General features: G+C 61.6%; 103 protein-coding genes (1 of these 103 only partly in view). 62 read left to right on the top strand and 41 right to left on the bottom strand.

The features are described 5' to 3' along the window. Positions 1–703: 703 nt before the first annotated feature. Complete coding sequence (locus IB262_RS36740) at positions 704–1,498, bottom strand: hypothetical protein (protein ID WP_348646936.1); 795 nt, start codon at positions 1,496–1,498, stop codon at positions 704–706. A gap of 48 nt (positions 1,499–1,546) precedes the next feature. Between IB262_RS36740 and IB262_RS36735 the strand changes: the two genes are divergently transcribed. Further along, the gene (locus tag IB262_RS36735) at positions 1,547–2,749 is read left to right on the top strand and encodes a methyl-accepting chemotaxis protein (protein ID WP_348646935.1); all 1,203 of its coding nucleotides are present in this window, start codon (positions 1,547–1,549) and stop codon (positions 2,747–2,749) included. Between the two features lie 342 nt (positions 2,750–3,091). Then, positions 3,092–3,283, top strand: coding sequence for a hypothetical protein (locus tag IB262_RS26005; RefSeq protein ID WP_034799920.1), 192 nt, complete (start codon positions 3,092–3,094; stop codon positions 3,281–3,283). 528 nt (positions 3,284–3,811) lie between these two features. Here the strand turns inward: IB262_RS26005 and IB262_RS26000 are convergent. The 3 genes from IB262_RS26000 to IB262_RS25990 form a co-directional block, all read right to left on the bottom strand. Beyond that, positions 3,812–4,336 (bottom strand): hypothetical protein, encoded by a 525-nt coding sequence (locus tag IB262_RS26000; protein ID WP_127890334.1) that lies wholly within the window; start codon positions 4,334–4,336, stop codon positions 3,812–3,814. A gap of 39 nt (positions 4,337–4,375) precedes the next feature. Beyond that, on the bottom strand, positions 4,376–4,897 hold the full coding sequence (locus IB262_RS25995; protein WP_127890335.1) for a hypothetical protein: 522 nt from the start codon (positions 4,895–4,897) through the stop codon (positions 4,376–4,378). Between the two features lie 91 nt (positions 4,898–4,988). Beyond that, positions 4,989–5,372, bottom strand: a complete 384-nt coding sequence (locus IB262_RS25990; protein ID WP_060519029.1) for a hypothetical protein — start codon at positions 5,370–5,372, stop codon at positions 4,989–4,991. 221 nt (positions 5,373–5,593) lie between these two features. Here IB262_RS25990 and IB262_RS36510 point away from each other — a divergent pair, with 221 nt between their 5' ends. After that, on the top strand, positions 5,594–5,722 hold the full coding sequence (locus IB262_RS36510; RefSeq protein ID WP_255382115.1) for a hypothetical protein: 129 nt from the start codon (positions 5,594–5,596) through the stop codon (positions 5,720–5,722). 88 nt (positions 5,723–5,810) lie between these two features. Here IB262_RS36510 and IB262_RS25985 read toward each other — a convergent pair whose 3' ends face one another. The 6 genes from IB262_RS25985 to IB262_RS25960 all read right to left on the bottom strand — a co-directional run bounded on the left by IB262_RS25985 (position 5,811) and on the right by IB262_RS25960 (position 8,884). Then, positions 5,811–6,053 carry a hypothetical protein gene (locus tag IB262_RS25985; RefSeq protein ID WP_034799922.1) on the bottom strand — a complete coding sequence of 81 codons (243 nt, stop codon included), beginning with the start codon at positions 6,051–6,053 and terminating at the stop codon, positions 5,811–5,813. 328 nt (positions 6,054–6,381) lie between these two features. After that, complete coding sequence (locus IB262_RS25980; protein WP_226020835.1) at positions 6,382–6,642, bottom strand: hypothetical protein; 261 nt, start codon at positions 6,640–6,642, stop codon at positions 6,382–6,384. A gap of 104 nt (positions 6,643–6,746) precedes the next feature. Beyond that, the gene (locus IB262_RS25975) at positions 6,747–7,004 is read right to left on the bottom strand and encodes a hypothetical protein (RefSeq protein WP_060582097.1); all 258 of its coding nucleotides are present in this window, start codon (positions 7,002–7,004) and stop codon (positions 6,747–6,749) included. A 26-nt stretch (positions 7,005–7,030) separates the two neighbouring features. After that, on the bottom strand, positions 7,031–7,213 hold the full coding sequence (locus IB262_RS25970) for a hypothetical protein (protein ID WP_192372395.1): 183 nt from the start codon (positions 7,211–7,213) through the stop codon (positions 7,031–7,033). Between the two features lie 554 nt (positions 7,214–7,767). Continuing rightward, positions 7,768–8,244 carry an Lrp/AsnC family transcriptional regulator gene (locus tag IB262_RS25965; RefSeq protein WP_060607921.1) on the bottom strand — a complete coding sequence of 159 codons (477 nt, stop codon included), beginning with the start codon at positions 8,242–8,244 and terminating at the stop codon, positions 7,768–7,770. A gap of 37 nt (positions 8,245–8,281) precedes the next feature. Then, the gene (locus IB262_RS25960) at positions 8,282–8,884 is read right to left on the bottom strand and encodes an amino acid synthesis family protein (RefSeq protein ID WP_060519031.1); all 603 of its coding nucleotides are present in this window, start codon (positions 8,882–8,884) and stop codon (positions 8,282–8,284) included. Positions 8,885–9,074: 190 nt separating this feature from the next. On the opposite strand from IB262_RS25960, the gene IB262_RS25955 reads away from it, so the two are divergent. From IB262_RS25955 to IB262_RS25910, 11 genes are all read left to right on the top strand, one after another. After that, complete coding sequence (locus IB262_RS25955) at positions 9,075–10,229, top strand: amidohydrolase (protein ID WP_348646937.1); 1,155 nt, start codon at positions 9,075–9,077, stop codon at positions 10,227–10,229. Beyond that, the gene (locus tag IB262_RS35740) at positions 10,160–10,525 is read left to right on the top strand and encodes a hypothetical protein (RefSeq protein ID WP_210207587.1); all 366 of its coding nucleotides are present in this window, start codon (positions 10,160–10,162) and stop codon (positions 10,523–10,525) included. The genes IB262_RS25955 and IB262_RS35740 overlap by 70 nt, the downstream gene beginning before the upstream one ends. 170 nt (positions 10,526–10,695) lie before the next feature. Further along, positions 10,696–12,498 (top strand): helix-turn-helix domain-containing protein, encoded by a 1,803-nt coding sequence (locus IB262_RS25950; protein ID WP_192493976.1) that lies wholly within the window; start codon positions 10,696–10,698, stop codon positions 12,496–12,498. A 180-nt stretch (positions 12,499–12,678) separates the two neighbouring features. Continuing rightward, complete coding sequence (locus IB262_RS25945) at positions 12,679–13,674, top strand: flavin reductase (RefSeq protein ID WP_034799936.1); 996 nt, start codon at positions 12,679–12,681, stop codon at positions 13,672–13,674. A gap of 1 nt (position 13,675) precedes the next feature. Next, positions 13,676–15,190: an aldehyde dehydrogenase gene (locus IB262_RS25940; protein WP_060607908.1), complete on the top strand. Its 1,515-nt coding sequence runs from the start codon at positions 13,676–13,678 to the stop codon at positions 15,188–15,190. A 34-nt stretch (positions 15,191–15,224) separates the two neighbouring features. Next, positions 15,225–16,301 carry an LLM class flavin-dependent oxidoreductase gene (locus IB262_RS25935; protein ID WP_060519041.1) on the top strand — a complete coding sequence of 359 codons (1,077 nt, stop codon included), beginning with the start codon at positions 15,225–15,227 and terminating at the stop codon, positions 16,299–16,301. Between the two features lie 2 nt (positions 16,302–16,303). Further along, positions 16,304–17,113, top strand: a complete 810-nt coding sequence (locus IB262_RS25930) for an alpha/beta fold hydrolase (protein ID WP_034799940.1) — start codon at positions 16,304–16,306, stop codon at positions 17,111–17,113. Then, a complete protein-coding gene (locus IB262_RS25925) occupies positions 17,106–17,495 on the top strand; it encodes a carboxymuconolactone decarboxylase family protein (RefSeq protein ID WP_110819685.1) in 390 nt (129 codons plus the stop codon). Before IB262_RS25930 ends, IB262_RS25925 begins: the two co-directional genes overlap by 8 nt. A gap of 139 nt (positions 17,496–17,634) precedes the next feature. Beyond that, positions 17,635–18,465, top strand: a complete 831-nt coding sequence (locus IB262_RS25920; protein ID WP_110819684.1) for a transporter substrate-binding domain-containing protein — start codon at positions 17,635–17,637, stop codon at positions 18,463–18,465. Between the two features lie 58 nt (positions 18,466–18,523). Further along, entirely contained in the window at positions 18,524–19,498 is a 975-nt protein-coding gene (locus tag IB262_RS25915) for an amino acid ABC transporter permease (protein WP_034799945.1), read from the top strand. Further along, the gene (locus IB262_RS25910) at positions 19,495–20,238 is read left to right on the top strand and encodes an amino acid ABC transporter ATP-binding protein (RefSeq protein ID WP_034799947.1); all 744 of its coding nucleotides are present in this window, start codon (positions 19,495–19,497) and stop codon (positions 20,236–20,238) included. The genes IB262_RS25915 and IB262_RS25910 overlap by 4 nt, the downstream gene beginning before the upstream one ends. A 211-nt stretch (positions 20,239–20,449) precedes the next feature. On the opposite strand, the gene IB262_RS25900 is transcribed toward IB262_RS25910, so the two are convergent. After that, entirely contained in the window at positions 20,450–21,274 is an 825-nt protein-coding gene (locus tag IB262_RS25900) for an IclR family transcriptional regulator (protein ID WP_060519046.1), read from the bottom strand. 335 nt (positions 21,275–21,609) lie between these two features. On the opposite strand from IB262_RS25900, the gene IB262_RS25895 reads away from it, so the two are divergent. The 7 genes from IB262_RS25895 to IB262_RS25865 are packed head-to-tail and all read left to right on the top strand — an operon-like array spanning position 21,610 to position 28,268. Continuing rightward, a complete protein-coding gene (locus IB262_RS25895) occupies positions 21,610–22,668 on the top strand; it encodes an ABC transporter ATP-binding protein (RefSeq protein WP_060519047.1) in 1,059 nt (352 codons plus the stop codon). After that, positions 22,668–23,540: an ABC transporter permease gene (locus IB262_RS25890; protein ID WP_060519049.1), complete on the top strand. Its 873-nt coding sequence runs from the start codon at positions 22,668–22,670 to the stop codon at positions 23,538–23,540. Before IB262_RS25895 ends, IB262_RS25890 begins: the two co-directional genes overlap by 1 nt. Before the next feature lie 4 nt (positions 23,541–23,544). Next, positions 23,545–24,339, top strand: coding sequence for an ABC transporter permease (locus tag IB262_RS25885; protein WP_060519051.1), 795 nt, complete (start codon positions 23,545–23,547; stop codon positions 24,337–24,339). Between the two features lie 6 nt (positions 24,340–24,345). After that, the gene (locus tag IB262_RS25880; protein ID WP_060519053.1) at positions 24,346–24,660 is read left to right on the top strand and encodes a (2Fe-2S)-binding protein; all 315 of its coding nucleotides are present in this window, start codon (positions 24,346–24,348) and stop codon (positions 24,658–24,660) included. Beyond that, positions 24,653–26,056 (top strand): NAD(P)/FAD-dependent oxidoreductase, encoded by a 1,404-nt coding sequence (locus IB262_RS25875; protein WP_192493975.1) that lies wholly within the window; start codon positions 24,653–24,655, stop codon positions 26,054–26,056. Before IB262_RS25880 ends, IB262_RS25875 begins: the two co-directional genes overlap by 8 nt. Continuing rightward, the gene (locus tag IB262_RS25870) at positions 26,053–27,195 is read left to right on the top strand and encodes an FAD-dependent oxidoreductase (RefSeq protein WP_110819683.1); all 1,143 of its coding nucleotides are present in this window, start codon (positions 26,053–26,055) and stop codon (positions 27,193–27,195) included. Before IB262_RS25875 ends, IB262_RS25870 begins: the two co-directional genes overlap by 4 nt. A 17-nt stretch (positions 27,196–27,212) precedes the next feature. After that, a complete protein-coding gene (locus IB262_RS25865; protein ID WP_060519060.1) occupies positions 27,213–28,268 on the top strand; it encodes an ABC transporter substrate-binding protein in 1,056 nt (351 codons plus the stop codon). A 192-nt stretch (positions 28,269–28,460) separates the two neighbouring features. Here IB262_RS25865 and IB262_RS25860 read toward each other — a convergent pair whose 3' ends face one another. Together IB262_RS25860 and IB262_RS25855 are read right to left on the bottom strand one after the other, a co-directional pair. Continuing rightward, positions 28,461–29,156: a response regulator transcription factor gene (locus IB262_RS25860; RefSeq protein WP_060519061.1), complete on the bottom strand. Its 696-nt coding sequence runs from the start codon at positions 29,154–29,156 to the stop codon at positions 28,461–28,463. After that, the gene (locus IB262_RS25855; protein WP_060519064.1) at positions 29,153–30,601 is read right to left on the bottom strand and encodes a HAMP domain-containing sensor histidine kinase; all 1,449 of its coding nucleotides are present in this window, start codon (positions 30,599–30,601) and stop codon (positions 29,153–29,155) included. The genes IB262_RS25860 and IB262_RS25855 overlap by 4 nt, the downstream gene beginning before the upstream one ends. A gap of 572 nt (positions 30,602–31,173) precedes the next feature. Between IB262_RS25855 and IB262_RS25850 the strand changes: the two genes are divergently transcribed. From IB262_RS25850 to IB262_RS25755, 20 genes are all read left to right on the top strand, one after another. Beyond that, positions 31,174–37,905 carry an autotransporter outer membrane beta-barrel domain-containing protein gene (locus IB262_RS25850; protein WP_348646934.1) on the top strand — a complete coding sequence of 2,244 codons (6,732 nt, stop codon included), beginning with the start codon at positions 31,174–31,176 and terminating at the stop codon, positions 37,903–37,905. Positions 37,906–38,948: 1,043 nt separating this feature from the next. After that, complete coding sequence (locus tag IB262_RS25845; protein WP_060519066.1) at positions 38,949–39,323, top strand: hypothetical protein; 375 nt, start codon at positions 38,949–38,951, stop codon at positions 39,321–39,323. 148 nt (positions 39,324–39,471) lie between these two features. After that, entirely contained in the window at positions 39,472–40,989 is a 1,518-nt protein-coding gene (locus IB262_RS25840) for a phage tail sheath subtilisin-like domain-containing protein (RefSeq protein ID WP_234824543.1), read from the top strand. A 17-nt stretch (positions 40,990–41,006) separates the two neighbouring features. Then, a complete protein-coding gene (locus IB262_RS25835) occupies positions 41,007–41,534 on the top strand; it encodes a phage tail protein (protein WP_060519070.1) in 528 nt (175 codons plus the stop codon). A gap of 41 nt (positions 41,535–41,575) precedes the next feature. Next, a complete protein-coding gene (locus IB262_RS25830; RefSeq protein ID WP_146243039.1) occupies positions 41,576–42,256 on the top strand; it encodes a hypothetical protein in 681 nt (226 codons plus the stop codon). An 847-nt stretch (positions 42,257–43,103) separates the two neighbouring features. Then, positions 43,104–44,369: a DUF4255 domain-containing protein gene (locus IB262_RS25825; RefSeq protein WP_192493974.1), complete on the top strand. Its 1,266-nt coding sequence runs from the start codon at positions 43,104–43,106 to the stop codon at positions 44,367–44,369. Further along, on the top strand, positions 44,366–46,246 hold the full coding sequence (locus IB262_RS36730) for an ATP-binding protein (RefSeq protein ID WP_110819679.1): 1,881 nt from the start codon (positions 44,366–44,368) through the stop codon (positions 46,244–46,246). Before IB262_RS25825 ends, IB262_RS36730 begins: the two co-directional genes overlap by 4 nt. Beyond that, positions 46,243–46,512: a hypothetical protein gene (locus IB262_RS25815; RefSeq protein ID WP_060519078.1), complete on the top strand. Its 270-nt coding sequence runs from the start codon at positions 46,243–46,245 to the stop codon at positions 46,510–46,512. The genes IB262_RS36730 and IB262_RS25815 overlap by 4 nt, the downstream gene beginning before the upstream one ends. Before the next feature lie 86 nt (positions 46,513–46,598). Next, positions 46,599–48,191 carry a DUF4157 domain-containing protein gene (locus IB262_RS25810; RefSeq protein ID WP_192493973.1) on the top strand — a complete coding sequence of 531 codons (1,593 nt, stop codon included), beginning with the start codon at positions 46,599–46,601 and terminating at the stop codon, positions 48,189–48,191. A gap of 70 nt (positions 48,192–48,261) precedes the next feature. Further along, the gene (locus tag IB262_RS25805) at positions 48,262–52,218 is read left to right on the top strand and encodes a DUF4157 domain-containing protein (protein ID WP_181432633.1); all 3,957 of its coding nucleotides are present in this window, start codon (positions 48,262–48,264) and stop codon (positions 52,216–52,218) included. Positions 52,219–52,279: 61 nt separating this feature from the next. Next, positions 52,280–52,927: a hypothetical protein gene (locus tag IB262_RS25800; protein ID WP_089045079.1), complete on the top strand. Its 648-nt coding sequence runs from the start codon at positions 52,280–52,282 to the stop codon at positions 52,925–52,927. A gap of 9 nt (positions 52,928–52,936) precedes the next feature. Further along, entirely contained in the window at positions 52,937–53,245 is a 309-nt protein-coding gene (locus IB262_RS25795; RefSeq protein ID WP_060582072.1) for a hypothetical protein, read from the top strand. After that, entirely contained in the window at positions 53,242–54,414 is a 1,173-nt protein-coding gene (locus IB262_RS25790) for a hypothetical protein (RefSeq protein WP_060582071.1), read from the top strand. The genes IB262_RS25795 and IB262_RS25790 overlap by 4 nt, the downstream gene beginning before the upstream one ends. Further along, positions 54,411–54,923 carry a phage baseplate assembly protein V gene (locus IB262_RS25785; protein ID WP_060582070.1) on the top strand — a complete coding sequence of 171 codons (513 nt, stop codon included), beginning with the start codon at positions 54,411–54,413 and terminating at the stop codon, positions 54,921–54,923. Before IB262_RS25790 ends, IB262_RS25785 begins: the two co-directional genes overlap by 4 nt. Further along, positions 54,920–55,252, top strand: a complete 333-nt coding sequence (locus IB262_RS25780; RefSeq protein WP_060519092.1) for a hypothetical protein — start codon at positions 54,920–54,922, stop codon at positions 55,250–55,252. The genes IB262_RS25785 and IB262_RS25780 overlap by 4 nt, the downstream gene beginning before the upstream one ends. Continuing rightward, positions 55,249–55,608, top strand: a complete 360-nt coding sequence (locus tag IB262_RS25775) for a GPW/gp25 family protein (protein WP_060582069.1) — start codon at positions 55,249–55,251, stop codon at positions 55,606–55,608. Before IB262_RS25780 ends, IB262_RS25775 begins: the two co-directional genes overlap by 4 nt. Further along, positions 55,605–58,109, top strand: a complete 2,505-nt coding sequence (locus IB262_RS25770) for a putative baseplate assembly protein (RefSeq protein ID WP_162727443.1) — start codon at positions 55,605–55,607, stop codon at positions 58,107–58,109. Before IB262_RS25775 ends, IB262_RS25770 begins: the two co-directional genes overlap by 4 nt. Positions 58,110–58,111: 2 nt before the next feature. Next, positions 58,112–61,198: a putative baseplate assembly protein gene (locus IB262_RS25765; protein ID WP_181432631.1), complete on the top strand. Its 3,087-nt coding sequence runs from the start codon at positions 58,112–58,114 to the stop codon at positions 61,196–61,198. Positions 61,199–61,283: 85 nt separating this feature from the next. After that, a complete protein-coding gene (locus IB262_RS25760) occupies positions 61,284–63,404 on the top strand; it encodes a hypothetical protein (RefSeq protein WP_192493972.1) in 2,121 nt (706 codons plus the stop codon). Between the two features lie 10 nt (positions 63,405–63,414). After that, positions 63,415–67,146: a DUF6519 domain-containing protein gene (locus IB262_RS25755; RefSeq protein ID WP_192493971.1), complete on the top strand. Its 3,732-nt coding sequence runs from the start codon at positions 63,415–63,417 to the stop codon at positions 67,144–67,146. 332 nt (positions 67,147–67,478) lie between these two features. Here IB262_RS25755 and IB262_RS25750 read toward each other — a convergent pair whose 3' ends face one another. Continuing rightward, positions 67,479–68,234, bottom strand: coding sequence for a hypothetical protein (locus IB262_RS25750; protein WP_060643924.1), 756 nt, complete (start codon positions 68,232–68,234; stop codon positions 67,479–67,481). Between the two features lie 475 nt (positions 68,235–68,709). On the opposite strand from IB262_RS25750, the gene IB262_RS25745 reads away from it, so the two are divergent. Further along, positions 68,710–70,464 (top strand): lysozyme, encoded by a 1,755-nt coding sequence (locus IB262_RS25745; RefSeq protein ID WP_060643925.1) that lies wholly within the window; start codon positions 68,710–68,712, stop codon positions 70,462–70,464. A gap of 65 nt (positions 70,465–70,529) precedes the next feature. Then, complete coding sequence (locus IB262_RS25740; protein ID WP_060607876.1) at positions 70,530–71,711, top strand: DUF2235 domain-containing protein; 1,182 nt, start codon at positions 70,530–70,532, stop codon at positions 71,709–71,711. Positions 71,712–72,243: 532 nt separating this feature from the next. Here the strand turns inward: IB262_RS25740 and IB262_RS25735 are convergent. The 5 genes from IB262_RS25735 to IB262_RS25715 form a co-directional block, all read right to left on the bottom strand. Beyond that, entirely contained in the window at positions 72,244–73,470 is a 1,227-nt protein-coding gene (locus IB262_RS25735; protein ID WP_110819671.1) for a transporter substrate-binding domain-containing protein, read from the bottom strand. A gap of 3 nt (positions 73,471–73,473) precedes the next feature. Continuing rightward, the gene (locus IB262_RS25730; RefSeq protein ID WP_110819670.1) at positions 73,474–75,417 is read right to left on the bottom strand and encodes a hypothetical protein; all 1,944 of its coding nucleotides are present in this window, start codon (positions 75,415–75,417) and stop codon (positions 73,474–73,476) included. A gap of 634 nt (positions 75,418–76,051) precedes the next feature. Then, complete coding sequence (gene aac(3), locus IB262_RS25725) at positions 76,052–76,864, bottom strand: aminoglycoside 3-N-acetyltransferase (protein ID WP_110819669.1); 813 nt, start codon at positions 76,862–76,864, stop codon at positions 76,052–76,054. A gap of 420 nt (positions 76,865–77,284) precedes the next feature. Continuing rightward, positions 77,285–77,476 carry a hypothetical protein gene (locus IB262_RS25720; RefSeq protein ID WP_146243037.1) on the bottom strand — a complete coding sequence of 64 codons (192 nt, stop codon included), beginning with the start codon at positions 77,474–77,476 and terminating at the stop codon, positions 77,285–77,287. 20 nt (positions 77,477–77,496) lie between these two features. Then, the gene (locus IB262_RS25715; RefSeq protein WP_034799974.1) at positions 77,497–77,775 is read right to left on the bottom strand and encodes a hypothetical protein; all 279 of its coding nucleotides are present in this window, start codon (positions 77,773–77,775) and stop codon (positions 77,497–77,499) included. 272 nt (positions 77,776–78,047) lie between these two features. Here IB262_RS25715 and IB262_RS25710 point away from each other — a divergent pair, with 272 nt between their 5' ends. Both IB262_RS25710 and IB262_RS25705 read left to right on the top strand, forming a co-directional pair. After that, positions 78,048–78,257: a dodecin gene (locus IB262_RS25710; protein ID WP_034799975.1), complete on the top strand. Its 210-nt coding sequence runs from the start codon at positions 78,048–78,050 to the stop codon at positions 78,255–78,257. A 312-nt stretch (positions 78,258–78,569) separates the two neighbouring features. Next, positions 78,570–79,019: a lipocalin-like domain-containing protein gene (locus IB262_RS25705; protein ID WP_110819667.1), complete on the top strand. Its 450-nt coding sequence runs from the start codon at positions 78,570–78,572 to the stop codon at positions 79,017–79,019. Positions 79,020–79,198: 179 nt separating this feature from the next. Here IB262_RS25705 and IB262_RS25700 read toward each other — a convergent pair whose 3' ends face one another. After that, positions 79,199–79,435 (bottom strand): hypothetical protein, encoded by a 237-nt coding sequence (locus tag IB262_RS25700; RefSeq protein WP_110819666.1) that lies wholly within the window; start codon positions 79,433–79,435, stop codon positions 79,199–79,201. Positions 79,436–79,526: 91 nt separating this feature from the next. Here IB262_RS25700 and IB262_RS25695 point away from each other — a divergent pair, with 91 nt between their 5' ends. After that, complete coding sequence (locus IB262_RS25695) at positions 79,527–79,817, top strand: FCD domain-containing protein (protein ID WP_246802718.1); 291 nt, start codon at positions 79,527–79,529, stop codon at positions 79,815–79,817. Between the two features lie 22 nt (positions 79,818–79,839). Here IB262_RS25695 and IB262_RS25690 read toward each other — a convergent pair whose 3' ends face one another. From IB262_RS25690 to IB262_RS25660, 7 genes are all read right to left on the bottom strand, one after another. Then, positions 79,840–80,862, bottom strand: coding sequence for an Ldh family oxidoreductase (locus tag IB262_RS25690; protein ID WP_110819664.1), 1,023 nt, complete (start codon positions 80,860–80,862; stop codon positions 79,840–79,842). A 1-nt stretch (position 80,863) separates the two neighbouring features. Then, the gene (locus tag IB262_RS25685) at positions 80,864–82,849 is read right to left on the bottom strand and encodes an FAD-dependent oxidoreductase (RefSeq protein WP_110819663.1); all 1,986 of its coding nucleotides are present in this window, start codon (positions 82,847–82,849) and stop codon (positions 80,864–80,866) included. A 118-nt stretch (positions 82,850–82,967) separates the two neighbouring features. Then, positions 82,968–84,047, bottom strand: coding sequence for a glycine betaine/L-proline ABC transporter ATP-binding protein (locus tag IB262_RS25680; RefSeq protein WP_060582034.1), 1,080 nt, complete (start codon positions 84,045–84,047; stop codon positions 82,968–82,970). Further along, on the bottom strand, positions 84,040–84,927 hold the full coding sequence (locus IB262_RS25675; protein WP_060582033.1) for a proline/glycine betaine ABC transporter permease: 888 nt from the start codon (positions 84,925–84,927) through the stop codon (positions 84,040–84,042). Before IB262_RS25675 ends, IB262_RS25680 begins: the two co-directional genes overlap by 8 nt. A gap of 103 nt (positions 84,928–85,030) precedes the next feature. Next, a complete protein-coding gene (locus tag IB262_RS25670) occupies positions 85,031–86,032 on the bottom strand; it encodes an ABC transporter substrate-binding protein (RefSeq protein ID WP_060582032.1) in 1,002 nt (333 codons plus the stop codon). 65 nt (positions 86,033–86,097) lie between these two features. Further along, positions 86,098–86,898: a pyrroline-5-carboxylate reductase dimerization domain-containing protein gene (locus IB262_RS25665; RefSeq protein WP_192493970.1), complete on the bottom strand. Its 801-nt coding sequence runs from the start codon at positions 86,896–86,898 to the stop codon at positions 86,098–86,100. Between the two features lie 7 nt (positions 86,899–86,905). Continuing rightward, complete coding sequence (locus tag IB262_RS25660) at positions 86,906–87,535, bottom strand: TetR/AcrR family transcriptional regulator (RefSeq protein ID WP_060582031.1); 630 nt, start codon at positions 87,533–87,535, stop codon at positions 86,906–86,908. A 147-nt stretch (positions 87,536–87,682) separates the two neighbouring features. Here IB262_RS25660 and IB262_RS25655 point away from each other — a divergent pair, with 147 nt between their 5' ends. The 6 genes from IB262_RS25655 to gfa all read left to right on the top strand — a co-directional run bounded on the left by IB262_RS25655 (position 87,683) and on the right by gfa (position 94,011). Beyond that, the gene (locus tag IB262_RS25655) at positions 87,683–89,719 is read left to right on the top strand and encodes an NADH:flavin oxidoreductase (protein ID WP_192493969.1); all 2,037 of its coding nucleotides are present in this window, start codon (positions 87,683–87,685) and stop codon (positions 89,717–89,719) included. 2 nt (positions 89,720–89,721) lie between these two features. Next, positions 89,722–90,327, top strand: coding sequence for a dimethylsulfonioproprionate lyase family protein (locus IB262_RS25650; protein ID WP_060529596.1), 606 nt, complete (start codon positions 89,722–89,724; stop codon positions 90,325–90,327). 45 nt (positions 90,328–90,372) lie between these two features. Further along, positions 90,373–91,137 carry an electron transfer flavoprotein subunit beta/FixA family protein gene (locus IB262_RS25645; RefSeq protein WP_192493968.1) on the top strand — a complete coding sequence of 255 codons (765 nt, stop codon included), beginning with the start codon at positions 90,373–90,375 and terminating at the stop codon, positions 91,135–91,137. Positions 91,138–91,159: 22 nt separating this feature from the next. After that, positions 91,160–92,101, top strand: coding sequence for an electron transfer flavoprotein subunit alpha/FixB family protein (locus IB262_RS25640; protein ID WP_192493967.1), 942 nt, complete (start codon positions 91,160–91,162; stop codon positions 92,099–92,101). A gap of 91 nt (positions 92,102–92,192) precedes the next feature. Then, the gene (locus IB262_RS25635; RefSeq protein WP_077961485.1) at positions 92,193–93,320 is read left to right on the top strand and encodes an S-(hydroxymethyl)glutathione dehydrogenase/class III alcohol dehydrogenase; all 1,128 of its coding nucleotides are present in this window, start codon (positions 92,193–92,195) and stop codon (positions 93,318–93,320) included. A gap of 118 nt (positions 93,321–93,438) precedes the next feature. After that, positions 93,439–94,011: an S-(hydroxymethyl)glutathione synthase gene (gene gfa, locus IB262_RS25630; RefSeq protein WP_060609992.1), complete on the top strand. Its 573-nt coding sequence runs from the start codon at positions 93,439–93,441 to the stop codon at positions 94,009–94,011. A gap of 45 nt (positions 94,012–94,056) precedes the next feature. On the opposite strand, the gene IB262_RS25625 is transcribed toward gfa, so the two are convergent. Together IB262_RS25625 and IB262_RS25620 are read right to left on the bottom strand one after the other, a co-directional pair. Beyond that, complete coding sequence (locus tag IB262_RS25625) at positions 94,057–95,142, bottom strand: hybrid-cluster NAD(P)-dependent oxidoreductase (protein WP_090428935.1); 1,086 nt, start codon at positions 95,140–95,142, stop codon at positions 94,057–94,059. Then, on the bottom strand, positions 95,132–96,385 hold the full coding sequence (locus IB262_RS25620; protein ID WP_034801946.1) for an aromatic ring-hydroxylating dioxygenase subunit alpha: 1,254 nt from the start codon (positions 96,383–96,385) through the stop codon (positions 95,132–95,134). Before IB262_RS25620 ends, IB262_RS25625 begins: the two co-directional genes overlap by 11 nt. A 122-nt stretch (positions 96,386–96,507) precedes the next feature. Between IB262_RS25620 and IB262_RS25615 the strand changes: the two genes are divergently transcribed. Further along, entirely contained in the window at positions 96,508–97,419 is a 912-nt protein-coding gene (locus IB262_RS25615) for a LysR substrate-binding domain-containing protein (protein WP_112773309.1), read from the top strand. A gap of 360 nt (positions 97,420–97,779) precedes the next feature. Further along, complete coding sequence (locus IB262_RS25610) at positions 97,780–98,265, top strand: BA14K family protein (protein ID WP_060585980.1); 486 nt, start codon at positions 97,780–97,782, stop codon at positions 98,263–98,265. A gap of 72 nt (positions 98,266–98,337) precedes the next feature. Here the strand turns inward: IB262_RS25610 and IB262_RS25605 are convergent, their stop codons facing one another. After that, positions 98,338–98,526 carry a hypothetical protein gene (locus IB262_RS25605; protein ID WP_060516808.1) on the bottom strand — a complete coding sequence of 63 codons (189 nt, stop codon included), beginning with the start codon at positions 98,524–98,526 and terminating at the stop codon, positions 98,338–98,340. 37 nt (positions 98,527–98,563) lie between these two features. Further along, a complete protein-coding gene (locus tag IB262_RS25600) occupies positions 98,564–99,349 on the bottom strand; it encodes a L,D-transpeptidase (RefSeq protein WP_090302364.1) in 786 nt (261 codons plus the stop codon). Positions 99,350–99,487: 138 nt separating this feature from the next. On the opposite strand from IB262_RS25600, the gene IB262_RS25595 reads away from it, so the two are divergent. After that, on the top strand, positions 99,488–99,835 hold the full coding sequence (locus IB262_RS25595) for a metalloregulator ArsR/SmtB family transcription factor (protein ID WP_192493966.1): 348 nt from the start codon (positions 99,488–99,490) through the stop codon (positions 99,833–99,835). Then, entirely contained in the window at positions 99,828–100,331 is a 504-nt protein-coding gene (locus tag IB262_RS25590; protein WP_089046265.1) for an SRPBCC family protein, read from the top strand. The genes IB262_RS25595 and IB262_RS25590 overlap by 8 nt, the downstream gene beginning before the upstream one ends. A gap of 99 nt (positions 100,332–100,430) precedes the next feature. On the opposite strand, the gene IB262_RS25585 is transcribed toward IB262_RS25590, so the two are convergent. After that, positions 100,431–100,655 carry a hypothetical protein gene (locus IB262_RS25585; protein WP_034801898.1) on the bottom strand — a complete coding sequence of 75 codons (225 nt, stop codon included), beginning with the start codon at positions 100,653–100,655 and terminating at the stop codon, positions 100,431–100,433. A gap of 654 nt (positions 100,656–101,309) precedes the next feature. Between IB262_RS25585 and IB262_RS25580 the strand changes: the two genes are divergently transcribed. The 3 genes from IB262_RS25580 to IB262_RS25570 all read left to right on the top strand — a co-directional run bounded on the left by IB262_RS25580 (position 101,310) and on the right by IB262_RS25570 (position 104,794). Next, entirely contained in the window at positions 101,310–102,458 is a 1,149-nt protein-coding gene (locus IB262_RS25580; RefSeq protein WP_060516797.1) for a mandelate racemase family protein, read from the top strand. A 17-nt stretch (positions 102,459–102,475) separates the two neighbouring features. Next, positions 102,476–103,105 (top strand): SGNH/GDSL hydrolase family protein, encoded by a 630-nt coding sequence (locus IB262_RS25575; RefSeq protein WP_034801894.1) that lies wholly within the window; start codon positions 102,476–102,478, stop codon positions 103,103–103,105. Positions 103,106–103,195: 90 nt separating this feature from the next. Then, on the top strand, positions 103,196–104,794 hold the full coding sequence (locus tag IB262_RS25570) for an ABC transporter substrate-binding protein (protein WP_060585975.1): 1,599 nt from the start codon (positions 103,196–103,198) through the stop codon (positions 104,792–104,794). A 457-nt stretch (positions 104,795–105,251) separates the two neighbouring features. On the opposite strand, the gene IB262_RS25565 is transcribed toward IB262_RS25570, so the two are convergent. The 9 genes from IB262_RS25565 to IB262_RS25525 form a co-directional block, all read right to left on the bottom strand. After that, positions 105,252–106,013 carry an ABC transporter ATP-binding protein gene (locus tag IB262_RS25565; protein ID WP_034801890.1) on the bottom strand — a complete coding sequence of 254 codons (762 nt, stop codon included), beginning with the start codon at positions 106,011–106,013 and terminating at the stop codon, positions 105,252–105,254. Beyond that, positions 106,013–106,849 (bottom strand): ABC transporter ATP-binding protein, encoded by an 837-nt coding sequence (locus tag IB262_RS25560; RefSeq protein WP_034801888.1) that lies wholly within the window; start codon positions 106,847–106,849, stop codon positions 106,013–106,015. Before IB262_RS25560 ends, IB262_RS25565 begins: the two co-directional genes overlap by 1 nt. 4 nt (positions 106,850–106,853) lie before the next feature. Continuing rightward, entirely contained in the window at positions 106,854–107,741 is an 888-nt protein-coding gene (locus tag IB262_RS25555) for an ABC transporter permease (protein WP_034801886.1), read from the bottom strand. Next, positions 107,741–108,763: an ABC transporter permease gene (locus IB262_RS25550; RefSeq protein WP_043619645.1), complete on the bottom strand. Its 1,023-nt coding sequence runs from the start codon at positions 108,761–108,763 to the stop codon at positions 107,741–107,743. The genes IB262_RS25555 and IB262_RS25550 overlap by 1 nt, the downstream gene beginning before the upstream one ends. Positions 108,764–108,858: 95 nt before the next feature. After that, complete coding sequence (locus IB262_RS25545; protein WP_246802717.1) at positions 108,859–109,224, bottom strand: cupin domain-containing protein; 366 nt, start codon at positions 109,222–109,224, stop codon at positions 108,859–108,861. A 38-nt stretch (positions 109,225–109,262) separates the two neighbouring features. Further along, positions 109,263–110,003: a FadR/GntR family transcriptional regulator gene (locus tag IB262_RS25540; RefSeq protein ID WP_034801882.1), complete on the bottom strand. Its 741-nt coding sequence runs from the start codon at positions 110,001–110,003 to the stop codon at positions 109,263–109,265. An 80-nt stretch (positions 110,004–110,083) separates the two neighbouring features. After that, entirely contained in the window at positions 110,084–110,821 is a 738-nt protein-coding gene (locus IB262_RS25535; protein WP_060516792.1) for a FadR/GntR family transcriptional regulator, read from the bottom strand. An 83-nt stretch (positions 110,822–110,904) separates the two neighbouring features. Beyond that, complete coding sequence (locus tag IB262_RS25530; protein ID WP_192493965.1) at positions 110,905–112,422, bottom strand: aldehyde dehydrogenase (NADP(+)); 1,518 nt, start codon at positions 112,420–112,422, stop codon at positions 110,905–110,907. Positions 112,423–112,424: 2 nt separating this feature from the next. Further along, positions 112,425–113,219, bottom strand: a complete 795-nt coding sequence (locus IB262_RS25525) for an NAD(P)-dependent oxidoreductase (protein WP_192493964.1) — start codon at positions 113,217–113,219, stop codon at positions 112,425–112,427. An 85-nt stretch (positions 113,220–113,304) separates the two neighbouring features. On the opposite strand from IB262_RS25525, the gene kduI reads away from it, so the two are divergent. The 3 genes from kduI to kdgD all read left to right on the top strand — a co-directional run. Beyond that, complete coding sequence (gene kduI / locus IB262_RS25520; RefSeq protein WP_060529546.1) at positions 113,305–114,129, top strand: 5-dehydro-4-deoxy-D-glucuronate isomerase; 825 nt, start codon at positions 113,305–113,307, stop codon at positions 114,127–114,129. Beyond that, the gene (kduD, locus tag IB262_RS25515) at positions 114,126–114,869 is read left to right on the top strand and encodes a 2-dehydro-3-deoxy-D-gluconate 5-dehydrogenase KduD (RefSeq protein ID WP_060644514.1); all 744 of its coding nucleotides are present in this window, start codon (positions 114,126–114,128) and stop codon (positions 114,867–114,869) included. The genes kduI and kduD overlap by 4 nt, the downstream gene beginning before the upstream one ends. A 92-nt stretch (positions 114,870–114,961) precedes the next feature. Continuing rightward, positions 114,962–115,343, top strand: the beginning of a protein-coding gene (gene kdgD, locus IB262_RS25510; RefSeq protein ID WP_192357271.1) for a 5-dehydro-4-deoxyglucarate dehydratase. Its footprint extends 530 nt past the window's final position; 382 of the gene's 912 nt are visible here — the first part of the coding sequence; its start codon is at positions 114,962–114,964; the stop codon falls past the right edge of the window.

Raw genomic sequence — 115,343 nt, 5'->3', positions numbered from 1 at the left:
GCGCGCTTTGTGCCTGCCACCTTTCACGGTTGTTATGGAACCTCCTTTCTTCAACGGGCGCAACATCGACCATCGATCCTCATAGCGAGGTAGGCGAGTGTTTGGCGCGACGCCCACTTCATCTCTACACGAAGGCGGCAGGGTCGGTATCAAATCTAGGGGAGGGGGAGAACGACGCAGTCTTCGAAAGGCGAACGTTTCTCGCTCGCTCCACTAAACAGTTGGAACCGCCGCCAGTCCCTATCCTCGCAATGAGCGTGCCGCCGGTTGCGTAAGCGTTCGGCTTCGCTTGCGCTCGAATTGAGCGATTTGAAGATGGGCGCCACGACCTGCGGGCGCCCCAGGGGAGCGGTGCTGCGCAAGTTTATATTTGCGGGGGGCATAAGAACAAGGTCTCGCCCGAAAATTGTATTTTCCATCGGTGAAACCAAAATCTGCGTTCCTCGCCGTTTGTGGGTGGAAATTGTCCCGGTTAACACAATCGAATAAACTACAAACTCACTTGATAATTATTGCAACTCAAAGGTGAGGTTGCTGACTATGCTGATGCCGTCTCGTATCAGTGACCCCATTATCCGTTCAATAACCAATTTATTCTATAGGATACTTGCTTCGGGCAATGCAGCCCGGTCCACCTGCTTTCATGTGAGGTATGGCCACTGGCGATAGAAATGAGTTCGGCACGCCAGCAGCGATATCCACATCAGGAATCGTCTTCATGAGAATTAAGAGCCAATTTATCGTTCTGGCATCGGTCACCGGTATGACCATGGCTGGCCTCATCACCAGTCTTTGGGGCTACGCGGGTGCAGCAGCTGATGTTACGCGGGCTTACGACCAGAAATATCACTCGTACATGCTGGCTGACAACTTCCGGCAATCGTCGGATGATTTGACTCGCCTCGTGCGTACCTACGCCGAGACGGGGGACCCTTCCTTCAAGGACCAATACAATGCGGTCGTTGAAATCCGCAATGGAACGCGACCGCGGCCCGAAGACTATCACCGCATCTATTGGGATTTCGTCGCAGGCGGGGACGCAAAGCCGCGTCCTGACGCAACGGCTGTTTCTATGCAAGATCTGATGCAGCAGGCTGGTTTCACCAAAGAGGAATTCGCCCTCCTCGGCGAGGCGGGAAAGCGCTCTGATGCGCTGATCAAGCTTGAAACCGAGGCGATGGCGCTCGTTGACAACGCCGCCAAACTTGGCCCCGAAGCCAAGAGCAAGGCGACGAAAATGCTGAACTCGCCGGACTATCACCGATTCAAGGCCGAGATCATGAAGCCGGTGGATGCCTTCTATGTGAAACTGGAGCATCGCACGCAAGCGGCCGTCGACGAGGCCAGTGTCAAGGCATCGTTCTATTGGATGCTCATCACCATCGCCATGTCCGCTTTGGCGCTCATGCTTTTCATCGTCGGATTCGTCACCTTCAAACGAATTATCGGGGGCATGTACAAGCTTGGGACTTCCATGGGCCTCGTTGCTGAGGGTCAACTGGACGCGCAGATCGAACTTGCTCGCAATGCCGACGAAATCGGCGACATGGGCAAGGCCCTCGAAGTCTTCCGCCAGGGCGCGATCACCAACCGGCGGCTTGAGCAGGAAGCTCAGGAAAGCCGCAAACGCGCCGAAGTCGAGCGCATTGCGATGCAGGAAAAGGCCGAAAATGATGCCGCTGAACGCTTGCGCGTCGCAACGTCGGGCCTTGCAGCCGGCCTCAAGAGACTGGCATCAGGCGATCTGGCCTTCCAGATTAACGATGCCTTCGCGCAGGATTTTGAGACACTTCGCCACGATTTCAATCAGTCCGTTGCTCAACTCGGCACGACCCTTGTGCAGATTTCCGGGTCAATTTCGACCCTCGATACCGGCACGCGCGAGATCGCGGTCGGAACCGACGACCTTTCGAAACGGACCGAGCAACAGGCTGCGTCGCTCGAAGAGACCGCGGCGGCGCTTGACCAGATTACAGTCAACGTCGCCAATTCCTCTAAGCGAACTGAGGAGGCAAAGGGGGTTGCAAGCCGCGCCAACCGTTCGGCAGCCGAATCCGCCCAGGTCGTATCCCACGCCGAAGAGGCCATGCGAAAGATCGAGGAAAGCTCACAGCAGATTTCCAACATCATCGGCGTTATCGACGAGATCGCTTTTCAGACGAACCTCCTCGCTCTCAACGCCGGCGTTGAGGCGGCCCGGGCGGGAGAAGCCGGCAAGGGCTTTGCGGTCGTTGCCCAGGAAGTTCGAGAACTCGCCCAGCGTTCTGCACAGGCTGCCAAGGAAATCAAAGGCCTGATCGACAACTCTTCCGCAGAGGTGGACAACGGTGTGAAACTCGTCCGTGACGCAGGCTCTGCGTTGAAAACGATCAGTGGCTTCATTGTTGAAATCAACACCCACATGGAATCGATCGCCACATCTGCGAAAGAGCAGTCCGCCGGGCTTGCCGAAGTCAACACCGCAGTTAACGCGATGGATCAGACGACGCAGCAGAATGCGGCAATGGTGGAGCAGTCCAATGCGGCTTCCAACACACTTGCGAATGAGGCGGTGCGCCTCAGAGGACTTGTCAGCCAATTCAAACTCCAAGGCGCAACTCAGAGTCGAACGGGCGAACGACCACAAGAAACGACAGCTCTCAGCCGCATCGGTCGACGCGTAGGACGGCAGCCTACCACGGCAATGCAGCACTCGATGTCAGCAGCGACTGGCAGGAGTTCTGAGCCGCCCGGCCGTCAAAGCAGGTAGAAATACGGGCCTGGCAAGTTTGCCAGGTTTGCTGGCTGCTTTTAGCTGGCGCCCTTCTGTGGTTCCAAGGTGCGACGTTGACCATTTCAGGATCCATGGTCAACGTCGTTCAATTTGGATCGCAGCTAGGTCTCGGTATGGCGGAACACAACGCATGCGGGCACCTGCAGCACTGCTCAGTCACAGGAAATCGACTTGCGGGAAACCCGCGATCCGATGCCACTGAATTTAGTTTGCTCCTCACCAATCGTTTACTTCCTAACGGCTGCTCCATGAGTATCATCGCCTTGATGCCGGGGGCGGCGTCATTCGGGGCAATTTGTCGTCTTGGGAGAGCAACAAATGAACCTGGAGAATTCGAGCATCGCACCGAACGACGTTGCGCTGCTCCAGAGCGTGCTTGACGCATGGTGCCGTCATCAAAAGATCAGCCGAAAAGACGCCACAGCGGAAGCGAAAATCCTCATCAACGAGTATCGAAGAGGCGTTCGTTCTCAGATCGGGTTGATCGACGCGCTCGCCAAGCAGCAGTAGGAGCCGATGGCTTCCCATCGGCCATTTCGCGGGAACAGTTGCTGAGGGTGCATCGGCGCCATCAGCTTTTGGACCCTTCGCAAGCCGTCATCGTTCCACCGGATTACTGCAACATCGAAGTTGGAGCAGTCTGCCCGCGGACGTCGCCCTCTGACGGGCCGCGTCCAATAGCGCTGCGAAGTACTTCCTGCCTCCCAGCCACTTGCACAGAAGGTCGCCGAGTGGGGTTCAGGATTAACGAGGTGCGAGGCAGTCCTCACAAATGCCGCAACCGTCGACATCCATCAGTGAGGCGAGGTGCTTCTGTTGGCAACAGAGGCACACTACGGTATCGGACGTGTTTCGTGGCTCGCGTTCAGGCGGAAGAATTTCGATCTGTCGGTCAGAACTGGCACGGGTTGTCTGTCGATTCATCTCGGGGCTCCATGTCGAAGACGCCACAGAGATAGGAAGCCGTTAAACCGACGCAAGATGTCGATCGCGACGCTCCTTAAAGCGGGACCAAGATGGGGGCGATCCAGCTCGCATTTAATGCGCCTCAAACCGATCCAGCATACTCTGAAGTACCGCATTTTCCTGTCGAAGCTTCCGAACCAGACGCTTTTTCAGCCGGAGGTTTGCATCCTGGAGTGACGCCAGCTCGTCAACAGTGACTGCAATTGCAATGTGCACTGACTTTGTTGGCACGCGCCGCGCCAAACCCGTCGAACGAGGACGCTTCGAACGCTCGGGCGGCTTTACCGGGAAGGTGGCGTTGGCTGACGCATCTGCCGAGCTTGTCTTGGGGACGACACTCTCTTCTGGCACTTCTGGTTGACTAGCGGTTGTTGGGGCATCATCGACCGCCGCAGCCACTGAATTGAGCGGTTCCGTAACCTCCGGTGGCTGGTCACCAATTCGAGCTTCAGCAAGAAACAGATGTGGGACTTCGGCCTCCGCCTCACGCACAAATGCCTTCAGATCGGTGTCGCCCCAAATAGAGGCTGGTCGACCTGTCGAACGTCGGCGCGCCGATTTCACTTCGACAATGAACTTTCGCTGTTGTGGCTTCATCGATATCCAGGGACCAAAGCTGGTTCAGCGCGTAAAGCGTCAAAATCGCTCTAGCATCTTCTTGAGTTGGGCGTTCTGTAGCACCAGCTTCTCCGAAAGCTGACGCCTTAGCATTCTTATTTCCTCATCCAGGGCGGCCACGTCATCGGCTAAAGAGATCGGCTGCTTGGGAGCACGGAGGCTCGGTGAGCCATACTCGACCCGAGGATCCACCGCAACGGAGGCGCTTGATCTCTTGTCTCTTGTTTGCCGTCGGTGTGGTTTGCGTGCGGGTCGATCCGCCTGCTCGGGCGCCTGACCGCCCAAAAGGTTTGTGCTGTGGCTGGCGGTCTCGAAATCAACCGCATTTGCTCCGCCGGTCCGGACATTGTTTTTGACTTCGCTCGGCTCCGGGTCGGCAGCGTTTGTGACCGCATCCGTCGTTTGAGTACTTGCAGGAGGATCCATTCCTGCCAAGGGCGCATCCGAGCTTTCGCTCACGGGCTCCGATATAGATTCCCGGGGCTCGACAGCTCTGCCTCTTGAGGTCAGATCAAGTAAGAACTTCCATGGTGATTTCATGATATCTCGTCATCCAGGATTGCGCCATGCCATCTCCGAAGGATGCTTTGACGAAGACCGATCGCGTAGACGATCGGTCTTTCATTAACACTCAGCTGAGCCCGAGCCGCTTGCGCAACTCAGCATTCTCGGCCCGCAACTTATCGCCGAGCTCCCGGCGAAGCCGCGAATTCTCTTTCTCCAGCTGAAGAAGATCCGCGATCTCGTCATGTACTTGCGATTGCGCGGCCGTCCTCTTGTCGTCGTTCTTCCTTGCGGCGTTTGCCCTTGCGGCGCGCTTCGGTTGACTTGCAGTTTTCGCCTCGGCCGAAGTTTCCTTGCGCTTCCGGCCTTTCCCGGCGCTCGGTGCGGGGCTTGACTCTGCCGTGGCAGCGTCCACTTTTTTTGCTCGTGGTCCGCGCTTCTTAGGCGCTGCCACTTCCGCCGGAGCGGTCGCAGTAACCTGGTTGTCGTCCAATTTGACCTCATCTGCCATAAGTCTATTTCCTCTCTGCGGATCGAAAGCATTTGTCCGACGCGCGAAATATGACAGCCACACCACCCGCGGTCGAGACATCAACGATATCAGTGCTACATTGCGCGAGGCCGACCGAGGCAAGTTTGCCAGCGACGAAGATGTGGCGACGTTGTCGGAAGGAAGTCAAGTCTGCCCGTCAATCATGAGTGGGGAGCCTATCCGCTGGTCAGGGCTCTGCAGTGCTTGATGAGATCGGCGCGCTTATCGAGAAGGGCGATCCGGATGTGACGCCTCGCGTGGTGGAAAAGACATCGTCGACATTGCCCGATCGCTGGCGCGTGCGCAAACGCCTCGATAGCGCCTGGTAAGGAGCATGCATCCAGCGAGTTGGACCTGCTCGGGACTAGGCTCGATTGCTTGACTTGGGCCGGCGGGAGGCGAACCTGCGTCAGGGTGCTATTTGATAAAACCTGGATACTGGACTTCTTCTCGATTCACACCTTCGGAATCTAACCGAATGGGGGCGGGATCCGGGGGGGCGCCCATGTAACTATGTGCGACAAGCCAGTCGCGCAAAATAGTCTCAATTGCGGCGGCTCGACCGGCAGGGGACGGTGAAAGCTCCGGGTCGGTCATGTAGGCCGCGAGCCCGGCTTCGATGTCATCAGCAAGGGGAGGCAGGTCTGCGAAACCGGACATGAAAGACTCCTCTGTATCTCACCGATATAACGAGCTTTCATGGCGCCTGTTCCCAGCGAGTTGAACAATTGCTCCAACGGCTCATTCACCCGACAGCGGAACTCTTGTCGGTGCGAAGCAATTGACGGCATCCGTCGGCGGTAACCATTCGAAGAGAAGCTTCTCGCGCAAGAACCGGCTGTCGGCACGTGGTTCTAAGAGATTGCCTGACGGATACGGCCTGGGCGCCGCCCTCTCGGCTATCCCCGGGATGTGGTCGGACCAGCCGACCGCGGCGAAACATGCTTTCATTGGGACATGCCGGCAACCTCGGTGGCTCGACGCGCAATCAGTGCCGTATGGCCTCCGACGTAAGCTCCACGAAGCGGCCGATTGACCAGAGATAGGCAACGATTTGCCATCTCACACGGTCGCGGTTTCCGTATTTCTCTAGTACTCGATCAAGGGTTCTGCTCGCTTGGATCTGCTCGTCAATTTCGCCAATGACGTAACTGTCATGGCCGACAGCGCAAATGTCGCAGCCTGCTTCAATGACATCGAAAACGAATGCCGGTATTTCGCTTGCGTCCATCTGGCGTCGTTCGGTCATGGTTAGACCCCCTCCGCTGTGTTCGTTTTGTCAGGGTTCGATCGCTCGGTGCGACAGGGCAAACCCTGTCCCTTCGTAGCGGCATGGGCTTGGGCCGCGGTCGATCATGGAAACAGTCGCTCATCCGTGAGCGTGAGCAGGACGACGACCTCTGTCTGCAAGTCGGCGCAGATCTGTTGATATTCGGTGATCAGCTGGATGCGAGCCGGGTACTCCTGCAAAAGATCGTCGAGAGCCGAGGCGGCCAGCGCGTAAGCCTCGAAGAGATCGAGCAGACCAGGGTCTCTCGCCAGGCGCAACTGGGGGCGATGGCGGGGTAAAGCCATCTCCAGGCGGGCTCGTCCGAGGTGCATAAGTCTCATGGCCGGTCCCCCGTTTCCGCTAGCGCCTAGTTCGAGGGGGCGACCGGCGTTGGAAGGACAGCGGTGACTTGTTGGCCAGGGGCGTTCGAGAGCGCGCTGCCCACGAAAAGATAGCCGCCGATGGCGACAATCGCCAGCAGCATCACTCCGATAGGAAGCCCGGTTGAGAATCTTCGCTCTGGTTGGTTATAGCGGTATTGTTCGTACATCTTGAGTTCCTTCGATCATCAGCGACACCAAGGCGAACCGAAGGGACGAAGGCCGCCCTGGTGTCGTTGTTCGCCCGCAGCGCGCAGGGGAGCTGGCCATGGGCTAAAACAAAATCTAGGGCGGCTAGCGTCGCGCAGCTACGGTATTAGGACCATTGCGAAGGGGTTATCGGACTGAAGTCCCATGGTGGAACATTTTCCCGCACCCTACGTTTCCATGCGCGTTTTCTGCAATTTTCGTCGCAAAGCCTGGAAGCCGCACTCGCCCTATCAAAGCGCTTTCCGATAAAGAGCTGTCTTAAAAAGTATGGCCCCGTCGGGGGCACGACGAGGCCAGAGGCTCTTATCGAGGAGACTTCACTGGGGGACATTGGTGAAGCCTTGTGCCTGACCCTGATTGGGGAAACAGAATCAAGACAACGTGGAAACGCCCGCATCGCGAAATCGTTCCGGGATCTCAGCAAGAAAAGATGGCCTCGAGCGAGGTGCAGGAAACGTCTTGTTCCGAAAAGGTGAAGGCGCCGGCGCAAAGGCGAAGTCAATTCGCAAAAGGGTCAAGTCGCCACGAGAAGCGACACTGGCACAACTGGGTCTTCCTTGACGGTCCTCGTGACGACGTAGGTGAAGTAGCGGGCGATTCCGAGTTCCCAGTCGAGAAGCGTGTCGATCAGGCGCTGGTAGGCGTCGATGTCGGCAGCGACGATCTTCAGGACATAGTCAACGCCACCGCCGACTGACCAGCAGCAGACGATTTCGGGAATGTCGCGAACAACCCGCTCGAATCTGTCGAAGTCGACTTGGCGGTGGCTGGCAAGTGTCAATTCGACCATGGCGCTTGCGACGGGGGCTACCCGTCGAAGAGATAGGCGCGCGTGATATCCGCTGATGATGCCGGCCTTTTCCAATCTGCGTAGCCGCATCCAGCAGGGCGTGGCAGAAAGGCCCGCCTTTTCTGCGAGTGCAAGCTTGGTGATGCGGCCATCCCGTTGGATGGCGTCGAGGATGCGTAGGTCGATCGCGTCAAGTCTCATGGCAAACTCCTGAGGCGGTATCGCGCTCTGGTCTGCGTCAAGCGCTTCCGAGCAATGCCGCCTTTTCTGCTTCCATTTCCGCGATGTCTTGAAAACGGTCGGCGATGCGCGCGTGCGCGCGACCGCTATCGGCAGCGCCGATAGCAACGATGATCTCGTCGGGGCCGGGGGCGTCGGCGATCTGGAAGTTGGCGGTAAGGAAGTGCGATCGTTTGCCGTTTTCACTCTTGTGCATCATCGGCAGCGACAACAGAGCGCCCGGCGCATTACGAGTGTTGGCAAATTCGAGGTAGTTCGTGCCGCCGATCGCTTCGCGGAAGGGGTTGCCGAAGCGCAGCGTGTGGATCATCGCCGAGGCATGTTCGATCTCACCGGCGATGCCGACGGCCGCGGCCTTGCCGCAAGCCTCGACCTTATCCGCAGGCATCTGGCGGAGCAGCCGGCCCGTCATCTCCTGGCTAAGTTCACCGGCGATGCGAGTGATTTCCGGCCGCAGATCTTCGACAAAGCCTCGCCCTGCCCAGGGGTTCTGGATCACTGCAGCCACCAAGACGACGTTGACCGGGCGCGGCGCTATCTTGCCGCCTTCGATAAGGGTTTCTTCCAGGAAGGTGCAAATTTTTCGGATGCCGAGTGTCATTGGGACGCCGCTGATAGTGGAAACTTGCGACAACTTACCGGCTCGCCTGGGCATTTCTTCCTCTGTTTCGAGGAAGTGGGCACCGGTCGTTGCTGCAAAGACAAGGAGATCCCCGCGTTGAACGACTCCGCTCAATGAGCGAAATCTAGATCGTCTTCTTTTTGGAGGAAATTTCGGCCCTTTGTTCCGAGTGGAGAAAAAATGGCATCGGTCTTCCTCCGTCCGTGAGAATGCGCCCGTCTCTGCGCCCGCCCATCATGGCTCCGCCAACAGGCGACCACCAGATGGAAGGGAACCAAATGAAGACGTTACTGGCGAACACGACCGCTTTGATGCTGTCCTGCAGCTTTCCGCGGGCACAGCTTACGCTGCGAGCGCACGGCTCGATAGGCTCATCGACCAGAAGTATCCGGAACTCGAGAAGGTCTACAAGGAACTCCATGCCAATCCTGAACTCGGCTTTCATGAGACACGGACGGCAAAGCGTCTGGCGGCAGAATTGGAGAAGCTTGGCTTCGAGGTGACCGTCGGCTTCGGTGCGGGTACCGCTCTCGTCGGTGTCTTTAGGAATGGCGACGGCCCGACGATCATGCTGCGAACAGAACTCGATGCGCTGCCGATGGAGGAAAAGACCGGGCTCGATTGCGCCAGCCGCGTACAGGTTCCGGCAACCCAATGGCCTGGAAACACAGATGAGACGGCAAAGGTCTTTGTCGCCCATAGCTGCGGCCATGATATCCATATGGCGTCATGGCTTGGGGCGGCCCAATTGCTGGTCGAGATGAAGGATAATTGGCATGGAACGCAGCTCCTCGTCGGTGAGCCGGCCGAAGAAATCGGGGGCGGCGCAACGGCCATGCTCAAGGCCGGCCTGTTCGAGAAGTTTCCGAAGCCAGATTTTGGCTTCGCCATGCACGTGAACGGTGATCCCGCCGGCAAAATAACCGTGAAGGACGGTGCCTTCAGCGGAAACTCCGATACGTTCGACCTGACCTTCAAGGGTCGCGGGGCGCATGGCAGCGCTCCGCATCTCTCGATCGATCCGATTGTCCAGGGCGCGCGTTTCGTCACCGATATCCAGGCTGTTGTGAGCCGTGAGAAGGATCCGCGCGGACCGGGCGTGATTACGGTCGGAAGTTTTCAGGCGGGGCCTGCGGGCAACATCATCCCCGATCAGGCCAAGCTGAAGTTGACCATGCGTTCGACCACGCCGGAGACGCGCAAGCTGCTGCTGGAGGCGATGCAGCGCGTCGCCAAAACGACGGCGCAATCGCCATGGCGCCGGAACCGGAACTGCTGCGCATCGGCGGCGGCGCTGTGGCCGGCACGAACTCGTCAGAGCTGATCGGCGACGTCAGGCCGGCATTGGATGCGTCCTTTGACGGCGTCGTCTACGTCCCGACCGCGGTCCAGCCGACGTTGGGCGTCGAGACCTATCCCGAGTTCATAGAAGCGGGCGTGCCTTCCATTTTCTATTGGGTTGGCGGGACCTCACCCGAACAGGTTGAAAAAGCCCGCCAAGAGAACAGGCCCGTTCCCTCCAATCATTCGCCATTTTTCGCTCCGGCCCCGGAGACTTCCATCAAGACGGGGGCGAAGGTTCTGGCGATCTCAGTGCTCGAAAAAGCCGGCGTTGACTGAAGCCTAATGGGATAGCGGCTTCGAGGTCATCGCCAGTTCGATGCCCGCGAACTCGGCGTTGAAGATACTACCTTTCATAGAAAGTTTGGCCGAAGATATCCATCGGAACGAAGTAGACTTGTCCACTACCGGCGCGCATGTTGATTGATAGAAATCAAGAGGCGAGGCAGTTGGATCAGAAGTCCCGGATATTGTCGCTCCGCGACATCGCGAGCCAGATTAACAGCGGTAGCGATCTTCAGACGGCATTGCAGCAGCTCATCGCCGCTGCATGCCGCCATGCGAACTGGGCCCTAGGCTCAATCATGGGGATCGACGCGGCGCATGGGTACGCCTATGTCATCGTGCGCCATGATCCAACGCTGATCGAGCGGCAGCTGCCCGACAAGTGGGAGCTGGCGACCAGCCCCTCCCTGATCGCCTTGCAGCGCAATGAGCCCGTCTATATCAGGGACGCGCGTGCGTCGGGCGAGTTTCCGGGCTACAGAAAAGAGGCCTTCGAGCGCGACTATCGAACGGTGCTCGTCATGCCGATGAACTGCAGGGATGCTGAGGGCCGCCCGATGGTGCTCAGCGTCATCGCCCGCGAGGTGACTGAAGTGTCGGAGGACGACCTTGCTTTTCTCGGCACGATCATCCACCTCGGCGCCATCGCCGTCAAACGGGAACACCGTCTCGAAGCCGAGAAGCGATCCGCCCAGCGGCTGGAACGCGCGCTGGAGGCGCATACGTCGCTGCTCGAACATGTGTTGAGCGACGGGTCGGTCGCATCGCTTTCCAGCATGGTTGGGAAGATGTTGCCGAACCCGGCCGTCGTCGTTGATTTCACGGCCAATCAGGTCGTTGCTGGCCGGTCGCCGAATGCGCTTTACGACGAGGCTGGTTGGCAGCAGGCGGCCGCTACCGTTCTTAGCCGGCCGCTGATGAAGGCGGCCCGTGATGCCGTCGAGCGCGGGACGGCCGACGCCGTGAGCCTCTACCTCGACGACGGCACGCAACGGTTCAAAATAACGGCCCGCATCGAAGCGCTGATGGTCGACAATCAACTGGTTGGGGCGCTCATCATTTTCCCGACGACCCGCGAATTCAGCGATCTCGATCTCCTGATGCTCGACAGCGCCAAGTTTGCATTGAGCGTGCAGATGATGCGAAGCTTCATCCGGTTTCGCTTCGAGACGCGGACGCAGACCGAACTCTTTTTCGAGATCGTGGAGGCGCGGTGGCGTAATGCCGGTGATGTCGCCCAGCGGGCTCAACGGCTCGGGCTCAGCTTCTCAACGCCTCAGCAGATGATCGTCGTCGATTTTCCGGATAAGACGAAGGCATTTGGCGGCGCTTCTGTCGATGTGGAGCACACGCTCTCGCGTGTCATGCAGCAGGCATCCGTCCAGGCAAACCTGATCGCGGTCGAGGGCGGCGTCGTCTGCCTCGTCCCTCATGATACGGGTAAGCGGCAAGAGCGCACGACAAAGCTCGCGCGGCGTATCGCCGAGGAACTCGGCCGCTATTTCGACGAGGCACCTATCGTCGTCGCCAGCAATCGATGTGCGGCCCTTTCGGACTATCCGCCAGCCTGGGAGCGCTGCGCCCGGATGATCCGCATCGGGCGTTCATTCGGCCTGACCGGGGCGGTCTCCGCCCAGGATTTTGGCCCGCTGCCGATGCTGGTCGCCGCCTGCGAGGCGGGCGACGTGCGCGGCTTCGTGCAGGAGAGCGTGGGCGCCATTGCCGATCACGACCGTGACAACGGTACTCCTTACCTCGAAACCCTGTCGGTGTATCTGCAGGAAGGTTGCCGAAATCAGGCCTGTGCCGATGCTATGGGCCTGCATGTGACGACGCTGCGCTATCGGCTGGCGCGCATCCAGGAACTGTTCGGCGTCGATGTCGAGACGCCGGAAAAGCGCTTTGCCGTCGAGCTCGCGATCCGCCTGCACGGCGTCATCGACAACCGCTCTACCGTCAGCAGTTAGCTTATCTTCATCGGCCAAGTATCGCCTTGTGACCTCGTCGCCACCGATCTTCTGCGCCCTTGATCGTCTCCTCGGGATCGATGGAGAAGTTCCTTCGCTCCTCCTTTGAAGCCATGGAAGCATGGTCGCCATCACGGCGTTAGCCTCCAACCAACTTGATGGTGAGGAGGCGAGAAGCGCATGGTTGAGACAGCAGCATCGACGGACGTGCCGATTGATCCGATTGCGCTTCGTCGCGCCTTCGGCACGTTTGTAACCGGTGTCACCGTCATCACCACCCGCGACGAAGACGGCACGCCGCGTGGAATGACGGCGAATTCCTTCACGTCGGTTTCGCTCGATCCGCCGCTGCTATTGGTCTGCGTCGCGAAATCCGCGTCGAGCTATCCTGCCTTCACGAATGCGGGATGTTTTGCGGTCAATATCCTCCATGAAGGACAGGTCGACGTCTCGGGAAACTTTGCCTCGAAATCCCCCGACAAATTCCAGTCGGTGACCCACGATCATATCCATACGGGCGCGCCGGTCCTGACTGACAGCCTGACCTGGTTCGATTGCACGACTTACAACACCGTGGACGCCGGCGACCATGCAATCCTGATCGGCCAGGTTCGCGCATTCGGCACCAGTCCCACCGCACCGCTCGGCTTTTGCCGCGGCCGCTATGCCAGTGTGAAGGACCCGCTGCCAAACGGCTGGCTTGCGTCGCATGGGATGATCATCGGCTATCTGATCGAGGCCGGTGAAGGCTTGCTGCTGCGTTCGGATGGCAAGGGCGGCTGGGTTCTGCCGTCAGCACGGCGCCGCAAAGCCGACAGCCAGCTCGTCATCGACGGTGGCGACGCGCTCAGCCTCGTCCCGGACGAGACCTTCCTTTACTCCGTCTTCGATGTCGCCGACAGCGACCCGGGCTACCTGGTCTATCGCGCCCGGCTGGCGGGTGAGGGCGGCGCCGGCACGAGCCTGCCATCCGATCTGCGCTTCTTCCCGCTCCACGATCTTCCTGATGATGCGATCGCGACGCACGAACTGCGATCCATGTTGCGCCGCTACGTGCGCGAGCGGCAAGCCGGCCGCTTCGGCATCTACATGGATTCCGACGACGGCGGCCGTGTGGCGATGATCGACGGCGAAGCTCGCACCTGGCTTCAGACCTCCCAAGACCAAGGACATTGAAATGAAGACGACGGTCAGTTCCATCGAGGGTTCGCGCCAGTTGCTGTTCATCGGCGGGCAGTTCGTGGCACCGAAGAACGGCAACTACATCGCCAGTTTTGACCCGACGACGGGCGAGCCCTGGTATCATTTTGCTGAAGCAGGTGCGGACGATGTCGGGGCAGCCGTCGTTGCTGCCGCCGCCGCCTTCCGCGACCCGGCCTGGCGCCGGATGACGCAGACCGATCGCGGCGCGCTGATGCGCCGTCTCGCCGAACTTGTTCGCGCCAATGCCGATAGGCTGGCGGAGATCGAGACGCGCGACAACGGCAAGCTTCTCAAGGAAACCCGGGCGCAGATGCGCTCGATGCCAGACAGCTATCACTATTTCGCGGGCATGGCCGACAAGCTGCAGGGCGAGACCATTCCAATCAATCGTCTCGATACGCTGAACTTCAACCTGCGCGAGCCCTTGGGCGTCGTCGGCATGATCACGCCGTGGAATTCGCCGTTGATGCTTCTGACCGGCACGCTGGCACCGTGCCTTGCAATCGGCAATACGGTCGTCATCAAGCCCTCGGAACACGCGACCGCCTCGACCTTGGCGCTTGCGGAACTGATCCACGAGGCGGGCTTTCCCGCCGGCGTCGTCAATGTCGTGACGGGTACGGGCCAGAGCGCCGGTGAGGCGCTGACGCGTCATCCTGGCGTTGCGAAATACGTCTTCACAGGCAGCACGGCCACCGGCCGGCGCATCGCCGGCAACGCCGCGCAGAACCTTGTTCCGTGCTCGATGGAGCTTGGCGGCAAGTCGCCTCACGTCGTCTTTGGTGATGTCGACATCGAACATGCGGTCAACGGCGTCGTCTCCGGGGTCTTCGCAGCCGCTGGCCAGACTTGCGTTGCCGGCTCCCGCTGCTTCGTCGAGGAGCGCATCTACGATCGCTTCGTTGAGGCGCTCGTCGCCCGAACGCAACGCATACGGGTCGGTCTCCCGGCGGTCGAGGACACCGACATCGGTCCGCTCGCGCTCGCCGATCAGCTCTCCAAGGTTGAATCCTACGTGGCCTCCGGCGTCAAGGAAGGGGCGCGCGTTGCCGCCGGCGGGCGGCGTCCGCAGCGGCAAGGGCTTTCGTCAGGGGGCTGGTATTTCGAGCCGACAGTGATGGTTGATGCGCAAAACGACATGACCTTCATGCGCGACGAACTCTTCGGTCCGGTGGTCGGCGTCATGCCGTTCCGCGACGAGGAAGAGATGATCCGGCTCGCCAACGATACGCGATACGGCTTGGCTTCCGGCATCTGGACAAAGGACATCGACCGGGCGCTGCGGTTCGCCAACCGGATCGATGCCGGGACCGTCTGGATTAACACCTACCGCTCCGCGTCTTTCATGTCTGCCAACGGCGGCTTCAAGGAAAGCGGCTACGGCCGGCGCGGCGGGTTCGAGGTCATGCACGAGTTCTCGCGGTTGAAGAACGTCATCGTCGACTACTCCGGCGCGATGCAGGACCCCTTCGTCATCCGTCTGAAGTGACAGCAAAAGCACCGGCACAGGAAAGGCAGAAAACATGAAGTTCGCAGTCTCCCTCACGATGGAACGCTTCTCCCCCGATATTCCGATGGAGCAGGTCAAGAGCAACTTGCTGCAACTCGCACGGCTTGCCGACGAAGGCGGCTTCGAAACGCTGTGGACTGCAGAACACCATACGCTGGAATGCACGATCTCCCCCAATCCGTTCCAGACGCTGGTCTGGCTCGCGCAGCACACGGATCGCATCCGGCTCGGCACCTCCACTCTGGTCGCGCCCTATTGGAATCCCATCCGGCTCGCCGGCGAGTCGGCGCTCTGCGATCACCTGACCAATGGCCGCCTGGAGTTCGGGATCGCGCGCGGTTCCTACCAGTACGAGTTCGACCGTATGGCGGGTGGTATTCCGCAGCAGGAGGGGGTGGCCTACATGAAGGAGATCGTGCCGGCCGTGAAGAAGCTCTGGTCCGGCGACTATGCCCATGAGGGACAATACTGGAAGTTTCCGGTCACGGCGGCAGTGCCGAAGCCGCTGCAGCAACCCCACCCGCCCATCTGGGTGGCGGCGCGCGATCCCGGAACCTTCGACTGGGCGATCGCAAACGGCGCCAGTATCCTATCGACGCCGCTCTCCGCGCCGGAAGCCGAAATCCACGTGCTCTCCGAGAAATTTCGCAAGGCGGTCGCCGATCATCCGGAGGTGCCGCGCCCGCGCTTTATGATGCAGCGCCGCACCTGCGTCTATGACCGGCCGGATGGGTGGGAACGTGCCGTCAAGCACAGCATGGACTACGGCCGCGCCTTCGAAAACCTCATGCAGAATATCGGCACGGTGCACAACGGCTTCCCCGAGGCAGTGCCCTACGAAGCGGTCAAGGGCAAGGACAACTACAATCCGGACAACATCCGCAAGAACCTGATGTTCGGCACGCCGGACGAAGCGATCGAGAAGCTGTTGGTCTATGAGGCCGCCGGTGTGGACCAGTATTGCTTGGGCCTGACCTTCAATCTGCCGTTCGAGCTGCAGAAGCGGACGCTGGAGCTATTTGCCAGCGAAATCATGCCCTTCTTCGCGGCCCGTGAGAAGGAACAGAAGCGTATCGCGGTGGGTGCCTGAACATGGCAGGAGCTCAGCGCCATACCGTCGGAGAGGTGACGCTCAACTACCGCATCGAGGGAGAAGGCGAACCGCTCGTCTGCATCCACGGCGTCGGCTCCTATCTCGAAGCGTGGTCGGGCGTGGTCGAACGTTTGAAGGACCGGTTCACGATCCTGACATTCGACCTTCGTGGTCATGGCCGCTCCAGCCGGGTCAAGGGCCGCTACGAGATCGACGACTTCGTCAACGAGACGCTGGGGCTTGCCGACGCAGCGGGCTTCCCGACCTTCAATCTTGCAGGCTTTTCGCTGGGCGGCCTGATCGCCCAGCGTCTCGCTCTGACCCACCTTGGACGTCTGCGCAGGCTGGCGCTCTTGTCGACCGTCGCCGGCCGCACGCCGGCCGAGCGTGAGCGGGTTCTCGACCGCCTCGCCGCCCTCAGAGACGGAACGCCTGCCGACCATCACAATGCCTCGCTGTCGCGCTGGCTGACGGAAGAGTTCCAGGAGAACAACCCGCAGGTGATCCAACGGCTAAGGGCGCGGGATGCCGAAAACGATCCCGACTGCTACGCGGCAGCCTATCGTGTGTTGGCGGAAACGGATTTCGGCGGCTTTCTCGATCAGATCCGATGCCCAACGCTGATTGCTACCGGCGAAGACGATGCCGGCTCCAACCCGCGCATGGCGCGCTACATGCACGAGCGCATTCCCGGGTCCGAGCTTCGTATCCTGCCGGGCCTTCGCCATTCCATCTTGATCGAGGCGCCCGACGTCGTGGCAACGCTGATGGGCGAGTTCATGAGCCAGGGGGAGACGGTCGATGGATGAAGCACTGCGAGCAAGGGGAGAGGCCATCCGGCGCCAGGTGCTTGGCGATGACTATGTCGATGGGGCAATCGGCAGCAGCGATGCCTTCTCGCGGCCGTTTCAGGATCTGTTGAACGAACATTGCTGGGGCACCGTCTGGACGGACGAAAGCCTCGACCTGAGGAGCCGCAGCCTACTGAACCTCGGAATGCTTGCGGCGCTCAACCGCATGCACGAATTCGGCATCCACTTTCGCGGGGCGATCCGCAACGGTTTGACCGACGAAGAGCTTCGCGCAGCACTCGTGCAGATCGCGATCTACTGCGGCATTCCCGCAGGCGTCGAAGCGTTCCGCGTGGCCCGGCGCGTCCGCGACGAGATGGCTGAAAAAGGAGAGCGCTGACTTCCACGTTTTCTAGGAAGGGGCAGCGCCGCGCTACCTCGTATCGCCGGAAGACGGATGGCGGGCTCAGAACTCAAGATCAACCCGATGGCAGGAAGAGGACCCTGTCAAAAACCAGAACGACAAAGGGAACGACAACATGAACACATTCGCAAAACTCACCGCGGCGGCATCGTTTGCCTTGTCGCTCGCGATCGTTCCGGCCCACGCCGGTGCCGTACTCGACCACGCGCTCGATGCAAAGACACTGAAGGTAGCGACCGACGCCAACTGGGCGCCGCAGTCCTTCATGAACGAAAAGAACGAGATGGACGGCTTCGATGTCGATGTCGCCAAGGAACTCGCCAAGCGGTTGGGTGTCGGTGTCGAGTTCGTAACTCCCGGCTGGGACATCATCACGGCCGGCAACTGGCAGGGGCGCTGGGACATGCATGTCGGCTCGATGACGCCGACAAAGGAGCGTGCCAAGGTCTTCGATTTCCCGGCCGTCTACTACTACACCCCGGCCGCCGTGGCCGTGCACAAGGACAGCCCTGTGGTCGGCCTGATCGATCTGGACGACAAGGTCGTTGGTGCGACGGCGACGTCCACCTTCGAAGCCTATGCCAAACAGGATCTGACCCTCGACGCTGCTGGCGCACCTGCCTTCGAATACACCTTCAAGCCGAAGGAGGTGAAGTCCTACGCCAATTCGACGACCGCATTCGATGATTTGCGCCTCGGTGACGGTGTGCGGCTCGACGCAGTCGTATCGTCGCTGCCCAGCATTCGCGACGCAATCAAGGCCGGCTATCCGATCAAGCAGGTTGGCGACCCGGTCTTTTACGAACCGCTCGCAGTCGCTGTCGAACACGGCGACAAGGAGCTGAGCGACAAGATCGCCGAAGCGATCAAGGCGATGCAGGACGATGGCACGCTGAGCAAGCTGTCGGAGAAATGGTACGGCGTCGACTACACCGTCGTGAAGTAAGGCAGCCATGTCTGGCGGTCCGGGCAGCCGGACCGCACGTTGTCCAAAGGGACCAAAGATGCTTTATCCGGATACTGTCGAGTCCGAAATACTCGTCCACAAGCCATGGTTCGTGGCCAGCATGTTCGCTGCCGTCCTCATTGCCTTCACGGCCTTCGGTCTGACCGGCACAACGATGGGCGAACTGATGCGGCCAGTGATCGGCGAGCCGCTCGAAAGCGGATTCTACGGCCGCTTTGCGACCGCCTTCGTCGTGGCGGTGCTCTTCTGCCTCAACATCGTCCTGATCGGCTTTGCGAGCCTCAGGGTCCAGATCGTCGTCGTCTGGCTCGAATTGCTGGCGCTGTTCCTCGCCTTCTTCCAGACCTTCGATCTCAGCCTGCCCTTCATAGAGGAAAAGTTGCCGTTCCTCATCACGCAAGGGCTGGTGACGACGGTCTATGTTTCGGCGATCTCGATTGTGATTGCCTCGGCGATCGCCATCCTCGGCGCCGTGGCCAAGCTCTCGACCAACGGCTTCGCCTATGCGATTGCGAGCTTCTACACGTCCTTCTTTCGCGGCCTGCCGCTGTTGATGCAGGTTTATCTGATCTATCTCGGGCTGCCGCAGCTCGGCTTCATCATCGACGCGGTGCCGGCCGGTATTCTGGCACTTTCGCTCTGCTACGGCGCATACATGACGGAAATCTTCCGCTCCGGCATCCAGAGCATCGACCGTGGCCAGTGGGAGGCGTCGCGCTCTATCGGCTTCGGCTTCGGGCTGACGATGCGCAAGGTCATCCTGCCTCAGGCGCTGCCGGTCATCATCCCTCCGACCGGTAACCAGTTCATTTCCATGCTGAAGGACAGCTCGCTGGTCTCCGTCATCGGTGTCTGGGAACTCATGTTTCTCGCACGAACTCTTGGCCAGAAGACCTTCCAGCATATGGAAATGCTCATATCAGCCGCCATGCTCTATTGGACGATGTCTATCGTTCTCGAGCTGATCCAGTCCCGCATCGAACGTCACTATGCCAGGAGCAAGGTCAGATGAGCGCCGAGACCATCATCGACGTCAAAAATGTTTCCAAGTGGTACGGCGCCTTCCAGGTGCTGACCGACATCAACCTGACGGTCCGCAAGGGCGAACGCATCGTGATTTGCGGTCCGTCCGGATCCGGCAAATCTACCTTGATCCGGTGCTTCAACCGCTTGGAAGCGCACCAGGAAGGTGAGATCGTCGTCAACGGGATCAACCTGCATCCGAAGATGCGCAATGTCTCGGACGTGCGCCGCAACGTCGGCATGGTGTTCCAGCACTTCAACCTTTTCCCGCACATGACCGTACTGATGAACTGCATGGTCGGACCGATGTGGATCAACGGCGTGCCGGAAGCGGAGGCGCGGGCAAGGGCGCTCACATTCCTCGATCGGGTACGCATCCCGGAACAGGCCCACAAGTTTCCAATCCAGCTTTCCGGCGGCCAACAGCAGCGCGTCGCGATCGCGCGCTCGCTCTGCATGCAGCCGGCCGTGATGCTGTTTGACGAACCGACATCCGCGCTCGACCCCGAGATGGTGTCCGAAGTCCTTGATACCATGACGAGCCTGGCAAAGGACGGCATGACGATGGTCTGCGTCACGCACGAGATGGGGTTCGCCAGGGCCGTCGCAGATCGCGTAATCTTCATGAACTCGGGACAGATTCTCGAGGAGGCTAGGCCCGATGATTTCTTCGACAATCCAAAACACGAGCGGACCAAGCTGTTTCTCGGTCAGATCCTGAAGCATTAGCTCGGCGCCCAACCGTTTCAGCTACCAGTTGATGCTCGTTGGTGCGTTCTGATGCGCGGAACGCGCTCGGCGTGTCTCCGAACGCTTTGCGAAACTCACGCGAGAAGTGCGCTGTGTCCGCGAAGCCTGTGATATTTGCAATTTCCATCACAGTCAGCGAGCCCCCGGAAAGCAGGTACCGCCCGTAGTTCAGTCGCATGTTCCTAAAGGTTCAGCCCTTCTGCGCGGCCCGCAAGGCGGAGGCCGGATAACGTAGGGTCGGGTCGAAGGGATTGAGCTTACTGCTGATCGCTTGCGCCTCTGCCTTCAAGAGATCGGTGATCGTGCCGCTTCGCGTTTCCGTCAGGCGCGATGCCAGCGTGCCGATGCTCAAGGAGGCGACGGCGATGCCGTTGCGGTCAAGAACCGGCACGCCGAGCCCAGCCATGCCCTCGATCATCTCGAAATTCATCTGGGCTGCGCCGATCCGCCTGACCTCCTCGATCTTGATGCGCAGGTCCACCTCGTCGATCGCCGCCCGGTCCATGATGCGAGGCATATTAAACTTGATGATCGCCTCGCGTTCTTCCTCTGGCAGGTGGGCGAGGATGGCGATGCTGCCCTGGCCGATGCCGAGCGGCACCTTGCCACCGATGTCGCCGGTAAAGGAGCGGATCGGGAAGGGACCCTCGACGCGGTCGAGGCAGATTGCGTCAAAATTGCTGCGCACCAGCAGAAAGACCGTGTCGTTGAAGGTGGCGGACAGCCTCAAGAGTGACGGCCGGGCGATGTCGAGGATGCCTTCTCGCCTGCGCGCCTGCGAGGCGATCGAGAAGAACTCCAGCGACAGGCGGTAGGATTTCCCCTCTGGCATTTGCTCCACGAGGCCTTCGGCAATCAGGGTCTTCAATAGCCGATGCGCCGATGGCTGGCTGAGATTCAGCCTCCGCGCGAGATCGATGACCCGCACACCCTCGCTCGCGTTATCTGCGAGGTCTTTCAGGATGTGGATCGCCTTGGTGAGGCTGGAGCTTCCGGCGTTCTCTGATTCCGACATTTGCGAAAATCTTTCAAAATCTGCGTGGCGTAATTCCGTATATCGGATTTTTCTAACAAAAAATTCCGAAATAGAAAATTGCATTTGTGTTTTTCGTCAATTTCCTGGAGTTAATTCACGCAAGCCTTCTTCAAGGGGTGGATGTGCCAGACGTGAATAGCCGAGAGGCTATTCCGAGCGCGAAACCGTGCCTTTATCGGTGCACTCGCGTACGCCGGAGATCTCAACGCCTGAAGGAAGGTTCGATGGTTGACGACGTGTCGCAGCCGCCGGGATCGCCGACAAGAAAAATGGGGCAGGCGATCCCAGGGGTAGCGACCCACGGGAGAATGAGCATGAGTTTCCTGAACCTTGAGAAGGTCTCCAAGTTTTATGGATCGGTCGCGGCCGTTCATGATTTCGATCTGGCGGTCGAAAAGGGCGAGTTTATCTCGCTGCTCGGGCCCTCGGGCTGCGGCAAGACGACGACCCTGCAGATGATCACCGGGCTCGTGCGTCCCTCCTCGGGCACGATAACCATGGGCGGGCGCGACATCACTCATTTGCCGCCGCCGCAACGCGAACTGGGCGTAGTCTTCCAGAGCTATGCGCTCTTCCCCCATATGACCGTGGCGCAGAATGTTTCCTTCGGCCTCGAAATGCGCAAGGTCGCAAAACCGGAGCGCGACAAACGGATCAAGGAGATCCTGTCGCTGGTCCATCTCTCGGCGCTTGCCGATCGCTACCCGCGCGAGATGTCGGGCGGGCAGCGCCAGCGCGTGGCGATTGCCCGGGCGCTTGTCATCAATCCGCCGGTGCTTTTGCTTGACGAGCCGCTATCGAACCTCGATGCGCAGCTTCGCGAAGAGATGCAGTTCGAATTGCGCCGCATCCAGCAGACCGTCGGCATCACGACGATCATGGTGACCCATGATCAGGCTGAAGCGCTGTCGATCAGCGATCGCGTCGTCGTCATGGAGAAGGGGCGCATCACCCAGGTCGATACGCCTTACGAACTCTATGAGCATCCCCGCAACGACTTCATCTCGTCCTTCGTCGGCAAGTCCAACTTCATGTGTGCGACCTCGTCCTTCAACGGCAAGGGTGCGTCGATCTGCATCGACAACACGCCGATCCGCTTCAACACCGACCGCCGCGAGCCGGATGGCAAAGTCTCGATCTTCATCCGCCCAGAAAAGCTCCGATTGACCGAGCCGGGCGAGGGCCAGATCCAGGGCAAAGTGACGACACGCTATTTCATGGGGAGCCAATGGCTGGTCAGCGCCGAGACACCGGCGGGCGTTCTTGCCGTTGCGGTTCCCAATCTCGGTGCGCCGCCGCCGATGGAAGGCGAAACCGTTGGGCTTGCCTGGCAGAGTGCCGATTGTCGTGTGCTGGCGGGAGCGGCCAAGTGATGAGCGCCGCTACCTCCGCCATCAAGCCGCGCCAGCTCGCGCCCTTGGCTCTTTCCGGGCCGACCACCCTGTTCTTCATCGGCCTCGTGCTCTTGCCGCTTCTGTTGACGGTGATCCTCTCCTTCAACAGCTATGACTATACCGGCGGGATCCAGAGCGACTTCACCTTCGCCAACTACCTCACGGTGTTGCAGGACGAATATTATCTCTCGACCTTCTGGCGGACATTGCGGCTTGCGCTTCTGACGACGGTCATCACGGTGGCGATCGGTGTGCCGGAGGCCTACGTGCTCTCGAACATGCGCAAGCCCTGGCGGTCGATCTTCTTGCTCGTGATCATCGGCCCGCTGCTTGTTTCTGTGGTGGTGCGCACCTTCGGCTGGAGCATGCTGCTCGGCAAGAACGGCTTTGTAAACAGCGCGCTTGCCATTGTCGGCCTTGACCCGGTGCAGCTTCTCTACACCGAGACGGCGATCGTCATCGGTCTCGTCCATATCATGCTGCCGTTCATGGTCATCCCCGTCTGGACCGTTCTGCAGAAACTCGACCCGACGGTCGAGGCGGCAGCGCTCACCCTCGGCGCCTCGCGCTTCACCGCCCTTCGTCGCGTCGTCTTTCCGCAGGCGGCTCTCGGCATCCTCTCCGGCAGCCTCATCGTCTTTGCACTCTCGGCAAGCTCGTTTGCCATCCCCGGCCTGCTTGGCGGCCGGCGGCTGAAAATGGCGGCAACACTTGTCTACGACGAGTTCCTGATCGAGCTGAACTGGCCGCTCGGTGCGACCATCGCGATCATCGTGCTTGTCGCCAATCTCGTCATCATGCTCGCCTATAACCGCCTCATCGAGCGGCAGGCGAAGCGCAAGCTGGGTTGAAGCCATGCAGAGAAACGGACCCATCGCTCTCGCATTCCATAGCCTTGTCGTCGTCTTCATGCTGGCGCCGATGGTGGTCGTCTGCCTCGTGGCCTTCACGCCGGAAAACACCCTGGCGATGCCCTGGAATGGGCTGTCGCTACGGTGGTTCAAGGCGGTTTTCCATCATGCCGACTTTATGTCGTCCTTCGGCAACAGCGTAAGGCTCGCCCTGCTATCAGCCACCATCTCCACCGTTTTTGCGGTTCCGGCGGCGCTGGCGATTACCCGCTACGATTTCCGCGGCCGTGAGGCGCTGAACGCGCTCTTCCTGTCGCCACTGATCATTCCGCACCTGGTCCTCGGCGTCGCTTTCCTGCGTCTCTTCTCGCTGATGGGCATGGGCGGGTCCTTCGGTTGGCTTGTCGCCACCCATGCGATCGTCGTCACCCCCTATACGCTGCGGCTGATCCTGGCGTCACTCACCAGCATGGACCGCAACGCCGAAAATGCGGCGCGCACGCTGGGGGCTGCGGAGTGGACGGTGTTTCGCCGGATCACCATGCCGCTCATGCTGCCAGGTGTCAGCGGCGGCTGGTTGCTCGCCTTCATCAACAGTTTTGACGAGCTGACCATGTCGATCTTCGTGACCTCGCCGTCGACGGTAACGCTGCCGGTCCGCATGTACATGTACGCGAGCGAATCCATCGATCCGATGATGGCGGCCGTTTCGACGCTCATGATTGCACTTGCCACCGTTACGATGATCATCCTCGATCGCCTGTTCGGTCTCGACCGGCTGCTTGTGGGCAAGGGCTGATATCCGATGTCGATGAACCCGTTACTCCGGCGGCGCTACCGCCTGGACGAGACACTCGTGCCCTTCACATTGAACGGGACGGCCCAAACCGGGCGCCGCGGCGACACGGTACTGACGGCGATACTCTCGGTCAGCGGTCGCCTGAGACAGAGCGAATTCACCGGGGAGAACCGGGCCGGCTTCTGCCTGATCGGCGCCTGTCAGGATTGTTATGTGATGACGGCGCAAGGCAGCCGCGTCCGCGCCTGCAGCACCGCCTTGCTCGCGGGCATGGCTTTCATCACCGATCTCGGCGCGGTGTCGGAGACGGCCCATGATTGAGCGGTTGCAGCCCGTCATCGTTGGCGCCGGACCGGCGGGCATACGCGCCGCCGAGCGCCTCGTGCGCGCAGGTCTCAGGCCGATCGTGCTTGACGAAGGTCTGCGCGCTGGCGGGCAGATCTATCGACGCCCGCTGATCGACGACGGTCGATCCTATCGCAGTCGCTATGGTTCGGAAGCTGGCAAGGCAAGAAGGTTACACGAGGCTTTCGAGGCACTCTTGCCTGCGATCGACTATCGCCCCGAAACGCTGGTCTGGAATGTTTCGGCGGCTGAGCGCGGCAATCAGCTCGATGTCCTTTTGGCCGGCGTGCATCGGCAGATCGGCTTTTCGCAACTGATCCTGTGCACCGGCGCGACCGATCGCGTGCTGCCATTTCCGGGATGGACGACGCCTGGAGTTTACACGCTCGGCGCCTCCCAAGTGGCGCTGAAAGCCCAGGGCTGCACAATTGGTGACCGCATCGTCTTCATGGGCTCCGGTCCGCTGCTCTACCTCGTTGCCTGGCAATATATGAAGGCCGGCGCGTGCGTGGAGGCGGTGCTCGACACAGCACCCATCACGTCGAAGCGACACTTGCTGTCGCTTGCCATCCATGCGCCGCGCATCGTCGGGCTTGGTGTTTTCTACGGGCTCCAGCTCCAGCTGGCCGGCGTGAAGATCCGCAACGGCGTGCGGCCGGAGGCGGTCCTCGGGACGGGCCAGGTCGAGGGTCTTCGCTTCCGTCGGCGGGCAAGCAAAGGTGAGGTCGTCGAGACGGTATCCTGCGACGCGCTCGCCTACGGTTTTTCCCTTCGGCCAGAAACCCAGCTTGCCGATCTTGCCGGCTGCCGTTTCTGTTTTGACGAGCGCGATCGCGTGTGGCTGCCTGAGCGAGACGCCATGGGGCGCACTAGCCGGGCCAACGTATACGTTGGCGGTGACGGCAGCGGAATTGCCGGCGCCGATGCGGCGGAAGTCTCGGGCGAGCTCGCCGCGGCCGCTCTGCTCGAGGATGCGGGGAAAGCATCAGCGGATGGAGCGCGCCTGGTGGCGGCCCGCGAAGCGATCCTGCGGCAGCGTGATATCCTCGAACGTGCCTTTCCCTTCCCGGTTGATTGGTTCGAGACGGTCCCGGACGAGACGACGCTGTGTCGTTGCGAGGAGATTACCATTGCAGAAGGACGCCGCGCCATTGCGAGCGGCTCCATCAGCGAGATCAACCGCCTGAAGGCGCTGAGCCGGGTCGGGATGGGACGTTGCCAGGGGCGCATGTGTTCCGCCGCTGCCACCGAGTTCTTGAGCGGGCTTTGTGGCGTTTCGCCCGGTGAGGTTGGTCGCCTTCGCGCTCAGGCGCCGGTCAAGCCGATCCCGCTTGGTTTCGGTGCTGCCGTAGAAGCGGAGGCTCGGTCATGAGCTGGCGCATCTCCGTCGACGTCGCGATCATCGGCGGCGGGCTGGTCGGCAGCTCCGCAGCACTTGCCATGCGTAAAGCGGGGCTTTCAGTCGCCCTCATCGATAGGGGCTATTGTGGCGCGCAGGCGAGCGGGGTGAACTATGGCGGCGTGCGCCGGCAGGGCCGCGCCCCCGAACAATTGCCTTTGTCGCAGCGCGCACACGGTATCTGGCCGCAACTCAAGGCAATGGTCGGCATCGATGCCGAGTACATGCGCTCCGGCCATCTGAAGCTCGCCCGCACGGAAAAGGATTTTGCCAAGCTCGAAGCCTATGCCGAGACGGTTCGGGACTATGGGTTGGGGCTTGAGCTCGTTGCCGGTTCGGCGTTGGCGCACCGGTTCCCCTGGCTTTCCGCCCAGGCGGTCGGCGCGTCGCTCTGCCCCGGTGACGGCCACGCCAATCCGCGTCTCGTTGCGCCCGCCTTCGCACGAGCCGCCGAGCGCGCCGGCGCGATGGTACTGGAGCAGACGCCGGTGCGCGACGTCGCTGCGACCGGAAACGGTTTCGAGATCCTCGCCGGCGACGGCATCGAGATCCGCTGCCAACAACTGGTCAACAGCGCCGGTGCCTGGTCCGACCGCTTTGCCGCGAATTTCAACGAGCCTGTACCGCTGACACGTATCTATCCCTCGATGGTGGTCACCGAACCTCTGCCATTGCGTTTGCCCGTCAGCATGGGTGAACAGGGCGGCAGCTTCTATGGCCGGCAGGTGGCGCGCGGCAACTACGTCATGGGGGGCGGTCGCGGCCTGCCCCTTGGAGATCCCGACTATTCGCGTCCGTCGGTGACGGCTGCATCCTCCGTCATGCAGCGTGCAATCACGCTCTTTCCGCATCTGGCTGAAGCCCAGGTCATCCGCTTCTGGTCTGGAACCGAGGCGGAAATGCCCGACGGCAACCCGGTGATCGGCCCGAGCGAGACGACATCAGGCCTCTTCCACGCTTTTGGCTTCTGCGGCGCAGGTTTTCAGACCGCGCCCGCCGTCGGCGAAGTGCTCGCAGAACTCGTCACCGAGGGCCGCAGCACTACGCCGATAGACGCCTTTTCCATTGGCCGCTTCCGCAAGGTGGCGGCCGAAACTGCAGCCTCGTTGTAAACAGAAAGGGGAATACCATGATCGACCAACGGCTTACCAAAACCACGGCCCTCGCACTGCTGGCGTTCGTTATGCAGCAGAATTCTGCCTCGGCGGAAACCAAGACGCTCTACATCGGCATGAACGGCGGAAACTTCGAACGCGCCTATACCGAGCACGTGCTGCCGCCTTTCGAAAAGGCGAACGACGTCAAGGTCGTCGTCGTACCCGGTACCTCCGCCGACATCCTCGCCAAGGCAACCGCCGCCAAGGACAATCCGCAGATGCATGTCATGCTGCTTGACGATGGCGTAATGGTGCGCGCCATCGGCGGCGGTCTCTGCCAGAAGATTGCTGCTGATCCGGTGCTTGACCAGATCCAGATGGCTGCCCGCCTGAAAGACGACATGGCGATCGGCGTCGACATGGGCATGACCGGCCTTGCCTATAACAAGAAGCTCTTCGACGAGAAGGGCTGGCCGGCGCCGACCTCGTGGATGGACATGGCCGATCCCAAATTCGAAAACGCCGTCGTGTTCCAGTCGGCTTCCGCATCGAGCTTCGGCCTGCACGCCTTCCTGATGTTCAACCGCATCCAGGGCGGCGACGAGACCAACGTTGAACCGGGCTTCGACAAGTTCTCCGATACGATCGGCAAGAACGTCATCGAGTTCATCCCGAGTTCGGCGAAGATCTCCGAAATGGTGCAGACCGGAGAGGCAGCGATCTTCCCGCTGACCCCAACAGCCGTCAACAACCTCAAAGACAAGGGCATTCCAGTGGAATACGCCCAGCCGAAGGAAGGCTCCGTCGTGCTCGCCGTCACCGAATGCGTGATCGCCAACAACAGCGAACCGGAACTCAGTCAGAAGCTCGCCCACTACCTGCTTTCGGCCGAGGCACAGAGCCTGGCGCTCGATCACGGCAACATCATCCCGTCAAACGTCAACGCCAAGGCCGGCACAGATGCGGCGAACGCGAAGCTCTCGACGTTCAAGGCCAACATGGAGACCGCCAAGGTCCTTGATTGGGATGCGATCAACCAGAACCGGCAGGAATGGAACAAGCGCTGGAACCGTATGATCGAACGGTAAGTGTGGCGGGAACGCTCATCAGTCCGCCAGGCGCGCAGGCGTGCGCCTGGCGTTGCGACATGGAGCGGTGATCTTCCTGTCTGACCACGCAACCGAAGCTGGCTATTGGCGCAAAGCGGACATGTCTCACAACGTCTTACTGTCGCGGATCTGTTGGCCCACCAGTCGCTTCGTTCGTGCGAACCAAATCCCCTATTCTACGGCCGAAGGTGCGGTGAACGTATAACCCACGCCATAAACCACCTTGATCGGTACAGTGAGGTCGGTCTGCTCGCCGATTTTACGCCGAAGGCGACTGACGACGGCATCCAGGTGCCGGTTGTCGAAGTGGGTCCTAGGTCGGGCAATTGTCTCCGCCAGCTTTTCCCGCTCGCATATGCCGCCGCCGTGTTTGCAGAGCGCGCTTACCAGCGCGAATTCGGTCGCCGTCAGCTTGAGTGAGCGCTGGTTCGGCGCAGTGAGCGTCCAGTGTCGGCTGTCCAGCACCCACTTGTCTCCAGTGCTATCAGCCAAATCGACGTGCTCGCCCGTTCGTCGCAACAGGCTGCGGATCGCGGCTTCGATTTCCCGCAGCGTACTGTGTTTGACGAGATAGATGTCAGCGCCGCTTTCGAAGCCCCGGATGCGGTCGTCGCTGTCGCCAAGAGCTGTGAGCATGATAATGCCGCAGCGATGTTTCTCGCGGACTTCTCGCGCGAGGTCGAATCCGTTGCCATCGGGCAACCCGACATCGAGAATGATGACGTCTGGCGGCTCATGATCATCCAGTACTCGACGGAGCGCTTCTGCAGTCGCAATTCCTTCGGCGGTGAAACCGCAAAGCGCCAGGAAGTCGACCAGATCCTTGCGCAGCCGCTGTTCGTCCTCGACGATCAAAACATGCGTCAATTCATCTTCTCCTTTAGCTGCGTTGGCTCCGCCGCCTCCCTCAGCAAGGGCACGCGTGCCACGGCAGTCGTCCCCCCTCCTTCATTGGAGAAAAGATCCAGCGTGCCACCATGATAGGCCAGAAGCTTGCGCGACGAGTACAGCCCGAGCCCTGTTCCACTTCCGGCCTTGGTGTTGGAGGCACGGAAGAACCGGCGTCCGATCTTGTGAACCTCCGCTTCGGGTATGCCGATACCGCGATCACGGACCTGGATAATGATGGACCCGACATCGGATCGGCCATCAATGTGAATAGGCTGATCGTCGGGAGAATATTTGAGTGCGTTGTCAATGAGATTGATAACGACGGTTGCCAGCATGTCTGGATCGGCAATCGTAGAGACTGCTTCACCCTGCGTCCTGAAACGCAAGCGTTCACCGCGACCGGTCATGTCGAAATGTAATTGCACGTCGGCAATGAGAGATGCGATCTGCATCCGCTCCGGCCGAAAGCGATTGTCACCGTCATTTGTCATGAACCGCTCGATCAGGGAGAATAGACGATCGAGCGCCTCGCCAATGCCGGCAAGCCGTTCCTTCGTTGCGTCTTTGGATTTGTCACCTATGAGGCCGATCATGTCGACCGCATTGCGAATGACTGCAAGAGGCGTGCGAAACTCGTGACTGACAATGCGCATGAAGTCAGCCTGTTCTTCACGAAGGGCGCGTTCGGCCTCAAGACTGGCATTCAGTTGGAGTTCGAGCCTTCTGCGTTCCAGCACTTCGCGCGATAAGGCTTCGTTTTTCTCACGCAGGGCTGCCGAAAGTCGCGAGTTGACCATAAACAGCAGGCAAGCAAACAGGGCAATCAGGAACAGACTTCCCTGCAGAAGATACCAGGCGTTGCGGTTGTTAAGGATCGCGATGTCCTGGTGCGCCGCCGGAAACCAGAATTCGATCGCGCTATGAACCACGCTGGCTGCCATGTATTCACCCAGCACCGCCATCGTAATCCAGCGCAGAAGCCGGGGCTGCGTCCGATCGCGCAAGAGGGCCACACACATCAATGACATCATCAATACCGTAAAGGCGGTCGATGTGTGGACGCGGATTGCAAGATCGCCCGGATCGAGCGTCACCGCGATACTCCAGGCTGCGACCTGAAGGACAAGCAGCGAGACGCCGACCCAGGTGTAGCGGGGCTGCCCTAAAAAGCGCGCCAGGCCCTCGGCGAGCAACACGAGGCCAAGCTTGATGATCGTATTGTGTAGCACGATCGACCACGCAGCTGGCTGATCGCCTCTCAAGATCATCAGGAACAGCCCGATGGCGATCGCAGTGTATCCGGCCGCCAGAAACTTCAATTCATAGAGATGGCGCCAAGCAAGCCAGACAAAGATCCACGCGACCGCCTGTAAACTGGCGGTTGCCAGATCGACGACGAGCACTGTCTTGAGGTCCAGCATCTCTCAGCATTTGCACAGGGCGGCGGTTCGCGCAAGTCTAGGTCGTCAGGCGGCGAGTTGAGGGACAAAGAAAGGACAGTAAGTTCAGCCGAGCTTTGGCAGAATCTGTAATAAATTTGAAGATTTGACCTAAATTGGAGAGCGGCGTCTTCCACCGGCAGTCTCGGATGGGCTCGTTCGCCTTCATGCATGTTTTGGTCAGAATTGAATAGTTTTGTTCTGTAGATTCCTCGACCCCATTTGCCTTACCGTCACTTCACAGTGACCTTGCATTTGTTTGATTGGGGGAGAGCCCTTCGCGCGCAGATTGCGTATGCGCCGAAGTCGGCCGCGCTTGCTCCAATTTTGAAGGGGCTCGCCGTATGAAACATGCCGAACGCACGGGAAAGATCTTGCGAGCATTTCGACTTCGGTCGAACGCTGCCTCGTCCCTCACCCAGGGGGAGTTGCCATTCTCTCAAACATGCAGTCGTGAAGTTGCTCCTTTCCGGCCTAAATTGATCAACCGAGCGCGGGGCAATGATGGTTGCCCGGCCGGCGTTCGGAACGTTTACGTCCCGCATGTGCTCATCATGTTGGCTTTGGGGCTCGGTGGAGCTGGTATGGCAGGCGAAGCGTCTGCAGGCTGCAATGGCGATCCAAACCAGACAATCGGCCAGGTCGACTACGGATATACGTGGTCAGCCTGTTGGGGCGACAGCGGTGTCGATCATGACGATGAAAAGGACGGAGACGCCGGAGCAAACATAACGATCAACACAAGTGCGTCGTATACCGCTGGCGCAAGTCTCCCCTACGTCGTGCCGTCGGGCTCAGCCGGCGGTGTCATCATGACATACACGATGGGCGGCGGCGGTGTCGACGAGGGACGCGCGGGTGCCGGCGGGACCGTGACGATCACTAATTTCGGCGCCATTACCCTGTCTGCGTCTACGGATCCGGGCACCATCGGGAGTTTGATTTCGGCAACGAGTTTCGGCGGCTCCGGGGACGAGGACAATGACAATTACAAATCGAACGGTGGTGCCGGCGGTGCCGGAGGCGCGGTAACGATTACCAACTATGGAATGCTGGCCGTGGAATCGCTGAAGTCGACCACGGCCAGAGGCATGGCCGGGATCTTTGCGGTGAGCAAGGGAGGCAGTGGCGGTGAACAAAACAGCGGCGCGACCGGCGACCAGGTGGGCGGCAACGGTGGCAACGGTGGCACGGTCAGCATCGCCAACACAGGGCAGGTAAATCTCGGCAGCCCGACCAGTTCGCTGAGTGGCCTCGACTATGCGTGGGGCCTGGCTGCCGAATCCACCGGCCAGCAGGGCGGTCACGACAACGGTGCGGGCGGTGCGGGCGGCTTCGTCGATATCGCGAACGGTTCCTCCGGAAACGCAAGCGCCGGGGCGATCAGCGTTTACGCAAACGACACCGACAGCGTGCGCGGCATCCATGGGCTGAGCCAGGGCAGCGACGGCACGGCATCGCGAGACAGCTCCGATAAAGGCGGTGTGGGTGGAGGCGGCTCGGTCGTAAATGTCGACACCTACGCAGATATGACGATCGTCGCCACGGGCCAGGTGACCGAGCTTTCGGGCGGCGTCGTCGCCGTCACTCGGGGTGGCGATGGTGGCGACGGTTGGAGCTCGAACGTCGCGGGTGCCGGCGGCGAGGGTGGCAGGCCAGACAGTGGGCTGGCCGCGACGACCGTGACGGTCCATTCGGGCATCATTTCGACGCAGGGCGACGACCTTGGCGGTGTGATCGCATTGAGCCAGGGTGGCCGTGGCGGCGACGGCCAGGACGGAGAGAAGGACAGCTCCGGCGGTCTCGGCGGGAACGGCGGTCAGATCCAGTTGAACCTGTCCGGCGGCAGCGTTTCGACAGATGGCAGCAACGCCTTTGGCCTGTTGGGCCAGAGCATAGGCGGTCAGGGTGGCAATGGCGGCGACGAAACGGCTGTTGTCGGCACGAGTGGTGGGGGCGGCTATGGCGGTAACGCCGGCAGCGTGGGTGCCTTTACGAACGGCGCATCCAGGATCACGACGACGGGTGACTACTCGACCGCCATCACCCTGCATTCCATCGGAGGCGGTGGTGGCACTGGCGGCGACTTCACTGACGTGCTCGGCGGGGGAGCGGGCAATGGTGGCAATGGCGGCAGTGGCAACACGGCTATCGTCAACAACAATGCAGCAATCACGACGGCGGGCGGACATTCCTACGGTATCCTGGTCCAGTCGATCGGCGGCAGCGGCGGCACAGGCGGCATTGCCGCCGGGCTCACGCTCGAGCTGGGTGGCGATGGTGGCAGTGGTGGGTCGGCGGAGACGGCCAGCGTCCTGAATGCCGGTACGATCACCACATCTGGCTATTCGGCGCACGGCATCATCGCCCAGTCGATCAGCGGCGGCGGCGGCGCTGCCGGTATGGCGGGTGGAATTCTGTCGATCGGCGGTTCCGGCGGCTCCGGTAACTTTGGCGGCAATGCGCAGGTTCAGAATTCAGGTGTCATCAGTACCGGCGGGGATGCCGCCATCGGCATCCTGGCGCAATCGATCGGCGGCGGTGGCGGTTCGGGTGCCGGCGCGTCGGGCATCGCGACCGTTGGGGGTTCAGGTAGCGCCGGCGGTGACGGCAGCGAGGCTGGCATATTTTTGCCCGGCGGCTCGGTCACCACACGGGGTGAGATGGCGCATGCGATCATGGCACAGTCGATCGGTGGCGGTGGCGGCAACGGCGGCAACGTGATCGACCTGTCGGTTGGTCTCCCCGCATTGGGTGTCGGCGGCAGTGCCTCGGGCGGCGGCGCCGGCGGCAAAGTTTGCGTCACCAACCAATATTCCGGTGACGGTTGTTCCGCAGAGACTGGTGCGCACGAGGCGGTTGATGTCGCCACTGCCGGCTCAGGCGCGGTCGGCGTGCTCGCACAGTCGATTGGTGGCGGCGGAGGCAACGGGGGAAATGCCACGGGTGGCGATGCCGGGCTTGGTAGCTTCCAGATTGGCGGGGGCGGTGGGGGCGGTGGCTATGCCAGCATCACCAGTGTCGACTTCCAGGGCTTGACCCTTACCACTCAAGGTTCGCACGCCGCCGGCATCGTTGCGCAATCGGTCGGGGGTGGTGGCGGCACGGGCGGCTCCGCAAGCTCCTACTCCGCAGGTCTCGGCTTTACGGCGTCGGTGGCTGTCGGTGGTACCGGCGGTTCAGGCGGCGCCGGCGGCGACGTCTCCGTCGACCTGACCGATAGCATCATTAGCACCGGCCAACACGGCGGCGATGTGACTGATGCCATCGGCGTCCTCGCACAGTCGATTAGCGGCGGTGGCGGTAGCGGTGGTTCCTCGGTTGCCGATGCGCTCACCGTGGCAGTGCCGACCGGCGAGGATGTCTCCTTGGCGATGAGTGTCTCAACGGCCGTCGGCGGTAGCGGCGGCTCAACCCACTCTGCGGGCGACGTCTCCGTGAGCTTGGACGGCAGCACGGCGGTCTCTACGAAAGGCGCTTCGTCGCATGGCGTGATGGCACAATCGATCGGCGGCGGCGGCGGGAATGGCGGCAGCGCGTCGTCGATGGCAGCGACCGCCGGTACCGTGGATACTGTCAGTGCCGACATCGGTGTTTCGGTCGGGGGCTCGGGCGGCGGCGGCGGCAATGGTGGTGCTGCCGAAGTCGCACTGAAGGATAGTGCCTCAGTGACGACGGCAGACGACTATGCCAATGCGATCGTGGCGCAATCGATCGGCGGGGGTGGCGGCAATGGCGGTGTCGGCAGCGTCAACAGCAAGCAGATTGGCGGCGGCTTCAACCTGACGGCCAATGTCGGGGTTGGCGGCTCGGGCAGCGGTGGCGCAAGCGGCGGGGTGACGACTGTCGATCTTGACGCAGGCACAGCCCTAAAGACCAGCGGCACGGGTGCACGCGGTGTGCTCGCCCAGTCGATCGGCGGCGGTGGTGGCACTTCGCAAGGCGTCAGTGTCGGGCTGTCGGCCAGCGCCAGCCTGCCCGGAGGCGAGGAGCCCGAAGGCAGTAGCGGCGACTTTTCCGCATCGGTTGGGGTTTCGGTTGGCCGGACCGGCGGCAGTGGCGGTTCGGCCGGGACGGTCAACGTCACCACATCGGGCAATATTGCTACCTTCGGCGCAGATGCGGACGGCGTGCTCGCGCAGTCGATCGGCGGCGGCGGCGGGCTTGGCGGCTCCGTGGGGCAGGCGAGCTCCGGTGATGCCGAGCCGCTCGATGACCAGGGCGCCAGTGATTGCCTGAGCGACGACGGTGACGGTAAGTCCGGCTACTGCTTCGATGTCAATGTCGGTGCCACGATCGATGACGGCGGTACCGGTGGCACGGCCGCCAACGGCAACACTGTCACGTTGACACATGCCGGCCGCATCAACACCACGGGTGATTGGGCCGACGGCATCGTCGCCCAATCGATTGGCGGCGGCGGCGGTGCCGGTGGTAGCTCTACCGCGTCTGGCAGCCAGGCAACTGCCAACATAACCGTCGGCGTCGGCGGCCGTGGCGGTGCGGGGGGAAATGGCGGCGAGGTCGACATCACCTTCGACGACAATCACGGCAACAGCATCAACACCTCCGGATACAGTGCCTATGGCGTGCTCTTACAGTCGATCGGCGGTGGCGGTGGCCAGGGCGGTGACGGTTCGGATCATGCGGCGGGCAAGATCACCGTCGGGGGCGGTTTCGGCGGCTCTGGCGGCTCAGGTGGGTCGGGGGGCCTGGTTGAGGCGCAGGGTTGGATCAATCTGTCGACCAGCGGCGACGATGCGCACGGTATCGTCGCGCAGTCTATCGGTGGCGGCGGTGGCGTCGGTGGCGCTGGAAGCCGTACGGCTTCCGAGGACGAAAACAGCCACGCGATCGACCTCGTGGTCGGCGGCAGCGGAGGGGTTGGCGGTCGTGGCGGCGAGGTCGACCTTGCCATCGGTACCGCGCTCAACACCTATGGAGACCGGGCGTTCGGCCTCGTCGCACAATCAATCGGCGGCGGCGGCGGCATAGGTGGCGCCGGCGAAGCCGACAGCATAGCCTCGCTTGTGGTTGGCGGATCGGGCGGCAGCGACACGGATGGCGGCGCTGTCACGGTCGATCTGACGAGCGAGAGCACGGTTCACACGCGTGGCATCGGCGCGCACGGCATTGTTGCCCAATCGATTGGCGGTGGCGGCGGCATTGGCGGAACGGCTTCGGGCGCGCCGCTCTCCTTCAAAGGTGACAGCCCTGCCAGCTTTGGTGATGGCGACGATGTTTCCGTCAATATCGACGGCGGCATCCTTACCGATGGCGACTATTCCTTCGGTGTTCTCGCGCAATCAATCGGCGGTGGCGGCGGTTTCGGCGGCAACGCGACCAGTGCTTTCATCGGGTCGAACGGTAACCTCTCTTCGGCCGGAAAAAGCGGCGATGTGACGGTCACCCTCGATGCCGGCAACGAAATCCGAGCGACCGGCAAAGACTCGATCGGCATACTTGCGCAAAGCGACGGAGGCACAGCCAACAACGGTACGGTCAATGTGACGGTGGATGGTTCCATTACGGGCGGATCCGGTGACAATGGTGCCGGTGTCTGGGTCGCGGGCGGGCAGAACAATAGCGTGAACGTCAATTCCGGAGGCATGATCTCGGCTAATTCCGGTGTCGCCGTCCAATATAGCGCCGGACTGAACCCGCTCTCAGACGGCACGCTGATGGTGGTGAACAACGCCGGTATCATCGACGGCAGCGTCAAGGGGGCCATCACCGTCGACGCCAAAATATCGAAGACGGCCCGTGTCGGAAGCGGCATGGCGGTCTCAGTCGTCAATGAGACAGGTGGCCTGCTGACGGGTGCAAAGGTTTACGAGGCTGACGTGTTCAATCATGGCCGGCTGGCAGTCGGCGGTTCTGAGGCTATCGACGCCACGAAAATCACCGGCAACTTTGCCCAGCTTATGGACGGCGTTCTGGCAATCAACGCCGATTTCGCTGGCTCGCGCATCGATCGACTGACGGTCGAGGGCGACGCCAGCCTCGCCGGCAAGTTCACGGTGAGTGCCGAAAGTGTCTTGCCCGGTATCACTTTGTCTTTTCTCACTGCGGGTGGCACCTTGGATCACTCGCTAAGCGGGCAGTCGGCAATCTACGACTACGTGCTGACCCGGACTGGAAACGAGCTGTCAGTTGCGACGGGTTCGGCCCATTTCGGCGAGCCTGGCTTTGCGCTGAACGCGGACCAGCACAACGTCGCCGACCACCTGCAGGAGATCTGGGATGCCGGCGGCGGTTCCTTCGGCAGACTGTTTGGCACACTGGGCTCGCTTGCTGATGGCGATTCTGGTGCATACGGGTCCGCCCTGTCCGATTTATCGCCCGGCGTCGCAGGAGCGGCCGCGGCCGGCAGCATCGCCACGACGCGGCAACATCTCGACCTTTTGCTGAGTTGCCCGATGTTTGCTGCGGACACCTCGTTCCTGACTGAGACGGAGTGCGCGTGGAGCCAGGCAGGTGCACAGAAGCTTGACCAGAAGGCCAGCGGCGGCGTCTCGGGTTTCGACAGCATGACCTATGCGCTGCAGGCCGGCGCCCAGGTCGAGGTGTTGCCCGACTGGTTTGTCGGCTTTGCCGGGGGCTACGACCGCAGTGCCATTCGCGGTGACGACGGTCGCGTCAACGCCGACGGCGACGTCCTTTATGCCGGTGCCTCACTGAAGCATGAAATTGGTCCTTGGCTTCTTTCGGGCGCTGTTTCCGGCAGCTATGGCTGGTACGACAACGTGCGTACGATCCGGATTCCGGGCTTTGCCGGACAGGCGGAGGGCGAACCGGAGGTCTACAATGTCAGCACCCGGTTGCGCGCTGCTTACACCTTTGCGCAGGATGCCTACTATGTGCGGCCGCTGGTCGACCTTGACCTGATCTATTCGCACGCCCGTAGCTACCGAGAGTCAGGTGCCGGCCCGCTCGATCTCCTGATCAACGACACCCGCCAGTGGAGCTTCACCACCACCCCGGCAATTGAGATTGGCACGCGCGTGGATCTGAGCGAAACGACGGTTATGCGGGCCTACGCGGCCGCAGGAGTGAGCTTCAGCAGCGCTGACAGCTGGGATACGTCAGCCCGGCTGGCCAATGCACCAGCTGGGGTCGGCGCTTTCGAAAGCACGGTGCCACTGGCCGATGTGGCAGGTCGACTAAGCGCGGGCGTCGACATCGCTAACGCCGACGGCTTCAGTTTGCGCGTCGGCTACCAGGGCTCGTTTTCCGACACCTATTCCAGCCATGGCGGCACACTGCGGATTGCCTACAAGTTCTGAGGGGATCAAAGATCTTAAGACAGGGCATGTCGTCGTGGGTGGGTCCAACCTGTCCCAAAAAGCGTTCCCGGGCAATCCAACCGGCAAATCCAGTCAACGAGGGCGCGAACGAGGTGGTGGCGCGCTTGCTTGACCCAAGAACAATGTACAGAGAACCGGTTTAGCGTACCGGCGTGCGCACAACGAAAATGAGCCTCCGCAGGGGGGCGGAGGCTCACGCGCGCATATATTTTCAATAACAAGTTTTATAAATATCAAGCAGTTACACGGAAATATGAACCGTAAACGCAGCGGCGGCTGCGTCGAAATAGGGTGGCGGTGTGTGCAAATGCAGGTGCAGTTTGCCAATCGGGAAACCGCATAGCAACTCGCCCAAATGGACATTTTGCGTAATACATTGGGCTTAGCCAATGACGCGACGCGAGCGCTAGAAAAATCGCGTAACGTTTCGTCGGGAACGTTGCGGCGTTGCTCTGCCACCTGATGGTTGCGATCTGGCTGTGAGGCTTCAGCACTCATAATATGTACACTGAAACGACCAAATCATTGGGGAAATGCGAAGCAGAAACGCATGTAGTGCCTCTCCCGACGGTCGCGACCTAGTCTCGCAACAAACAACGCAAATCACCAACGTCGTGCAATTGTTTTTGAACTTACGCCAGCCGCGTCTCACCGCCTGTGCGGGAAGCCCCAACTTATACATATTATCCCGTATATTCTATTGGGATTTATACTTGGTTTATTTTAATGTGGAATGGTGTTCGATTGGTAGCGGCAGTGTAGAGATTAGAATTATCTCCGTTGACATTTTGTGTGTTCTGTATCTTTATAATTATCTTCTTGCATTCTGATAAGTATATCTCAAGCGTGACGTTGCTACGTTCGACGCTGCGAATGCCTTTGGGCTTCCCTAAGCACTATCCGGCGAGCTGGGCCTTAAAGCAGCAGATCTCGTTAAAGCGTCCGTGTTTGCTGGCGCAATTTAAAATTGTGATACTGGATTCTCCGACTGATCGCGCAACGCTTTCTCCGAGGTGCCTTTCATGTCAGAAACAATCACGTGGTCCCTAACCGCAGGTGGCAAGTCAGGCTCTGCCATCCAGACCAAGGGCGCATCGACGGGCGATGGTATCGTTTCCGTCTCTGTTGATCTCGACGCCGGAAGTGCAGAGCGCGATCTGGCCCTGCAGGTCGACAAGGTCGACAACGTCGCCTTTCTCGCAATCTCTTCCGATCTTCTCGACGGTTCGGTGACGGTCAAGGCAGACGGGGCCAATGCTTCCGCGCTGAGTGGTCCGATCCTCTTGTTCGGAGAGGCGGTCAAGCTCTTTGCGGGCGATCTGACCACCCTGACAGTTCACAACACATCGGCGGATAAAGCCGCCAAGGTAACGGTTCTGATCGGCCTGACGGTCTGATCTGACTTTCAATCCGGTTTCGACGGCCCGCAAGGGCCGTCCGATGCATCGTTCGCTTTTGCATTCACGATCCGTTTGAGAACAGGAGCCGCGCATGCCCATCTCTCCAACCTATCCCGGCGTCTACATTCAGGAGCTCGACTCGGGCGTGCGAACCGTCGCCGGTGTGCCGACCTCGATTGCCGCTTTCGTCGGACGCACGAAAAAGGGGGGTGTCGGGGAACCGACGCCCTGCTTCAACATGGGCGAGTTCAATCGCCGCTTCGGTGGGCTTTGGAGCGACAGCAATGTCTCCTACGCCGTCGACGATTTCTTCGCCAACGGCGGCGGGCAATGCCTGATCGTACGGCTGTTCGAGCAGGACGGCGGCGACGGCTATGCAGGCTTGACTGTGGGCACCCTGATCCTGCGGGCCAAGAGCCCTGGTGCCTGGGGTAATTCGCTCTCAGGGAAAATCTCGCACCCCGACGTCGCCGATCCCGAGGGCGCGGCCGCAGCTGCCAAGAAGTACGGACTGACAGTCAACGACATCTTCGATCTGGAGATCGTCGACACTGCCACTGACACCCGGGAGGTATTGCGTACCCTGTCGATGAGAAGCGATGCGGGCCAGCGCCGGTTCGACCGGATCCTCGCGGCCCAGAGCAACCTCGTTGAAGCGCCGCCGGCCCCGACCTTTTCCAATAGCCGGCCCGCGGATGCCGCCACAGGTACTGCTACCGGTGGCGACGACGGAACGACGCTGGCCGATGCGACCTACCAAGGTGATCCGGCGCTGAAAACCGGCATGCAGGCGCTGCGCAAGGCGGACATCTTCAACCTGCTCTGCATCCCACCCGACACCCGCGAGGCCACCCTGCCCAAGGCAGTCAGGGAAACGGCCGCTGCACTTTGCGCTGAAAGGCGCGCGCTTTACATTGTCGATCCGCCGAACGAATGGGACGCCAACCCCGACACCGCGGCGACGACGGCGAAGAATGCCCAGCTCGACGCCACGGACCAGGTGCTTCCACTCACCAATGCCCGCAACGCCGCGCTCTATTTTCCGCGGCTTCTCAAACGTGATCCGTTGCGCGGCGGTCAAATCGATGCCTTCGCGCCCTGTGGGGCGGTGGCGGGCGTGATCGCCCGCACCGACGTCAATCGTGGGGTCTTCAAGGCGCCGGCCGGCCTGGCCGCAACGCTGTCCAATACCCAGGGGTTGACCGTGAAGCTGACCGATCAGGAAAACGGCCTGCTCAACCCGATCGGCGTCAATTGTCTGAGGTCGTTCCAGAACATCGGCCGCGTCGTCTGGGGCGCTCGCACGCTGGCGGGCTCGGACGTGCTGTCGGACGACTACAAGTACGTGTCGGTCCGGCGCCTCGCGCTCTTCATCGAAGAGAGCCTGTTCCGCGGCACACAATGGGTTGTGTTCGAAGGTAATGACGAACCGCTCTGGGCACAGATCCGTCTCTCGGTGGGATCGTTCATGCAGCGGCTGTTCCGGCAGGGCGCGTTCCAGGGGGCGAGCCCCAAGGAGGCCTATTTCGTCAAGTGCGATGCATCGACGACCACGCAGGACGACATCAATCGCGGCATCGTCAACATCGTCGTCGGCTTCGCGCCGCTGCAGCCGGCCGAATTCGTCATTATTTCGATCCAGCAGATCCGCAGCGCGTCCTAAAGGGAGGGCGGACAAACATGCCACAGTTCACCACGAATGCCGACCGTTTCGACCCCTATAAAACGTACAAGTTCCGTCTGCGCTTGCCGGACGGGGACTACGTTGCAGGCGTCAGCAAGTGTTCAGCGCTCAAGCGCTCGACGGAGGTGGTCAAGCACCGCGAAGGTGGCGACCCCTCGACCAGCCGCAAGTCGCCTGGCCAGACCGAATATGAGGCAATCACGCTGGAGCGCGGGGTTACCCATTCCAAGCAGTTCGAGCAATGGGCTAATAAGGTGTGGAACTATGGGGCGGGCCTCGGGGCGGAGGTGTCGCTCAAGGATTTCCGCAAGGACCTGATACTCGAAATCTACAACGAGGCCGGTCAGATTGTTTTGGCCTACAAGCTCTATCGTTGCTGGCCCTCCGAGTTTTCGGCCTTCTCCGACATGGACGCTTCGGCTAGCGCCATCGCGATCCAGACGCTGAAGCTGGAGAACGAGGGATGGGAGCGGGACGAAGACGTGGCTGAGCCTGAAGAGCCCAGCTTCGAAGTTCCGGCCTGATCATGACCCTGGGAGCTCCCTCACGGCTGGACGCCTCCGCGGTGATTGAGCTGGCCGACCGCGCGAGCGTGCTGTCGCCGGCTCAATGGTCGGTCGCGCTGCTGCAACGGGCCTATCCCGAGGCCGCGTGCGGGACCCTCTTGGCCCTGCCTATGGGGGCGCGCGACCGTTTGGTTCTGGCGATCCGGGCACGACTGAGGTCGGGCCCGCTCCGGGCGGAACCGGTTTGCGAAGCGTGCGGTAAGATCTACGAGCTCACGCTCGAACCCGCCAGCCTCGGGCTGGCGGGGGAGGCGCTTTGGCCAGAACCTGGTTTTCAAAAGGTGATGATCGGTGGCTGCGAGGCGGTCTTGCGCCCGGTGACCGTCGGCGACATTCTTGAGATCGAGACCATCGCCGAACCTGAAACGGCTGCGCGGATGCTGGCGGCACGGGTCCAGGAAACAGCAATGGATCTGCCGCTCGATGGCCTTGCCGAGGCTCTGGAGGCGATCGATCCGGGCGCCGATGTGTGGTTGGAGACCGGCTGCCCGGAGTGCGGCGCCAGGCAATCCGTGGCTTTCGATTCGGTGCATTTCGTCGCTCGTGAGCTGCAACAGATTTCGCGGCAGATCCTGCATGACGTCGTGCACATCGCTCGGGTCTTCCACTGGTCCGAGGCCGAGATCCTCGCTTTGCCGGAGCATCGGCGGGCCTTTTATGTGGCCGAGGCACTGGCATGAGCGCGTTCCTGAGCAACCTTGCCGCGCGCGCGCGCGGCACGCTGCCCCGGCTGGCGCCGCGCCGGCCCGGCCCCTTCGAAACGCTGGGTGAAAGGTCCGAACCCTCCGACAGCGATAGGCCGGTGCCTTCCATGTCTTCCGAGGCTCCGTCGCGCACCCCGCGCACCAGAGAGGCCGCCCCTCCGGCGGCCGCCCCCGTCGCGGGTCCGACCATATCCGCAGCAGCTACGACGGTCCTGAGGTCGACACACGCTGCAGCGCCGGTCACGCCAGCCACGTCGGCACCGGCTGCACCGTCGCGTCGCATGATGCCATTGGCGCCCGCCGCAGGCGTTGCTCCGGCTGCTCTTGCTTCGAGGCCGGCGGTCACGCCACCGGTGGCAACGTCGTCGCAAGCCGTTTTGGCCGCTGAAACCCCTCCGGTCGCGCACGCTCCCGTTTCGTTGCCCATCGCGCCGTCCGCTCCGGCGCCGGTGATCGCTAACGGCACACTTGCAGACGCTCTTGGGGACATGTCCGGCGAAACGGCCCGGGCGGATCCCGAACCGGCGGCGTCCCCTGTCGCTGCCGATGGTCGGCCGGTATCGCGATCATCGATTGTCCCGGTCCCGAGGGCCGCCCCGCCATTGCTTGCGCGCGAGGATACCGCGCCGAATTGGGCAGCGCAGGTCCCGCGAGGCAGGAACGCTGACCGAGCTGTGGAGCCGCAACAGCCGCCCCAGGTCGAGATCCGCATCGGCACCATCGAGGTGGTGATGGATCCGCCGCGAGGCGGACAACCAGCCCCGGCAAGGGCGGAGGCTCGGGGGATCAGCCTGGATGACTTTCTCGACGGGAGAGGTGGGCGATGAGCAACCCGCTGGCCATATCCACCGTCAGCGCAGCCTTTCTCCGGCGCATCCTGTCGGCGGCCAACGCCGTGGTGCCAAATGCCAAGGTGCGGTTGGGGGCGCCCACGGCCAAGCTTGCCGAGGATGCAGCGCCGCTCGTCAATCTTCATCTCTACCGGGTCGAGCCCAATGCCGCCCATGCCAATGACCATCTGCCGACGCGTGGTGCCACCGGCCAGATGCGCGGCCCCAGCAAGCTGGCGCTGAACCTGCACTATGTAATGAGCTTCTACGGCAATCACGACGCGTTCGAGCCCGATCTGATGCTGGGCGAGGTGATGCTGGCTCTGGAGCATGAGCCGCTGCTGAGCAAGACCACGATCCACAACGCCATCGAAGACAACGACGAGCTGGAAGATAGCGACCTGGAGGCGGCGTTGGCGCGGCTGCGCGTGACGCGCCAACTGATGACGATCGATGATTTCTCGAAGATCTGGTCAATCTTCTATCAGGTCCCCTATGTGCTGTCGCTCTCCTACGAGGTTAGCCATGTGGTGATCGAGACGTCCGCCACGCCACCGGTTCCTACCCCGGTGGCGCATCCCGGGCTTTGGGTCTCGCCGGTTTCAACGCTCCGGCTCGACGCAGCGGGCAGGGCGCCCGGCAGTATCATCCCGCCGGTCTGGGGCGGTATCCTCCATGTGGCGGGCAGGGGCCTGGCCAAGCCGGGGCTCGAGCTGGAAGTCGATGGTGGCGGTCTTGCCATGAGCGGGGTTCGGCAGTCGGAGGCGGCGCTTGCAGTGACGCTCGATGCCCCCACCTTCGGCGGCGTCGAGTTGGCCGTCGGCGTCCACAGACTGCAGGCGATTGCACCCAGGACCAGCGCTGACCAGCCGGATCACGTGCGCGCCCGCTCCAACGCATTGGCCTTTGCACTCAGCCCAGCGATCGTCGTCGGTACGATCACCGCGCCGGCGGGTGGAACGACGGCGACAGGTACGGTCGATATCGGCTTCACCCCTTCGATCCGGTCGGATCAGGCGGTCCGGTTGCTTCTCGATGTCCGCAACCCGGCAGCGCCGGCGCAGGTGATCCTGGCCGGGCGTATCCCTGTGGAGGGTGGAGCGAACGCCGCCTCGCTCACCTTTTCCTTTGTCAGCTTGCCGCGCGGCGATTATCTGGTGAGGGCCGATGTCGACGGGCTCCTCAGCCCGGTCACGCTCGACAGCACCGCGGGCAGCTCCACCTATGGCCAGATCATCGGCCCGGAGCTTTCGCTGTGAGCCGCGCCGAACATATCGCGTCCCTGGCCGACGCCTTCCCGGTCGTGCGCGCCTGGCTCGAACACGGCCCGGTCGCCGAAACCAAACCGCCGCGCACCGCTGCCTGCGAGCTGGCCGATATCTTCCGACTGGATGCGTTCGGTCGCAACATCCTGCTCTTGTGCGCCTATGTCGCCTTGGAACCGGACGGGCGTGACATCGTCGCCCGGTTGCTTGACGATCCTTTGACCTCTGCCCCCACGCTGTCGCTGGCACTGACGCGTCTGCCGGGCGCACACTGGAAGGGACTGTCGGCCGAGGCGCCACTGCGCCGGGCAGGGCTGGTCCGGATCGAGGGCAGCGGCTCGCTGGTCGATGCGCGCCTGCGCCTTGCGGACACGGTGCTGCTGCGCCTTGTCGGTGCGCCCTCGCTGGACGCCGGGGCCTCCGCCCTGCTGCGCCGCATTCCGCGACCGTTGTCATTGGCACCCAACCGCGCCACGCTCGCCCGGGAAATCGGTTCCCGCCTGTCTCTACCGGACACACCGGTGCTGCACCTGACCGGCGGCGATCCCGAGGGCAAGCTTTGCGCTTTTGCCGAAGCCTCAGCCGGGATCAACGCCATCACCTATGCGCTGAACTCGCAGCTTCTGCCCCAGACAGCCGTCGAACTGGTGGACTTCGCCGCTGGGCTCACCCGGGATATGATGCTGTGTGCCGGGCGGTTGGTGCTGATGCATGACGACATGGGCGAGACACGGACCGCCCAGCTCTTTGCCGAAACCTATGGCGGGCCGCTCGCCATCGCCTCGGTCGAACCGATGCGGGTCGGTCACCGGTTGGCGCTCCGCCTGGAGATGCCGCGCCTGAAGGCGTCCGAGCAGCTTGCCGTGTGGCACAGCGTTCTCAGTGATGACGATACCGATCTTATCCCGGCCCTGCCGCGCCTTGCCGCCACCTTCTGCGTGGCTCCCGAAGTTGCGCGTGCTGTCGCTGCAGAAATGTCGCTGGAGAGCAATCGCGATCCGAAGCATCTGGCGACCTGCGCCTGGGAGGCCTGCCGCCGCACCGCGCGGCCCCGCATGGACGACCTGGCGCATCGCGTGGCCTCGCCCGCGACGTGGGACGACCTGATCCTGGCGCCGCGACAGAAGGATGTGCTCGAAAGCATCATTGCCCAGGTGCGCAACCGCACGCAGGTCTACGAGGAGTGGGGCTTCGGCGTGCGGCTCCAGCACAAGGGGCTCGGGGTCTCGGCGTTATTTTCAGGCCCGTCGGGCGCGGGCAAGTCGATGGCCGGCGAAGTCATCGGCAATGCGCTCGACCTTGATGTCTACCGCGTCGACCTTTCCGCGATGGTCTCGAAATGGGTCGGCGAGACCGAGAAGAACCTGCGCCGGGTCTTCGATGCGGCCGAGGATGGCGGCGTGATCCTGCAATTCGACGAGGCCGATGCGCTCTTCGGCCGCCGCTCCGAGGTTAAGGACAGCCATGACCGCCACGCCAATATCGAGGTGAGCTACCTGCTCCAGCGGCTCGAGGCCTATCGCGGGCTTTGCATCCTGACCACCAATATGCGCGACAATATCGACGACGCGTTCCTGCGTCGCCTGCGCTTCATCGTCGATTTCCGCTTTCCCAATCTGGCCGAACGCCGGGCGATCTGGATGCGGATCTTTCCTGACGCACAACCTCGCGAGCAACTGGATTACGACAAGCTGGCACAGCTCAACCTGGCCGGCGGATCGATCCGCAACATCGCGCTGGGCGCGGCCTTCCTCGCGGCCGACCGCGGTTGCGCAGTGTCGATGGCCGAGATCCTGCAGGCGGCGCAACTCGAATACGACAAGGTTGGCCGGCAGATGACCGACGCTGAACGCGCGGGGTGGCTGCAATGACTGCGGGGCCACGGATCGTTCTCAACATCGACCGGCTTCGCGTTCATGGCGTGCACGCAAGCGACGCTGCCGCGTTGGCGAAGGGGCTGAGGACGGCGCTTGCCGCGCAGCTTGCCGCCAATGGCGGCGCGCTGGCCGGGCAGGGTGGCGCCGATCATTTGCGTTTGAGCCTGCCACCGGCTGCAGGGCGCGGCCCTAACGCGCTCGGACGCCTTGCCGGTCAGCGGATCGCCGGGGCGCTCACCCGCCCGAAAGGAGGTGGCTGATGTCCCTGCGCGCTGCTCTGCGTGCCCGACGTTCGATGCCCCGTTCCGCACGCAACCGCGGTGGCTCGGGCGTGTGTGAACCTAAGATGCGGCTGCCCGGATCGCTCAGCGCGGTGCCCGGCGTACTTCAGCGTAAGCCGGTGGTCGGTCCGGCGAACGACGCCTATGAGCGCGAGGCCGATCAGGTTGCCGGTACCGTCGCAAAGGGCAGTGCTGCACGGGCTGTCACGCCCATGACGGCCGCTTCGGTGCAGCGGCAAGGCGGCGGGTCCGGGGGCAACACTCGGGGCAACACTGGGGGCGGGCCATCCGGCGCTGCCACGGCGGCCAAAGCGGTTTCTGAGGGCGGCCGCATGCTCAGTGTCGCTGAAGCCGGCTTCTTCGTACCGCGTTTCCGGCGGGACCTTTCGCATGTGCGCGTCCATGAAGGGCCGCAGGTTGATCAGGCCGCGGCCATGATCGGGGCGCGCGCCTATACGCTTGGAAACGATATTGCGCTGGCCAAGGGCGAGTACATCCCCGGAACCACCGAGGGCCGACGCCTGATGGCGCACGAGTTGACGCATAGCCTGCAACAGACCGCTGGCGAGCAAACCATCCGCCGCGCGCCGGACGGCGAACGCAAGGCCGCCGACTTCAAGAAAGTCACGATGGTCTTCAACGGTGAGGAACTGATCGTTTACGGCGACGGCGAGGAAATCATGCGCTACGACGGCGATTCCGGTCGCCCGATCAAGATTACCGAAGAGGATGCCAAGGCCTGCGGCGCAGATGTCGATGTCGACACCTATCTGAACGACAAACGTTTCACCGGCATCAAGGACAAGGGGCCGATCCCGGAGGGCACCTATAGTTTTTCGCCACCGGGTATCAGCCAATTTTCAACCGGGGAACAGCTGGACCTTTTGGTCGGCGGCATCGTCGGCAAGAAAAACGTCACGGTCCAGGGGCAGAGCATTCATGCCGGCGACTGGGGGGCCGGACGGGTGCACCTCAATCCTGTCGCGGTCAGGGAGGGGCCGTGTGGCAATGCCGGAAGGCGAAGCGCGTTCTTCCTGCACGGCGGGCTACTGCGCGGCAGCTCAGGCTGCATCGATATCCAAACCAGCTTCGACGAACTGGCTGCCTTTCTCGACGGCTACAAAAATCCGGTCACGCTCAAGGTCGCGTATACCGATCCGGCGACCAGGGTCGGGTTCTGGACTGGGCTCGGCGGCGCGCTTGCCTATCAGGGCTTCCATTTCACCAGTCAGGGAACCGGCTTGTTAGGCGCCGAGGTGGCGGGCGACAGGACAAGTTTCGTCGCCTCGCTGCAATACAATTTGCTGCTGGACTGGGCCGGCGGTGCCCTGACCGCCGGCGTTCATGTCGATGTGCCGGTCGACGATCGGGACGCCTTTATCCGCGCCGGATTGCGCGGCGGTGCGGAGTATCGTGTCTACCGGTCCCTCTACGGGCGGATCTTCGGAGGCGGTTACTATGATACCGCGCGCGGCGATCTTCCGGCCGGGTTCGGCCTCCAGGCCGGCGGCGGCCTCGGCTATGATTTCGGACCGGTGCAAATGGAGGTGCTCTACAATTTCCTGGCGCCTCTGGGCGACGAGGATGCCGCCACTTCAGGCCGACCGGAGCGCCAAAGGGCGCACCAGGTCCTCACAGGGATCGGCTTCGAATGGTAGGGCGGGGCGACATAGCGCGACCTGCGCCGGCGATTACCTGCAGCACCAGGCCAGCTGCCGGGGGGCTGCCATGTCCGTGAGCGTCGCCCAAGCCGCCAAGCCCCCCGCCTTTGCCGTCGCGACGCCGACGAAACACAAGGCCGAGCCGTTGCCGGATCAAGACCAGGTGCCTCGGCGCCTGCTTTCTTCGCTGTCCTCGGTTCCTTTGGTTCAGCGCGTCTGCGCTGAATGCGCCCGAGAGGATGACGAGCACACCATGCCAGTCATGCCGCGGCTTGAAGTGGGCCCGGTGGACGACCCGTTCGAGCGCGAAGCGGATGACATAGCCGGACGTGTGATGGCGACCCGCGAGCCAAATTCCGTTCAACGTGCCGGGCTCGACGCAGAAACGCCGGACGCCATGCCCCGTCGCATCAGGCGGAAATGCTCGGCCTGCGGAGGTGACGAAACGCCGGTGATACCGAGACTGGAGGTGGGACCGGTTGACCATCCGCACGAGGCCGAAGCGGATTCAATCGCAGCGACCGTCATGACCCAGCGCCCCGGCACCGGTCTTCAGCGCCGGAGCGAAGACGACGAGCCGGAAGTGATGGCACGCAGATCGGTCGTTCAACGCAAATGCGCCGCTTGCAGCGCTGCTGAGGAAGAGATGCCGGTCATGCCGCGTCGGGCCGTAGCGACGGTGCAGCGCATACCCTCGCCGCTGCTTGAGCGCGAGATGTTGCATGACTTGACTGACATGCCGCGGATGCGGGCCGACGGCCCTGCGGGTACCGAACACATTGCCGCCTCGGCCGGTCAGCTGGAATCCGGCGGCAGCGCCCTCTCGCCGCAAACCCGAGACTTTTTCGAAAGCCGCATGGGGCGCGACCTCTCTGACGTGCGCATCCATCGCGGCAGCGCCTCGGATGCGCTGAATGACAGCATCTCGTCGCTCGCCTTTACCTACCGCAATCATGTCTGGCTGGGGCGAAACGAAGCGGAAGCGCCGTCCTTCACTATGGCGCACGAATTGGCGCATGTGCTGCAACAGACCCAGCCGGATGAAGTGCAGCCGAAAGTGCGCCGCGTCCCGTCCGATATCATTAGCGAAACGCTCTACTTCGGCGAGGAGGCCAACAAGACACCCACCCATGACCTCGTCGTTGCCGACGCGGTGAAGAAAAATGCCAAACTCATGGGCGAGGTCTCGGTGCCAAACGCGCACCGCGACCTCGGCGCCGTGGAAGACGGTTTCGGCTACGCCGACCTGGTGCTTTCGGATCCCAACAAACTCTGGGGAATCCGCTTCGCACCCTATACCGGCCCGGCCACAGGCACCGCCGCCGCGCGCGGCACCGCGAACGGGACCGGCTCCGGTACCAGCACAGGTACTGGAACCGGAGCCGGGACGGGTACCGGTGGCACCGGCACCAGTGGCCAGACCCCACTGCCGTGGTATGTCGTGTCTGAAGGCGGCAAGAACATCATACCCAAGAGCCTTGGGCACAACAAAGTGCTTCACTTCGACGGCGCGGCGCTGACGGCGGATGCGGGCTTCCGGAAGTACCAAAACGAATCGAGCCCACGTTGGGCAACGAAAGACTTCGTCCGTTCAGCGATCGATGCGCCTCAGAGCTACGAGATCGGTGATGTGAAGTTTGCCGGCGACGAGGATCGTGAGCACAAGGCGGAAAAGCAGATCGGTCACTACGTCACCGGATTCAATAATGCCGCCCGGCATTACAACACGATGGTAGAACAGAGCGATCAGGTCAAGAACGGCACTGCGCCGGCCGGCTCCTGGACCGGGAAGTCGCAGAGCAATTCGCTCGCCAAAACGGGCTTCACGGCCGCGAAGATGACCAGCTCGGCCAGCACCGGCGACTTCATCCCGCTGGAAACCGGGTTAAATCTGCGCCTTCGCAAGATTGAGAAGACGATCCTGGGTCGCGACAAGCCGGTAGACGTTTCCGGTTTCATTTATACCGGGAAGTCCTATTACCGCCAGAAGAGCGGCGCCAAATTTCTGTGGGAGTATGTTTTCTGGCCGGACCGGCCCGGCGAGCAGGACGACAAGACGTCGCGGTCCCTCCGGCGCAGCAAGCTGACCGATGCGAGCCAGGCCCTCTATGATCAGGTCTTTGCTTCGCCGACCGGCAAGAAGGTCATGCCGCTGCGCCATGCCGCTCCCCATGTTCAGCCCAAGAAGCCGAAAAAGCCGCTGCCGCCGCAGGAGGATCCCTTCCAGGCGCAATACAACACCTGGAAGGAAAAGCAGAAAGCCTTCACCAGCACCTTTGCTGCCTACACCAACGACAAGTCGGGAACCGGTAAGGCAGACATCGCCAAGCTGGCCTTTGATACGGCGATCCAGAACACGGTCAAGCTTTTGGGCGGCAAGGGGCCGGACGGCTCACGGCCGGTGCAGAACACCACTGAGCTGACTGCAGCGCAAGCCGAATACAACCGCGCCGAGCTCATGGAAGGACGCTCCGGACGGATGCTCGGGGCAATGCGCAAGACCTTTGGCGCGACCTTCGTCAAGGCGCTCAACATCTACCACCGGCTGAAGACCAAGTTCGAAAACTTCCTGGCGGGCGCAAAGAAACGCACCAGCGGCGGAAAGATCGGCAAGGCGATCATGAAGGTCGGTGGCGTGATTTTCGGCGCCATCATCAAGATCATGCTGCCGCAGGTCGGCGCCTATCTGGTCGACTGCGTCGAGGAGGGATTCAAGTCGATGCTGAAGTCGATGATCGGCACCGACTTCAGCAAGTACACCGATACGGTCGAAGGCGAGATCGTCAAGAAGTACCAGGAGATCTCGGAAAAGATCGAAGCCAAGGTCGAAGAGGCGGCCGAGGCGATCAAGACCCGGTTCGGCAGCATCTACGAAACCGTAATGGACACCTGGGAAGCTGCCAAGACCCTGATCAGCATCGCTCGGCATGTGTTCAACGTCGCCCGCATCGCCTCCTGCGCCGCCGGCGGGCTCGAGACGGTGGGGATTTCCTGCGTCGTTGCCGGTGTCGACTACATCCTTTCGCTCTTCGACATCTCGCCCAGCGAGTATCTTCTGTCGCATATGCTAGGCTCCTGTGTCGCGCAGGACCTGATCAAGGAGTTCATCCTCGGCCGGGCGATCATCCAGAACCTGCCGAAGGAAATCGCCGAGACGATCCGCAAGAACCTCAAGGACATTCTGCCGACTGAGGTGAAGCCGCTGCTTTGCGATCATATCGGCGATGCGCCAGACCTGCCGGATGCCTCAGAGGTTCCATGCGAGGACATCGACAATCCGGGCAGTGGGCGCGGCGGCAGCGATCTGTCGAAGCCGCCGCCGGGTTTCCCGCCGGGCATGAACGAGCGTCGAGCGACCGAGAAGGAAATCCGCGACCATGGCCGTCTGGGCACCGGGGTCGTCGACAACACAGGCAAGGTCGACCGCAGCAAGTTGCCCGAAGAGTTCCGCAAGCTGCTCGAACCGGAAGCACCGCCGCCTCCGGGAACCCCGGAAGTCTGGGATCCGCCGGAAATCAAGAACCCGCCACCGGTCAAGAGCAGCCCTCCGGCAGACAAACAAACGGCCCCGGGTGCCTCTCCCCCCGACCAGGCAAAGGACAAACCCGAGGACAAGGCGCCGGGACAGAAGCCTGCGAGCGGACCGGCCGGCAGCAGCGGCGACCAGGCGGGGTCCGGTGGCCAGTCGACCCAGTCCGTCCGCCGCGGGCAGATCACCGGTCCGACCGAGGGCCTAACGACCTATCACACCATCTTCCCCGGGCCTTCCGGCGGCTTCGCTTACGGGCCGGGCAATGCCAAGACCGTGTTTGATGTCTACCTCTACGTTCAGACGTCGGACATGCGGACTTTCGGCCCGCTGCCGATCCGCATCAAGGTCATCGAAGTGGGACGCTCCAAGACGATCGGCGATTGGATCAAGTACCTCCCGGACGGTTCCTATGTCCTGAAGAACGACACCGAAGTCGAGATCAATCCGACCGGGCGCGATTGGTTCATTGCAAAGCTGAGTGTGGACAGATGAGACAGTTCCTGGCGTTCCATCTCAATGATGTCACCTCCGGCGCATCGGATCGGGGGCTGCAATGACGGGTCTAACCATCTCCCCGCAGGTCCAGAAAGGCGCCCTCGTCGGGCTCGACCTCTTCAACCCGCTCTCCTCGGTGGCGATCTTCCAGTACAACCCCGACCAGATCACCCGGTCGATCGCGCCGAACTACAGCCAGGCGGGTGGCGGAAGAGGCGAGCCGTTGCGGCTGGCGGGACCTCCCGCCGAGACGATCAGCGCGAACCTCAAGATGGACCTGATCGACCAGATGGAAGAGGGCGAGAACGGACCGCTGGGTGGCGGCATCTCGGGTTACCTCGCGGCGCTCGAAATGATGGTCTACCCCAAGACCATCGCCGTTGCGATCAACCAGGCTCTGATGCTGGCCGGAACCATGGAGGTGGTTCCGCCGGCCGCACCGCTGACGCTCTTCATCTACGGCTGGAAGCGGGTGGTGCCTGTCAAGATCGAAAGCCTGTCGATCACCGAGACCGCGCACGACCCGGCCTTAAACCCGATCCGCGCCGATGTCGCGGTCTCGATGAAAGTGCTGACCTACAACGATCTGTCGATGACCAACCCGGGCTACTGGGCCTTCCTGACCCACCAGGTGATCAAGGAGACGCTCGCCACCGTCGCAAGCGTCAACAACATCGCCGATGTGGCGGGCAACCTGGATTTCTGAGAGGGCGTGATGATCACAGCAACAAGCCGATACACCCTCGCCACCGAAACCGAATTCACCCGGCCGGACGGCAGCAAGGTGCGCCACATCGTACCGCCGATCCTGCCGCACCCCGAGGATCACACCGTGGCGCGCCAGCACCGCGTCACCGACAGCGATCGCGCCGATATCATCGCCGCACAGACCTATGGCCAGGCGACCGCCTGGTGGATGATCGCCAATGCCAATTCCGCCGCGCATCCCGACCAGTTGACCGCGGTGCCCGGCGCTCCACTGGCCATTCCGATGCCCGATGCGAGGGGAGGCAGGACCACGTGAGCGCCTTCGGCAACATCCTCGGCATTCGCGTCACACTGCTTCTGGGCAGGGAGGCCGTCGTGCTGCCCGCGCCGCTCGAGGCGATGGAGGCGATCGAAGAGATCGAGGTGCGCCAGGCGATGAAAAAGGACTCAGGCTTCAAGATCACGCTGCTGGCCGGGCGAGAGGGACCGCTTGGCGCATTTGGCCCTCCGTTCGTCAATGATCCCCGGTTCCAGCGCGGGGCGCGGGTGGTGGTCGTTGTCTGGAACGGGGTGGTGCCGACGCCGATCTTCGACGGGGTGGTGACCAAGACCCAGTACATACCCGGCGAAGGGTCAAATGAAGGCAAGTACCTGATGTTGGGCCGCGACCTGACCTTTGTCATGGACCGCGAAGAAAAACGCGCCCAGCACCCGGCCCAGGACGAAACCGTGATCATGAATGCCATGGCGCTGAAATATGCCACTTACGGCGTGATCCCGGTGATCATGCCGCCGCCGGTGATCGATCCGCCGATCCCGGTCGACCGCACGCCGCAGCAGACCTGCACGGACCTCGCCTATGCCAAGAAGATGGCCAGGCGCCACGGCTACAAGGTGTTCATCGATCCAGGCCCGGCGCCGGGGATCAGCCAGCTCTATTTCGGCCCGGTGCCGCGCCCCGGCCTGCCGCAGAAGCCGATCTCGGTCAATCTGGGGCCGATGTCGGATGCCTACGATGTCACTGTCAACCACGATGGCGAGACCCTGACGGCTGCGCGCGCCAAGGTGCATGACCGCTCCACGGGGCAGGTGGTTTCGCTGGAGATCCCGACCTCCACCAATACGCCGATGTCGGCCCTGTCGGAGGCGCTGACGCAGATGGGCAATACCAAGACGAAGGAGATAGTGACCTCGGGCCTCAACACCGCGCAGGTGCTCGCGCGTCTGATGGCTGAGGTGAACGAACCGGCCGAACGGGTACTGGAGGTGACCGGCACCATCGATAACACGCGCTACAACGCGGTGCTCAAACCCTACTACGCGGTCGATATCCGCGGCCTGGGGATGATCTACAACGGAACCTATACGGTGGCCGAAGTCAGGCACGTCCTCAAACCCGGTGCCTATACCCAGTCGTTCGCACTTCAGCGCGACGGGCTCTATCCGATCCTGCCGGCCGTCGCACCGGAGGTATCGCCGATATGAGCTGCGAGGACGAAAAATTCTTCGGCAAATATCGCGGCAAGGTTGAGCTCAACATCGACCCATTGGGCCTTGGCCGGGTGCAGGTCAGCGTGGCTGATGTCATGGGGGATGGCACGCTCGCCTGGGCCATGCCCTGTCTGCCGGGAGCCGGACCGGGCGTTGGCATCTTCGCCATCCCGCCCTCGGGCGCCAATGTCTGGGTCGAATTCGAGCGCGGCGACCCGGACTATCCGATCTGGTCTGGCGGGTTCTGGGACGCTGGAGACACGCCGGCGGCGATGGGACCGACGCAGGCGCTGACGCGGATCTGGGCGGGCGACAACTTCAAACTGGAGGTGCTCGACGCGCCGGGCGTGGGGGAACTCACGCTCAGCATGACCACGGCCATGGGGGATGCCGTGCTGAAGGCGGGGGCGGACGCCATGGAGCTGAGCTTTTCCGGATCGACGGTCAAGCTTGGCCCCGATGGGGTCACGATCAACAACGGAAATCTGAAGGTGCTGCCATGACCACGCCGATCGTCACGCAGGGAACCGTCGCCACCTGCCCGCATTCCATCCCGATCACGATCGCGGCGACGGGTGTGAAGCTTTTGATCGACGGCACGCCGGCAGCCCTTCTCGGCGACAAGGGCACGATCGCAGGTTGCCCGTTCACGACGCCCGAACCCAAGCCGCAGCCCTGTCTCATTGCCGAGTTCACCAAGGCGGCCAGCAAGGTGCAGTCGGCCGGCAAGCCGGTGTTGTTGGTCAATCCCGGCGACCTTTGCAAATCCGGCCAGATCCCCAACGGTCCGGTGGTCTGGTCTTCGCCGCAAACCAAGGTTGTCGCGATATGACCTGGTTTTCCTTCCCCTACCGGATCTCAGCCGCCGGAACCACGGCCGAGGCCGACCGCGACCAGCAGGTCCGCGACATGATCGAGCAGGTGCTGTTCACGCGCCGCGGCGAGCGGCTCAACCGGCCTGAATTCGGTGCCGGGTTGCACGAGATGGTGTTTTCGGAGAACACGCCGGAGATCGCAGCCGCCGTCCAGCACATGGTCCAGGGGGCGCTTCAGCAATGGCTGGTCGAGGTGATCGAACTGCGTGGTGTGCGGGTTGAGGCCGTGGACAGCCAGTTGCGGGTCACGGTCGTCTACAGCCGGCTCGGCGACGACGAGATTCGCCGCGCCGTGGTGGAGGGCGCGATATGACGAAGTGCAGGTGTCATTGCGGCACGTCGCTGCGCCGGCAGAGGGTTCTGGAAAGCAACGCCGACATGGGTGGCGGGCTTGAGATCAACGGCATCGACTTCGTCGAGGTGTTGGACAGCGGCGCACCGGCTGGCATGGCGCAGAAACTGCTCGACGTAGCTTTCCTCAAACCCGATGGCGTCGCGGCCCTGAACGAGGACAACTTCGCCGTGACAGGCGGAACGCGGGTCAAGGGCATCAAGGTGCTATCGCTGGCGCTGCAGCCGGACGGGTTGACCCAGCGGCTGACCCTGGACCAGGCCGGGGATTTCTCGCCTTATGTGCTGTCGCTGCGGCAAGGGGCGGTGAACGCTGCACCGCCCGCCAATATGGATCGCCAGCTGGCGAGCGTGTGCTTCTCCTTCAAAGTCGAATGCCGCTCGGATTTCGATTGCGCCGACCCTGCACTTTCGGTTCCGGCGCGTCGTCAGGGGCCGCCGACAGATTACCTGACCCGCGATTTCACCGGCTTTCGCACGATGATGCTGGACCGCATGTCTGCCACCATGGCCGACTGGACCGAGCGCAATCCGGCGGATCTGGGCGTGACCCTTGTTGAGGTGCTGGCGGATGCTGCCGACAAGGTGAGCTGGTTTCAGGACGCCATAGGCACCGAAGCGTTCTTCGAGCGCACGCGCTTTCGGCAGTCACTCGTGCGCCACGCCCGGCTACTCGGCTATCGTCCGGGCGAGGGTTGCAATGCGCGCACAGCCGTCGCCGTGACGGCGGATGTCGACCGGGATGGCGCACCTGACGTGATTGCGCGCGGCACCCGGTTCCTGACCCGCCCAGAGGACCGGAGGCAGCAGCGGCCGACGGTGATCACACCAGAGGCGGAGCTTTTCGAAGACATGGTCCGACGTGGGTCAGTGGTGTTCGAGGCACTGGAACCGCTGAAGTCGCTGCGCGTGGCGCGCAACGATGCGGGCTTCCACGATTGGGGCGACGAGGGCTGCTGCCTCACCAAGGGCGCAACCTCCGCTTTCCTGACGAAGGCTCCCGGCGATCTTGACCTTGTGGCAGGCGATCTTCTTTTGCTGGAGGAGCGCATTCCTTTTGGCGGTAGCACCGAGGATCCGCCGGATCCGACGCACCGCCAGGTCGTGCGTCTGTCGGAAGGCCCCAAGCCTGCAAGTGATTCGATCTTCGGTCTCGCCTTGACTGAGGTGCGCTGGTTCGCCGAAGACGCGTTGAGGTTCGCTCTGCCGATCGGTACCCTCGATGGCAAGCCGATGTCGGTGGCGCGTGGCAATGTTCTATTGGTCGACGAAGGCCGTACCGTCGATCACGGCGACCCCGCGCACGAAGACGAAATCCTCTTGGAAACCCTCTCCACCGACGGCCTGCTGCCAGATGACGGGCCTGGCCAGGTGCTGCGCTACCGGCTGGCCGCCGGAGAGGTGGTGCGCGCGCCGCCTTTCGATCCGGAGAGTGCACGCACCGCCTCGGCGGCTGCGTCGCTTTCGCCGGTGGCCGAACCGGTCGCACAGGTCGCGCTCGTCGGCGACGGTGAGATATGGACGACGGTGCCGGACCTTCTGGCGTCGGAGCGTTTCGCGCCGCATGTGGCGGTCGAGGCAGGCACCGTGCCAGGGACGGCCTATGTGCGCTTCGGCGACGGGGTACTGGGCCGCCGCCCAACCGATGGAGCCGCGTTTGTCGCGCGTATCCGTCACGGCGGCGGTTTGCGCGGCAACATCGGGGCCGGCGCGATCGCCCATGTGGTGACCGGCGACGGCAACGGCATCTTCGCGCTGAGCAACCCTGTCCCGGCAACCGGCGGCATCGTGCCGGAACCACGCACGGCAGTGCATGTTGCCGCGCCACAGGCGTTTCGCGTCTCGCGTCGTGCGGTCACGGCGGCCGACTACGCCGTGGTTGCCGCCCGCCACCCGAGCGTCGAACGAGCCTTCGGGCGCCGCCGCTGGACCGGCAGCTGGCACACGGTCACGCTGGCGCTCGACCTCGTCGGAGGCGGCGAGGTGGACGCTGCAGTCGAGGCCGAGTTGCGCGCGTTCATCGAAGATCATCGGTTGGCGGGCCACGATCTAGAATTTGTCTCGCCGGTCTTCGTACCGCTCGACATCATCCTCTTTGTCTGTGCCGCGCCCGACGCCTATGCGTCGGACATCAACCGCGATCTCCTGGCGCTCTTTTCCGATCGCGATCTGCCGGATGGAACCCGCGGGCTCTTTCATCCGGATGTCCTGGAGTTCGGAGCGGACGTGGCGTTGTCGCCGATGATCGCCCGCGCGATGCGGATCGACGGCGTGTCCTGGATCGGCACCACCGACGAAAGCAACGCGCCGGTGGGCCGTTTTGCCCGGATGGATCAGCCCGGTGTGGACTATGCCGCCGAGGCGATCCTGCCGATCGCCAGCGCCGAGATTGCCCGGCTCGACAACGATCCCAGCCGTCCCGAGAACGGCCGGGTCCGCTTCATCGTGGAAGGGGGGCGCTGATCATGGCAACGCGCGACAAAAGCTCGCCGTGTGGCGGCATCGACCTTGGTCCGCATCGCCCTGCCAACCGTGCCGGGCTTTCACAGGTGGATTACCGGATCACGACCCAGCCCGAGGCGCTGGCGCGAATGCTGCATCTTCTGCCGCGACACGGGGTGATAGACCCGGAGACCGGTGCCGAGCTCCAGCCGTTGGAGGCGTTGCGGACGCGCGACCTTCGCGATCCGACGATCAGCCTGTTCGACGCCTGGGCCATGGCCTGCGACGTGGTGTCCTTCTATTCGGAGCGCATCGCCAACGAAGGTTTCATCGGGACCGCCACCCAGCGCCGTTCGGTGCTCGAACTGGCGCGGATGATCGGCTATGAGCTCGCCCCCGGCGTGGCGTCCAGCGCCCATCTGGCATTCTCGGTCGAGGACACGGACAATCCCTATCGCGTGGTCCAGATCGGTATCGGTGTGCAGGCGATGTCGATTCCGCACGAGAAGGGCAAACTGCCGCAGATCTTCGAAACGGTCGAAGAGATCACCGCACGCGCCGAATGGAACAACATTCACGCCCGAACCGAGCGTCCTCAGAACCTGGTGCTCTACAACAACCTCGAAAGTGATGGGGACACAGCCAACGGCACGCTCTACCTCTTCGATCTGGACAACTCATTCGACGACGCCACATTGGCCGATCCTGACCTCGTTACCATTGCTGCCGAGGCGGATCTGGAACACTACCACCCGATGACCCGACGGCTCGATCTGCCCGCCGCGCTGGCGAAACGTATCGAGGATAACGAAACGAACGAAGAGATCGACCCGGTGCTCTACGCGCTGCCGGTGAACGAGGTCTGCCTTACGGGGCTCGGGCTCAACCTGCGCAAGGGCACCCGGTTGTTGGCGGTGGCGCAGGCGGCGAGCGATGGCGCGCCGGTCACGGCCATACCGATGCGGGTGGTATCGGCCACCGAGGACCGAGCCTTCGGCCTGACGAAAGTCGTTTTGACGCGCAGCGGCCACGCGCCCGAGAAGGTGCGCCGCGCACCGCCCTTCCGGCTCGCGAAACTGCTGATCGGCATCATGCCCTCGATGCGCATCGCGCTGGGCACTCAGGCGATCGAGACGCATGTGCGCGGCCGGACCTGGTCGGGAGACGGGCTCTCGGCGCTGGTGCAATCCCAATCCTGGCAGCGCGCCAAAATCATGACGCTGGTTCGCCTGCTGGTCTTGCCGCCGCCGGAGAAGGACGATGGCGAGGTGCCGGCACTCGGCCTGCATGTCATGCGCGACAGTTCCGGGTTCTTCGGCAGTACTGCGCCGCTCCACGCCACGGTGAATTATGGCACCAAGGCCGATGGGACCTATGACAAGGGTCCCTATACCCACAACTGGGATGGGGCCACGGGCGGATCACCCAACACGATCTGGCTGGACGGGATGGGTGCAAAGTACATCGACAAGGGCGCCTCCCACGTCTACCTCGACCGCGAGCTGAAGGAATTGCAGCCCAACGGCTGGGCGATCATCGAGAACGCCGCGGGCGGGTCTCTCGGTTTGCGGGTCGTGCATGCGGCGGCGGAATCGCGGGCGGACTACGCAATCACGGGAAAGTCGACCGGCGTGGGGTTCCGCACCGCCAATGGCGGACTGTTGGAGCTCGGCGGCACCGACTCGACCACAATCTACAATTCCTTCCTATTTCGGGGTTCGCAGATCCATGCGGTCAGCGCGCATCTTCCGCTTGCCGGTGTGCCGCTGTCGCCGGAGCTGCCGCAGAGGTCCACCTCGGTCGAGCTGGACCGGCTTTATCTCGATCTCGAACGCGGACGGCCCGTTTCGCTTTCCGGCGCACGCAACGATGCCGAGGGCATCACCGGGCGCGAGACCCATATCATCGACGAGGTCCAGCATATCGACGGGATCACGCGGCTGGTGCTGACCGGCGAGACCGCCTGGCCCTATGACCGCACCACCGTGCGCATCAACGCAAATGTCGCGCTCGCCACCCATGGCGAGGCGGTGGCCGAAGACCTCGGGAATGGCGACGCCCGGCTGACGTTCCAGACCTTCACGCTGAAGAAGCCGCCGCTCACTTACGTTTCAGCCGCAAACGAGGCCGGTCGCGCCTCGACCCTGAAGATCCGTATCGACGGTGCGCTCTGGCAGGAGGTGACGGCACTGGGCCAGGCCGGGCCGGAGGACCCCGTCTACGAGGTGCGCCTGTCCGACGACGGCAAGGCGCATGTGCGCTTCGGTGACGGCCGGACCGGGCGTCGCCTGCCCACCGGCTTGCTGAACGTAAAGGCGGAGTACCGCAGCGGCATCGGCCGCGCCGGCGAAGTGCCGGAAGAGGCGATCAGTCAGCTGAGAACCCGGCCGCTCGGTGTGCGCGCAGTGGTGAACCCGTCGCCCGCAACAGGCTCGGCCGATCCCGAGACGCTGGATAGCGCGCGCGAAACCGCACCGGGCACGGTCAAGACCCTCGGGCGCATCGTCTCGCTCACCGACTACGCCGATTTTGCGCGTAGTTTTGCCGGCATCGGCAAGGCCCAGGCGTGCGAGCTGTGGTCAGGGCAGAACAAGGTGATCCATGTCACGGTGGCCCCTGAAGCGGACGCCGAGCTCACGGCAAGCGATCCGCTGATGTCCAACCTTGCCGATGCAATGGCCAAGGCGCGCGATCCTGCACGTCCCCTGATCTTGCAACCCTACGCGCGCCGGTTCTTTGCCCTGACGGCCAAGATTTATCCCGATCCGACCTACCGCGCCGAGGACGTCAAGCTCTGGGCGCGCCAGCAGATCGAGGCGCTTTTCGGTTACGACGCGCGCAAGCTCGCCCAATCGGTGAGTGCTGCCGAGGTCATTGCCGCGCTGCATCGGGCGCGCGGTGTCGTATCGGTCGATCTCGACGCGCTCGAGGTGCTGCTCGACGGCTCTACCACCGGTTCTGTGGCTGCTGATCTGTCCTCGGTGCTGCCCTCGCTCCCAGCCGTCGGGCCGGGCCAGCGCGGGCAGCGCCACGACTTTGCCCCGGCGCAATTGCTGACCGTGCTGCCGTCGGCGGTCAGCCTGACGATGATGGAGACCGCAAATGTATAATCGCGCGACCGGCAACCTTTTCGAACGGCTGCCCAGCCATTTCCGCACGCGCGATGCCGAAGAGGGTCGTGCGCTTCAGGCGCTGATGGAGATCATGGCACAGGAGCTGGTCATCCTGGAGCGCGACATAGACCAGCTCTACGACGACTGGTTCGTCGAGACCTGCGAGCCGTGGGCACTGCCCTACATCGCTGCGCTGATCGGCGCCCGGCCGATGCGCGAGATCGGGTCCGACCAGATAGGGCTTCTGCGCGGATACGTCGCCAATGTGCTGCGCAACCGGCAGGCAAAAGGCACCGCCGCGGCGATCGAGCAGGTGGCGCGCGAAGTGTCCGGATGGTCGGTGGTGGCGGTCGAATTCTTCCAGAGGCTTGCGACCTCGCAGCATATGAACCATGTGCGACCGGCTGCACCGGGCTTTGCCGACCTGCGCAACACCGCGCGCTGCCGCGCCAGCCGGTCGCCGTTCTCAACGATGGCGCATTCGCCGGCCGCCGGGCAGCCGGGCGCCTATGCCGGGCGCTACAACATTCCGCATCTGGGGCTGTTCATTTGGCGGCGCGCGGCGGCACCGATCTGGCCTGTGGAAAATCCAGCCGCAGGGTATCTGGGCGGGGCCGTTCCGCGTCCCGATGCACCGGATCCGGGGCTTTTGACCTTTGATCCGCTGGGACGCGACCTGCCGTTGGTCAACCGCCCGGCGGCCGACCTGAGCGTGGGTGCGCGGATGACCGCGCGCACCGTGCCTGCGACATTGTCCCGTGATGAGGTCTTCGCCGCGCTCAACGCTGCCCGCGCAGACGGCGCCACTCCGGGCCGCTGGTTTGAGGAAAGCCCGCCGTTTCGAGTGCGTCTGGACGGCGCGGAGGTGTCGCCTGAAAAGCTCTTCTGCTGCAATCTGGAAAAGGCCGAAAACGGCACCTGGCGGCGGCCGGCCGTGGCTGGCACGGTGATGGTCGACCCTGAGCTCGGCCGGATCTCGCTGCACGCTTCGGACGAGGGCAAGGCGGTCGAGACCGGTTTTGCCACCGGGCAGCCCTTCGATATCGGCGGCGGCGCCTATGACCGGCGGTCGAGCCTTGAGAAATGGCTGCCCGATCTCGTAGTGCCCGGCGAGGCGCCGCCCTGGCAGATCGGTGTGACGAAGGTGGCGGGCCATGTGACCGACAACCCGCTTCAGGGTGGGCCGGTGGTCGCGAGCCTGCGCGATGCGGTCGACCGCTGGAATGCCCAGGCCACCGCGGGCTCGCGCGGGATCATCGCGGTGATGGACAACGCCACCTATGTCGAGGCGTTGAACGCCACCCATGCAATCACGTTGCCGAAAGGCGCAACGCTGGCGATTGTGGCTGCCGCCTGGCCGGTGGTGGAGGAGCCGGGCGGGGTGCGTCGCCGCTTTGCGGGCCAATTGTCGCCGATGCACCGGCGGCCTCTTGTTCTGGCGCCGGCGATGATCGAGGCGGCGGATGCGGGCGACGGCCCGGCCGGTTCGCTGGTGATCGACGGATTGGTGATCACCGGCAATCTCACCGCCCGGCCTAGAGGCGATCTTGGGGCTCTCCGGCTTTACAATTGCACGATCGGCGCCTCGGGCGCGGCGCTGGACTATTCGGTGCGTGCCACCACCGAGAACGCCAGGATGAGCCTGGTCCTCGACCGCTGCATTGTCGGCAAGGTGGAGCTACCGCAGGCGACAGGCGCGATCGAGATCACGCGATCGATCATCGGGGAGGATCAGACCGCCGGTGGCGGCGGGGCAGGGGCTGGCGCCTTGGTGCTGCGCGTGCCGCTCATGGACATGAGCTGCAGCGGCAGTACCGTCCTTGGCCGCACCACCTGCCGCAGCCTGCAGGCGGAAAACAGCATCCTCACTGGGCGGATCACCGTCGAGCACCGGCAGAGCGGCTGCGTCCGGTTCTGCTATGTCGACGAGACCTCGGTCTTGCCGCGCCGCTACCGCTGCGTGCCGCGTGCGAGCGACGACCGCAAGCCGCGGCCGGTCTTCGTCTCGACCCGTTTTCAGGATCCCGAATTCGGGCTCTTAAGCCTGCGCACGCCACAGGCCATCCTCGAAGGGGCCGAGGATGGCATGGAGATGGGAGTGGGCTACGCCAACCGCGACCCCGCCCGCCGCGCCAACATCCGCGATGCCATCGAGGAATTTGCGCCATTCGGCCTTGTTCCGGGCTTCATTTACATGAGTTAGGAGGCCTGCCATGACCGGTGATATTTCGAGAAAGACCTTCGATCCTGTCAAGGATTTCAGCCTTGTGGGGATGCAGCAGGGCCGCCTGTTCACCGATGCCGACTGGAACGAACAGGGCGACATCCTGCGCGCCTCGGATCGGGAGACGGCGGCTGATATCATCGGCCCTGCCGGCTTTCCGGAGGACGATGCGGGCTTCGGACTGATCCCGGATCCCGGGACCGGAACGCTGGTGATCACCCCTGGTACCGGATACGTGGCAGGTGTGGGCCATGTGCTGCGCTGGCCTTTTGGCTTTTCGCTGACCCGTCAGTCGGGCACCGGCGGCAATGCGGTCTGGCGGATCGACGATGGCGGGGAGCTGGCTGACGACGACGTGCTGAGCACTGACCCGGCGGGCCTGAGCGTTTTCGTCAAGGTGCGCAACTTCGCTGAGGATGCGAACGGCGTGCGGACCTTCCGTACCACGCCAGCCCTTGGTGATGCCGTGACCCGCGCCTTCCGGCCGGCAACAGTCCAGCGGCAACCATATGGGGCAGGCACGCCGCTTCCGGCGGTGGCCGGCGACTACCTGGCCGTGCTCAAGTCCACAGATCTGATCGTGACCGCACTCGATGAACCGCTGCTGCGCGAGGTGGCTTTCGACGGGCCGGATACGGCCTATCGTGAGCGGACCATCTGGCAAGTCCAGCTGGTCGCGCGCGCGGCGCTCCTGGCGCTTGGATACCAGGCTTCCGACCTGACCTGCCCGGCGCTGTCAAAGGGGTTCGATCCCGTCCTTGCCGACCGTGCGCAGGGCGAGATGCGCGCGCGGGCGGAGCTTTCCGACCTTAGCGCCGGCCCCTGCAACCTTCCGCCCGCCGCGGGCTACCGCAGTCTCGACAATTTTCTCTTCCGCGTCGAGATCCATCTGGCTGGCGACGAGGCGGCGGCGTTCTACAAATGGTCGCGCGAGAATGCCATTCACCGCACGCGATACCGCGAGATCGACGCAGGCGTCTTGGTGGTGGACAGCATCGGCCGTGATGAGATGACCGCGTTGAAGGCGGGCGACTGGATCGAGATCCGCGATCAGGCGGCGATCTATGGGGAGGCGCCTGGCTTCTTCGCCCGGATCGACGAGGTGGTCGGCCAACGCGTCTCGCTTGCCGAACTGCGCGATCCGCTCACGCTTGCGCCACTCCTCAACAACGGTCTCCCGGACACAGACAAGCTTCCGGCGGAGGCATTCGTCACCCGTTGGGAAGGCGGGCTTCCGGCGCAGGTGGACGATGCCGCGGCCGATTGGGCAGATCTGGAGAATGGTGTCCAGATCCGCTTCGAAGCCGGTCAGTATCAACCCGGCGATCACTGGATCATTCCGGCGCGCGCCGTGTCCGGCGATGTGGAATGGCCACGCAATCCGGTCACCGGCGAACCGTTGCCGAAACCTGCAGAAGGACCGCGGCGCAACTATGCGGCGCTCGCCTGGCTCGTGCTCGACGGTGCCGGCGCCTGGACCGTAGCCGAAGATTGCCGCCCGCTTTTCCCGCCGATTACCCGCGCCAAGCAGGTGCTCTACGCCGGCGGCGACGGGCAAGAGGCCCTGGACGATCCCCTGAATGCGGCCGCCCTGGTACCTCTACCAAAGGAGCTTTCCGTCGCGGTGGTGCGCGGCCATAAACCGGTCCAGGGAGAGACGATCCGTTTTACCGTTGCGGAGGGGGCCGGGCAGTTTGGTAACGGCATGCCAACCCAAGAGGCCACCACCGATGGCACCGGCGTGGCGTCGGTTACCTTTAGCCTTGATGGCACGAACAGGGTGCAGCGCGTCTTTGCCCAGCGGCTGGATGCCGCCGGAACACCGACCCATGAGCCCATCAGCTTCAACGCGACACTCGCGCGTGCGACCCACGTCAGTTTCAACCCGGCCAATACGCCCGCGCTTGCGCTCGCCAATACGGTGCAGAAGGCTATCGAGGCTTTGGCGGGGCTCCAGCATGTCGGCTGCACCACGATCGTCATCCAGCCGGGTGAGGACTGGGTGGCCCGGCTGGAGGGGCTGCAGCCGGGCGAGAATGCCTCGATCTGTTTTGCCAGGGGCACCTACACCACCGGGCGCACCGTTGAGATGACCGGTCTTGGTCATATCCGCATCAGCGGCGCCGGGCCCGGGACCGTCCAGATTCTGGCCTATCGCACGGAGGCGGCCATCGCCTTTGCAGCCTGCGCCAGCGTTGTGGTCAGCGGGCTTGAATTTGCAACGCCCGACAGCAACAGCGCGGTCGATCCCGGTCGGAAGATCCACCGTCAGGGCACGCTGGACTTCGGTCACTGCGACGCGGTTGAAGTGCATGGCTGCACGCTGAGTTGCGGCGGCGGCACCTCGACCGAGCGCACCTGCCTGACGGTCCGGGGCTACAGCGAGACGCTGAAGAGCTTGAGGGTCACGCAATCGGTTCGGATCGCCAACAACAGTCTGACGGTCGGCAACCTTCAGGAGGGGATCGTCGTGACCGATGCCGTCGACGTCGATGTGTCCGGCAACATCCTGACCGCCAAGCCGGGCAAGGGCTCGCTCAACATCAAGGCGTTCCTTTCCGACAAGGTCTGGCTAGCCACGACCGCAAACAGCTTCATCACCCGCCCCGTGAAGGGCTATGTCGGCCGGGGCACCGGCTTCAAGGAGATTGGCGTCAAGGAATGGCGCATGACCTTCGACAGTCCAGTGCCGCAGAAGGACTGGGACGCGCTGGTCGCTACGAACCCGCCCGCCGCGGCGGACCTCAAGAACCAGGAAACGTTCGGTCGCTGGGCGCAGGGGCTCGTCGCCTCCGTGGCAGAGAACCCCGACCGGATGCCGGTGTTTCGCAAGCAATTGAAGCGGCTTGGGGACTCGTTCGGCACCCATGGTGAGGGGCTGGACAATACGAAGGTGCGCACCACGCTCCTCGTTTCGAGCGACCCGGTCGTGCAGCGCTTCGATGCGAGATCGGGTGCTGAGCGACAGGTCGTGGTCGAGGCGAACGGGCAGGTCGTCGCCTTCGACAGTGCCTTCAGCCAGAAGGATTGGACGACGCTCATTTCCCGCAGCGGCTCGGCTGCCAAGATCGCAAATGCAGACGAACTTCTGGGGCTGAGCTACGGCCTGGCGAAGAAGGTATTGGAGGATGCCGAGCTCCGCGCCGGGCTGGGATCGGTCCAGAACTGGCTGAAGGGGCTTGAGGAAAACTCGGTCAGCCTGGGGGCGCAGGGCATCGTCTGCGGTGGACGGCGGATGGACAATGTCGCGATCCGGGGCAATGCAATCCGCGCCTTCCAGGTGGGGGTGCGGGTGGCGGTCAGCCACATGCGCAACGCGAATGTGCGGGCCAGATCGGTGTCGATCGACGACAACCGCATGGAGTTGATGGCGCCCTACGCGCAAGCCTATGCCGGTTACGGTGTGCTTGTCGGGAATGTCGATACCCTGCGCATCCGGGGCAACGAGATGGCGCTGTCGACCCGGCCGAATTTCAGCAGGTATTTTGCGCAGGGCATCCGCATCTGGGGCTTCATCGGTCACCAGGTGCTGGTGGCGGAGAACCGGATTTCGATGGCCACGATGGGCATCCGCCTGGTTTCGGTCGTCGCGTTCGGCGACGAGGATCCGCACCTTTGGGTGTTCCGCGAAAACCTGATCGAGGGACCGGGGATCCGTGGCTGGAAGGTGACGCCATCCTGGCCGCTCGTCGACCAGAACAATCTGACGCGTAGCGTCTAAGGATGGCCTGACGCCGATTTTCGTTGTATGATTGTGTTTCCTGGCTCTTATGGCAATGATTTTGTGGTGCCACCGGGTTCGAGTCCCTGTCAGGTAAGCGAAGCGGAGCGGGACACCGGTCCGCTTCCCGCATTTTTAGGCATGCAAAACCTGTGTGCCGGGTCCGTCCGGACTGCCCGTTTTCCAGCTTCGACGACGTGATCCGGACCCTCAGACGTTACGTCCGGGGCAGTCCGAGGTGACGATCGGAACGTCGAGCGAGATCACGGCGATGCACCGGGACGGCAGGACGCTGATCTCCGATCTTTTGAGCCGGCTGGTCGTAGGTGACTTCAAGGGGTCTTGGCGGTATCGGTCGTCAGTTGAACCAGAAGATACGTGACGATTGCATCCCGCTTGGCCAACCCCTTGGGGCGGCCCTCGGGGTCCAGGGCAACCAGCGTTTTGCGTGCCAGCTGATCCATTTTTGTGAGCGCTTCGGCGTTCGTCGCGTCGGCTGTGATCGCTTCCTTCGTAAACCCTGGTAGCTCAAGAAGTTTGCCGGCGTCGGGCGCGTCGAGCGCCTCGCGGAATCGTGCCTGGGTCTCAGAACCGTTCTGGCCCGACAGGTAGCTGATCACCGCTCGGCCGTCGGCGGCCGCGGCGAATTTCCCATCCGGGTCCGTGACCACCAACGTCAATTCCGGATCAAAGCTCGACAGTGCCTGAAGGTAGAGGACGACGGCCGACGGGGCGTAGTAACCTGGGCGGCCGAGATGGAGGACAAGTGCTATCGGTCGCCCCGGCGTGAGGGTGCGCGTCAAGCCCTCGATCGCTGCGACGCCCTCCTTCTCAATCGATTGGAAATTTTCGACGACATCCGTAAGGGGCAATAGCTTGACTTCGGATTTAGCAGCCTCGCGAAACGTCAGTGCGACACCGCCCGCGGACAACTCGCTGATCGTCCCAGACGCGATGCCCCAGACCCCGAGCGGGAGCAGAAGCAGCGCGATGAAGGTGGTGCTCTCGCCAATCTTCAGATGTTTGAGGATCAGGGCAAGCAGCACAGCCAGTGGGATGCTTGCGATGGCATATACTATGGCGCTCATGGCTGCCCCCGCTCTAAAATCGAGCTATCGCGTATATCCTTAAACATTATAATCAGCCATTTTGGCTTTAACTGTTACATTTGGAACAGGTTCGTCACCAATCGTCATGTAAAGTATCGGAAGGCTGGCTGAATAAATTCAGTCAAAGGCTATGTCCGATAATAAATGTAGGGATTTTCGTTCGAAAATCCGACGGATATCCTTGTTTTATCGCCAAAGTGAACGTTTCTCGTTGAATTTTCAACGAGGTGGATCTTTTCCATAGTGTTGCATACGAAACCCGACGACCATCTGACGGCTCTGTCCCAATGTGAAGGAGAGCCCGACGGCGGTTGGACATGCCCTGGCGTTGGTCTGGGCGATTGGCAGGTCCCGCGTGGCGTGACCGTGCCAACTTGAACGCACAGTAAACCGACCATCAGCCGCGGCAGAACTAGCGGGCAACAGCGCGCTACAAAAACGATGGGAGGCTTCCGTGAAGACAAGTGTACGCGGCATATGCGCCATGCTCGCCGAAGAGGCAATCGTCCTATCAGCCTACAACGATGGCACAGGAACCATGACGGTCGGCGCCGGACATACGGCGGCGGCCGGTCCACCTGTTCCCCGCTCCGGCCTGACGATCACCCTGACGGAGGCGATCAACATCTTCCGCACCGATCTTGCCAAGTTCGAGGCGCAGGTTCAGGCAGCCGTCAGGACCCCGCTGGCGCAGCATCAGTTCGATGCCCTTGTGTCGTGGCACTTCAATACGGGCGCGATATCGAAGGCAGGCTTGACGCAGAAGCTCAATGCCGGAGACGCTGTTGGCGCCGCCGCCGAATTTGCGCGCTGGAACAAGAGCAACGGTAAGGTGCTCGACGGCTTGGTCGCGCGTCGCGAGCGTGAAGCAGCCATGTTCGCAAAGGGAGAGTATGGCAGCCCGAAGATCCGCGTTCTGGAGAGCAGGGGCGGCCCGGACGAAATCTTCACCGCCGACCAGATCGAGACGCTCCTCGGGGGTGCCCCGAACTCGGAAGAAGAACAGACCACCGAAGAACTGCTGGCCAATCCGATCTCGCAGCTTCTCCCGCTCAACCGGCCCAAGCAATCCGCCGCGCTCACGAACACCGTGCTTCAGGAGTTTAGAAACCTCATCCCGGAAGAGGGGCGTGATGACGCTGTGACGTTGGTCGCCGTGCGCGGCTACTACCTCAACTCGATGGGCAAGGAGAGCGCAAACGATCGCGGCGTCTACGACGACGCGATCTTCATCGTCGAGCCGAGCGGTGTCCACAACTTCAACGCCAATACGGACCCCAGCCGTTTCGGTCGCGGTATCGCGCGGCTGAAGCCACGCCAGGCGATCCGGTACAGACCCGGTCTACACGGGTTTGGGCGCAAGAACGGACCCTATCCCGCCTTCCGGCAGGACAGCGACTGCACGGTCATTCGCGATGAAACCGGTGAGGATACGGATTCGCAGGATGGCCGCTTCTGGATCAATCTCCACCGCGGCGGCGTCACGTCCACCTCCAGCCTCGGTTGCCAGACGGTCCCACCGCATCAGTGGAACGAATTCAAGACCCTCGTAGACGGTCTGCTGAAGAAGCATGGACAGGAGACTTTTTACTACTTGCTCGTCGATCAGGACGATGTCCCACAGGAGGAAACGACCATGCCTGTTATCACGCAGCCGGCACCGGCTCCGGCGACGACCGAGGCGAACCCCGCACAATTGCTGCAACAGATCCTCGCGCTCGCTGCGATGTCGCGCGGACACAAGCCCGCGAACCAGGGCGACATGACCTGGCTGGTCGATGTCTTGCGGGCACTTGTCACCCAACCGACGATCAATGGCGTTGTCCTGAATGGCGCGAAACCGGACCCGCTCGCATCGGTCAGCGACCCTGACCTGACGCCGGTCAACGGTGCGCTCGGAAAGACGCTCGGGAATGCGCTCGACGGCCGCAAGACCGCGATAGGTGCCATCGGCATGCTCGCCACGACCCTTCTGCCAATCTTCTTCCCGCAGCTGGCGCCGGTCACGGCGATCGCTGCACCCTTGATCGAGGGGGCGGCGAACGCGGGCGCCACAGCGGCGGCGACGCATGCTGGCGGAGGGCTCGGCAGCGAGCTTGTAACGGCCGCCTTCCCTGTCTTTGCCGCGATCAGCGGCTGGGGCGTGATGGGCAAGGTTGAAAAATGGGTCCGCGCCCTTCGGGGCGGGCTTGAAGCGCCGGCCGCGTGAGAACCGCGGCTGCTCACGCCAAGACAACAGGGAAACGCACATCAGGGCCATAAAGGAAAAAAGAGATGAAACGCTTGGTTGTTTGTTTCGACGGAACCTGGAACGACGCCGATAGTGCCCGTTCCGAAACGAATGTCGCGCGGATCGCGAGGGCCATTCGCGCTTGCCAGGACGAAAGAGGCGGTATTCCGCAATCTGTCCTGTACCTGCGTGGTATCGGATCGTCCGGCCTGCAAATTCAACGCCTTTTGGATGGCGCGATCGGCACTGGCGTGGATGAGAACATCCGCTCCGGATACATGTTCCTCGCCCAGAACTATGTTTCAGGCGACGAGATCTATCTGTTCGGTTTCTCGCGTGGCGCCTTTTCCGCGCGCAGCCTGGCGGGGCTGATCGCCTCATGCGGACTTCTCAGACGGCAGCGGCTCGGGGATCTGCGCAACGCCTGGCAGTATTACAGAACCACCGAGGACCGGTCGCCGAAGGATTTCGTTGATAGATATTCGACGGATGCGCACCTGGATGTCGAAGTCACGATGCTCGGGGTCTGGGACACGGTCGGCGCGCTCGGCGTTCCCAGCCACATTTTCAGTGGCTTCAACTGCAGGGAATATGGATTCCACAATACCACGGCCTCAAAGATAACGCGCCACGCCTACCACGCGATGGCCATCGATGAGTCGCGAGACGAGTTCGTGCCGACGCTCTGGACAGGCGACGTCCCGGCCAATTGCACGATAGAGCAGGTCTGGTTCGCAGGCAGCCATGGAGACGTTGGCGGAGGGTATGTCGACCGTTCACTGGCCGATATCCCGCTGGTCTGGATGGCGCAAAAGGCGCAGGCCTGCGGGCTTGTGATGGACTGGACGATGCTCCCGAAAGGACTCGACGTCAGCGCCCCGCATCACGACTCGCGTGCAGGCTGGTCGCTTAAGGACCGGTTGACGCCGACATTCCGGCAAATCTGCGAGAAGCCGTTCAGGGTGAATTACTACGAAACGCTTTACCGGCCGCGCGATGGACAGGGCATCGCTCAACGCACGATCAACGAATCCCTTCATGAAAGCGTGATCGCGCGCTATGGGCAGACAGTTTCCTTTTCTCCGGACGACGATCCGTCGGCGCGCGCGCAGCAAGTCTACAAGCCCAGAAATCTCGCTCCGCTTTTCAATGTCCCGGTTCGGGGGCAGCGCCCAGTGGCGCCCAATGTGATCGCGGCTCAGACTGCCCAGGTCGCGACCGTTTGAAAACACCACACGCCCGGTTCATGGGGCTGGACGGGAAGATGCACGGCAAGACGAGGAGGTCTTGCCGTGCATTTTCGTCTGGCCGCTCGTGAAGCCAAAGCTGGAATGGATTTCACCTGAGCCGGAGGTCAAGGCGACACTGCACATTCGCAACCGCATTGCACCGTCATCGGTTTTGTGGAGCCGGACGTCCGTGCCGCAGCGTTTGGGGCCGAGCAACTTTCAGGGGGCCTCGCTTGATGGCCCACCCGAGAATGCGCCGCAAAAAAGAGATCGCCAGGTGGTGCCCGTGACCTACTGCCATGGTCCAATCCGCTTCACGTGTCCTCACGGACCAGCATTGCCAGCAATCGTGCACTGCCCGCCGGTAAGCGAGCGGCTAGGCACGTTCTAGGCCCTTGCGGGCTTGCGGTCACGCCGCAGAGGGAGAATAGACGATCGGTGGTTAGTCCCAGTGACCGTGACGCCGGTCGCCTCGTCCGTCTTCTTGAGCTTACGGATCCCGGCCCACATATGGCGTCGACGGCGCCGGCTAGCGGTCCGTCTTCGAAATGCTTTGCGAAACCTCGGGCAAATGCAGCGGATCTTGCTGCGCACCGGCAGCAGACCCAGGCTTCTCAGTCATGTCGCTTCCCGCCGGAATGCTATTGATCCGGAACAGGGTGGCGAGATGTTGAGACTTTTGCGTCCCGGGAAAATGACCTGAGAACAGCCGCTCGACGGTTCCGTCCTCGAACATGCCGTAAAGCGCAAGTGTGATGCGCTCGGGGAAATCGGGGAAACGGCGAGATGAGACCACGAGGGCGTAGGGCTCGTAGGTGCCTTCCGTGGTCGGTGTGGTGTCGGCAGCACAACGGGTACCGGTACGTTCGCCATAGTCGGCAAGTGCGGCCTTGATGATATCGACATCCCCGAAATAGCGGGCCAGCCGACCGTTACAAAATTCCTCCGCCGCCTCGGAATGCGAGTCGATTTCTCGCGGGCAGATCATCCAGTTGTCCTGCGTCAGGTGCGCCGCATTGGTTTTCAGCGTGTCGCCGATCGTAGATCCCTTGACGTAGCCCCAGATCTCAAAGGTTCTCTTCTTCTCGGTGTTTTCCTTCGTGGGCTGCTGGAGAGTGAAATCAAACTTCTGTTCCAGCCAGCCGAGAAGGCCGTTTCCGGCGGTTGCTGCAGGTTGGGTCGTACTGGGCGGGGTGGCTTGGTTCGCGGGCACCGACGACCATCTTCTCGTCTTCGGATCTTCGCCCTTTGCCTGTTTCAGCCAGTTGAACACGTCCATGCAGGTCGGTTTGGGCGGTGCGTCTTTGGGAAGGTCTCCGGCTGCCTCTGACGAACGTGGATCGAGATGCGCCTTGACGTATGAGCCGTTCGCCACGAAGACGATGGGCGAGAACGCAAGATAGGGTGCCTGCCCGTTGTAGGCGAAGTTCTGCATCCGCTTGAGCGTGATTGTCGTCGGATCGCAAAGCAGGTCGTAGTCGCCGTCGCCTGTTTTCAGGAACGCGGCTCGTTTCTTTGCGTCCACGCCCTCTTCGCTAAAATGATATCCCGCACGCTGGACGGCCTCGGTGCAGATATCCCAAAAGAAGCCGAGATAGCCTTTGGTGTCCTGGTCCCGCCAGATGAAGGGTCGCGCATCTTCGCGCACCCCAATCCTAATCTCACCGCTGTCAAGCGTCTCGGCACGCGCAGTGTAAGAGAGGACATGCGCTGGGACGAGTGCGGCGACGACGAATTTGGCGAGCAGTGGGCGCATCGGCTACTCCGCGGGTGTTGGTCTTGGCGCCACGCGTGCGGGCGTCTTTCCCGAACGGAAGCGCTCGGCGCCGCCGCGTTGGTTGAGAAGAGCAGCCGTGACGCAAAACACGACGACGAAGCCGATGAACGCCGAGAACATCGCCGAGTAGACGACGAGACCTCTATCGATTGCGTCGAGGCTCAGAGTGGTTGCGGGCTTTGTGGCCCATGATGTCAGGTAACGGGTCGCCCCTCCGCAGACGGCCATGACAACCGATGCGCCGACCGCCCAGATCAGGCTTGAGAGATACGTCGGCTGCAGCGAGAGTGACAGTGCCCGAGCCAACCATGCATCGAGCAGGAACGCCACGATCAGGGCAAGTACGGCGCCGCGAACGGCCGTCGGCGCGTTGTATTCGAACGAAAGCTGCAGGAACAGCGAGAGGCCTTGATCGCCGGCGGCCCAACCTGTGTCGAGGCCGGTTTTCCAGAGCTGCAGCCCCATGACGAATACGGCGGCGACGGCCCAGGACACGAAAACGACGAGCACGGCTTGCGGCAACCACGAGGTCCAATGCGCCTCGCGCATGTTCCGCCAACGACGCGACTGCATGCCTGCGTCGCGAAGCGCGAGCGTCACAATCATCGGGATGCAGTAGTTGTTGAACGCGTAGAAGATGTAGGTCAGCGTGCGAGAATAGACATTGACGGGGCTACCCCATACGAGCTCGCTTTCAAACCGACCGGGTAGCAGGCTCCAAAAGAGGCTGACGAAGAGCACGGTGCCGAGGGCCCAGAGCGCAGTCAACGTCGCGTAGGATCTGCGATAGCCAGCGCTTAAATGGGGGTGCAACAGGGCGCCGAGGAACTGCTCGAGCTTTTTCCGGGCAACGACTTGCTGATGTGCCGCCGCCTCGTCTGCCGTCGCCGGCGAGACGACGATGATCTCGTGCTCGACATAGAGCGCGAGCAGGATGCAAAGATCGTCTGCAAGGTCGTCGGCATCCGACGCCAATCGCTCCCAGGTCGCCCTCTTGCGTTCGCCGAGGCTTGCATCGGCGGCTCCGTTGCTGACAGGCGCTTCCTTCGCCGCGCCTGACCCGTAGCCCGACCTCTCGTCCAGATCCACGACCAACTGATCCCGTCGCTTGCTGAGCTCTTCCTCAAGTTTCTGAAAACGCTCCCGCGCGGGGGCGTTGGCGAGCTTCAGCTTGCGGTCGAGGATCCAGGCAGAGACGGAGAAGATCAGTTCCAGATCGAGACGAAAGTCCTCGGGTTCGCTCAACTGATCCTTCGCGGCCGCCTGATAATGATCAATACGCTCCCAATTGCTGCGCGGAATGAGGAGGGTGTTCTTTTCGAGGGATGACGCGCTGTCGGCCGAGATCGCGAGGTCCTTCCGGCGCAGATCTTCACTGGCGCCGATGACGCGGGTGGGAATACCCGCCAGGCGGTGGGCAGCACTTCGCATCCAGTCCTCGAAGCTTCCCAGAAGCGGGAAACTGGGTGCCAGACCGACCATGATCAGCGCGATGGCAAGCGAGACCGATGCGTCGATGCCGATATCGAAGTCCCGCACGACCGACGGAACGACGATGGTGGACAGAGGCTGCATCCAGGTGCTTGCAGCACTGTTGCTGCCCGGGGTGAAGCCTGTGGTGATCGCTACCGGGGCATCGCCGGAAGGAACGGGAAGCTTGCTCGCACCGATCGAAAGATCCGGGCCACCGAGCATCGGGAGGAGTTCCGCGTAGGCGCAGAGGAAGAAGTAGATGATCAGAAGTATGAGCGCGTAGCATGCGTAGGCGTGCATGACGATGCGCCGCGCCCGAAGCTTGTCGGGCGACAACAGGTTGACAAGCCGCTCCATCTGCCGCCCGCCCTCGTAGGTGACACGGTTGAAGCGCCCGTAAGAATAAAACAGGACTATCGCCGCTCCGAAGAGCAGCGCGACAAGGTTCGGCATGGTGGTAAATCACAGTTTGGAGCAGTGCCTTAACGGCACTGCTGTACCGCCGGGTTGCATTGTGCAGCTGCCGTCGCAGGCACGAATGACGTCAGGGCAATGAGCACGAGCAATAGCTTCATCATGGCATCCTCCCTTGCGATTTTGCTTTTTGATGCAGGAAGCGATCAGTTAACAAGTCGCGTTGTCGAAAGGCATAAGTTGCAAGACAACCGAGTGTTCAAGGAACTACTTTCCCGATTGTATGATACCAAACGCGTCACGGCGTGGATGTTACGTTCGTAACACCTGAAGTCTCCGGGCAGGTGTAATTTACATCGGTCTCTGTGCGTTCCGCACCGTCGCCAGCGCGGTCACCAATCTCCGGATCTCCAGGCAACGCGCCGGCGAAAGCTGGATGGATGGATCTCTAGCGCAGCCGCGGGCTGCCGCGGAATATCTCAGCAGCTCTACGGGCCGATGCCATGCTCTTTTGGGACGATAGTTGGCGCTTGAGCCGCCGCTGACATTCGATTGGTGTGCACGGTTGCTGGCGGCGACCCTGAGGCCAAAGCGGCGCACGAGATTGACGCCGACCGGATAGGAGCAAGTCTTCCGTCCGAATGGGGCGGCCCGCATCGTTATGGACTGGTGCCTACGCACCCTTGCCAAATCGGCTTTCGAGATATGCCACACCAAACGACACGATGTCCCGCGCGTCGAAGAGGTGGCAGAAAGCATCTCCGACCGTGCCGCTCCGGTGCCGGCTAGTGGCAACGTAGGCATTCGCAATCGTTTCGACCGCGTCGGCCTGGCCCGCGACCGCAAAACGATCAAGGATGCCGTTGGTGTCAAAGTCTTCGGCGGTCTCCCATACCGTTTCACCATTCGGACCAAGAAGCGGCATCTCGTAAGTCACGCGCCGCTTGCCGGGGATGTCGGCGATGGCTTCCGCATAGTGGAGAGCGGTAACGGAGTTCAAAGGGGCGCCCAGCAAGAGCACTTTTCCCCTAAGTTCGACAAATCGTTGGATTGGCGAGCCATTTCCCAAAGCCTGGCCAAGCCGATGAGGCTCTATCAACGTCTCGGAAAGTGGCCCAACCGCAACCATGGATGCGTCGGGATGAGCGCTACGGCGTGCGCCGGGCGCTTCAACAAGAAACTGGTTGAGCAGGCCGAAACCCGGATAGGTGCGAGCGGTTGCGGGATCGAACGGCGGCCAAGTACGACGCGCTTCATCAGCCATCCGGACGCCATTCAAAGTTTCCTCGTAGGGTGAGCGATCCCATGAGGCATAGCCCATGAGGGTGCCCGATGACCCAATCGCATCGAGAAGTGCGCCGACAATGGCGGCCGGCCCGCCTTTGACAGCACCAACGGCTTTCAAGGAGGCGTGCACCATCACAAGATCGCCCGTTCGAACGCCCAGTTGTCGAAGATCCGTCGTAATTTCAGTCCGGGTTTTCATCGAACCAGTTCAGATTTTCCAAGGTCCTCGAAATCAGGCCGCCGGGGCCAGTACGAGTATCCACGCTACCAGTGACGTCGAACGTCAAAGCAAGTATGCTTGGTGCAGCGGCCGGCGGGCGACTTGCCAATTGTCGGGCATGAGCTGTCACTTCTCCGAGGCAAACAATGCTTAATTGAGGCTGGATGCAGAGGCGTGTTCCATGCGATGTTTAAAGCGGACGCCCGACGAGCCGTAGCGAGCACCGTGGCCTAGAGTGCCTCGCTCGCGACTTTGGCCGCCATCGATACCAGGAGCGCTGCCAAAGCAACGGCTGTTCCAAACCTCGCGATCTTCATACGGCGTTCGCGACGGCCATTCCAGTCATATCCCATCAGCGTCGCCTCCCGTTCCGCATTTGGTTTGGTCCGCCAAGGGCTTTCAATCGACCTTGCGCCCTGGCCGGCGTTCTTGAAGTAACTTGAGGTATCTGCGCCGGATGCAATCGATGGGTACATCGCCGGTGAACCGCAGCTTGAGCAGGACCTCGACCTCGGCATCACGCTCGATCGCCATGCCGCGCTCTGCCCATTTCGCAACGACGCGATCGGCGATTTCCTCCCGCGTGGTCACGAACGTCCCTTTGCTTTGGGTCATTTTCGTTGCAGGGCGAGCGCGCCGGCCTCCCGGCAGACACCCCGCAGCGATGAAGACCGATCCGCAAGGCCCCCCAATGTCCCACTGATGTGATCGGCCTGTTGTCTGGTTAATCTGAACTGCAGCGCCGACACATCCGTGAGATTAGGGTCGACGCTGAATTCGATCCTCAAGAAAACGTCGCCCGTTTCATCGCCTTTTGCCGGCTCGGCTTTCCAGCCGACGATGGTCGAGGACCTGACATTGCCACGCCCGTCCGTACTCCAGTCGTTCATGTGCTTGCAAACCTCTCTCTTTGCGAAAACCAACGACAGACAAGAAGCTCTAGACCGCACGCCAGGAAGAATGTCCGAAAGTGCGCGTATCGGAATTGGTACATACCAGTGTTAAGCAATAGTTTTGATTTATGCATTTGGCATTTAAAAATTACAGGTCGCTAAAAGATTGATGCGACAATAGAGCCAGACAATTCCTTGCGCTAATTGTTAGCGCAAGGATTGCGGCTTGCCTGTAGGATGTCCTTTCTCAAAGCAAACGGGAGGTTGTTATGAGTGATCACGTCTACAAGAAGGTAGAGCTGGTCGGCAGTTCGAAGTCGTCTGTTACCGACGCTATCGAAACCGCGATCGCGCGTGCATCGAAGACCATGAGAAACCTGGAATGGTTCGAGGTCGACCAGATCAGGGGACACATCAAGGATGGCGAAGTCGCGCACTACCAGGTGGTCATGAAGGTCGGGTTTCGTATTGACGACTGAACAGGCGACGGATGGGCGCCAGCTTGGATCGACTGGCGCTTGCAGCAACGATCGTTGCGCCACGCCGGCAAAACACGCGGCTCAGTCGATTGTGCAGGGTTAGTAAGGGCTACATTCTGCTCCAGCATAAAGCTCCGCGCATGTCAGGGGTGTGCCATGGAGCCCCTGCGGCCGCATTGGTTCATAGCGAAAGAAGACGTGGTGGCCAGGACGCGGGTCAACGATCGACTGCGCGGGATCATGGCGAGGTCCCGCCGAAGCCGGGGCCATATGGGCCGTCCAAATGCTCGCTCGAGAAAGGGAGGATAGGCAATGGAAAATACGCAAGGTGGGCCGCTTAGCCGCGATCTCCTTCTTGGAAGCTGGAGGATGACCTCGTGGGTTGCGAGAGACGTCGCGACTGGAGAGCGCAAGGATGCACTCGGTCAGAACCCTCAAGGCACGGTTGTCTACACACCGCAGCGCGTGACTTTTCTTATTCTCAAGAACAATAGCAAGCGGCCCGAGCGATTGCCGCCGTCAGACGAAGAGAAGATCGCTTTGTTCGAGACGATGTTCGCCTATTCGGGCACCTACACGGTTGAGTCGGATCGGGTCGTGCACCACGTCGATATGAGCTGGAATGAAGCATGGAGCGGCACAGAGCAGGTACGGTTCTGCAAGGTCGACGAACAGACGCTGACTTACACCTCGGCCCCAGCCCCAAGCCCATTCGACGGGCGTGAGGTCGTCCACGAAGTGACTTATGTCCGAGAAAAGTGACCAGCGAATGCGCCGCTACAAATTTCTGCCAGTAACTTGTAGCGGCCTCCGCAGGCGTCGATGTTGTGCGTGCATAACGAGGCTCCGGGCACGATGATCCTGGAAATCAAGCGGATCCTGCCGTTTCGTGTGTACCCTTGTCATCGGGCACCGGTGCATCATCACCAACGCCATTTGGCCTATTCGGCGGGCGTGGGTGCGAGTTCTGCGCCGCGGTCTGCATCTAGGATAGCGTCGATGGCAGTCAGTTCTGGCATTTTCAAACCTCTCGCGCCTCCGCAGCAGACTAGGAGATACGCGAGATACACCGCACCAATTGCGAACATGATGGCGACATAAGACAAGGGCTTTGAGAAGGACGCATCGCGGAAGATCGCGAGTTCAAAGGCAAGCCATGCGATCGCCAGTACGAGCACCGGCACTTCCCAAACGCCCAAAGAGAAGCTCTGGCTCGGCGGGGTCGATGACGCTTGGCCGCGTACATCAGCACCGTTACTTCGTAGATGATTGCCGGAAGCAATGTGGCGGCAACGGCGCATCCGTCTGCTGTGTAAACAGGACAAGGATGATCTGATTGATCATGCGCGTATCGGCAAGATTTTCTACAGGCCGAGCAACGCGCGCATGTTGGAGGACCTGCACGAGGCGTCGCGCCAGCACGACGAAATCATCGATGCAATAGCGAACCACGGTCCTGACCGGGCGGAGGCGTTGATCCGCGCACACCTCGATCTATCGCGCAAGAACATGGCGATGTATGCCGCCCCGGAAGGGATGGCGATTTCTCTTGGTGTGTAACATATCCGGGCCTCCGGTGTTCTTACGTTAGCCCGCCGGACGATTGATGTTCATTCGACGCGAAACGATCGATGGCGTCGAAGACAGCGCGGGACATGCGCAATGGTTGCTCCGGCGAGCCAGGTGGCCTGCCGCTGACGCCCGGGACGTGAACGCCGAGCTTCTCCAGCCGCCGGATTTGGTCGTGTGCGCGGGCGATGTGGCCGCTCCCTTCCGGGCCCGGCATCATCGCAAATACCGTCAGCCCGACAGCGGGAGAGGTTTCACCCGTTCTGAAGCTTGGCGTGTCCAGAGACCAGGAACCGCCGGAAAGACCGGCCGACAGCATTTCGACGAGGAGCGCGACGTTCGCACCCTTGCGGCCACCGAAGGGTAGCAGCGCGCCTAAGAGTGCCTTTTCGGCGTCCCGGGTATCGGCGCCTTCGTTGTCGACCGCCCATCCTTCCGGGATTTCTCGCCCCTCGGCGGCGGCGGCGGCAATGTTGACGTAGGCAGTCGCGCTTGACGATTGGTCGACGATGAGTGGCGGCGCGTTGGCGCCGAGCGGAAATCCGAAGGCGATGGGGTTCGTGCTGTAGACAGCCGGTCCTCCTGCCTTCGCTACGACCATGGCATTCGCGTTGGTCGCCGCAAGACCGCCCAGGCCTTCCAGCGCGAGCCTGCGCACGTAGTAGCCGAGCTCGCCCGTTGTATAGCTGTTCTTTTGGGTGAAGAGCGCGATCCCGAAGTTGCGGGCAGCATCCACGAAATCGCGGAAGGCAAGGTCGAAACCAAGCTGCGCGATGCCTCGGTCGGCATCGCAGGTGATGTGAGCGGGGAAGGGGCGCGTGGCGGCCGGCGTGGGATCGCAATTGATGCGCCCCTCGCGAAAACTGTTCAGATAATCGACGAGGTGCGGAAACCCGACCGCGCTCGGGCCGAAGCGGGCGGCCGACACTGTTGCGTCCACGAGCGATCGGGCGCTCGCCGGATTGGCGCCGGCACCAAGGCAAGCTCTCATCGCCAGATCTTCTGCTTGCCTCTGGTTGAGTTCGACCTCTTCCATCTCAGATCTCCAGTCCCGCTTTCCTACCCTCATAAAACGCATAGGGTGCCTGCCGCGGTGCGGCGCAATCGCCGATCTGGCGCGTAGCGATACCGCGTTCGGCGAGCCCCGGCATCAGCCAGTCGGCCGGGGCATTCGTGGTGGCCGTCACCAAGGCATCCGCGTCGATGAAGCGACACTCTCCCGTGGTGTGGTCGACGATGGTCGCGCCGTTGCCGTGCCATTCGATGACGCTGGCTTCGACGATCCATGTGACGCAGAGTTTCCTGAGCGCCTGCCGCATCGGAACGTCAGCTGCGGTTCGCTGCAGCTCCTTGCCGACGAACGGGTCGGGCGTCAGGAGCGCCACCTCGTGGCCCTCCTCGGCGAGCTTCCAGGCGGTGCCGCAGCCGCGCCAGCCGCCGCCTTCATCCAAAAGCAGAACGCGCTTGCCCGGCCTTGCCTGCCGCGCCATGACGGCTTCGACTGTGAAGACGTTACCCTTCGCCAGGCCCGGCATCGCCTCGACCGCCGGCAGCGCTTTCTGGAACACCGTCTCCGGCGAATAGGAGCCGGTGGCGACGATGACACGCCCGAACTCGGAAGGATCGATGTCCTCGGCCTCGACATAGGAGTTGAGGCGAACCTCTACACCGAGTTTTTCGAGCTGGCGCTCATACCAGGCGATAAGATCGAGGATCTGGGCCCTTCGTGGCTGCATGCCTGCGAGCAGGAAGTTACCGCCGAGCCGGTTCGACGCCTCGGCGAGCGCGACTTCGTGGCCACGCTCGGCGGCCACCCGGGCGGCCTCCAGTCCGGCTGGGCCGCCACCGATGACCAGCACGCGCTGGGGATCGCTGGTCTTCAAAAAGCGGTCGCCGTTCCATTCGGCCTCGCGGCCGACGGACGGGTTGATCAGACAGCTGATCCAGTAGTCGCGCGACCGGCGTCCCCAGCACATCTGATTGCACGAGATGCAGCCGCGAATGTCCTCCGGGCGATCTTCGGCCGCCTTCGTTGCAAGATGCGGATCAGCGATCTGCCCGCGCACGATCGAAACGAGGTCGGCTGCTCCCTCGCCGAGCACCGTTTCGGCGTTTTCGGGGGTGCGGATGTGGCTTTCGGCGATCACAAGCGCGTTCTTGACGACACTCCGCAGGACTGAAGCGAGATCGGCGCCAAGTTTTTCCGGATAGAGGAACGTCGGCATCAGCTTGTAGAAATCGAGGTAGCCGCCAGAGCCGCAGGTGACATAATCGATAAGGCCCAGTTCGTCGTGCAGGCGGATGATTTCGGCAAGCTCGTCGCGTTGAAGCGCAACCTTCACGTCCGGTTCGTCACTGACGGCAAGGCCGACAATGAAATCCGGCCCGCAGACGTGCCTGATCCGCGTCAGGATTTCCCGAGACATCCGCGTGCGGTTTTCAAGCGAACCGCCCCACTGATCGTCGCGCCGATTGCACCATGGCGTCCAGAATTGGTCGACCAAACCGAGATAGGCAGCCCATACTTCGACGCCGTCAAAGCCGGCGTCCCGACAGCGACGTGCCGCCGCAACGAAGCCATCGATCGTTTCCAGGATTTCCGCTTCGGTCATCGGATGCGAGCCGTCGCTGTCATGATAGCTCGGCCCGCCCGAAGGCGACCAATGTGGATGGAACGAATTGTCGGAATCCCCATGCGCTCCGACGTGATAGAGCTGCTGGATCGCTATGGCTCCATGCCCTTTGATCGCCTCGACCACCTTCTTGAAATGGGGGATGACACTGTCATCGGAGTGGCGAAAATTGCCGCGAGTTAAAACGGCTGCGGCATGGACGGGCATGGGTTCGACGACGATCATCGCGGCGCCGCCGATCGCTCGTTCCCGGTAATAGGCGGTATGTCGTTCGGTCGGCAGACCCTCGACCGCCATGTTCGCCGTGTGCGCGCCGAACACGATCCTGTTCTTCAGCGTGTGGGACCGCAGTTTGAGAGGGGAAAACAGCCGAGGAAATTTCTTGGACATGGCGCAACTCCTGGCGGGGAGGGGATCGGGACTGGAATGAGGGAGGAGCCACCCTTGGCGCTTTTCCGGGCGGAGGACCGGCCGCCCGGAGGAATGGCATTCGCCGGCCGATCCGCGCTTACGCTGCGTTGGCCGCGATTGCCATTGCGCGATCGTTCGTCTCGTGCGCATTGACCATGGCGCCCGCGAGCTGGCGGAAGGTGACAGTGCCGAGAGGCATTCCGGACGGATCGACGACGGTGATATCACCTTCGGGTGCAGAGGCGAGCGTACGGACCGCTTCTTCGATTGTGAGATCGGCGGCAATCCGTTGCCCACTGTCGGCTGCAGTTGCGCCAAGCGGTGCCATGATCGCCTCCACATGGACAACGCGGCCCCGGTTCACCTCCTTGACGAAATTGGCGACATAGTCGTCGGCAGGCCTCAGCACGATATCCTGGCTCGTGCCCTGCTGGATGACCTCGCCGTCGCGCAAAATGGCAATCTGGTCACCGAGCCTCAGCGCTTCGTCGAGGTCGTGGGTGATGAAGACGATCGTCTTTTTAATCTCCTTCTGCAGGTCCAGAAGCACCGTCTGCATGTCCGTGCGGATGAGAGGATCGAGGGCTGAATAGGCCTCATCCATTAAAAGCACCGGTGCGTCGTTGGCAAGCGCGCGGGCGAGCCCGACGCGCTGCTGCATGCCGCCGGAGAGCTGATTGGGATACTTGTGCTCGAAGCCCTTAAGTCCAACCCGTTCCAGCCAGCGCATGGCAGTATCGATGCTTTGTGCGCGCGCTACGCCCTGGATTTCAAGGCCGAAGATCGTGTTGTCGAGCACGCTTCGATGCGGAAGCAGCGCGAACTTCTGGAACACCATGGCGGTCTGGTGGCGGCGGAACTCGCGCAGTTCCGCCTCTGGCATCTTCACCACATCGACGCCGTCGACGAGAACTTCGCCGGCCGTCGGATCGATCAGCCGGTTGATATGCCGGATGAGCGTCGACTTGCCCGAGCCGGAAAGCCCCATGATCACCTGGATCGAACCCGACGGCATCTCGATGTTGATGTCGCGAAGGCCGAGCACGTGCCCGTGACGCTCGTTCAGTTCGGTCTTGGTGAGGCCGTTCCTAACCGCCTCGACATGAGCCCCGGCATTCGGTCCGAAGATCTTATAGAGATGGCGGATTGCGATGCCGCCGAAAGCGTGCTCAGCCATGGACCACCTCCCGGTGCTTCTGCAATCGTTCGCCATAGGCCTGGCTGACCCGGTCGAACATGATGGCGATGCCGACGATCGCAAGACCATTGAAGATACCGAGCGTGAAGTACTGGTTGGCGATCGCCTTCAGTACGGGTTGGCCAAGACCCTGAACACCGATCATCGAGGCGATGACGACCATGGCAAGCGCCATCATGATCGTCTGGTTGATCCCTGCCATGATGGTCGGAAGCGCAAGCGGGAGCTGCACCTTGAAGAGCTTCTGCCGGTTGTCGGCGCCGAAGGCATCGGCCGCCTCCAGTACGTCCTTGTCGACCAGGCGAATGCCGAGATTGGTGAGCCGGATCATCGGCGGGATCGCGTAGATGACGACGGCGATCAGGCCCGGCACCTTGCCAATGCCGAGCAGCATGACGACGGGGATCAGGTAGACGAAGCTTGGCATGGTCTGCATGACGTCGAGCACCGGGTTGACGACCCGCTGGACCCTGTCGGAGCGCGACATGAGAATGCCGATCGGCAGGCCGATCGCGATCGACAGGATCGTGCAGACGAAGATCATCGAGATCGTCCGCATCGTATCATCCCACATGTCGAAGTAGCCGATGAGCAACAGCGTCACGAGACAGCCGGCGGCGATGCGAATGCTTCTGGTCGCTGCCCAGGCGATGGCGAGGATGAGGAGCGTGATGATCGGCCAGGGCGTCTTCGTCATGAACCGTTCAGAAGCGATCAGAAAATGCTGGAGCGGCGCGAAGAAGCCCTCGATCAGATCACCGTAGTTTCGGGTAAAGCCGCGAAACGTTTCGTCGATGACTTTCTTGAGGTTTCGAAGCGCGTTGTCGTCCATGCTGGGAAATTGATAAAACCAGTCCATTCGGTTCCCCTTCTCGAAAGAGCCGACGCGTTCTTGTTGTTATGTCGGCGAGAACGGTGCGATATGCTGAAGGCACACCGCACCGGGTTTTCGGCCGTGCTGACTACAGCGCAGCCTCGATCTTGGCGGCGGCCTCTGGGGAGACCCACTTCTTCCAGATATCCGGGTTTTCTTCGAGGAAGTGCTTTGCACCTTCCTCGCCGCTGGCCTGGTTGTCGGTCATCCAGGCCATCAATTTGGCGATTGTCTCGTTGCTCCAGGAGCGCTTGTTGAGGTACTCCATGACCTCGGGGCCAGCTTTTTCGGAAAAGGGCTTGGCGACAAGTGTCACGATCGTATCGACCGGCCAGGCGCTCGGCTTCGGGTCAGTGCATTCGGCAACCGTAATGCAACGCTTCCACTCGGCTGCGTCATAGGGGACGCCTGCCTCAAGCTGCACCATCTCGTATTTGCCAAGCAGGGCGGTCGGTGCCCAGTAATAGCCGACCCAGCCTTCCTTGCGCTCATAGGCCTTGGCAATCGAGCCGTCGAGGCCTGCTGCCGAGCCGGTGTCGACCAGCGACCAGCCGGCCTTCTCTGCTTCGAAGGCCTTGTAGAGCTGTGCGGTCACGACCGTTCCACCCCAGCCCTGTGGACCATTGAAGATCGCGCCCTTGCTCGGGTCTTCAGGGTCCTTGATGAGGTCGGGATGCTTCAGGAGATCGGGAATACTCTTGATGTCTGGATGGGCATCGGCGAAATACTTCGGGATCCACCAGCCCTGAACGCCGCCATCGGGTAGCGGAGACCCGACCTTTACGATACGGCCTTCTTCGGTTCCCTTCTTGACCACGTCGGGAAGCAGATCGATCCAGGCCTCGGGCGCGATATCCGGCTCGCCTTTTTCCGCCATGGAGGTGATCGTCGGTACGGTATCGCCGATGGTGATTTCGGCGCTGCAGCCGTAACCTTCATTGAGGATGATCTTGTCGAGATTGGAAATGACCTCGGCACTTTGCCAGTTCATGCTGGCGATGGTGACGCTGCCGCAGTCTGCCGCGCTGGCGAGCGACGAACCGGCGACGGTCCCAAGGAACAGGCATGTCGATGCTAGCAAGCTTTTCATTATCGTTCCCTCTTTTGGCGGCTTTTCTTCTGAGGCGGGGCGCCGCGGACCCCGTCTCAACGACGCTAGGAGGCTTCTCCCATGCGAACCGATTTCCTGAACGCAGCCCTCAATCCGCGTGAGACGGCGGTATCGAATCCGGCCGCGCGCATCTCCTCGATCGCGGCCGCGGTGGTGCCGCGATAGTCGAGGAAGGTCTGGACAATGTCGGTCGGACAGTCGTCACGCTGCTCAAGCAGCCGACCGGCACCCGTGATAAGGGTATTGACGGCACGCTTGGCGATCTCGGGAGCCAGTCCTTGCGAGACGGCGTCTGCCATCATCGCTTCGGCGAGCAGCGCCGGAAAGGCAGGCCCGGATCCGGTGAGGCCGGTCAGATAGTCGATTTCCGCTTCTGAATGCACTTCATCCTGAGAACCGCAAGCATCGAAGATCGCCCTTATGATGTCGCGATCGTCGTTCTGCAGCCCGGCGGCTGCGACCCACGGCGTATAGGACTTGCGGACTTCGGTCGCCGCATTTGGCAGGGTTCGGACCACGCGGTCCATCCGATGATGCTCAACAAGGGCGCTGAGGCGGATGCCCGCCATGACGGAGATGACAAGCTTGCCCTCGGCAACAACGTTCAGGCTGAGCCAGTCAGCCGGACGGACGGAGAGAACGATGACGTCCGAGCGGTCGGCAAGTGCCTGATTGTCCGATGTCCAGAAGGAGCGGTTGAAACGGTCAGGGCGCTCGCTGCGATAGGAGAGCGACAGGTTCTGAGGCTCGACGATGCCGGCGTCGAGAATGGCGTCGGCGATTGCTCCGCCCAGCCAACCCGCACCACCAATTACGCCAACCCTCAAAGGCCCGCCCGTTTCCATGCTTCTCTCACTCTGGTTTGTAGCCATGCCGGGCGAAGAAGCGATCGAGCTCCCTCTGCTGTGGTGTTTGTCCGGTGTAAATCGCGATGTATTCCGGAATGCGCTTCATGCGGAGCGCAAGATCCTCCTTGGACTGCATCGAGATGTATCCAATCTGGACCAGGTAGGTCGTTCGTGCGCGAACGTCCGCCGGTCCCGCGTCATATCCGAACCGCATGAACATGCGGCCCAGCGCCTCCATTCTCGCCTGATCGGCCTCATGGACTTCGGCCTGTATCTCGGGCGATTGCAGCGCCCAGCTGCGAACGGCGAACTCGAACTGGGAGTCGAACAGTTCCTTGTTCACCCAGCAGTCGAAAACGTTCAGCATCGCCTCGGCCAAGGACTCCGCATAGGCTTCGGACTGTTTGGCCAGATTGCCGGTATTCTTCTCCCTCCAGCGCGCGACGAGGGCACTCAGCAGTTCCTCCCGGTCCTTGAAGAACCAATAGAAGCTGGTCCGGGAAAGATTGAGCCGTTTGGCCAACGGCAGGATCTTCACCGAGTCCACGCCCGACTCGAGCAGGGAGTCATAGGCGGCCTCGAGCCACCCCTCCTGAGAACCGCGCCAGCCAGTGTCAGTCATCGCCTGTTCCATGATTGCCTCCTAACAAATCCAAACGGCCGTTTCAAGCAAAATGTACATATGTGTCGAATATCTGAACCACGGTGTTTTTGATTATTGACACCTATGTACATTTCCGCTTACCGTTGCGATAAATTCCCATAAACCGGAGCCCGTCGCATGTCGAACGATCCCCTGCTTCAGCCGTTTCAGTTGAAGCATTTGACCCTGCGCAACCGCATCATTGTTACGTCTCACGAGCCTGCCTATCCCGAAGACGGCATGCCGAAGGACCGCTACCGCGCCTATACCGTTGAGCGGGCCAAGGGCGGGGTGGCGCTGACGATGACCGCCGGCTCGGCGGCAGTGTCCAAGGACAGCCCTCCGGTCTTCAACAACCTGCTCGCATACAAGGACGAGATCGTGCCTTGGATCCGGCAAATGACCGACGCCGTGCACGAAGAGGGGGCTGCGATCATGATCCAGCTCACGCACCTCGGCAGGCGTACCCGCTGGGACAAGGGCGATTGGCTCCCGGTCGTTGCACCCTCACATCATCGCGAGGCAGCGCACCGAGCCTTTCCCAAGAAGCTCGAAGACTGGGACATCGAGCGCATTATCAGGGACTTTGCAGACGCCGCCGAACGGATGAAGGCGGGCGGTATGGATGGTGTCGAGCTGGAAGCCTACGGGCATCTTATTGACCAGTTCACCTCGCCGCTCACCAACGAACTCGACGGTCCTTATGGAGGTTCGCTCGATAACCGCCTGCGCTTTTGTTTCGACGTCTTCAGGGCCATGCGCGAAAGGGTCGGCAACGACTTTATCCTTGGCGTTCGCTATACGGCAGACGAATGTCTTCCCGGCGGGACAGGAAAGGCCGAAGGCCTGGAGATTTCCCGTCGTCTCAAGGAAAGCGGCCTCATCGATTATCTGAATGTCATCCGCGGTCATATCGATACGGATCCGGGCCTCACAGATGTCATCCCGATTCAGGGGATGGCGAGCGCACCACATCTGGATTTTGCCGGCGATGTGCGCGCGGCAACCAAGTTTCCAACCTTCCATGCCGCCAAGATCCAGGACGTGGCGACGGCTCGTCACGCAATCGCTGCCGGCAAGGTCGACATGATCGGTATGACCCGCGCCCACATGACCGACCCGCATATCGTGCGGAAGATCATGGAAAAGCGCGAGGATGATATTCGCCCCTGCGTCGGCGCCAACTACTGTCTCGACCGCATCTATCAAGGTGGCATGGCTTTCTGCATTCACAATGCGGCGACCGGTCGCGAAGAAACGATGCCGCATCGGATCCCGAAAGCTGCCGTTCGCAAGAAGGTCGTCATCGTCGGTGCCGGTCCGGCCGGCCTTGAGGCTGCTCGCGTCTCGGCGGAACGGGGTCATGAGGTCGTTGTTTTGGAGGCCGCGAACAATCCGGGCGGTCAAATCCGCCTGACGGCCCAGAGCGAGCGCCGGCGGGAAATGATCGGCATTATCGACTGGCGCATGAGCCAGTGCGAAAAGCTCGGCGTCACCTTCCGGTTCAATACCTGGGCCGAGGCTGAGACGGTACTCACCGAAAAGCCCGATGTCGTCATTATCGCTACCGGTGGATTGCCGCACACAGAGGTGCTGTCGAAGGGCAACGAACTCGTCGTTTCCTCCTGGGACATCATCTCCGGTGATGTGAAGCCTGGAACCAACGTGCTCATCTTCGACGACGCCGGCGACCATGCGGGCCTCCAGGCTGCCGAGTTCCTCGCCAAGGCCGGTGCCAAGGTGGAAATCATGACACCGGACCGCTCCTTCGCGCCCGAAGTCATGGCGATGAACCTCGTTCCTTACATGCGCTCGCTGCAGAAACTCGACGTCACCTTCACAGTCACGTACCGGCTGGAGTCGGTTGAAAAGAGTGGCAACCAGATCATCGCCCATGTTGGCAGTGACTATGGCGGCGTTGCCAAGCAGCAGACCTTCGACCAGATCGTCGTCAACCACGGAACCATCCCGCTGGACGACCTCTATTTCGAATTGAAGCCTGACTCGCGGAACCTTGGCGAAGTCTCCTACGACGAGCTTATTGCCGGCACGCCGCAGTCCGTCGAACGCAACCCGGAGGGCGCCTATCAACTCTTCCGGATCGGCGATGCCGTTGCGGCCCGCAATACACATGCGGCCATCTACGATGCGCTGCGTCTTGCCAAGGACATCTGAGAATGGCGCGGTTTGACGCCTTGCAAGCGTTTCTGGACGCGGCCTTTGTCGCGTTCAACCAGTTTTCACAGGATCTGAGGGCGCGCCAGTCACTCATGCAGATTTTTGCCCAGCTTGAAGCGCCGCAACCGCAACGTCTGGACATCGGCAAGCGCCTCCCGGTCTGCAGCCAACATCTCGACAGTGTGCTGGCTGCAGAAACCGGCCGATCGTCCCTGGATACGCTAATCAGACGCTTCTCGGACCTTGAACCGATGCTCGAATGGAAGTGGCGCTCGGTCTACGACCATACGGCCAGCGAAAATTTCTTGATGAGCCACGCCAATGCGATGATCGCCGGACCGGGCGGCCTGGAGGACCGGAGGGACCTCTGGCTCGGCGCGACGCTGATGGCGCCGTATGTGCGTTATCCCGACCACGACCACGCCCCGGAAGAGACGTACCTCGTCCTGTCGGAAGGCGAGTTTCAGCATGGCGATTCCGAATGGTTCTCACCCGGGATCGGAGGTTCCTTCTACAATCCGCCTGGCGTCAGACACGCCATGCGGTCGGGTGAAAAACCGCTGTTTGCATTCTGGGCATTGTTGCCTGATCGACCGAGGCACTGACGAAAGGGCGTTCGGCCGAGACCGAGCGCGGGAGAAAGGTTTGCCATGAAAATACTTGTGACGGTGAAGCGGGTGGTTGACTACAACGTCAAGATCCGGGTGAAGGCAGACGGTTCGGGCGTCGAACTTGCGAACGTGAAGATGTCGATGAACCCGTTCGACGAAATCTCGGTCGAAGAGGCGCTCAGGCTGAAGGAAGCCGGCAAGGCCGAGGAAGTCGTCGTCGTTTCCGTTGGTCCGGCCAAGGCCGAAGAGACGCTGCGCACGGCGCTTGCCATGGGTGCCGACCGCGCCATCCTGGTTGAGACCGAAGACCAGGTCGAGCCGCTCGCTGTCGCCAAGATCGTCAAGGGCGTGGCCGAGGCTGAACAGCCGGCCCTGATCATCGTCGGCAAGCAGGCAATCGACGACGATTCGAACCAGACCGGCCAGATGCTGTCCGCGCTGCTCGGCTGGGCGCAAGGGACCTTTGCCTCCAAGGTCGAGATCGGCGACGGCAAGGCGCCAGAGTGCACAGCAAGGGTGACCCGCGAAGTCGACGGCGGTCTGCAGACGATCGACATCAAGCTGCCGGCCGTCGTCACCACCGACCTGCGTTTGAACGAGCCGCGCTACGCCTCGCTGCCGAACATCATGAAGGCGAAGAAGAAGCCGCTCGACAAGAAGTCGCCGGCCGACTTCGGCGTCGACACCGCCGCCCGCCTCAAGGTGCTGAAGACCGAGGAGCCGTCGGGCCGCAAGGCCGGTATCAAGGTCAAGTCGGTCGCCGAGCTCGTCGAAAAGCTTAAAGTCGAAGCCGGCGTTCTCTGATTTAAGGAAGGGAGATTTTATCATGGCCATTCTTCTTCTGGCTGACCACGACAGCAACCACCTTTCCGACCAGACCGCCAAGGCGCTGAGCGCGGCCTCGAAAATCGCCAGTGGGACTGGAGCCGATGTGCATGTTCTCGTTGCCGGCGCCGGCGCGAAGCAGGCTGCCGAACAGGCGTCCAAGCTTGCAGGCGTTTCCAAGGTGCTCGTTGCCGACGACGCCTCGCTTGCCAACAACCTGGCCGAGCCGCTCGCTGCCCTGATCGTCTCGCTCGCTGGCAGCTACGACACCATCGTGAGCGCCGCCACCTCGGTCGGCAAGAACGTGATGCCGCGCGTTGCAGCCCTGCTCGACGTTTCCCAGGTCTCGGAAATCATCGAGGTCGTCTCGTCCGATACTTATCTGCGTCCGATTTATGCCGGCAACGCCATCCAGACGGTGCAGACGACCGAAGCCAAGCGCGTCATCACCGTGCGCACCGCCTCCTTCGCGTCCGCCGCGGAAGGCGGTTCGGCTGCGATCGAGAGCGTCTCGGCTGCCGCCAACCCCGGCGTTTCCTCCTTCGTCGCCGACGCCCTGTCGTCGTCGGACCGCCCGGAGCTGACGTCTGCCAAGATCATCATCTCGGGCGGTCGTGCGCTCGGCTCGTCGGAAAAGTTCCAGGAAGTGATCCTGCCGGTGGCCGACAAGCTCGGCGCTGCCGTCGGCGCTTCGCGCGCTGCGGTCGACGCCGGTTACGCTCCGAACGACTGGCAGGTCGGCCAGACCGGCAAGGTCGTTGCGCCCGATCTCTACATCGCCTGCGGCATTTCCGGTGCCATCCAGCACCTCGCCGGCATGAAGGACTCGAAGGTCATCGTCGCCATCAACAAGGACGAAGAGGCGCCGATCTTCCAGGTCGCCGACTACGGCCTGGTTGCCGATCTCTTCGACGCTCTGCCGGAGTTGCAGAAGGCTTCGTAGGTCCGTTTTTAAGCGACCGAACCCAGGTGGGCTGACCGTGGTTCGGTTGGCCCTTCCACGCGATTGCAGCATCAACGAAAAGGATACCACAGTGGATGTACGCGCCGCCGTTGCCGTTCAGGCAGGCAAGCCGCTCGAGGTCATGACGGTTCAGCTCGAAGGCCCGCGGGCCGGCGAAGTGCTGATCGAGGTCAAGGCCACAGGCATCTGCCACACCGACGATTTCACCCTGTCCGGCGCCGATCCGGAAGGCCTGTTCCCGGCGATCCTCGGCCATGAAGGCGCCGGCATCGTCGTCGACGTCGGCCCGGGCGTGACCTCGGTGAAGAAGGGCGACCACGTCATCCCGCTCTACACGCCCGAGTGCCGCTCCTGCCCATCGTGTCTGTCGCGCAAGACCAATCTGTGCACCGCGATCCGCTCGACACAAGGCCAAGGCCTGATGCCCGACGGCACCTCGCGCTTCTCGATCGGCAAGGACAAGATCCACCACTACATGGGCTGCTCGACCTTCGCCAACTACACGGTGCTGCCGGAGATCGCGGTTGCCAAGGTCAACCCGGACGCGCCGTTCGACAAGATCTGCTACATCGGCTGCGGCGTGACGACCGGCATCGGCGCCGTCATCAACACGGCACAGGTGGAAATGGGTGCGACTGCGATCGTCTTCGGTCTCGGCGGCATTGGCCTCAACGTCATCCAGGGCCTGCGCCTTGCCGGCGCCGACATGATCATCGGCGTCGACCTCAACAACGACAAGAAGGCCTGGGGCGAGCGCTTCGGCATGACCCACTTCGTCAACCCGAAGGAGGTCGGCGACGACATCGTGCCTTACCTCGTCAACATGACCAAGCGCGGAGCCGACCAGATCGGCGGCGCCGACTACACCTTCGACTGCACCGGCAACACCAAGGTGATGCGCCAGGCGCTCGAGGCCTCGCATCGCGGCTGGGGCAAGTCGGTCGTCATCGGCGTTGCCGGCGCGGGCCAGGAGATTTCCACCCGGCCGTTCCAGCTCGTCACCGGCCGCAGCTGGATGGGCACCGCCTTTGGCGGCGCGCGCGGCCGCACCGACGTGCCGAAGATCGTCGACTGGTACATGGAAGGCAAGATCGAGATCGACCCGATGATCACCCATACGATGCCGCTCGAAGACATCAACAAGGGTTTCGAACTGATGCATTCGGGCGAGAGCATTCGCAGCGTGGTGTTATACTGAGCGCGGGTTGAGGACCGTTTCCAGACTGCAAATGCACTTTTTGCGCCGCAGCGTGATCTAGCCGGCGGCGCCAACAAGCAGCCGGGCATTGTGCGCCGGCCAGAAGGAGGAGAAGCCCATGCCAAGCATTGCGATCCATCCATCCCTCGACAGCGGGTTCAAGGCGACGGACGCTGCCTTTTCCGGCGGCACGCTGGTCTGCAACTGCGCGAGCAATCCCGTGAAAGTGCGCGTCAAGGGTGATATCGCCCACAACCATGCTTGCGGCTGCACAAAGTGCTGGAAACCCGAAGGTGCGGTGTTTTCGGTCGTTGCCGTCGCACCGACGGCCAACGTCGAGGTGCTGGAAAACGGCAACAAGCTTGCGGTCGTGGACCCGGCGGCGCTGATCCAGCGCCATGCGTGCAAGGATTGCGGCGTACACATGTACGGCCCGGTCGAGCGTGACCACGCGTTCAAGGGGCTTTCCTTCGTTCATCCTGAGCGCTTCCAGGAGGCAGGCTGGGCAAAACCGGGTTTTGCCGCCTTCGTATCGTCGATCATCGAGAGCGGCTATGACCCGGCCGGAATGGACAGCATGCGCGCGCGGCTGCGCGAACTGGGCCTCGAACCCTATGACTGTCTCAACCCAGTCCTGATGGACGTTCTCGCCACCTGGGCGGCCAAGAAGAGCGGCGCGCTTCCTGCCTAATAGTCAGACCGCTGACTGTCGGCTATGTCGATCGCTAGGCCAAGCCTAGCGATCGACGACGAGATCACTGAGCGGCTTCGAACAGCAAGGAAGGAAAAGCCCAGCATCGATCTCTCGTTGCCTTATTCCGCCATTGTGGTTCATCTCGACCGAACCCGATACGAGCTTGGACTTGCACGTGCCGCAGACGCCGTTCGAACACGATGAGGCGAGTTTTACGCCCGCTTTCTTTGCGCAGGAAAGCACGGTCTGCTCGCCCCCGATTTCGATCTTGCGGCCCTGTTTGGAGAACTCGACCTGGAACGTTCGGGTCGCCGGCTGATCGACGATAGGAATATCCGGGGTGTCGATCACGGCCGCATCGAAGCTCTCCTCGATGTAGTTGGATTGCGGAACGCCGAGTTCGGCAGCGATCGTGCGCGCTGCCGCCATGAACGGGGCAGGGCCGCAGCACATGACAATGCGTTCGGCGATATCGGGAACAGCAAGCTGCAAGTAAGCAGCCGATATGCGTCCCGTCAGGCCATGCCAGTTGGTTTCGCCGGTAACGACTTCCGGCAGAAACTGCAAGCGCAGGCCCTTCATCCGGTTGGCGAGTGACGCGAGTTCGTCGCGGAAGATGAGGTCCTTCGGGGTTCGCGCCGCGTGCATGAAGACGACGTCGACAGGCTCGCATGTATCGGCCAATTCGCGAACCATCGCCATGACCGGTGTGATCCCCGACCCTCCCGACAGAAAAAGGTACTTCCGACCGTTCGGGCGAATGAACTGGCCGAGGGGACCGTTCGCCTTGACCTTGGCGTTGACCGTGAGCCGATCGTGAAGCCAGTTCGAGATCTTGCCGTCGGCGACGCGCTTGACGGTCACCGAGAACGCATTGCTGCGCTTCGGCGAGGACGAGATGCTGTAGCAGCGGCTTTCCGGCTCGCCCTCGATATCGAGGTCGAACAGGAAATACTGACCGGCTTCGAAGGCAAAACGTTTGCCTTCGGTGGACGCAAAGGTAAAGGTCTTCACGTCGTGTGTTTCCTGATGGACATCGATGCAGACCAGGTCCTCGTCCGCGTCGCGGCTCCAGATATCGCTCGGCTCGAGACGCCCGGCGGGAGAAAAGTTGCTCTTAGTATCCATGGGCGCGCATCCGGTCGATGTACCACGACGCGAATTTGTCGAGGTTTGTTTCGGAGAAGGGCGAGTAGGGACCCGGCACGTAAGCGGGATCTTCGACGCCGGCATGGGAGCGGGCGACCAGTTCGGCGTCCTGCTCGGTTGTGGCGATCCAGACGTTGGTGAGTTTTTCGAGTTCGTAGTCGACCCCCTCGACGGCATCCTTGTGCACAAGCCATTTCGTCCGCACGAGCGTCTTGTCGGCCGAGAGCGGGATGACGATCGAAACGACGGCGTGGTCGCCCATGAAGTGGTTCCAGCTGTTGTGACCCCAGAGATGCATGTCGCCGAGATCCTTGCGCGACATCGTGCCGAGCAGCTTTGCCGATGCAGCGGTCGCGTCGGGCGTCTGGGATTCGCCCGCCCCCGAAATGATCAGCCGTTGCGTCCGAAAGTTGGTGGTGCAGTCCACCAGTTGCTCGACCGCCGCGGAGGGGTAGCCATCTGCCTCCCACCGCCTGGTGCGCTCCTCATAGAGCGAAAAATGCTCCTCCGCCTGGGCGCGATCTTCCGGGCTCAAAGCGTCCGGATCGAAGCCGAAATCGAGGTCGACGAAGGAGACGCAGAGCTCGGGATGGTTGGCGGAACAGTGGTAGCATTCACGGTTGTTCTCGATCGTGAGCTTCCAGTTGCCTTGTTCGATGACATCGGATTCATACGCGACCTTGGCGTTGGCAATATCGTAGGGAGCAAGCCGTTCTGCCATGACCCCGACGAGACGCTCAATATCTTCGGGCGGATCGTTCGAAAGGCAGACATAAACAAGGCCGCCAACCGACTTGAAGATCACGGGCTTGAGGCTGCGGCATTCCTTGTCGAAGCTCTTGCCCATATGGGGCGCATAGCTCAGTTCACCGGAAAGCTCATAGGTCCAGGTGTGGTAGGGACAGACAAGCTTCGAAACGATCGTCTTGCCTGGATCGAGCAGTCGGGCGCCTCGGTGGCGGCAGACATTGTGCATGACGCGGATTCCGCCGTCATCGTCGCGCAGGAGGATGAGGCTGGTCTTGCCAATATCGACGACGGTCGCATCGCCCGGCTCCGGTACATCGCATTCAAGCCCAATGCAGATCCAGTGCCGGCGGAAAAAGACCTCCAGATCCGCCTCGAAGACATCCTCTCGCGTGTAGAGACCGGCGGGAAGCGAATGGCCCTCCGCTCTTGCATCAAGCAGCGATGATATGGGAGAAGAAAATGTCTGCAGCATAATTCCACCTTATGTTCCGATCGGAAGCTCGACGGGCTCCACAAAGAGGATCGCTCAGGCGCGGCAGTCGCTCAACGGCACAAATATGCGCGTTTCACATTACCAAATGTAATGGATCCAAGATGGTCAATCTGAGGAAGAAACTCCCGCCGCTCACCGCGCTGACGGCCTTTGAGGCAGCGGCTCGATTGTCGAGCTTCACACGGGCCGCGACGGAACTCGGCGTGACGCAGGCGGCTATAAGCAGACAGATCCATTTGCTCGAAGAGGACTTTGGGTTCCCCTTGTTTCGGCGGCTTCATCGCAAGATCGAACTGACTGATAAAGGCCGGCTGCTTTCCGCAGCGGCCGGCGACGCGTTCAATCTTATTGCCGACACCGTTGCGGATCTTCGGTCGGAGGGAGCAGATGACGAGCTGGCAATTGCAGCGACCATCTCCTTTTCACATTTCTGGCTGCTTCCAAGGATCGCTGCCTTTTCTCGAGCCTATCCCGAAATCAAGCTTCGCATCATCACACAAGATGCCCGAACGAGCATCGAGGCTAGCGATGTGGACCTGGCGATCCGCTACGGGACCGGCACCTGGCCGGACGGCCAGGCGGAGTTCCTGTTCGAGGACGAGGTTTTCCCGATTTGCAGTGCAGATTATCTGGCCACCGTGGATCCGATCCGCACGCCGGGAGACCTAATCAATCATCCGCTGATTACGAGCGATATTGATGACCCGACATGGACGGGCTGGGATGAATGGCTTGCAGCATTTTCCGTAAAGGCGCCGAAACGCGCCCGCGGCCTGCGATGCAGCTTCTATACGGAAGCCATTTATGCGGCGATGAACGGGCAAGGCATTGCGCTCGGTTGGAACCGCCTTGTCTCCGACCTTATTCGGCAAACTCGTTTGGTCCGCCTTACCGAAGCCTCCATTCGCACCAGGGCGGCATATTTTGTCGTGGTGCCGGCGAGAAGGCCGAAAAAGGAAAGCGGACGGCTGTTCATCGAGTGGCTGCGCGAGGTCTCTGCAATTGCTGAATGAGAAATCGTACGTAACTTGCGGTCGCGGGGGGCCAATTTAGCGCCTTCCGCCACTCTTCTTTTTTAGACACTGAGCGACGGCCGTCTGCTGATCGCTAAATGCTCCTCGACGGCGGGCCGAGGCCGCTCCGGAATAAAACATGCGCCTTCTTCTTTTGGTGCGAACCGCTGCGCTTGCCGAGCACATAAGACCTTTGCCGGCTGCCATCGGACTGAGGTCCTATGGCAGAACCTCTCGCGTTGACTAAGTTCGTCGAAGGGATTCGATCTGTTGATGATCGGTGGCACCTGCATGGTGCCGAGCCCGTTTGGCCCGTTAGGGGTCGAATACCGATCACTTTGACGCTGTAGGTGGGAAATTATGAAGAAAATAGGTGCAGTACTCTTGGCCGCCGGTACGGCGCTATCGGCGGTGTCGGCGCAGGCGGCGCCGATGTTCTCTGTTTCCGCTGGGCAGACGACTTCCCAGCCGGTCGATTTGATCCATCATAAGCCAGGTCATTACGGCGGACCGCCGCACAAGCGCGGCTACGACGTCTACCGTTACGGCGGCAACCGTTACAATGCGGCTCCACGCTACGGCTACTACAATGGCTATGAGGGTTACCGGTACCGCCGCGACGGGTACCGTCGTCACAGTGATGGATGGTGGTATCCCCTGGCCGCATTCGGGACAGGAGTGATCATCGGTGGCGCGATCGCCTCACCGCCTCGGCGGGTCTATTCCAACGCGCCGTCGTCGCATGTCGAATGGTGCTATGACCGCTATCGTTCATACCGTGCCTACGACAACTCCTTCCAACCCTATTATGGGCCGCGCCAGGAATGTGTGTCGCCGTACTACTGACCAGCGAGGCGCCCGGTTGCGAGAATGCGTCGGGTCGCTTCGATACTCTCCGACACCGTGGTGGTCGCTGCTTCAGCCGCGTTTCTTGAAGTGGCGGCCCAGAATTTGGGGGATCATGCCGCCTGCTAGGAGGGGCTCTACTTCTTGCCCCGTCTCCACGGCTGCTCGGGCCGTCAATTGCTGGCTTTCACCTTGCCGCTCGATTTCGGCTGCGGTGGCGGCGGCTTTATCCGCATCCGCATCGGCCCGGGTGTTTGGCATCCCGCGTGACCGTTAGAAATGGGCTCGAAGCGCCCTCTTATGCGACGACAATCGGGACTTTGGTCGGCGACGCCTTGACCCGGTTGTAGAGATCGACAACGTCCTGGTTGATCATGCGTACGCAACCGGAAGATGCCTGTGTGCCGATGGTCCACCACTCCGGTGAGCCATGCACGCGATAGCCGGTGTCTTGGCCGTCTTTGAAGATATAGTGTGCCCGGGCTCCGAGGGGGTTGTCGAGGCCACCCGGCTGGCCGCCCGTCCATTTCACCAGCTCCGGCTTGCGCGCAATCATCTCTTTGGGCGGCGTCCAGGTCGGCCACACCTTCGTATACTGGATCTCTGCCCGCCCGCTCCACTCGAAGCCGGCCTTGCCGATGCCGACACCGTAGCGGACCGCTTCTCCACCTTCCTGCACCCAATAGAGATGCCGCTCGCTAAGCCTCACCACGATCGTGCCCGGCGCCTCGCCGGTAGGGTCGCGAACGATCTGACGACGGAATTCCGGTTTGACTTTCTGGAATGGGATTGCCGGGATGACGAAGCCATTGTCGGTCAGCGAGGCATACATCGTGCTGTTGTCGGTGATGTTGCTGTCGACACTGATCGGTGGGATTGCCCCGGTCGACATATAGTCAACGCCCGCAGTCGACATCCGACTGGACGGCTCGAGCGATGGGAGTTCGAGGGACTGCGAGCAGCCGGAGGCACCAAGCAGGGTCATGACGCCGAGGTTCGAAAGCAGGGCACGGCGGGTGACGAGGTAGCCGGGTTCCGAATTGGTCGCGCCGGAAGTGAGCTTCTGATCTTGCGGGTTACGCATGCACTTTTACCCTAGACGAACGTCGGCATCATGCCTCCGGATCGGCGCAGTTTCACGATTCGTGGTTAAAAAGAAGTGAAAGCGTCCCCCGCCGCGCCGCTTGCGTTTCCTTCGGAAGCAAGTTAAATACTGAACTACATGGTTCAGTATTATAATGCCCCTCTCGATCTCTCGTTCGCGGCGCTGTCCGATGCGACCCGTCGCGGGATCATCGATCTACTTGGGCAAGGGGACGCGTCGATCACCAGTCTGGCGGACAAGTTCCAGATGACACTGACCGGCATGAAGAAGCACATCCAGGTTCTCGAACGGGCGGGGCTCGTCGTCACGCAGAAGGTCGGACGGGTGAGAACCTGCAAGCTTGGGAAACGTGGCCTTGAGGCGGAGGCCGAGTGGATCGAGGCGCATCGCAAACTCTTCGAGGCCCGCTTCGAAGCACTGGACGAGATCATCAGCGAACTGAAACGGGAGGTAAGCGATGAATGAGCAAGTCAACAAAGCCGCTGGCGCGCAGAACCGCACGTCAGTCGAGCGCAAAGGGGACCGCGAACTCGTCGTAACGCGGACCTTCAATGCGCCGCCGAGCATGGTTTACAGGGCGTGGAGCCAGCCCGAGCTGTTCCAGCGCTGGTGGGTGCCAAAATCGGCACCTGGCGTTTCGCTCGTATCGTGCCAGATGGACGTGCGTACGGGCGGCAGGTATCGGCTGGAATTCGGCGCCGCCGGTTCGGACACCATGGCCTTTTATGGCAAGTATCTTGAGGTGGTGCCGAACGAGCGCATAGTCTGGACCAACGATGAGGGCGAAGAGGGCGCAATCACGACCGTGACCTTTAAGGACGAGGGCGGCAGAACGTCGCTGACTTTCCACGAAGTCTATCCGTCCAAGGAAGCGCTTGAGGAAGCACTGCAGAGCGGGGCGGCCGCATTGCCCGAGCAGTTGGATCAGCTCGACGAATTGCTTTCCAGCACCGGCGAGTAGCACAGATCGGGAAACGCTCCCCGGTAGACGTCTGGTCCTTTGACGCGGACTTCACGGCCGTTGGGGGGCTGGGCACAGGCGCATAGCTGGCGAGGGCGGCTAGAGTATCTCAGTCAACTCGAACAGCGGCAGCGCCAAGCAGACCGACAGAACGTGCCAAGGCTCGCCCTCGACCGTGGCTCCGTCACTCATTTCGCTCAGTGTTAGGTTCGGGGCGACGTCGGCGCATGCCTGCTCGAGCAGGGCGATTGCTTCTTGTGATGTCAGTCCGTCCGGATAGCGGACAGCGTATTTTCGGCGAGGATCTGCTTCGTTCAAGGTCATCTTTGCAAGGCTGTCCGCTGAGGTGATCGCGAAGGTATGCGAAGGATCAGACCTACATCGTGCGGACGGAGAGTGGTTTCGATAGCCCTTCGTTGGTAGCGGCCGCAGTCAAAAAGGATAGGGCAGTCTCGCCGCCGCATTTGTGCTTCCAAAGCGTGTCGTGAAGGAATGGGGTCCCCCACTGTGGCGCTGCCGGTGACACAGCCTTCGATTTCTACCAGAAGTCCTGCTCAGCGGTGCGTAACCGTGAAGAAACCCGGATCAGGACGGGTCTGCCGAGCGTTGCTACAAGCCAGCGCGATTTCCAATCGAGGGCAATTTCACGTCTGGATCCTCGGGGGCTGACTGGAAACCTACCCGGCCCGCAAGTAGACGGTCGTTTCCGTTGCTGTTGCGCATGTTCCCCTCGTTCGGCACGTCAATGTTGATCTCACACGTTGGCCGGTCGCTCGCCCTGCTGAAGCACGAAGTTGTCGCTCCGCTCGCATCATGGCTTGGGTCCCGATCTATGCGAAATCACAGGGTGGCCGGGTTCTTATCAGGTATATTCTAAAAACATGTCATACAGGTTTGACAGGTTGACTGATATCTGTCTAATCTAGCCCTAGACAAGTTGGTGTGGCCAGGCCGCGCCTTTCACATGCCGGAGGACCAATGATCATCACTGACGTCGAAGTGCGGGTTTTCCGCACGACCACGCGCCGCCATTCGGACAGCGCCGGTCACGCGCATCCAGGCCCGCCGCACCAGGTAGAGCAAGCTATGCTGACTGTTCGCACGGAGGACGGCCATGAGGGGCATTCCTTCACGGCGCCGGAAATCGTGCGGTCGCATGTCATCGACAAATTCGTCAAGAAAGTCCTGATTGGCCAGGACCACCGAGATCGCGAGCGGCTTTGGCAGGACCTTGCCCATTGGCAACGCGGATCGGCCGCGCAGTTGACGGATCGCACGCTCGCGGTGGTCGACTGCGCCCTTTGGGACCTCGCCGGGCGGAGTTTGAAGCAACCTGTATACAAGTTGGTGGGCGGCTATCGCGATAAGGTGTTGGCCTACGGTTCCATCATGTGCGGCGACGAACTGGAAGGGGGGCTCGCAACACCTGAAGACTATGGTCGCTTTGCCGAAGCTCTCGTCAAGCGCGGCTATAAGGGCATCAAGTTGCACACCTGGATGCCGCCTGTCAGCTGGGCGCCGGATGTGAAAATGGACATCAAGGCCTGTGCGGCCGTGCGCGAAGCCGTCGGACCGAATATCCGCCTGATGATCGACGCCTTTCATTGGTACTCGCGCACGGATGCGCTCGAGTTGGGGCGGGGACTGGAAAAGCTCGGCTTCGATTGGATCGAAGAGCCGATGGATGAGCAGTCGCTGTCTTCCTACAAGTGGCTGGCCGACAATCTCGATATCCCCGTCGTTGGTCCGGAAAGCGCTGGCGGCAAGCATTGGCACCGTGCCGAATGGATCAAGGCGGGCGCCTGCGACATCTTGCGGACCGGGGTGAATGACGTGGGCGGCATCACGCCGGCATTAAAAACGATGCATCTTGCCGAGGCCTTCGGGATGGAGTGCGAGGTACACGGCAATACGGCGATGAACTTGCATGTCGTCGCGGCGACGAAGAATTGCCGCTGGTACGAACGCGGGCTGCTTCACCCGTTCCTCGAATACGACGACGGGCACGACTACCTAAAGTCATTGTCCGATCCAATGGATCGCGAGGGCTATGTCCATGTCCCAGCTCGGCCGGGGCTCGGCGAGGATATCAACTTCGAGTTCATCGAGAACAACCGCGTGCGGTGAGAAGCGGGGTATCTTTCATGAAAACCATTCTCGCTTTTGGAGACAGCCTGACGTGGGGAGCGGATCCGCAGACCGGGCTACGCCATCCGCCTGAAGGCCGCTGGCCCGAGGTGCTCTCGCGTGAACTCAACGGTGCGGCAAAGGTCATTCCCGAAGGACTTGGTGGCCGCACAACCTGCTATGACGACCATGGTGGACCGGCGTGCCGCAATGGGGCCAAGGCGCTGCAAGTGGCGCTCGCAAGCCACATGCCGCTCGACCTCATCATCGTGATGCTCGGTACAAATGACATCAAGCCCGTGCATGGCGGGCGGGCGGAGGGAGCGGTCTCCGGCGTGCGCCGGTTGGCGCAAATCATCGACACTTTTCCCTACAAGCCAAGTGGTGCGAGGCCAAAAATGCTGATCGTCGCCCCTCCACCCTGTTGCGCCGGTCCGGGCGGGGTGCCAGCGGCGGGACGCAGCATTGCTGAATCAGAGCGGCTTTCTCCGCTCTACCGCAAGCTCGCAGATGAACTTGGACACGCCTTCTTTGATGCCGGCTCTGTCGCACACGCCTCGCGGGTCGATGGGGTCCATCTGGAAGCCGCTGCCACGGCGGCGATTGGCCGGGCGCTCGCAGCACCCGTTGCCGAAATTCTTGGCTGATCTGTCCTGGTGCCTGTGGAGGAACAGGTGGGGCAGAACTTGTAACCGGAAGGCCGAACTCCCGCATGGGCGGCCGCAATAGGAGGAAACATGAAACGCTTTCTAGCAACGGTCGCGTTCGGCGCGCTTCTCATCGCTTCAACGCCACACGGCGTGTTCGCCGAAACTCCGGAAGATCAACTCGTCGTCGCAACGACAATGAGCAACATCCTGACGCTCGATCCCGCTGCCATCACTGGCCGCGAGACCGTACAGGTCCTCAACAACATCTACGATACGCTGGTCATCCTTTCGCCGAAGGACCGCAGTGTCCAGCCACGCCTTGCCGAGCGCTGGGAGGTCTCCGCCGATCGCAATTCAATTCGTTTTCACCTGCGTAGCGATGCGAAATTTGCGTCGGGCAATCCCGTCACGGCTCAGGATGTTGCCTGGAGCCTGAAGCGCCTGCTTGCGCGTAATCTCGCGCAGTCTTCTTTCCTGAAAACAAGGGGCTTCACGCTCGAAGAAGCCGACAAAGCCTTCGTCGCCGAAGACGACCACACCTTCGTTATCAATCTTCCGAAACCCGACGACCCGAACCTGCTGCTGATGATCCTTGCGCAGAACGGACCTGGCTCCATCTTCGACAGCAAGACGGTTCTCGAAAACGAGAAGGACGGCGATCTTGGCGCCGCCTGGCTGACCCTGAACTCCGCCGGTTCCGGCCCATTCACGCTCACGCAGTGGAAATCGAACGAGTACATCATCCTCACGCGCAACGACGACTACTGGGGTGAAAAGGCCGCAATGAAGCGGGTGCTGATGCGCCATCTGCCGGAATCGCAGTCGCAGCGGCTGCTTCTGGAAAAAGGCGACATTGACGTTGCCTATTCCTTGCAGGCGCCGGACCTGAAGTCGCTCGAGGCCGATGAGGCGATCGCCATCGCATCGACACCAGGCTCGGGTTTTTACTACCTCAGCGTCTCGATGAAGGATGAGCGCTTCGCCAACAAGAAAGTGCGCGAAGCACTGCGCTACCTGATCGATTACGAGGGTCTCGACAAGGCTGTCATGCCCTACTACGGCAAGCTGCATCAGCGGCCCTTGTCGACAGGCGTCCTCGGCGCGCTGCCGGACGAAGGCTACAAACTGGATGTGGCCAAGGCAAAGGCGCTGCTTGCCGAGGCAGGCTACCCGGACGGCTTTAAGACGACGTTGCGTGTGCTGTCTGAAGATCCTTTCATGAAGGCTGCGACGGCCATCCAGAACACGCTTGCCCAGGCCGGCATCCAGGCGGAGCTCATCAGCGGTTCGGGCGACCAGATCTACGGCGCGATGCGTGAGCGGAACTTCGAGCTGCTCCTCGGCCGCGGCGGTGGTGGTCAGCAGCCGCATCCCGACAACAACTTGCGCTCCATCGCCTACAATCCCGACAATTCGGACGACGCCAAGCTCACCAACTATCAGAGCTGGCGCACCAGCTTCCATGACGAGAAGCTGAACAAGATGATCGAAGAGGCCCTGGTTGAGCGCGACCAGGCCAAGCAGGCCAAGCTCTACGAGGGCGTGCAGCAGTACATGGACGAGGTCGTCATGTCGATCCAACCCTTCTCGGAAGTGGTCGACACGGCCGCGTACCGCAGCGACGTGAAAGGGATGATCGTCAGCCCCTGGCTCTCGCGCTTCGAAGGTGTCACCAAGGAGCGGTGATCGGCTCCAGGAATTAATAAAATGAAGGAAAGAAGGCGCATGTGACCATGCGCCTTCTTTTTGCATTGAAAAGTGCCGTCGGCCGGGCGCCAACGCGTTGCCGAACGAAATCGGCAACGTCACCCCGTGGCTGCCGCTGTTCGGTTTCCTCTCGCTTGAAGCCGAAGTATTCCTCATCTGTGCGGATTTGCGTGGTTGCCTACCCATCGCCCTCGCCTCGCGAAGACCTTCATCACCGGTACGTCTGGGGAGGGGCAGCGATTGGCAAGCGTGCCGCGGCCAGGTTCACATGCCCGGGCTGCACTCGCCGAAAAGGTCGCAGGCGTGCTCCCGGGATCATTGGCAAGCTCAGACACCCGATAGTCCTCAACCGGGGCCATCAGGCAAGGAAAAGCCCGGCACAGGACCGGGCGAGTTGGGGAGGAGGAGTCTTCTTTTGGGAGGAGATGCGGCTTGCTCAGTGCGAGCCTTCGTACTCCAGCGAGGCGCCGATCAGCTCACGCGCGTAGGCGTGGGTTGCCTGGTTGCCGGGGATCGCCTCGCGCGGCAGCACTTCGGTGATTTCTCCGCGCAACATGACCGCGAAACGGTCGCACATATGGTCCACGACGGCCAGATCGTGCGTCACCATGATGTAGGTGAAGCCGCGCTCCTCACGCAGACGCTGAAGCAGGTTCAGGATTTCCGCCTGCACCGAAACATCGAGCGCCGACGTCGGCTCGTCGAGGAGCAGCAGGGAAGGTTCGAGGATCAGCGCCCGCGCGATCGCAACACGTTGGCGCTGGCCGCCCGAGAGCTGGTGGGGGAAGCGATCGAGAAAGGAGACCGGCAGCCCCACATCCGTGATTGCCTTGCGTATGCGCTCCTCCCGGTCGCCGAGCTTGTGGATGACGAGAGGCTCGTTCAGCACCGTGCGAACCGATTGGCGTGGATGCAGCGAACCGTAGGGATCCTGGAAGACCATCTGCAGCGTGCGGCAACGCTCAATCAGCGGCATGTCACGCACCGACCTGCCGCCGATCAGTACGTCGCCGGTCCAGATGTCGGTCAGCATAGAGATGCAACGCAGGACCGTGGACTTGCCTGATCCGCTTTCGCCGACGAGGCCGAAGCATTCGCCCGGCGCCACGGAGAAGGTGACGGTTGGCAACACCTTGACCGCGGTGGGACCGCTACCGAAGGTGATAGAGACATCGCGAACTTCGATAGAGACAGACATCAGGCTTTCTCCTCCAGCCATTCGGGACGGCGATCGAGCACGCGGAGCGGTGCGCGTGGGCCGCCGATCCGCGGCTGAGCTGCCAGCAGGCCACGGGTGTAGGGATGTTGGGCCTTGTCGAGATCGCGGGCGGCCAGCGTTTCAACGATACGGCCGGCATACATGATGAGTACGCGATCGCAGAAATTGCGTACAAGGTTCAAATCGTGACTGATCATGATGAGCCCGATGCCGCGATCCCGCACCAGCCCATCGAGAATGTTCAACACCTGAAGTCGCACCGTGACGTCGAGTGCGGAGGTCGGTTCGTCGGCGATGACGAGCTCGGGATCAGCAAGCAGCATCATGGCAATCATCACGCGCTGCCCCATGCCGCCGGATATCTCGTGCGGATACTGGTCATAAACGCGCTCCGGGTCGCGGATCTTGACTGCCGACAGCATGGCGAGCGCCTTTTCACGCGCCTCCGCCTTGGTGCAATTGAAATGCCGCAGATAGGTTTCCGCCACCTGGTCACCGACCCGGCGAATAGGGTTCAAAGAAAATTTCGGATCCTGAAGGATCATGGACATGCGCCGGCCGCGAACCTTGAGCAGTTCCTTTTCCGAAAGGGCTGTCAGGTCAAGCTCGGCAAAGCGCAGCGTGTCGGCGGTAATCGTGGCGCCCGGCAGAAGTCGCAGCAAGGCCCGTCCGACCGTCGATTTGCCGGAACCGGACTCGCCAACGATGCCAAGGCGTTCGCGGCCGAGGGTGAAGGACACGCCGCGCACGGCATCGGTCGCTGCGCCGCCATAGCGGATGCGGAGGTTTTCGACCTGAAGAATGTCTTGGCTCATCGGTCTACCTCCGGTTCATCTGCTTCGGATCGAGCGCATCGCGCAGCCCGTCGCCGAGAAGGTTGAAAGCGAGACTGACCGAAAGAATGGCGACACCCGGGAAGGTGACGAGCCACCAGCTGTCCAGCATATACTTGCGGCCTGTCGCAATCATCGCGCCCCATTCCGGCAGCGGAGGTTGGGCGCCGAGCCCCAGAAAACCGAGACCGGCAGCCGTCAGGATAACGGTCGCCATGTTCAGTGTCAGGCGAATGAGCACCGAGGGCAGGCACATGGGCATGATCGACTTGACGATGATGCGTGTGGCCGATGCGCCCTGGAGCCTGGCTGCCGAGATGTAGTCCGCCTTGCGAAAGGTCATTGCCTCTGCGCGCGCGAGGCGTGCGATCGGTGGCCAAGAGGTCAGGGCAATCGCGATAATGGCGTTGTTCAGGCTTGGACCCAGCGCTGCAACGAAGGCGAGCGAAAGAATGAGGCTCGGGAAGGAGAGAAAGATGTCCGTGATCCGCATCATCACGGTATCGACCTTCCCGCCGAGATAGCCGGCAGTCGTGCCGATGACGAGCCCGATTGGGCCAACGACAATCGAGACGAGGAAGATAATCGTAAGCGTGATACGCGAGCCCCAGACCAGGCGGCTGAAGATGTCACGACCAAGCTCGTCGGTGCCGAACAGATGTCCATTTCCAGGCGCCTGCAGCGTGTTTGCGAGGTTCTGGGCATAGGGGTCATGGGTGGCAATCAGCGGCGCGAAGGTTGCGACAAGGACGAGCAGCACCAGGACCGCAAGACCGAAGGTCGAGGTTGGGCTCTTCAACAGGAAGCGCACGATGTTCTTGAGTGCGTAAAGCGGAGCCGGCAAGCGGAACGCAGTTTCAGCTTGGGTGGTCATCAGCGTGTCCTCGGGTCGAAGATGCGATAGAGAACGTCGGACAGAAGATTGAGGGCGATAAAGATGATCCCGACGATCAGGACGCAGGTCATGACGGCGTTCATGTCGCCGGTAATGAGGTTATTGGTGAGATATTGGCCAAAGCCCGGCCACGCGAAGACCGTCTCGATCAGCACGGCGCCTTCGAGCAGCGAGCCATAGGCAAGCGCAATGATGGTGACCAGTTGCACCCGAATGTTGATGAAGGCGTGCTGCCAGATCGTCTGGCTGCGAGAAAGGCCTTTGACGCGCGCCGTCGTGACATATTCCTGACCGAGCTGATCCAGCATGAAGCTGCGGGTCATGCGCGTGATATAGGCGGACGAGGAGTAGCCAAGCAGCGACGCCGGCAGGATGATGTGGTTGACGGCCGACCAAAACACATCCATTTCGCCGGCGATCAGGCTATCGATCAGCAGGAATCCGGTCCGCTCCTCGACAAGGCCAATATAGAACTGGTCCATGCGTCCGCTGCCGCCGACGAGGCCGAGATAAGCATAAAAGACGATAAGCGCGATCATGCCGGTCCAGAAGATCGGCATGGAGTGCCCGAACAGGCTGAAGACGCGCACGACATGGTCGGGCCAGCGGTCCTTGTTGACGGCAGCAAGCACTCCGAGCGGAACGCCGAGGCCGGCTCCGATGAGGATTGCGAAGGTCGCAAGCTCGATCGTTGCCGGCATCACGTGCAGGATATCCTGAATGACCGGCTGGCCCGTGCGGATGGAGGTTCCGAAGTTGCCGGTGAAAACGTCTCCAAGATAGTAGGCGAATTGTTCCCAAAGAGGTCGATCAAGCCCGAGCGAACGATAGACCTGTTCGTAGGTCTCGCGGGTTGCGTCCTCCCCGACGATCGCGCGGACCGGATCGGCAGGCATAAGGCGGCCGATGAAGAACGTCAGGAGCAGAAGGCCGAGCAACGTGACCGCAATGGTCCCGACCTGCCCGGCCACGCCGTGGAAGCGTAGGCGACGAATTGACATGGTTCCTCCATTTGTCAGTCGCCTGCGGTGAGGCGTTACAGGCTCCAATCCTGTATGACAACTTTCGCTGAACCTGTCACAGGTTATGTCGAGTGTCAAGCAGAGCTGACGGAGAGGAAGTCATCTCTGCGGGGCGTGAAGCAGTCGATGAGCTCTCCTGCCTCCAGGCATTCGCAGCCATGTTCCGTGTTTCCGGGGATTACGAGGCTGTCGCCAGTCTTCAATTCATAGGTCTGGCCATTGCGAAAGAAGCGGAATTTGCCGCGCGCCACATAGGTCGATTGCACGTGCGGGTGGCGGTGGAGCTTGCCTTTTGCACCGTTTTCGAAGCGAAAGGAGACGACCATGAGCTCAGGCGAATCTGAAAGCACCTGGCGGGTGACGCCGGTATCGGTCGAAATCGTGGGGAAAGTAGGAAGAGACATGCGGACCTCATAGATGATGTATGACAACATCACCATACATGTCCTTTTGCCTGTATGACAACTCTGCGCGTCTATTAAATTGCGTCGGGGCTCATGGTGCGGGAACGCAAGAGCGCGTTGTACCGATCAAGGCTTCCCCGCAAGTGGGCGCGCATGCGCTCGCGCGCCGCTTCAGCATTGCCTTCGATGATTGCCTCAACGATCTGGCCATGCTCTTCCTGAAGATGGAGGTTGTAGTCCTTCGGGCGCGACCCCGGCGCAGATCCCTGCAACTCGCCGCGCGGAATGATGCCAGTACGGATCAGTTGGAGAAACTCCGGAAAACGCCGGTTTTGCGTGGCTTCCGCAATCGCCAGGTGAAGCTCGAAATCCGCATCGCGCGTAGGATTGCCAGTTGCCAGGCACTCGCCAACACGATGATGGGCCTCAAGGATGGTTTCGATCTGGGCGGGTGAACGGCGCGCGGCCGCCAGCCCTGCCGATTCCACCTCGAAAACCGTCCGAAGTTCAAGAAGCTCTATGACCGACGAAATCCGCTCGGTCTTCAAATCCTTGAAAGGCTGCTCCTTTTCCGGCTTTGTCTCAAGGGCAAATATGCCGGCGCCCTTGCGCGCTTCGACCAGCCCGTCGGCGCGAAGGATGGCAATCGCTTCCCTTACGACTGTACGGCTGACGGAATACTCGCGCGTCAGAGCGCTTTCGCTCGGAAGCCGGTCGCCGGGGCGAAACACGCCTTCCGCCAGATCGCGACGCAGCGCGGCGCTGATTTTTGCCGCAAGCGACGTGCCACGCTCCATAGTGTTTACGGCTTCCATTTTCGTCCCAACATGCTCAAACCTGTCTGGCATGTTAGTCGTAATCTGTTCGAATGCAAGTGCGGCTCTCTCAACCAGTGCTAGCGCAAGGTTCGCAGCATGGAGCGATATCGTGTCTGGCTGTTCTTCAGGTGATCGCGCATGGCCGCGCGAGCCTGTTCCTCATCCCCGCTTTGGACCGCGTCGAGTATCGCCTCGTGTTCATCGAGAAGCCGGCGCATCTCGACGGAGGGAAGGGCGGCTTCCTCTCCCTCGCGGGCGACCGCACGGCGCGGGATGACAGCCGGCCCGAGCACATGGAGAAACTCGGCAAACCTTGGATTGTTCGTCGCTTCGGCAATGGCGAGATGAAAAGCAAAATCGGTTTCGGCGGTCGGCTCACCACTTTCGGCGCGGATGCGAAATGCTTCGAACGCTTCGATAATTTTGCCTTCCTGTCCCGGGGAGCGGCGAAGTGCGGCCAACCCGGCCGCATCGCCTTCGACTGCCGTTCTGATTTCCAGCATCTCGATCAATGATGAGACGCGGGCGAGATCGACGTTGTGAAACGAATTTCTTGCGGCCGGGGCAGGCTCCAGCACGAAAACGCCGACGCCATGTCGTGCCTCGACCAATCCGTCGGAACGCAGTGCTGCAATCGCTTCTCTTACGACAGTGCGGCTGACGTTAAATTCCTTGGTCAGTTGCGCCTCTGATGGCAGGCGGTCGCCGGGCCGGTAGCGGCCCTCGGCGATATGGGAGCGCAGAACGTCGGTAACCTTTGCCACCAGGGTCCTGGGCTGCGGGGCGTTCGTATCGGAAGCAGTCGCTATCGTCATGTGGTTGCCCGGTTCCAGGATGTGGCGGCACCTGCCGCTTCATCTCTGGATACGCCAAAGATGGCGGACGAGGCAATCGCTCCTCAATCCGATAGCAAATCAGCAGGCAAAAGCCCGTCAGGTACATTCTGATAGGATACGGGCCTCAGAAACCTGCGGATCGCCATAGTTCCGACCGAGGTCGCGCCGAAATTCGTAGAGGCCGGATAGGGCCCGCCATGAACCATGGCGTCGCAGACTTCCACGCCCGTGGGAAATCCGTTCACGAGAAGACGGCCGGCCTTGCGCTCCAGGATCGGCATAAGTTGGCGTGCAAGATCGGTGTCTCCGTCGTTGAGATGAAGAGTTGCAGTCAGCTGGCCATCGAAACTCTGGGCGACGACGACCAGTTCTTCAATGCTTTCGGCCGTGACGATGAGGCCGAGCGGGCCGAAGACTTCTTCTGAAAGCGTATGGTTGGCGAGCCAGTCCCGTGCAGAGACGAGGAAGAGATTGGGTGTGACGTTGCGCCGATCGCAGCTGGATGTGAAGACGTCGCGAACGCCGCTGCCTGAGGCGATGCGATTGCGCCCATCGCGATACGCTTTGGCAATTCCATCCGTCAACATCACTTGTGCGCCGATCTGCGAAAGCGCCGCACGCACGCTTTCCGCAAACGCTGGCGCCTCGCCTGCTGCGATCACGGCAATGCCTGGATTGGTGCAGAATTGTCCGGCGCCCATCGTCAACGAGCTTGCCCAACCCTTGGCGATTTCCTCGCAGCGGACCTTGCCGGCTTCGGGCAGGATGAACATCGGGTTGACCGAACCCAGTTCGCCGAAGAAGGGGATTGGTTCCGGGCGCTTCGCACATAGGTCGAAAAGCGCGCGGCCACCCGCAAGCGAGCCGGTAAAGCCGACGGCCTTGATGAGGGGATGTGTAACGAGGCCAGTGCCGACGTCCCGGCGACCGCCCTGGATGAGTGAGAATACGCCGGGGTGAAGCCCTTGCTTCCTGATCGCTGCGTGGGCAGCCTCGGCAACCACTTCGCTCGTCCCAGGATGGGCTGAATGGCCCTTCACGATGACCGGGCACCCGGCGGCAAGGGCCGACGCGGTATCGCCGCCCATTGTCGAGAAAGCCAGCGGAAAATTGGAGGCACCGAACACCGCAACCGGACCGACAGGTCGCTGAAGCAGTCGGATGTCGGGGCGCGGCAGGGGCTTTCTGTCCGGCAGCGCTTCATCGTGGCGTCTGTCGAGATAGTCGCCCTTTCCGAGATGGGCTGCAAATAGTCGGAGCTGGCCGGTGGTGCGTCCACGTTCTCCTTCTAGCCGGGCGGGCGGCAGACCGGTTTCTGCACTGCCGATCTCGGTAATGGCCGCCCCGCGGCTTTCTATCGCATCGGCAATCGTTTCTAGAAATGCCGCGCGCTCTTTCCGGCTTGAATGGCCATAAGACCAGAAGGCATCCTCGGCCGATTTTGCGGCCCTGTCGACCAGATCCGGCGTGCCGACGGAAAAGTCAAACGCGGCGCCATGGGCCGGTTCGCTGCTGAATGTCTGCTCGGTCGCGATCCACTCGCCCGCAACCAGGTGTTTGCCGTGAGGGGTGAAGGTCATTGTCACTCCTTGAAGATAGGATTGTCGGTAAAGGCACCGCCTTGAAAGCGCGCCATTGATTTGTCGAGGGTTGGTTTAGCCACGTTCGTTTCGATTTTCTCGCGCCAGGCCTCGGCGTTGTCTTTCGCCCTCCAGCCGAGCCAAGCCAGATGCGAATTGTCCCACCAGCAGCTGTCGTTTGCTGAAACGCCCCAAATGAGCGGGCAACCAAGCACTGGGGAGCGGAAAGCGGCTTCGATCAGCGATGCGAAATCGCCATGAGAAAACCAGGTCGACAGCATCCGATGGTCCATCGGCTCAGTTGTACAGGAGCCGATGCGCACCAGTGCTGTCTCCTGTCCGAACTTGTCGAAGTACAGGCGGGCGAGCGATTCACCGAAGCATTTGGACACACCATAGAGCCCGTCGGGGCGAAACGGTGCATCGGGCCCAAGTCGATCAGTCTGCGGATAGTAGCCGATCGTGTGGTTTGAACTTGCAAAGATGATGCGGGGCAAGCCATGGGCGCGCGCGGCCTCGTAGAGATTGTAGAGGCCGACGATGTTGCCGGTGACAACCTCGTCGAACGGGCGTTCGACGGAGATCCCGCCCAGATGCACGATACCGTCGCAGCCCGCCACCATCGCGTCGACGGCCCATGGTTCGGCGAGATCGCAGTGCATCCATTCCTCGTTGGGGCCGGTGACATCAGCCGGTGCGATGTCGGCAAGACGGATTGTTTCGGCAAGCAACGCCAGTCGCGGTCGCAAGGCGCAGCCAACCGCGCCAGCCGCGCCCGTGATCAGGAGGCGTTTCATTCGGGTCTTGACCTTGAACACGTTATCATACAATACGGACTTACATGTATTATCTCTTGTTCGCAATACCTCAAAGGAGGACCGAATGCTGACCGTCGAAACAAGGCAGGCCGTTAATCCGGACTATGCGCGAGCGCTCGATACAGAAGGCCTGCGTAAGCATTTCCTGGCGCAGGATATGTTCCGCCCCGGTGAGATCCGGCTGGTCTACACGCACTACGATCGCTTCGTTATGGGAGGTGCCGTTCCTAACGGTGCTGCGCTGACGCTCGATCGGGTCGAGGAAACGAAGACGCCGTCCTTCCTTGACCGGCGCGAAATGGGTATCGTGAACATCGGTGAGGCCGGTACGGTGACCGCCGGTGATGAGATATACGCGCTCAACCGCGGCGATGTGCTCTATCTCGGGGCCGGTTCTGGTGCGGTGACGTTTGCCGGACGCGGACGTTTCTACATCGTCTCCTGCCCGGCGCACCGCAGCCTGCCGGCGCGGCTTGTGACACTCGGTGAAAGCAAGGAGGTCAAGCTTGGCGCGATGGAAACCTCCAACAAGCGGACCATCAATCAGTTCATCCACCCGCTCGTGATGGAAAGCTGCCAGCTCGTGCTCGGCTACACAACGCTCGAAGACGGCTCCGTTTGGAACACGATCCCCTCCCACGTGCATGATCGCCGCATGGAGGCCTATCTCTATTTCGGTATGGACGAAAAATCTCGCGTGCTCCATCTGATGGGTGAGCCACAGCAGACGAGGCATCTGTTTATCGCCAACGAGGAAGGCGCGATCTCGCCGCCATGGTCGATCCACTCGGGCGCGGGCATCGGCTCTTATACCTTCATCTGGGCGATGGCCGGCGACAACGTCGATTACACGGATATGGATTTCATTCAACCGGCGGATCTGCGATGAAAAATCTCTTTTCTCTTGAAGGACATAAGGCTCTCGTCACAGGGGCGAATACTGGTCTTGGCCAAGCGATCGCAGTTGGCCTGGCTCAGGCGGGCGCTGAGGTTGTCTGCGCCGCGCGCAGGGCGCCCGACGAGACCCTTGCGCTCATCGACAAGGCCGGGGGAAGGGCGACTGCACTGGCGCTTGATTTCGCCAATCCGATGGCGGCAACCGGAGTATTTGCCGGTGCGGAATTCGACATTCTCGTCAACAACGCCGGAATCATCCGTCGCGCTGACGCGGTTGATTTTTCCGAAGCTGATTGGGATGCAGTCATGGATGTCAACCTCAAGGCACTGTTCTTCACGACCCAGGCTTTTGCCAAGGAGCTGCTTGCGAAGGGCATGTCCGGCAAGGTGGTCAACATCGCGTCGCTGCTTTCCTTCCAGGGCGGAATTCGCGTACCGTCCTACACCGCCGCCAAGCATGGCGTTGTGGGCGTCACGAAGCTTCTCGCCAACGAATGGGCGTCAAAAGGCATCAACGTCAATGCGGTTGCGCCCGGCTATATCGAGACCAACAACACCGAGGCTCTAAGGGCAGATCCTGAACGTAGCAAGGCAATACTCGAGCGGATTCCGGCGGGCCGCTGGGGGCGCTCCGAAGACATTGCGGGTGCGACCGTGTTTCTGTCTTCGGCGGCTGCGAACTACATCCATGGTGCGGTGTTGAATGTCGATGGCGGTTGGCTGGCGCGCTAAAATAACTTGTATGATGAGTTGTATGATGACTATTGACATTGGTGTGATATCCCGATTATCTGGGGCTATCAACCATAGAGGAAATCAACGTTATGAACCCTGAGCAGATCAAGGCCGCGCTTGGATCGGGCCTGCTTTCGTTCCCGGTGACGCATTTCGATGCGGAGGGTCGGTTTGCGCCGGACAGCTATCGGGCGCATGTCGAGTGGCTGGCCGGCTACAAGGCGCCGGTTCTGTTTGCGGCCGGTGGCACCGGCGAGTTCTTTTCGCTGAAGCCGGACGAGATCCCCGGCATCGTCAGGGCGGCCAAGGACGTTTCCGGCGACACGGCGATCGTCTCGGGCTGCGGCTATGGCACGGAGATGGCGGTCGACATCGCTCGTTCGGTCGAGCGCGTCGGTGCCGACGGCATCCTGCTTCTGCCGCACTATCTGATCGATGCGCCGCAGGAAGGGCTTTATGCCCATGTGAAGA

Origin of the sequence: Ensifer sp. ENS02, from assembly GCF_014851885.1 — a bacterium.
Lineage (GTDB): Bacteria > Pseudomonadota > Alphaproteobacteria > Rhizobiales > Rhizobiaceae > Ensifer > Ensifer adhaerens.
Note: the sequence above shows the minus strand (reverse complement) of the source record. Positions and strands in the feature narration are given on the sequence as shown.

Bases quoted from the DNA above. Each gene is read 5' to 3' on its own strand.
- IB262_RS25755 (WP_192493971.1), top strand. From the start codon at position 63,415: ATGACCGGTGATATTTCGAGAAAGACCTTCGATCCTGTCAAGGATTTC.
- IB262_RS25595 (WP_192493966.1), top strand. From the start codon at position 99,488: ATGGTTCAGTATTATAATGCCCCTCTCGATCTCTCGTTCGCGGCGCTG.
- IB262_RS25735 (WP_110819671.1), bottom strand. From the start codon at position 73,470: ATGCGCCCACTGCTCGCCAAATTCGTCGTCGCCGCACTCGTCCCAGCG.
- IB262_RS25780 (WP_060519092.1), top strand. From the start codon at position 54,920: ATGACCACGCCGATCGTCACGCAGGGAACCGTCGCCACCTGCCCGCAT.
- IB262_RS25810 (WP_192493973.1), top strand. From the start codon at position 46,599: ATGCGGCTGCCCGGATCGCTCAGCGCGGTGCCCGGCGTACTTCAGCGT.
- IB262_RS25585 (WP_034801898.1), bottom strand. From the start codon at position 100,655: ATGACCTTGAACGAAGCAGATCCTCGCCGAAAATACGCTGTCCGCTAT.
- IB262_RS25995 (WP_127890335.1), bottom strand. From the start codon at position 4,897: ATGAAATCACCATGGAAGTTCTTACTTGATCTGACCTCAAGAGGCAGA.
- IB262_RS26000 (WP_127890334.1), bottom strand. From the start codon at position 4,336: ATGAAGCCACAACAGCGAAAGTTCATTGTCGAAGTGAAATCGGCGCGC.
- IB262_RS25975 (WP_060582097.1), bottom strand. From the start codon at position 7,004: ATGAGACTTATGCACCTCGGACGAGCCCGCCTGGAGATGGCTTTACCC.
- IB262_RS25795 (WP_060582072.1), top strand. From the start codon at position 52,937: ATGATCACAGCAACAAGCCGATACACCCTCGCCACCGAAACCGAATTC.
- IB262_RS25925 (WP_110819685.1), top strand. From the start codon at position 17,106: ATGGATGAAGCACTGCGAGCAAGGGGAGAGGCCATCCGGCGCCAGGTG.
- IB262_RS25890 (WP_060519049.1), top strand. From the start codon at position 22,668: ATGAGCGCCGCTACCTCCGCCATCAAGCCGCGCCAGCTCGCGCCCTTG.
- IB262_RS25660 (WP_060582031.1), bottom strand. From the start codon at position 87,535: ATGGAACAGGCGATGACTGACACTGGCTGGCGCGGTTCTCAGGAGGGG.
- IB262_RS25970 (WP_192372395.1), bottom strand. From the start codon at position 7,213: ATGTACGAACAATACCGCTATAACCAACCAGAGCGAAGATTCTCAACC.
- gfa (WP_060609992.1), top strand. From the start codon at position 93,439: ATGCCAAGCATTGCGATCCATCCATCCCTCGACAGCGGGTTCAAGGCG.
- IB262_RS25985 (WP_034799922.1), bottom strand. From the start codon at position 6,053: ATGTCCGGTTTCGCAGACCTGCCTCCCCTTGCTGATGACATCGAAGCC.
- IB262_RS25625 (WP_090428935.1), bottom strand. From the start codon at position 95,142: ATGGATACTAAGAGCAACTTTTCTCCCGCCGGGCGTCTCGAGCCGAGC.
- IB262_RS25930 (WP_034799940.1), top strand. From the start codon at position 16,304: ATGGCAGGAGCTCAGCGCCATACCGTCGGAGAGGTGACGCTCAACTAC.
- IB262_RS25535 (WP_060516792.1), bottom strand. From the start codon at position 110,821: ATGACGATAGCGACTGCTTCCGATACGAACGCCCCGCAGCCCAGGACC.
- IB262_RS25945 (WP_034799936.1), top strand. From the start codon at position 12,679: ATGGTTGAGACAGCAGCATCGACGGACGTGCCGATTGATCCGATTGCG.
- IB262_RS25965 (WP_060607921.1), bottom strand. From the start codon at position 8,244: ATGAGACTTGACGCGATCGACCTACGCATCCTCGACGCCATCCAACGG.
- IB262_RS25640 (WP_192493967.1), top strand. From the start codon at position 91,160: ATGGCCATTCTTCTTCTGGCTGACCACGACAGCAACCACCTTTCCGAC.
- IB262_RS25525 (WP_192493964.1), bottom strand. From the start codon at position 113,219: ATGAAACGCCTCCTGATCACGGGCGCGGCTGGCGCGGTTGGCTGCGCC.
- IB262_RS25770 (WP_162727443.1), top strand. From the start codon at position 55,605: ATGACGAAGTGCAGGTGTCATTGCGGCACGTCGCTGCGCCGGCAGAGG.
- IB262_RS25935 (WP_060519041.1), top strand. From the start codon at position 15,225: ATGAAGTTCGCAGTCTCCCTCACGATGGAACGCTTCTCCCCCGATATT.
- IB262_RS25600 (WP_090302364.1), bottom strand. From the start codon at position 99,349: ATGCGTAACCCGCAAGATCAGAAGCTCACTTCCGGCGCGACCAATTCG.
- IB262_RS25880 (WP_060519053.1), top strand. From the start codon at position 24,346: ATGTCGATGAACCCGTTACTCCGGCGGCGCTACCGCCTGGACGAGACA.
- IB262_RS25555 (WP_034801886.1), bottom strand. From the start codon at position 107,741: ATGACCACCCAAGCTGAAACTGCGTTCCGCTTGCCGGCTCCGCTTTAC.
- IB262_RS25570 (WP_060585975.1), top strand. From the start codon at position 103,196: ATGAAACGCTTTCTAGCAACGGTCGCGTTCGGCGCGCTTCTCATCGCT.
- IB262_RS25875 (WP_192493975.1), top strand. From the start codon at position 24,653: ATGATTGAGCGGTTGCAGCCCGTCATCGTTGGCGCCGGACCGGCGGGC.
- IB262_RS25760 (WP_192493972.1), top strand. From the start codon at position 61,284: ATGGAGATCATGGCACAGGAGCTGGTCATCCTGGAGCGCGACATAGAC.
- IB262_RS25610 (WP_060585980.1), top strand. From the start codon at position 97,780: ATGAAGAAAATAGGTGCAGTACTCTTGGCCGCCGGTACGGCGCTATCG.
- IB262_RS25865 (WP_060519060.1), top strand. From the start codon at position 27,213: ATGATCGACCAACGGCTTACCAAAACCACGGCCCTCGCACTGCTGGCG.
- kduD (WP_060644514.1), top strand. From the start codon at position 114,126: ATGAAAAATCTCTTTTCTCTTGAAGGACATAAGGCTCTCGTCACAGGG.
- IB262_RS25710 (WP_034799975.1), top strand. From the start codon at position 78,048: ATGAGTGATCACGTCTACAAGAAGGTAGAGCTGGTCGGCAGTTCGAAG.
- IB262_RS25730 (WP_110819670.1), bottom strand. From the start codon at position 75,417: ATGCCGAACCTTGTCGCGCTGCTCTTCGGAGCGGCGATAGTCCTGTTT.
- IB262_RS25645 (WP_192493968.1), top strand. From the start codon at position 90,373: ATGAAAATACTTGTGACGGTGAAGCGGGTGGTTGACTACAACGTCAAG.
- IB262_RS36735 (WP_348646935.1), top strand. From the start codon at position 1,547: ATGGGCAAGGCCCTCGAAGTCTTCCGCCAGGGCGCGATCACCAACCGG.
- IB262_RS25565 (WP_034801890.1), bottom strand. From the start codon at position 106,013: ATGTCTGTCTCTATCGAAGTTCGCGATGTCTCTATCACCTTCGGTAGC.
- IB262_RS25895 (WP_060519047.1), top strand. From the start codon at position 21,610: ATGAGTTTCCTGAACCTTGAGAAGGTCTCCAAGTTTTATGGATCGGTC.
- IB262_RS25615 (WP_112773309.1), top strand. From the start codon at position 96,508: ATGGTCAATCTGAGGAAGAAACTCCCGCCGCTCACCGCGCTGACGGCC.
- kduI (WP_060529546.1), top strand. From the start codon at position 113,305: ATGCTGACCGTCGAAACAAGGCAGGCCGTTAATCCGGACTATGCGCGA.
- IB262_RS25785 (WP_060582070.1), top strand. From the start codon at position 54,411: ATGAGCTGCGAGGACGAAAAATTCTTCGGCAAATATCGCGGCAAGGTT.
- IB262_RS25920 (WP_110819684.1), top strand. From the start codon at position 17,635: ATGAACACATTCGCAAAACTCACCGCGGCGGCATCGTTTGCCTTGTCG.
- IB262_RS25850 (WP_348646934.1), top strand. From the start codon at position 31,174: ATGTTGGCTTTGGGGCTCGGTGGAGCTGGTATGGCAGGCGAAGCGTCT.
- IB262_RS25605 (WP_060516808.1), bottom strand. From the start codon at position 98,526: ATGCCAAACACCCGGGCCGATGCGGATGCGGATAAAGCCGCCGCCACC.
- IB262_RS25990 (WP_060519029.1), bottom strand. From the start codon at position 5,372: ATGGCAGATGAGGTCAAATTGGACGACAACCAGGTTACTGCGACCGCT.
- IB262_RS25885 (WP_060519051.1), top strand. From the start codon at position 23,545: ATGCAGAGAAACGGACCCATCGCTCTCGCATTCCATAGCCTTGTCGTC.
- IB262_RS25690 (WP_110819664.1), bottom strand. From the start codon at position 80,862: ATGGAAGAGGTCGAACTCAACCAGAGGCAAGCAGAAGATCTGGCGATG.
- IB262_RS25915 (WP_034799945.1), top strand. From the start codon at position 18,524: ATGCTTTATCCGGATACTGTCGAGTCCGAAATACTCGTCCACAAGCCA.
- IB262_RS35740 (WP_210207587.1), top strand. From the start codon at position 10,160: ATGGCGCCGGAACCGGAACTGCTGCGCATCGGCGGCGGCGCTGTGGCC.
- IB262_RS25680 (WP_060582034.1), bottom strand. From the start codon at position 84,047: ATGGCTGAGCACGCTTTCGGCGGCATCGCAATCCGCCATCTCTATAAG.
- IB262_RS25800 (WP_089045079.1), top strand. From the start codon at position 52,280: ATGACGGGTCTAACCATCTCCCCGCAGGTCCAGAAAGGCGCCCTCGTC.
- IB262_RS25960 (WP_060519031.1), bottom strand. From the start codon at position 8,884: ATGACACTCGGCATCCGAAAAATTTGCACCTTCCTGGAAGAAACCCTT.
- IB262_RS25740 (WP_060607876.1), top strand. From the start codon at position 70,530: ATGAAACGCTTGGTTGTTTGTTTCGACGGAACCTGGAACGACGCCGAT.
- IB262_RS25715 (WP_034799974.1), bottom strand. From the start codon at position 77,775: ATGAACGACTGGAGTACGGACGGGCGTGGCAATGTCAGGTCCTCGACC.
- IB262_RS25815 (WP_060519078.1), top strand. From the start codon at position 46,243: ATGACTGCGGGGCCACGGATCGTTCTCAACATCGACCGGCTTCGCGTT.
- IB262_RS25825 (WP_192493974.1), top strand. From the start codon at position 43,104: ATGAGCAACCCGCTGGCCATATCCACCGTCAGCGCAGCCTTTCTCCGG.
- IB262_RS25575 (WP_034801894.1), top strand. From the start codon at position 102,476: ATGAAAACCATTCTCGCTTTTGGAGACAGCCTGACGTGGGGAGCGGAT.
- IB262_RS25705 (WP_110819667.1), top strand. From the start codon at position 78,570: ATGGAAAATACGCAAGGTGGGCCGCTTAGCCGCGATCTCCTTCTTGGA.
- IB262_RS25855 (WP_060519064.1), bottom strand. From the start codon at position 30,601: ATGCTGGACCTCAAGACAGTGCTCGTCGTCGATCTGGCAACCGCCAGT.
- IB262_RS25560 (WP_034801888.1), bottom strand. From the start codon at position 106,849: ATGAGCCAAGACATTCTTCAGGTCGAAAACCTCCGCATCCGCTATGGC.
- IB262_RS25670 (WP_060582032.1), bottom strand. From the start codon at position 86,032: ATGAAAAGCTTGCTAGCATCGACATGCCTGTTCCTTGGGACCGTCGCC.
- IB262_RS25775 (WP_060582069.1), top strand. From the start codon at position 55,249: ATGACCTGGTTTTCCTTCCCCTACCGGATCTCAGCCGCCGGAACCACG.
- IB262_RS25765 (WP_181432631.1), top strand. From the start codon at position 58,112: ATGGCAACGCGCGACAAAAGCTCGCCGTGTGGCGGCATCGACCTTGGT.
- IB262_RS25910 (WP_034799947.1), top strand. From the start codon at position 19,495: ATGAGCGCCGAGACCATCATCGACGTCAAAAATGTTTCCAAGTGGTAC.
- IB262_RS25870 (WP_110819683.1), top strand. From the start codon at position 26,053: ATGAGCTGGCGCATCTCCGTCGACGTCGCGATCATCGGCGGCGGGCTG.
- IB262_RS25580 (WP_060516797.1), top strand. From the start codon at position 101,310: ATGATCATCACTGACGTCGAAGTGCGGGTTTTCCGCACGACCACGCGC.
- IB262_RS25835 (WP_060519070.1), top strand. From the start codon at position 41,007: ATGCCACAGTTCACCACGAATGCCGACCGTTTCGACCCCTATAAAACG.
- IB262_RS25750 (WP_060643924.1), bottom strand. From the start codon at position 68,234: ATGAGCGCCATAGTATATGCCATCGCAAGCATCCCACTGGCTGTGCTG.
- IB262_RS25845 (WP_060519066.1), top strand. From the start codon at position 38,949: ATGTCAGAAACAATCACGTGGTCCCTAACCGCAGGTGGCAAGTCAGGC.
- IB262_RS25675 (WP_060582033.1), bottom strand. From the start codon at position 84,927: ATGGACTGGTTTTATCAATTTCCCAGCATGGACGACAACGCGCTTCGA.
- IB262_RS25655 (WP_192493969.1), top strand. From the start codon at position 87,683: ATGTCGAACGATCCCCTGCTTCAGCCGTTTCAGTTGAAGCATTTGACC.
- IB262_RS25540 (WP_034801882.1), bottom strand. From the start codon at position 110,003: ATGGAAGCCGTAAACACTATGGAGCGTGGCACGTCGCTTGCGGCAAAA.
- IB262_RS25530 (WP_192493965.1), bottom strand. From the start codon at position 112,422: ATGACCTTCACCCCTCACGGCAAACACCTGGTTGCGGGCGAGTGGATC.
- IB262_RS25900 (WP_060519046.1), bottom strand. From the start codon at position 21,274: ATGTCGGAATCAGAGAACGCCGGAAGCTCCAGCCTCACCAAGGCGATC.
- IB262_RS25805 (WP_181432633.1), top strand. From the start codon at position 48,262: ATGTCCGTGAGCGTCGCCCAAGCCGCCAAGCCCCCCGCCTTTGCCGTC.
- IB262_RS25590 (WP_089046265.1), top strand. From the start codon at position 99,828: ATGAATGAGCAAGTCAACAAAGCCGCTGGCGCGCAGAACCGCACGTCA.
- IB262_RS25650 (WP_060529596.1), top strand. From the start codon at position 89,722: ATGGCGCGGTTTGACGCCTTGCAAGCGTTTCTGGACGCGGCCTTTGTC.
- IB262_RS26005 (WP_034799920.1), top strand. From the start codon at position 3,092: ATGAACCTGGAGAATTCGAGCATCGCACCGAACGACGTTGCGCTGCTC.
- IB262_RS25940 (WP_060607908.1), top strand. From the start codon at position 13,676: ATGAAGACGACGGTCAGTTCCATCGAGGGTTCGCGCCAGTTGCTGTTC.
- IB262_RS25620 (WP_034801946.1), bottom strand. From the start codon at position 96,385: ATGCTGCAGACATTTTCTTCTCCCATATCATCGCTGCTTGATGCAAGA.
- IB262_RS25685 (WP_110819663.1), bottom strand. From the start codon at position 82,849: ATGTCCAAGAAATTTCCTCGGCTGTTTTCCCCTCTCAAACTGCGGTCC.
- IB262_RS25545 (WP_246802717.1), bottom strand. From the start codon at position 109,224: ATGGTGATGTTGTCATACATCATCTATGAGGTCCGCATGTCTCTTCCT.
- IB262_RS25980 (WP_226020835.1), bottom strand. From the start codon at position 6,642: ATGACCGAACGACGCCAGATGGACGCAAGCGAAATACCGGCATTCGTT.
- IB262_RS25550 (WP_043619645.1), bottom strand. From the start codon at position 108,763: ATGTCAATTCGTCGCCTACGCTTCCACGGCGTGGCCGGGCAGGTCGGG.
- IB262_RS25665 (WP_192493970.1), bottom strand. From the start codon at position 86,898: ATGGAAACGGGCGGGCCTTTGAGGGTTGGCGTAATTGGTGGTGCGGGT.